Annotated in this window: 90 protein-coding genes (1 of these 90 running past the window's edge); 58 read left to right on the top strand and 32 right to left on the bottom strand. The window is 70.9% G+C overall.

What is annotated here, in order from left to right; translation table 11 throughout:
* Positions 1–1,241 precede the first annotated feature (1,241 nt).
* The 4 genes from KF837_39160 to KF837_39145 all read left to right on the top strand — a co-directional run bounded on the left by KF837_39160 (position 1,242) and on the right by KF837_39145 (position 3,000).
* Positions 1,242–1,682 carry a hypothetical protein gene (locus KF837_39160; protein ID MBX3233410.1) on the top strand — a complete coding sequence of 147 codons (441 nt, stop codon included), beginning with the start codon at positions 1,242–1,244 and terminating at the stop codon, positions 1,680–1,682.
* Entirely contained in the window at positions 1,649–1,996 is a 348-nt protein-coding gene (locus KF837_39155; GenBank protein MBX3233409.1) for a hypothetical protein, read from the top strand. The genes KF837_39160 and KF837_39155 overlap by 34 nt, the downstream gene beginning before the upstream one ends.
* On the top strand, positions 1,993–2,340 hold the full coding sequence (locus tag KF837_39150; GenBank protein MBX3233408.1) for a hypothetical protein: 348 nt from the start codon (positions 1,993–1,995) through the stop codon (positions 2,338–2,340). Before KF837_39155 ends, KF837_39150 begins: the two co-directional genes overlap by 4 nt.
* Before the next feature lie 66 nt (positions 2,341–2,406).
* Positions 2,407–3,000, top strand: a complete 594-nt coding sequence (locus KF837_39145; GenBank protein MBX3233407.1) for a Uma2 family endonuclease — start codon at positions 2,407–2,409, stop codon at positions 2,998–3,000.
* A 28-nt stretch (positions 3,001–3,028) separates the two neighbouring features.
* Here KF837_39145 and KF837_39140 read toward each other — a convergent pair whose 3' ends face one another.
* Positions 3,029–3,685: a hypothetical protein gene (locus KF837_39140; GenBank protein MBX3233406.1), complete on the bottom strand. Its 657-nt coding sequence runs from the start codon at positions 3,683–3,685 to the stop codon at positions 3,029–3,031.
* Positions 3,686–3,834: 149 nt separating this feature from the next.
* Here KF837_39140 and KF837_39135 point away from each other — a divergent pair, with 149 nt between their 5' ends.
* From KF837_39135 to KF837_39090, 10 genes are all read left to right on the top strand, one after another.
* Complete coding sequence (locus tag KF837_39135) at positions 3,835–4,212, top strand: hypothetical protein (protein MBX3233405.1); 378 nt, start codon at positions 3,835–3,837, stop codon at positions 4,210–4,212.
* 362 nt (positions 4,213–4,574) lie between these two features.
* Positions 4,575–5,897 carry a sigma 54-interacting transcriptional regulator gene (locus KF837_39130; GenBank protein ID MBX3233404.1) on the top strand — a complete coding sequence of 441 codons (1,323 nt, stop codon included), beginning with the start codon at positions 4,575–4,577 and terminating at the stop codon, positions 5,895–5,897.
* Positions 5,898–5,900: 3 nt separating this feature from the next.
* A complete protein-coding gene (locus tag KF837_39125; protein ID MBX3233403.1) occupies positions 5,901–7,472 on the top strand; it encodes a sigma-54-dependent Fis family transcriptional regulator in 1,572 nt (523 codons plus the stop codon).
* 21 nt (positions 7,473–7,493) lie between these two features.
* On the top strand, positions 7,494–9,341 hold the full coding sequence (locus KF837_39120; protein ID MBX3233402.1) for a serine/threonine protein kinase: 1,848 nt from the start codon (positions 7,494–7,496) through the stop codon (positions 9,339–9,341).
* 22 nt (positions 9,342–9,363) lie between these two features.
* Complete coding sequence (locus KF837_39115; protein MBX3233401.1) at positions 9,364–10,329, top strand: hypothetical protein; 966 nt, start codon at positions 9,364–9,366, stop codon at positions 10,327–10,329.
* A gap of 42 nt (positions 10,330–10,371) precedes the next feature.
* Positions 10,372–11,001: a hypothetical protein gene (locus tag KF837_39110; GenBank protein ID MBX3233400.1), complete on the top strand. Its 630-nt coding sequence runs from the start codon at positions 10,372–10,374 to the stop codon at positions 10,999–11,001.
* 14 nt (positions 11,002–11,015) lie between these two features.
* On the top strand, positions 11,016–11,762 hold the full coding sequence (locus tag KF837_39105; protein MBX3233399.1) for a response regulator transcription factor: 747 nt from the start codon (positions 11,016–11,018) through the stop codon (positions 11,760–11,762).
* Entirely contained in the window at positions 11,759–12,838 is a 1,080-nt protein-coding gene (locus tag KF837_39100) for a HAMP domain-containing histidine kinase (protein ID MBX3233398.1), read from the top strand. Before KF837_39105 ends, KF837_39100 begins: the two co-directional genes overlap by 4 nt.
* 96 nt (positions 12,839–12,934) lie before the next feature.
* Complete coding sequence (locus tag KF837_39095; protein MBX3233397.1) at positions 12,935–13,360, top strand: hypothetical protein; 426 nt, start codon at positions 12,935–12,937, stop codon at positions 13,358–13,360.
* An 819-nt stretch (positions 13,361–14,179) separates the two neighbouring features.
* Positions 14,180–14,716 carry a sigma-70 family RNA polymerase sigma factor gene (locus tag KF837_39090; protein MBX3233396.1) on the top strand — a complete coding sequence of 179 codons (537 nt, stop codon included), beginning with the start codon at positions 14,180–14,182 and terminating at the stop codon, positions 14,714–14,716.
* 27 nt (positions 14,717–14,743) lie between these two features.
* Here KF837_39090 and KF837_39085 read toward each other — a convergent pair whose 3' ends face one another.
* Together KF837_39085 and KF837_39080 are read right to left on the bottom strand one after the other, a co-directional pair.
* A complete protein-coding gene (locus tag KF837_39085; protein ID MBX3233395.1) occupies positions 14,744–15,661 on the bottom strand; it encodes an ABC transporter ATP-binding protein in 918 nt (305 codons plus the stop codon).
* Entirely contained in the window at positions 15,654–17,048 is a 1,395-nt protein-coding gene (locus KF837_39080; protein MBX3233394.1) for a sigma-54-dependent Fis family transcriptional regulator, read from the bottom strand. The genes KF837_39085 and KF837_39080 overlap by 8 nt, the downstream gene beginning before the upstream one ends.
* Before the next feature lie 59 nt (positions 17,049–17,107).
* On the opposite strand from KF837_39080, the gene KF837_39075 reads away from it, so the two are divergent.
* From KF837_39075 to KF837_39060, 4 genes are all read left to right on the top strand, one after another.
* The gene (locus tag KF837_39075; protein ID MBX3233393.1) at positions 17,108–19,375 is read left to right on the top strand and encodes a carboxypeptidase regulatory-like domain-containing protein; all 2,268 of its coding nucleotides are present in this window, start codon (positions 17,108–17,110) and stop codon (positions 19,373–19,375) included.
* 117 nt (positions 19,376–19,492) lie between these two features.
* Positions 19,493–21,901, top strand: coding sequence for a response regulator (locus KF837_39070; protein MBX3233392.1), 2,409 nt, complete (start codon positions 19,493–19,495; stop codon positions 21,899–21,901).
* Positions 21,902–22,291: 390 nt separating this feature from the next.
* Positions 22,292–23,947, top strand: coding sequence for a hypothetical protein (locus KF837_39065; protein ID MBX3233391.1), 1,656 nt, complete (start codon positions 22,292–22,294; stop codon positions 23,945–23,947).
* Positions 23,944–24,540, top strand: a complete 597-nt coding sequence (locus KF837_39060) for a hypothetical protein (protein ID MBX3233390.1) — start codon at positions 23,944–23,946, stop codon at positions 24,538–24,540. Before KF837_39065 ends, KF837_39060 begins: the two co-directional genes overlap by 4 nt.
* A gap of 673 nt (positions 24,541–25,213) precedes the next feature.
* On the opposite strand, the gene KF837_39055 is transcribed toward KF837_39060, so the two are convergent.
* Complete coding sequence (locus tag KF837_39055) at positions 25,214–25,597, bottom strand: hypothetical protein (GenBank protein ID MBX3233389.1); 384 nt, start codon at positions 25,595–25,597, stop codon at positions 25,214–25,216.
* 392 nt (positions 25,598–25,989) lie between these two features.
* Between KF837_39055 and KF837_39050 the strand changes: the two genes are divergently transcribed.
* The 10 genes from KF837_39050 to KF837_39005 all read left to right on the top strand — a co-directional run bounded on the left by KF837_39050 (position 25,990) and on the right by KF837_39005 (position 35,929).
* Positions 25,990–26,325 carry a hypothetical protein gene (locus KF837_39050; GenBank protein ID MBX3233388.1) on the top strand — a complete coding sequence of 112 codons (336 nt, stop codon included), beginning with the start codon at positions 25,990–25,992 and terminating at the stop codon, positions 26,323–26,325.
* On the top strand, positions 26,322–27,617 hold the full coding sequence (locus tag KF837_39045; GenBank protein MBX3233387.1) for a hypothetical protein: 1,296 nt from the start codon (positions 26,322–26,324) through the stop codon (positions 27,615–27,617). The genes KF837_39050 and KF837_39045 overlap by 4 nt, the downstream gene beginning before the upstream one ends.
* On the top strand, positions 27,614–29,185 hold the full coding sequence (locus tag KF837_39040) for a hypothetical protein (protein MBX3233386.1): 1,572 nt from the start codon (positions 27,614–27,616) through the stop codon (positions 29,183–29,185). The genes KF837_39045 and KF837_39040 overlap by 4 nt, the downstream gene beginning before the upstream one ends.
* The gene (locus KF837_39035; protein ID MBX3233385.1) at positions 29,182–30,270 is read left to right on the top strand and encodes a radical SAM protein; all 1,089 of its coding nucleotides are present in this window, start codon (positions 29,182–29,184) and stop codon (positions 30,268–30,270) included. Before KF837_39040 ends, KF837_39035 begins: the two co-directional genes overlap by 4 nt.
* Positions 30,267–31,112, top strand: coding sequence for a radical SAM protein (locus KF837_39030; GenBank protein MBX3233384.1), 846 nt, complete (start codon positions 30,267–30,269; stop codon positions 31,110–31,112). Before KF837_39035 ends, KF837_39030 begins: the two co-directional genes overlap by 4 nt.
* Positions 31,109–32,056, top strand: coding sequence for a radical SAM protein (locus KF837_39025; protein MBX3233383.1), 948 nt, complete (start codon positions 31,109–31,111; stop codon positions 32,054–32,056). Before KF837_39030 ends, KF837_39025 begins: the two co-directional genes overlap by 4 nt.
* Positions 32,053–32,589, top strand: coding sequence for a hypothetical protein (locus KF837_39020; protein MBX3233382.1), 537 nt, complete (start codon positions 32,053–32,055; stop codon positions 32,587–32,589). Before KF837_39025 ends, KF837_39020 begins: the two co-directional genes overlap by 4 nt.
* Positions 32,589–33,110, top strand: a complete 522-nt coding sequence (locus KF837_39015; GenBank protein ID MBX3233381.1) for a hypothetical protein — start codon at positions 32,589–32,591, stop codon at positions 33,108–33,110. Before KF837_39020 ends, KF837_39015 begins: the two co-directional genes overlap by 1 nt.
* Before the next feature lie 161 nt (positions 33,111–33,271).
* The gene (locus KF837_39010) at positions 33,272–34,030 is read left to right on the top strand and encodes a HAMP domain-containing histidine kinase (GenBank protein ID MBX3233380.1); all 759 of its coding nucleotides are present in this window, start codon (positions 33,272–33,274) and stop codon (positions 34,028–34,030) included.
* 126 nt (positions 34,031–34,156) lie between these two features.
* The gene (locus tag KF837_39005) at positions 34,157–35,929 is read left to right on the top strand and encodes a response regulator (protein ID MBX3233379.1); all 1,773 of its coding nucleotides are present in this window, start codon (positions 34,157–34,159) and stop codon (positions 35,927–35,929) included.
* Here KF837_39005 and KF837_39000 read toward each other — a convergent pair.
* On the bottom strand, positions 35,920–37,575 hold the full coding sequence (locus KF837_39000; protein ID MBX3233378.1) for a DUF3459 domain-containing protein: 1,656 nt from the start codon (positions 37,573–37,575) through the stop codon (positions 35,920–35,922). The two genes, KF837_39005 and KF837_39000, sit on opposite strands and share 10 nt — an antisense overlap.
* Positions 37,576–37,684: 109 nt before the next feature.
* Between KF837_39000 and KF837_38995 the strand changes: the two genes are divergently transcribed.
* The 5 genes from KF837_38995 to infB all read left to right on the top strand — a co-directional run bounded on the left by KF837_38995 (position 37,685) and on the right by infB (position 45,986).
* Positions 37,685–40,036, top strand: coding sequence for a PAS domain S-box protein (locus tag KF837_38995; GenBank protein MBX3233377.1), 2,352 nt, complete (start codon positions 37,685–37,687; stop codon positions 40,034–40,036).
* Positions 40,037–40,235: 199 nt separating this feature from the next.
* Positions 40,236–40,778 (top strand): ribosome maturation factor RimP, encoded by a 543-nt coding sequence (locus KF837_38990; GenBank protein ID MBX3233376.1) that lies wholly within the window; start codon positions 40,236–40,238, stop codon positions 40,776–40,778.
* 53 nt (positions 40,779–40,831) lie between these two features.
* Complete coding sequence (gene nusA / locus KF837_38985; protein MBX3233375.1) at positions 40,832–42,469, top strand: transcription termination/antitermination protein NusA; 1,638 nt, start codon at positions 40,832–40,834, stop codon at positions 42,467–42,469.
* A gap of 26 nt (positions 42,470–42,495) precedes the next feature.
* A complete protein-coding gene (locus KF837_38980) occupies positions 42,496–43,131 on the top strand; it encodes a YlxR family protein (protein ID MBX3233374.1) in 636 nt (211 codons plus the stop codon).
* The gene (gene infB / locus KF837_38975; GenBank protein MBX3233373.1) at positions 43,128–45,986 is read left to right on the top strand and encodes a translation initiation factor IF-2; all 2,859 of its coding nucleotides are present in this window, start codon (positions 43,128–43,130) and stop codon (positions 45,984–45,986) included. Before KF837_38980 ends, infB begins: the two co-directional genes overlap by 4 nt.
* 6 nt (positions 45,987–45,992) lie before the next feature.
* On the opposite strand, the gene KF837_38970 is transcribed toward infB, so the two are convergent.
* Positions 45,993–46,145, bottom strand: a complete 153-nt coding sequence (locus KF837_38970) for a hypothetical protein (GenBank protein ID MBX3233372.1) — start codon at positions 46,143–46,145, stop codon at positions 45,993–45,995.
* 23 nt (positions 46,146–46,168) lie between these two features.
* Entirely contained in the window at positions 46,169–46,846 is a 678-nt protein-coding gene (locus KF837_38965) for a hypothetical protein (GenBank protein ID MBX3233371.1), read from the bottom strand.
* A 40-nt stretch (positions 46,847–46,886) separates the two neighbouring features.
* On the opposite strand from KF837_38965, the gene rbfA reads away from it, so the two are divergent.
* The 3 genes from rbfA (at position 46,887) to KF837_38950 (ending at position 48,993) form a co-directional block, all read left to right on the top strand.
* A complete protein-coding gene (rbfA, locus tag KF837_38960; protein ID MBX3233370.1) occupies positions 46,887–47,297 on the top strand; it encodes a 30S ribosome-binding factor RbfA in 411 nt (136 codons plus the stop codon).
* Positions 47,298–47,485: 188 nt separating this feature from the next.
* On the top strand, positions 47,486–48,763 hold the full coding sequence (locus KF837_38955) for a DEAD/DEAH box helicase (GenBank protein MBX3233369.1): 1,278 nt from the start codon (positions 47,486–47,488) through the stop codon (positions 48,761–48,763).
* Positions 48,764–48,807: 44 nt separating this feature from the next.
* The gene (locus KF837_38950; GenBank protein MBX3233368.1) at positions 48,808–48,993 is read left to right on the top strand and encodes a hypothetical protein; all 186 of its coding nucleotides are present in this window, start codon (positions 48,808–48,810) and stop codon (positions 48,991–48,993) included.
* Positions 48,994–49,057: 64 nt separating this feature from the next.
* On the opposite strand, the gene KF837_38945 is transcribed toward KF837_38950, so the two are convergent.
* The 6 genes from KF837_38945 to KF837_38920 form a co-directional block, all read right to left on the bottom strand.
* A complete protein-coding gene (locus tag KF837_38945; GenBank protein MBX3233367.1) occupies positions 49,058–49,267 on the bottom strand; it encodes a hypothetical protein in 210 nt (69 codons plus the stop codon).
* Positions 49,268–49,522: 255 nt separating this feature from the next.
* Positions 49,523–50,113, bottom strand: a complete 591-nt coding sequence (locus KF837_38940; protein MBX3233366.1) for a hypothetical protein — start codon at positions 50,111–50,113, stop codon at positions 49,523–49,525.
* 2 nt (positions 50,114–50,115) lie between these two features.
* Entirely contained in the window at positions 50,116–51,342 is a 1,227-nt protein-coding gene (locus KF837_38935) for a D-3-phosphoglycerate dehydrogenase (GenBank protein MBX3233365.1), read from the bottom strand.
* Between the two features lie 48 nt (positions 51,343–51,390).
* A complete protein-coding gene (locus tag KF837_38930) occupies positions 51,391–51,912 on the bottom strand; it encodes a hypothetical protein (GenBank protein MBX3233364.1) in 522 nt (173 codons plus the stop codon).
* A gap of 26 nt (positions 51,913–51,938) precedes the next feature.
* Positions 51,939–52,538, bottom strand: coding sequence for a SpoIIE family protein phosphatase (locus KF837_38925; protein MBX3233363.1), 600 nt, complete (start codon positions 52,536–52,538; stop codon positions 51,939–51,941).
* A 91-nt stretch (positions 52,539–52,629) separates the two neighbouring features.
* Entirely contained in the window at positions 52,630–52,830 is a 201-nt protein-coding gene (locus KF837_38920) for a hypothetical protein (GenBank protein ID MBX3233362.1), read from the bottom strand.
* Here KF837_38920 and KF837_38915 point away from each other — a divergent pair.
* From KF837_38915 to ubiA, 8 genes are all read left to right on the top strand, one after another.
* Positions 52,829–53,029, top strand: coding sequence for a hypothetical protein (locus KF837_38915; GenBank protein ID MBX3233361.1), 201 nt, complete (start codon positions 52,829–52,831; stop codon positions 53,027–53,029). The genes KF837_38920 and KF837_38915 overlap by 2 nt on opposite strands.
* A 146-nt stretch (positions 53,030–53,175) precedes the next feature.
* Complete coding sequence (locus KF837_38910; protein ID MBX3233360.1) at positions 53,176–55,470, top strand: menaquinone biosynthesis decarboxylase; 2,295 nt, start codon at positions 53,176–53,178, stop codon at positions 55,468–55,470.
* Positions 55,467–56,042 carry a UbiX family flavin prenyltransferase gene (locus tag KF837_38905; GenBank protein ID MBX3233359.1) on the top strand — a complete coding sequence of 192 codons (576 nt, stop codon included), beginning with the start codon at positions 55,467–55,469 and terminating at the stop codon, positions 56,040–56,042. The genes KF837_38910 and KF837_38905 overlap by 4 nt, the downstream gene beginning before the upstream one ends.
* Positions 56,039–56,611: a hypothetical protein gene (locus tag KF837_38900; GenBank protein MBX3233358.1), complete on the top strand. Its 573-nt coding sequence runs from the start codon at positions 56,039–56,041 to the stop codon at positions 56,609–56,611. Before KF837_38905 ends, KF837_38900 begins: the two co-directional genes overlap by 4 nt.
* On the top strand, positions 56,604–57,758 hold the full coding sequence (gene mqnE / locus KF837_38895; GenBank protein ID MBX3233357.1) for an aminofutalosine synthase MqnE: 1,155 nt from the start codon (positions 56,604–56,606) through the stop codon (positions 57,756–57,758). The genes KF837_38900 and mqnE overlap by 8 nt, the downstream gene beginning before the upstream one ends.
* Complete coding sequence (gene mqnC / locus KF837_38890; protein MBX3233356.1) at positions 57,755–59,620, top strand: dehypoxanthine futalosine cyclase; 1,866 nt, start codon at positions 57,755–57,757, stop codon at positions 59,618–59,620. Before mqnE ends, mqnC begins: the two co-directional genes overlap by 4 nt.
* Complete coding sequence (locus KF837_38885; protein ID MBX3233355.1) at positions 59,617–60,882, top strand: amidohydrolase family protein; 1,266 nt, start codon at positions 59,617–59,619, stop codon at positions 60,880–60,882. Before mqnC ends, KF837_38885 begins: the two co-directional genes overlap by 4 nt.
* Before the next feature lie 172 nt (positions 60,883–61,054).
* Complete coding sequence (ubiA, locus tag KF837_38880; GenBank protein ID MBX3233354.1) at positions 61,055–61,936, top strand: putative 4-hydroxybenzoate polyprenyltransferase; 882 nt, start codon at positions 61,055–61,057, stop codon at positions 61,934–61,936.
* 120 nt (positions 61,937–62,056) lie between these two features.
* Here the strand turns inward: ubiA and KF837_38875 are convergent, their stop codons facing one another.
* On the bottom strand, positions 62,057–62,572 hold the full coding sequence (locus KF837_38875) for a hypothetical protein (GenBank protein ID MBX3233353.1): 516 nt from the start codon (positions 62,570–62,572) through the stop codon (positions 62,057–62,059).
* A 48-nt stretch (positions 62,573–62,620) separates the two neighbouring features.
* Between KF837_38875 and KF837_38870 the strand changes: the two genes are divergently transcribed.
* Positions 62,621–63,100, top strand: coding sequence for a GNAT family N-acetyltransferase (locus KF837_38870; GenBank protein MBX3233352.1), 480 nt, complete (start codon positions 62,621–62,623; stop codon positions 63,098–63,100).
* A 12-nt stretch (positions 63,101–63,112) separates the two neighbouring features.
* Here the strand turns inward: KF837_38870 and KF837_38865 are convergent, their stop codons facing one another.
* The 3 genes from KF837_38865 to KF837_38855 are packed head-to-tail and all read right to left on the bottom strand — an operon-like array spanning position 63,113 to position 67,084.
* The gene (locus tag KF837_38865; GenBank protein MBX3233351.1) at positions 63,113–64,708 is read right to left on the bottom strand and encodes a hypothetical protein; all 1,596 of its coding nucleotides are present in this window, start codon (positions 64,706–64,708) and stop codon (positions 63,113–63,115) included.
* An 11-nt stretch (positions 64,709–64,719) separates the two neighbouring features.
* Positions 64,720–65,748 carry a PEGA domain-containing protein gene (locus KF837_38860; protein MBX3233350.1) on the bottom strand — a complete coding sequence of 343 codons (1,029 nt, stop codon included), beginning with the start codon at positions 65,746–65,748 and terminating at the stop codon, positions 64,720–64,722.
* Positions 65,696–67,084: a serine/threonine protein kinase gene (locus KF837_38855; GenBank protein ID MBX3233349.1), complete on the bottom strand. Its 1,389-nt coding sequence runs from the start codon at positions 67,082–67,084 to the stop codon at positions 65,696–65,698. Before KF837_38855 ends, KF837_38860 begins: the two co-directional genes overlap by 53 nt.
* Before the next feature lie 159 nt (positions 67,085–67,243).
* On the opposite strand from KF837_38855, the gene KF837_38850 reads away from it, so the two are divergent.
* Complete coding sequence (locus KF837_38850) at positions 67,244–68,506, top strand: sigma 54-interacting transcriptional regulator (protein ID MBX3233348.1); 1,263 nt, start codon at positions 67,244–67,246, stop codon at positions 68,504–68,506.
* A gap of 5 nt (positions 68,507–68,511) precedes the next feature.
* Here KF837_38850 and KF837_38845 read toward each other — a convergent pair whose 3' ends face one another.
* Positions 68,512–69,369, bottom strand: a complete 858-nt coding sequence (locus KF837_38845; protein MBX3233347.1) for a hypothetical protein — start codon at positions 69,367–69,369, stop codon at positions 68,512–68,514.
* 122 nt (positions 69,370–69,491) lie between these two features.
* Here KF837_38845 and KF837_38840 point away from each other — a divergent pair, with 122 nt between their 5' ends.
* Positions 69,492–70,340, top strand: a complete 849-nt coding sequence (locus tag KF837_38840) for a hypothetical protein (protein MBX3233346.1) — start codon at positions 69,492–69,494, stop codon at positions 70,338–70,340.
* On the top strand, positions 70,337–72,223 hold the full coding sequence (locus KF837_38835) for a hypothetical protein (protein ID MBX3233345.1): 1,887 nt from the start codon (positions 70,337–70,339) through the stop codon (positions 72,221–72,223). The genes KF837_38840 and KF837_38835 overlap by 4 nt, the downstream gene beginning before the upstream one ends.
* A 328-nt stretch (positions 72,224–72,551) precedes the next feature.
* Here the strand turns inward: KF837_38835 and KF837_38830 are convergent, their stop codons facing one another.
* Positions 72,552–73,103: a biopolymer transporter ExbD gene (locus KF837_38830; protein ID MBX3233344.1), complete on the bottom strand. Its 552-nt coding sequence runs from the start codon at positions 73,101–73,103 to the stop codon at positions 72,552–72,554.
* A 218-nt stretch (positions 73,104–73,321) separates the two neighbouring features.
* Complete coding sequence (locus KF837_38825; GenBank protein ID MBX3233343.1) at positions 73,322–74,221, bottom strand: hypothetical protein; 900 nt, start codon at positions 74,219–74,221, stop codon at positions 73,322–73,324.
* Between the two features lie 146 nt (positions 74,222–74,367).
* On the opposite strand from KF837_38825, the gene KF837_38820 reads away from it, so the two are divergent.
* Positions 74,368–75,501, top strand: coding sequence for a VWA domain-containing protein (locus KF837_38820; GenBank protein ID MBX3233342.1), 1,134 nt, complete (start codon positions 74,368–74,370; stop codon positions 75,499–75,501).
* A gap of 75 nt (positions 75,502–75,576) precedes the next feature.
* Here the strand turns inward: KF837_38820 and KF837_38815 are convergent, their stop codons facing one another.
* From KF837_38815 to KF837_38805, 3 genes are read right to left on the bottom strand one after another with little or no spacing between them, the layout of a single operon-like run.
* Positions 75,577–77,046, bottom strand: coding sequence for an MFS transporter (locus KF837_38815; protein ID MBX3233341.1), 1,470 nt, complete (start codon positions 77,044–77,046; stop codon positions 75,577–75,579).
* 12 nt (positions 77,047–77,058) lie between these two features.
* A complete protein-coding gene (locus KF837_38810; protein MBX3233340.1) occupies positions 77,059–77,991 on the bottom strand; it encodes a hypothetical protein in 933 nt (310 codons plus the stop codon).
* The gene (locus KF837_38805; protein ID MBX3233339.1) at positions 77,991–78,740 is read right to left on the bottom strand and encodes a serine/threonine protein phosphatase; all 750 of its coding nucleotides are present in this window, start codon (positions 78,738–78,740) and stop codon (positions 77,991–77,993) included. The genes KF837_38810 and KF837_38805 overlap by 1 nt, the downstream gene beginning before the upstream one ends.
* Before the next feature lie 27 nt (positions 78,741–78,767).
* On the opposite strand from KF837_38805, the gene KF837_38800 reads away from it, so the two are divergent.
* The 3 genes from KF837_38800 to KF837_38790 all read left to right on the top strand — a co-directional run bounded on the left by KF837_38800 (position 78,768) and on the right by KF837_38790 (position 82,771).
* A complete protein-coding gene (locus KF837_38800; protein MBX3233338.1) occupies positions 78,768–79,520 on the top strand; it encodes a patatin-like phospholipase family protein in 753 nt (250 codons plus the stop codon).
* Between the two features lie 153 nt (positions 79,521–79,673).
* Positions 79,674–81,275 (top strand): hypothetical protein, encoded by a 1,602-nt coding sequence (locus KF837_38795; GenBank protein ID MBX3233337.1) that lies wholly within the window; start codon positions 79,674–79,676, stop codon positions 81,273–81,275.
* 458 nt (positions 81,276–81,733) lie between these two features.
* Entirely contained in the window at positions 81,734–82,771 is a 1,038-nt protein-coding gene (locus KF837_38790) for a hypothetical protein (GenBank protein MBX3233336.1), read from the top strand.
* 1 nt (position 82,772) lies between these two features.
* Here KF837_38790 and KF837_38785 read toward each other — a convergent pair whose 3' ends face one another.
* From KF837_38785 to KF837_38770, 4 genes are read right to left on the bottom strand one after another with little or no spacing between them, the layout of a single operon-like run.
* Complete coding sequence (locus tag KF837_38785; protein MBX3233335.1) at positions 82,773–83,078, bottom strand: hypothetical protein; 306 nt, start codon at positions 83,076–83,078, stop codon at positions 82,773–82,775.
* Positions 83,054–83,248, bottom strand: coding sequence for a hypothetical protein (locus KF837_38780; protein ID MBX3233334.1), 195 nt, complete (start codon positions 83,246–83,248; stop codon positions 83,054–83,056). The genes KF837_38785 and KF837_38780 overlap by 25 nt, the downstream gene beginning before the upstream one ends.
* Positions 83,249–83,296: 48 nt before the next feature.
* On the bottom strand, positions 83,297–84,946 hold the full coding sequence (locus KF837_38775) for an aldehyde dehydrogenase (GenBank protein ID MBX3233333.1): 1,650 nt from the start codon (positions 84,944–84,946) through the stop codon (positions 83,297–83,299).
* 3 nt (positions 84,947–84,949) lie between these two features.
* Complete coding sequence (locus tag KF837_38770) at positions 84,950–86,032, bottom strand: teichoic acid biosynthesis protein (protein ID MBX3233332.1); 1,083 nt, start codon at positions 86,030–86,032, stop codon at positions 84,950–84,952.
* Positions 86,033–86,061: 29 nt separating this feature from the next.
* Between KF837_38770 and KF837_38765 the strand changes: the two genes are divergently transcribed.
* Positions 86,062–87,114 (top strand): hypothetical protein, encoded by a 1,053-nt coding sequence (locus KF837_38765; protein ID MBX3233331.1) that lies wholly within the window; start codon positions 86,062–86,064, stop codon positions 87,112–87,114.
* A gap of 26 nt (positions 87,115–87,140) precedes the next feature.
* The gene (locus KF837_38760; protein MBX3233330.1) at positions 87,141–87,929 is read left to right on the top strand and encodes a heme-binding protein; all 789 of its coding nucleotides are present in this window, start codon (positions 87,141–87,143) and stop codon (positions 87,927–87,929) included.
* A gap of 9 nt (positions 87,930–87,938) precedes the next feature.
* Here KF837_38760 and KF837_38755 read toward each other — a convergent pair whose 3' ends face one another.
* On the bottom strand, positions 87,939–88,847 hold the full coding sequence (locus KF837_38755) for a hypothetical protein (protein MBX3233329.1): 909 nt from the start codon (positions 88,845–88,847) through the stop codon (positions 87,939–87,941).
* A gap of 441 nt (positions 88,848–89,288) precedes the next feature.
* Between KF837_38755 and KF837_38750 the strand changes: the two genes are divergently transcribed.
* On the top strand, positions 89,289–90,092 hold the full coding sequence (locus KF837_38750; protein ID MBX3233328.1) for an SH3 domain-containing protein: 804 nt from the start codon (positions 89,289–89,291) through the stop codon (positions 90,090–90,092).
* 1 nt (position 90,093) lies between these two features.
* On the opposite strand, the gene KF837_38745 is transcribed toward KF837_38750, so the two are convergent.
* Entirely contained in the window at positions 90,094–90,450 is a 357-nt protein-coding gene (locus KF837_38745; GenBank protein ID MBX3233327.1) for a DUF2267 domain-containing protein, read from the bottom strand.
* A 146-nt stretch (positions 90,451–90,596) separates the two neighbouring features.
* On the bottom strand, positions 90,597–92,666 hold the full coding sequence (locus KF837_38740) for a transketolase (GenBank protein MBX3233326.1): 2,070 nt from the start codon (positions 92,664–92,666) through the stop codon (positions 90,597–90,599).
* 177 nt (positions 92,667–92,843) lie between these two features.
* Here KF837_38740 and KF837_38735 point away from each other — a divergent pair, with 177 nt between their 5' ends.
* Positions 92,844–93,326, top strand: a complete 483-nt coding sequence (locus KF837_38735) for a CBS domain-containing protein (protein ID MBX3233325.1) — start codon at positions 92,844–92,846, stop codon at positions 93,324–93,326.
* 3 nt (positions 93,327–93,329) lie between these two features.
* Here KF837_38735 and KF837_38730 read toward each other — a convergent pair whose 3' ends face one another.
* Together KF837_38730 and KF837_38725 are read right to left on the bottom strand one after the other, a co-directional pair.
* On the bottom strand, positions 93,330–93,959 hold the full coding sequence (locus KF837_38730; protein ID MBX3233324.1) for a hypothetical protein: 630 nt from the start codon (positions 93,957–93,959) through the stop codon (positions 93,330–93,332).
* 112 nt (positions 93,960–94,071) lie between these two features.
* Positions 94,072–95,292 (bottom strand): hypothetical protein, encoded by a 1,221-nt coding sequence (locus KF837_38725; protein MBX3233323.1) that lies wholly within the window; start codon positions 95,290–95,292, stop codon positions 94,072–94,074.
* A gap of 191 nt (positions 95,293–95,483) precedes the next feature.
* Here KF837_38725 and KF837_38720 point away from each other — a divergent pair, with 191 nt between their 5' ends.
* Both KF837_38720 and KF837_38715 read left to right on the top strand, forming a co-directional pair.
* Positions 95,484–96,962, top strand: a complete 1,479-nt coding sequence (locus KF837_38720; protein MBX3233322.1) for an NAD(P)/FAD-dependent oxidoreductase — start codon at positions 95,484–95,486, stop codon at positions 96,960–96,962.
* 34 nt (positions 96,963–96,996) lie between these two features.
* A protein-coding gene (locus KF837_38715) for an ABC transporter ATP-binding protein (protein MBX3233321.1) crosses the window boundary here: on the top strand, positions 96,997–98,794 show its 5' portion. The gene runs 62 nt beyond the window's last position; the window shows 1,798 of its 1,860 coding nt (coding positions 1–1,798); it begins with the start codon at positions 96,997–96,999; its stop codon lies beyond the right edge, outside the window.

Below are 98,794 nucleotides of genomic sequence, written 5' to 3'. Positions count from 1 at the left end.
TAAGGTGCTTCGACCCTAGTCGCAACCGCATCAACGAGACGACATCGGAGGGCTCGTGAACGCAATGAGGTGGCTCGGCTTTGGTGCGTTGGCGTTCGTTGCGGTCTCGTGTGCGACTGCGTCCCACCTCGTCGTTGGGGCCGGGGATCAGGATAAGGATGCGGGGGTGAGCGGTAGCGTCATGCCGGAAAAGGATGCCTCCGGCAGCGTCGAGCCGGAAAAAGACGACGGCGGAGGTGCCGACGCTAGCCACGCGGATGGAGGAGCGACCGACGCTGGCCCAGGTGATGGCTCATGCGCTTCGGTCGAGTCCTCAAGCTGCTACTTCAATTGTGCGAGCAACGAGGCTTGTTACACACAAGTGAGCTGCGGCACGACCGCTCACGGCGCTTTGTGCAACGACGGAAGTGGGGGATCGTACCAAGGGGTTGCTGGTGACGGTCGTTGTCACCGTACTTGCCAAACCACAGACGACTGCGCGGCAGGCGAGGTATGCCTCGTCCGAACCTTCTTCGGTTGCAGCGACGAACCGACGCCTCAGGGCCTTTGTTGCGGCGACGGTGGTTGCAATTGAGCTCTCAGCGTAGCGGCGGGCCCTGAAGGGTGTCCAGGGCTGACCTAGAGTCTCCTGAAGTTGCTGGGTTAGATGCACGGCTTAGTGCTCCGACCTGCGGGATCCGGCTACCTCCGACGAAGCGTTTGGTCAGTTCCGGCATCCGGTCGACCCGAATCACGGATCCGGACTCGGTCATCGGATTCCCCCGGCTCACGGCGCCGGAAACGGACCCGGCTCCGGAGCGCCTATCCGAACGGCATTGTCGCTAGCCGATCTACGCCAGCGTGGCTCCCTCGATGCGTCGCCGACGCTGCCCGCACCCAGCACGGTGCGTTCACGCTGACACTCAATCCGCGATGGTGCGGACCCCGTGTCGTGCCGGACGCACAGCGACCAGCCGCTGGCGGTGGGCGGCAGGCGGGCTGGGGAGCGCGGGGTGGGCACTATGGCGCGATGCGGCCGCAAGGCATTGCGAACGGCACAACCTCGCAGCGCCCTGTACCGACGTCGCCACGAAAGGCAGGCGCCTCGTGCAGAGGCCTAAGTAGAACGTCGCCATGGGCCTAGAGTGCAGCCGCGTCAGCGCGCATCGCATCGGGCGGGTCGCGCGTTGCGGGCGGCATGGCGTGCGGCCGCTCGACGACCGTGCGAGGCGCGCTCCGGGCAGTGATACACTTTGGCTCGAATGCGTCGCGCAGCCGGGGGGGCTCGCTTGCTCCCGCTCGTTGCGCTGTTCGCGTGCGGGCTCGACGTCGTGGGCGCGGGTCCCACGCTCGACGGCGCGCCGACACCGACACCGGAGGACCCCGGCGCGACGCTGCCCGCCGCGGACGTCTCGGATGCAGCCGGCGCGGGCGATGCGACGATCGAGCCCCCGCCGGTCTCGGAGTGCGGCGACATCCTTACGTCGGAGAACAACTGCGGCGCGTGCGGGCACTCGTGCGGAGGCCGCGGGTGTACGGGCGGTCTGTGCAACCGAGAGCCGGTCGCCACGCTGACGGAGCCGCGCGCGATCGCGGTCGGAAGCGACGTCTTCATCGCGAACCCCGGCGTCGTTCAGCGCTTCAGCCTCTCCGGCTGCGCGGCTCCGACATGCCGGGCTCCTCGAGCAACGGAAGTGCGCTGACGCTCACGGCGTCGCGGCTCGTCGTGGGCACGAACGACACGCTCGCCTACTACCACCTGAGCGCCGGCTCGGGCGGCTCGGCGATGACGGAGCGCATACGCGACATCGTCGCGAGCTCGACCCAGCTCTTCTACAGCCGTGACTCGGGCGACGTCCGCCGCAACAACCACAACCTCACGTCCGCCGGCACGATCTCGACAACGAACGGCGATCCCTTCGGCCTCGCGCTGGACGACGACGACCTGTACTGGGTCGATCGCGCCGCGCGGACGATCATGAAGGCTCCCCCGGCGGCGGCGCCGCGGCGATCGTGAACGGCCAGGACGGCCTCCACTCGATCGCGACGGACGCCACGTCGCTCTACTGGACGACGGCGACCGAAATTCGGAAATCCGACAAGAACGGCGGAGGCGTCACGACGCTGGTGACGGAGCGCCGGCGACCGCGCTCGCTCGTCCGCGATCAGGGCTTTCTCTACTGGATCGACGGCGACAGCGGCCGACTCGAGCGCGCGCCGGTGACGGGGGGAACGCCGCTCGTGCTCGCGCAGGATGCGGCTCTACCTGCCAACGTGTCGGCGCGCCTCGTCGCCGTCACGGCGACTCACGTGTACTGGGCCTCGCCGAACGACGGTCACGTATCCCGTCTTCCGAAGTAGACCGACGCCCGTCTCGGACGTGTGGCCGAGGCCGAAGATGTGGAACGCCGTGGTACGGTAGGAGTGATGAGCGCTGTCAGCCGGAAGTCGCCAGGCGCAGCGACGCTGGCCGATCTCCTCGCGGTCCCCGAGGAGCGGCGGCACCATGAGCTGGTCGACGGCGAGCTTGGCGAGAAAGAGGCCGCGACCGCCCGCCACGGAGGCGTGCAGACGCGCCTTGGGCGGAGCCTCGGCCCGTTCGATCGCCGTCCGGGCGGTCCGCCCGAGCGTCCCGGTGGGTGGTGGTTCGCCTCGGAGGTCGAGGTCTATTTCGACCCGAAGAATACCTTTCGACCCGACAACGTCGGCTGGCGGCGAGAGCGTCTCCCCACGCTCCCGACCGAGGTCCCGGTCCGTGTGGTGCCGGACTGGATCTGCGAGGTCCTCTCGACCAATCGACGCAACGATCTCGTCAAGAAGAAGCGCGTCTACCATCACCACCGGCTGGCTCACTACTGGATCGTCGACCCCGTCGCGGAGACGCTGCTCGTCTATCGCTGGGGGCCGGACGGGTACATCGAAGTGCTGGCCGCGGAACGCGGCGACCGCGTGCGGGCGGAGCCGTTCGAGACGATCGAGATCGCGGTCGGCGTCCTCTTCGGGGACGACGAGGAGGAGTGAGCGGCGGCCACTTGGGAAGCCCGTCAGCTCAGTCTTTGCAGGTCGGGCTCTCGCGGCGCACATCCTTGCACTTTGCAGGTTGGGAGAGCGCGGCGCGGAGGTGGTGCAGGCGGCAGTTGAGGGTGTCGCCTTCGGCTGGGCCGCCGGGGCTTTCGCCGCCGCCGTCGTTGCCGGCGTCGCGGAACGCGAAGGCGGTGCAGGCGGTGGCGCACTCGGGTTGATCCGCGTACGGAGCGTTCGGCGCGTCGGCGGGGCAGATGGAGAGGACCGCGGTGCAGAACGCGGTGCAGCGATCGCCGCAGGTGTTGCCGCCGAACGGTCCCGCCGCGAGGCAATACGAGGTCGGGCTCGTCTTCGAAGGAGCGTCCGCCCAGTACTGGCGGCAAGCAACGGACGGCGACGAGATCTCGTCGCCTCCGCGGCTCGGCTCCCGCAGCGGGAGGTGCTCGCAGAAGGAGAGGCACTCGGCCTTCGACGCGTACTGCGCGTTCGCCTCGGTGCAGTTCTCCGTGACGAGCTCGCAATATTTCTCGCAGCTCGCCTCGACCGGCGGAGCCGAATCGAGCGGCGCGCCTCCCTCCACCGGATCGACGAGCGCGCTGTCCCAACGAAGGTTGGGCCCGCCGTCGTTGGGCCCGGGCGTCGGCTCGAGCGCGGTCGACCCGCACGCACCAACGCCGAGCACGCCCAGCGCGCTCGCACCACCAAGGACTGCCAAAGCAAAGAAGCGATACATGGGAGCCGAGGCTCGCCCAAGAAGCCTAGCCAATCCCCAGCCAACGCGAAAGGAGTGAGCTCCTCGACGACGCGCCGGCGGTTCGATAGCGTCGCAGCGTGGAGGGCGACGACGTGCAGGCGGACCTGTTGCGGCGCGCGAGCGCGTTGCATCGGCGGGCCGTCGCGTTCGTCGTCGCGATCGCGCTCCTCGTCGCCGCCGGGGCGGTCTATCTCACCGTCGCCGATCGCGGGCAAGGCGGCGTGCTCTTCGGGAAGGTGATCGGGCTCACCGGCGGCCTCACGTTCGTCGCGGCGTTCCTGACCACGCTCCTCCTCGGCCTCCACGTCGCGTACCGCTTCCTCGTCGCGCGCGTGCGCCGCTGGGCCGCCGAGGCGGTGCGCGCGCATCGGCTCGAAGAGGGATCGCTCGACTACCTCGTCGAGATGTACGCGGTGCCCTCCACCCGATCCCCCGCCCACCACGACGACACGTAACGTCGCGGACCTCGACGCGAAGCTGGGTCGTGGGCTCGAAACGGGTGCCTCGGCTCGAACGCCGCCGCGATGCGTAGCGAAAAGGCAGATCCTAGCGACGCCGCATACCAAAGGCGTCGCAGCCCACCGGCGCGTCGTGCACGCCAAAAAAAAATCACGGACCCCCACCCGCACCACGCAAGCCCCATCCCCACGCCCGCCCCCCGACCGGGGCCCCAGAAGCGGCCGCGAATGCGGTTGCGAAGCAACCCGAGCGCGAAGCGCGAGGGCCGTGTCTGGGGTGGGGGTGTCGGGGGCAAAGCCCCCGACGTTGAAAGATCCTCTTGCCGGATGCGGACGACAGCGTGATACAACGCAAATCCGTGGATGCCACTGTCGCAACGAAGGGGCGGCTCGAGGTTCGTGGCGGCTCACTGAAAGTGAACCGCGGTCAGGCCAACAAGCCCGACCTGGACATCGGGCCGGAGACCCAGGTGATCGGTCGTAACGAGGCGTGCGACCTCGTCCTCGACGACCGGAAGGTGAGCGCGGTGCATGCCGAGCTGGTCGCGACCGAGCGCGGCGTCCGCGTGCGAGACCTCGGGTCCCGCAACGGCACGTTCATCGGCGATACGCGCGTCGGCGAGGTCTACCTCACCAAGCACACGCTGCTCACCGTAGGGGACTCGACGCTCGAGTTCAGCCCGACCACGCCGGAGCAGGTCGACATCCCGGAGGTCGCGCAGTTCGGCCCGCTCGTGGGCATGAGCCAGGGCATGCGCGGCGTCTTCGAGCGCTGCCGCAAGGCCGCGCCGACCGACCTCACCGTCCTCATCCTCGGCGAGACCGGGTGCGGCAAGGAGCTCGTCGCCGCCGCCATCCACGGCGCGTCGGCGCGCTCGAACAAACCGTTCGTCGTCGTCGACTGCGGCGCCATCCCGCCGAGCCTCGCCGAGTCCGCGCTGTTCGGTCACGAGCGCGGATCGTTCACCGGCGCCGTCGACAAGCGCATCTCGCCCTTCGTCGAGGCCGACGGCGGGACGATCTTCCTCGACGAGCTCGGTGAGCTCCCGCTCGACGTCCAGCCGAAGCTCCTCCGCGCGCTCGCCGAGCAGCGCATCAAGCCGGTCGGCTCCAACACGTACAAGCCCGTCAACGTCCGCGTCATCGCGGCGACGCGCCGTGACCTCGTGCGCGAGGTCAACGCCGGCACGTTCCGAAGCGACTTGTACTTCCGCGTCGCGCAGCTCCGCATCGAGCTGCCGGCGCTCCGCGATCGCCTCGAAGACATCCCCGCGCTCGTGCGGAAGATGATCAGCGACCTCGGCGATCCGACCGCCTACAACCGCATCACGAACGACTCGCTCGAGCGCCTGATGCGCCACGACTGGCCAGGCAACGTCCGCGAGCTCCGCAACGTCATCGCGGTCGCGCTCGCGTTCGGCAAGGAAGGGCCGATCGATCTCGCGCAGCACCTCGCCCCGCTCGTCGCGGCGCAGGAGTCGACGCCCACGCGCGGCCGCACCTTCCAGGACGCGAAGCGCGAGGTCCTCGCCCGGTTCGAGCGCGAGTACTTCACCGCGCTCTACGCCGAGTGCTCCGGCAACGTGAGCGAGATCGGCCGGCGCGCCGCGATGGAGCGCGCGCACGTCCGCGGCTACCTCCGCCGCCACGGCATCGGCGACCCGAAGAAGTCGAGCGACTGACCGATGGGGTCGGGGGCGCCGGCAGCGAAGCCTCGCGTCCTCTACGTCGACGGCGCGGAGGACGTGCGCGAGGTCTTCGCCGCGGTGTTCGCGGACGACTTCGAGTGCCTCCTCTCCGCCGACACGCGCACCGCGTTCGAGGTCCTCACCGCGCGGCAGGACGTCGACGTCGTCGTGAGCGACGCGCCGCCCGACGCCTTCGACGCGTTCCCCGACGTGCAGCGCATCTTGCTCGTCGAGCACGACGCGCCGGCGGACGCGAAGGGGAGGCTCTTCGCGTACCTCACGAAGCCGTGGGACCGCGCGCAGCTCGCGCTCGCGATCGAGCGCGCGACGAAGATCCGCCGCCTCGAGCAGGAGAACCGGCGCTTGATGGGCGAGCTCCGGAGCTCGGTCGGCCGGATCCGGATCGAGGAGCCGGCGCGCGAGCCGGCGCGCCTCCTCGCGTCGTCGGCGCCGATGAAGAAGGTGGTGGAGCAGATCGGCGCGGTGGCGGGGACCGACGCGAGCGTGCTGCTCCACGGCGAGACCGGCACCGGCAAGGAGCTCATCGCGGCGGAGGTGCACGAGCGGAGCCCGCGCCGCCGCGCGAGGTTCGTGGCACAGAACCTCGCCGCGCTGCCGCCGGAGCTCATGACGAGCGAGCTCTTCGGCCACGTGAAGGGCGCGTTCACCGGCGCGCAGTCGGCGCGACGCGGCCTCTTCGAGCTCGCCGACGGCGGCACGTTGTTCCTCGACGAGATCGGCGAGGCGCCGCTCTCGCTCCAGGCGCTGCTCCTCCGCGCGCTCGAGTCGAGCGAGTTCTGGCCGGTGGGGGCGAGCGAGCCGAAGCGCGTCGACGTGCGCATCGTCGCGGCGACGAACCGCGATCTCCTCGCCGACGCGCATCAGGGGCTCTTCCGCCTCGACCTCTACTACCGCCTCGCGGTGTGCCCGATCGAGGTGCCCCCGCTCCGCGCGCGCCCGGAGGACGTGCGCGTCATCGGGCAGCACCTCCTCGAGGCGTCGTCGAAGCGCATGAACCGCGATCTGCCGCGCCTCGGCGAGGCGGCGTGGCGCACGCTGGAAGCCCATCCATGGCCCGGCAACGTGCGCGAGCTCGGGAACGTGATGGAGCGCCTCGTCATCTATCACGCGGGTCGCGACGTCGAGCCCGCCGACCTCGGCCTCCCGCAGACCCTGCGCCCGAGCCTCTTCCCCTTCGCGCCGCGTCACACGCCGATTTCAGGGTTCCCCGCGGCCGAGCCGAGCGCGCCGCGCTCGCGGCCGTATTTGCCGGTCTCCGATCCGGTGTCGAGCACGATCGAGGCCGCGCCGCCGAGCGGTCCGTTCTACGAGCGTCACGACTCCGAGCCGCCGATGTCACGCCCGCGGATGGAAGTGGACGCGATCGCGCCGGGGCCGCTCTCGCTCGAGGTGCCCGAGGGCGGGACGACGTTCGACGACCTCGAGCGCGAGATCCTGCTCCAGGTGCTGTCGCGCGCGGATCACAACAAATCCAGGGCGGCGCGGTCGCTCGGGATGAGCGAGAGCACGTTCCGGTCGCGGATGAAGCGGTTGGGCCTGAAAGGGTAAGACCGCTATGCTCTCGCGGGGATGATCGCGAGCGTCGGGAGCCGTTCGAGCAGTCGCGTGCCCGTGCTCGCGAAGTACGACGTGCTCGAGGAGCTCGGCCACGGCGGCATGGCGACGGTCTACCGCGCGCGCGACACGCGCCTCGGCCGCGACGTCGCGATCAAGGTGCTCCATCCCCACCTCCGCGAGAGCACCGAGATCGCGCATCGCTTCGGGGTCGAGGCGAAGGCGGTCGCGAAGCTGCGGCACCCGAACATCGTCGAGGTCTACGACGTCTCGTCCGCGGACGAGGGCGAGCAGTTCCTCGTCGTCGAGCTCGTGCGCGGTCCGACGCTGCGGAAGCTCCTCCAGAAGCACGCCGCGCTGCCGCCGGAGATCGGCGCCGCGATCGTGATGGAGCTCCTCTCCGGCGTCGCGCACGCGCACGCGCAGGGCGTCATCCATCGCGACGTGAAGCCGGAGAACGTGCTCGTCGAGCACCGCCTTTCCGGCGCGCCGCCGTCGGGCGAGGTCACGGAGAAGGGCGATCGCGTCGCGGTGAAGCTCACCGACTTCGGCATCGCGAAGCTCCTCGACGCGCAGGGGGTGACCTCCACCGGGCAGGTCCTCGGCTCGCCCGCGCACATGGCGCCGGAGCAGATCGAAGGCGGCGACGTCGACGGGCGCGCCGACGTCTTCGGCCTCGGCGTCCTCTTCTACGAGTGCGTCGTCGGTCACCTGCCGTTCCTCGGCAACAACCCGGCGCAGGTGCTGCGGCGCGTGCTCGACGGCGTCTACGGCGCGGCGGAGCGCGAGCGCCCCGTCGTCGGCAAGCGCTGGAGCGAGATCCTCGACCGCGCGCTCGCGCGGAGGCCGGAGGACCGCTACGCCGACGCGGCCGCGATGCGCGACGCGATCTCCGTCGAGCTCGGGCGCCTCGGGATGGGCGCGCCACGGGTGGAGATCGAGGCGTGGCTCGACGATCCCGAGGGCTGGACCGCGGCGCACGACGCGCGGCTCATCGAGCGGCTCTGCAAGCTCGGCGCGGCGGAGCGGAAGCGGAGCGACGCGGTCGGCGCGGCGGCGGACTACAACCGCGCGCTCGCGTACGCGCCGAACGATCCGCAGCTCCTCAAGGTCGTCGCGAGCATCCAGCGCTCGGAGGAGCGCGCGCGCCTCGTGCGCAAGGTCGCGCCGCTCGTCCTCGGCGCGGCGGTGCTCGTGCCGAGCGCGTACTTCGTGGTGAAGGCGGTGAAGAGCGAGCCGGTCGCGGGCGATCCGACGAAGCCGATCGCCTCCAATTCGGTCGCGGCGCCGCGGGCGCGCACGTCCGTCGCCGAGCGGCCGACGGCGGCGCGGAGCGCGACGGTCACGCCGCCGGTGACGCCGACGAACGTCGCGACGCGCACGGTGGCGGCGCCGAGCGTGTTCGTGCCGCCGAAGCCGGTGACGCGCACGGTGACGTTCACGACGCTGCGCCCGGCCTTCGGCGTCCGCCTCGCGATCGACGGCAAGATGCTGCCGGACGAGGTGGTGCCGAACGGCACCGTCACCGTCGACGAGAAGGCGCACTCGCTCGCGTTCAGCTGCCGCGACGACGCGTGCACGCCGCGGACGCTCAACGTCCCAGCGGGGGAGAACAACGTCGACCTCCCGATCGAGCTCGCGATCCCGGCGGCGAAGCTCGTCGTCGAAGGCGATCCGACGCACATGTTCGCGATCAAGGAGTACCCGCAGCTCGGCACGTTCCCGGCGGGGCAGGAGATCTCGGTGGAGCTCCTCGGCGGGCGCGCGGCGCACGACGTCCTCGTGTTCGATCGGAACTCGAACACGACGACGAACGTGACGCTGAAGAGCGGCAAGAAGCAGACCGCCTCCTTCAAGAAGTAGCGTCTGATGTATGCTGCCCGCGGTGCGAGGGCTCCTCGTTCGCGGCGCGTTGATCGGCGGTCTGCTCCTCGGGAGCGTGGGCGTCGCGCGGGCCGACGCGCGCACGGACTTCGAGAAGGCGCGCGCCGCGTTCAACGCGCGGAACTGGGCCGACGCGGAGGAGAAGCTCCGCGCGCTGCTCGATCCGAAGAGCGGGTTGAAGGAGCGCACGCTCATCTCGCAGTCGCGCATGTACCTCGGGGCGTCGCTCCTGCAGCAAGGGAAGGCGGACGCGGCGAAGGAGGTCTTCGAGGCGCTCGTGCTCGACGATCCGACCTTCGAGCCGGACCCGCTCGGCTTCCCCGGCCCCGCGATCGACGCGTTCATCGACGTGCGCTCGTCGCTCCTCGAGCAGATCAAGACCGCGCAGCAGAACGCGGCGCGGCTCGCGGCGGAGCGCAAGGCGAAGGAGGAGGCCGACCGCGAGGCGCAGCGCGCGTGGCTCGAGAAGCTGAAGGCGCAGGCGGGGGAGGAGAAGATCACGGTGCGCCACTCGCGCGTCGTCGCGTCGCTCCCGTTCGGGGTAGGGCAGTTCCAGAACGATCAGCCGGTCCTCGGCTGGCTCTTCCTCGGCGCGCAGGTCAGCGCGATCGCGGGTACGGCGGTGACGTACGGGATGTACCGCTACGCGCGCGGGCGCGTGAACGACGAGGTGGGTGGGCTCTACCAGCTCTCGGAGCAGTGGGAGACGCGCGCGAACGATCTCCGCCTCGTGAACTTCGGCTTCACCGCCGGCTTCGTGGGCTTCGCCGCCCTCGGCATCGTGCAGGCGCACATCGCGTTCGTGCCCGAGCGGGCGGAGAAGAAGCCGCGCGAGCTGCCGCCGCTCGCGCCGTCGACGCCGCCGCGCTCGAGCTCGCTCCTGCGGACGCTCGTCCCGATCGTGACCCCGCTCGCGAGCTCGACCGGAGTCGACGGGATGTTCGTCGGGACCGCCGCGCGGTTCTGATCGTTTTCGAGCGGACCGCGCACCAGAGCGTGCGAGGTCCTGTTGAAGCTTCGAAGCGTCGCCGTCGTCTCGCTCCTCCTGCTTTCGTCTGCTCGCGCGCTCGCGGACGACAAGCCGGTGAAGCCGGAGCGTGAAGAGAAGGAGTCGTTCCGCCTCGGACCGATCGTCGGCGTGGGGTTCCCGCGGCCGCTCGCGGTCGAGGGGTTCGTGAAGGTCCGGCGCACGGTCGGGCTCGGCCTCGAGTACTCGTTCCTCCCGCGCACGACGATCGCGGGCGCGTCGACGCGGTTCGACGCGGTCGCGCTCGACGCGCGGTGGTTCCCGTTCGAGGGCGGCTTCTTCGTCGGGCTCCGCGGCGGCCGGCAGTGGCTCTCCGGCAGCGCGACGCTCCGCGTGCAGGACGTCGGGTCCTTCACCGAGTCGGCGGACGTCGCGACGTGGTTCGTCAATCCGCGCGTCGGCTTCCTCTACACGTGGAGCTCGGGCGTCACGCTCGGCATCGACGCGGGGATCCAGCTCCCGATCGCCCCGACCTTCGAGCGGAGCGGGCCCGCGACGGCGGCGGGGGTCGCGAGCCGCGAGGTCGACGAGACGTTGCGCACGATCGCGAACACGTTCGGCAACGACGTGACGCCGACGCTGGACCTCTTCCGGCTCGGGTTTCTGTTCTAGGATCGCGCGGCCGGATGACGACGACGGACGAGAAGCTCGCGGTGGTCCTCGTGGAGGACGACGAACGGCTCGCGCAGCTCACCGCGCGCTACCTCGAGTCGCACGGCGTCACGGTGACGATCGTGGGCAACGGCAAGGACGCGGTGAGGAAGGTCCTCGAGGTGCGCCCCGACGTCGTGCTCCTCGACCTGATGCTGCCGGGGATGAGCGGCCTCGATGTCTGTCGCGAGCTCCGGACGCGCTCCGACGTCCCGATCCTGATGCTGACGGCGCGCGGCGAGGAGGCGGATCGCGTCGTCGGCCTCGAGGGCGGGGCGGACGACTACGTCGCGAAGCCGTTCTCGTCGCGGGAGCTCCTCGCCCGCATCCGCGCCCACGCGCGGCGCGCCCGCGGGGCGGTGGGGCCGCCGAAGAAGAGGCTCGTGATCGGGCGCCTCGCGATCGACGTCGACGCGATGAGCGTCTTCCTCGACGGCGCGCCGCTGGCGCTGACGACGTACGAGTTCATGCTGCTTCGCGCGCTCGCGGAGCGCGCGGGGCGCGTGCTCTCGCGCGAGCAGCTCGTCGACATCGTGCGCGGCAGCGCGGACGAGGCGTTCGATCGCTCGGTCGACGTGCACATCTCGCATCTGCGGAGCAAGCTCGGCGACGATCCGCGCGCGCCGCGGATGATCAAGACGGTGCGCGGGGTGGGCTACATGCTCGCGCCGGGCGCGCCGGGCGCGCCGGGCGCGCCGGGCTCGTCGGGCGCTTCGGGATGAAGCGGCCGTCGCGGATCGCCTATCGCATCTACGCGATCGGGCTCGTGCAGTTCCTCGTCGTCGCGCTGGTGCTCGAGGTCGACCATCGCATGCGGTACCTCGCGCCTGTCGCTTCGGGGCCGCCGCCGGCGCCGCCGATCCTGCTCGTCGCGTCGGTCATCCTCGTCGTGGTCGGGGTGGGCTCGTGGCTCACGGCGCGCTCCTTCGCGCGCCCGCTCGCGCGGCTCGCCGAGACGGCGCGGGCGTTCGGCGCGGGCAAGCTCGACGCGCGCGCGCGGATGGATCGCGCGGACGAGATCGGCGACGTGGCGCAGGCGCTCGACGAGATGGCGGACCGTCTGGCGCGTCTGGTCGTCGCGGAGCGGGAGCTCCTCGCGAACGTCTCGCACGAGCTCCGGACGCCGCTCGCGCGCATCCGCGTCGCGCTCGACATCGCGGCCGAGCTCTCCGAGCTCTCCGAAGCGGAGGGCAAGGCGGGGGCGATCTCGCTCGCCGACATCGCGCACGACCTCGCGGAGCTCGAGCGGATCGTCGAGGACGTGCTCGCCTCGGCGCGCCTCGCGCTCGACACCGGCGCGCGGGAGGGCAAGGGCCTGCCGCTCCGCGCGGAGCCCGGCGACGTGCGCGCGCTCCTCGACAAGTCGGCGGCCCTCTTTCGCGTCGCGCACCCGAGCCGCGAGCTCGTCGTCGATCTGCCGGAGGCGCTCGGCACCGTCGTCGCCGATCCGGTGCTGCTTCGCCGTGTCGTCGACAACCTCCTCGAGAACGCGCACAAGTACACGAACGAGCCGGACCGCCCGGTCACGCTGCGCGCGGAGCTCGCGGACGCGGACGCGGACGCGAAGGTGGTCGTCACGGTCGTCGATCGCGGCATCGGCATCGGGGAGGAGGACCAGAAGCGTCTCTTCGAGCCGTTCTTCCGCGTCGACCGCAGTCGCTCACGCGCGACGGGCGGTCTTGGTCTGGGGCTCCTCCTCGCGCGGCAGATCGTCGAGGCCCACGGCGGCACGCTCACGATCGCGAGCACGCTGAACGAGGGAACGACCGCGACCGTGACGCTGCCGGTGGCTCGGTAGCGCGCGGCTCCTTCGTCGCTCGCTCAACAAATCGACACACGCGATCGAGATCGGTTTTCGGGGCGCTCGCCACTGTAGTGGTCGGAGGTGCTCGGAATGAAAAGCTCGATGGTGATGCTCTCGGTGGTGGTGGTGTTCGCGGGGCTGGGCTGCGCGGTGGGGGCGGAGGACACGGCGTCGTCGCTGACGTCGGCGATCAGCACCGCGAGCGACGACTCGACCGAGAACGCCGCGCGTGACGGCGACCGTCGGCGCGGTCCGCGCAAGCCCCCGGAGGAGGCGTTCGCCGCGTGCGACGCGAAGGCCGCCGGCGACGCCTGCACCGTGACGCACGGCGACCACACGATCACCGGCACGTGCGCGGCCGCACCGGAGGGCGCGGAGGACACGCGGCTGCATTGCCGCCCGGACAAGCCGCCGCCCGGAGGTGGAGGTGGCGGGCGTGGCGGTGGAGGTGACTGCCCGGACAAGGGCGAGCGTCCCTCCGCGGCGGCGGAGGAGGAGGGCTCGACCCCGTCTTAACACTTCGACACGCGTCCCCGACGTTCCCCCAACAAGAGCGATGCAAGCTGATGTTGGGGGAAGAGAGACGAGACCCCACCGAAGATGATGACGCCGCCCACCCCGTTCACACCGTTTGCTCCCGCGCAGTGCCTTCGCCCTCGCCCCTCGCTCGCCGCGCACGGCGTGGAGGCCGCGAGCATCTCGCGCATGGAGCCACCCGCCCCGACGTCGCGGATCCCACCGGCCTCGACCCAGCCCGCACCAACGGCCGCATCGCCGTCGCGACCTGGCTCGATCGTCGGCGGCGAGCTTGAGCACCGACCAGCACGGAGGGCCCCGGCCGAGCACGTGGCGGCGGGCGCGCTCGAGGGAGGTGCGGCCGGGCACGTGGTGGCGTCCGCGGTGGCGGCGTGCGCGGTCGAGGCCGCGGCATCGCGCGAGGGCGGCGCCGGGCACGTGGTGGCATCGCGCGCGGGAGGTGCGGCTGGTCCCGCGGCGGCGCGTGCAGCCGAGCTCGCGGTGGCATCGCGTGCGGTTCGGGCGGTGAGCATGAACGTCGTTGCGTTCGCGCCGCGGTCTCTCGGGGGGCGTACGCCCGCCGTACCGTTTGCGCCGGCGGCTGTCGTGGCGCGCCCGGCCGGTGCGCGCACGCCCACGCCGGGGCCTGCGCCGCGGACGCCGATGGCGTTCGGCCCGTGCACCCCCGCCGTCGCATTCGCGCCATCGGTGGCCACGCCGGCGCTCGCGTTCGCGCCGGCTTCGGCGGCGGCACCGATGGTGGGCGAGAGCGTGGCGGTTGGGCTTGCTCGTCGGGCCGGGGCGGGAGACGCGGCGGCGATGCGGCTCCTGCTGCGTGATGTTGGGCCTCGTATCGAGCGCGTCGTGCGTGCGGTGTTGGGGCGGGCGAACGAAGACGCGGACGACGTCGTCCAGCAGGCGATGCTTGGGTTCGTTCAAGCGCTCCCCGCGTTTCGCGGCGAGTGCGAGCCCACGCACTTCGCCTCCCGCGTCGCCGCGCGCACCGCGATCGCGTGCGCGCGGCGGCGGCGGGCGCTCCGCGATCGGCACGAAGACGGCGTCGACGTCGACTCGCTTCCGCGCGACGCCGGCCGCTCCCCCGAGCCGCTCGCGACGACGGAGCGCGCGCGGCGCATGGAGCTCCTCCGCGACGTGCTCGCGCAAATTCCCCCCGAGCAGGCCGAGACGCTCTCGCTCCGCATCATGTTCGGCTGGTCCCTCGCCGAGGTCGCCGAGACGACCGGCGTCCCGCTCAACACCGTCCGCAGCCGCCTCCGCCTCGCGAAGACCGCCCTCCGCGCCGCGATCGAGGCCGATCCCACCGCGCACGAAGCGCTCGCCGACGACGACGAGTGAACGACTGTTGGCACCGTGTTGGCACCGTCAAAGAGCTTTGCGGACGAAGATGTCTTCGAGGGTCTCGCGCTTCGGCGTGATCGCCTCGACGCGGACGCCGGCGTCGAGCGCCTTGCGGAGGACCACCGCGACCGCGTCGTCGCCCTCGACCTCGACCGAGAGCGTTCGGCCCACGCGCGTCGCGCCCTGCTCCATGAGCGCCGCCGCGAGCTCCTCGGGCGCGTCGCGGAGCGTGATCTCGCTCCGGTGGGTCGTCTTGTCGAGGAGCGAGTCGATCTCGCCCGCGACCACGACCTCACCCTTCTTCAGGATGCAGATCGAGTCGCAGAGCATCTCGACGTCGGAGAGGATGTGGCTCGAGAAGAAGATGGTCTTGCCCTTCTTCGACTCCTCGACGATGAGGTCGCGGATCTCCTTCCGCCCCACCGGGTCGAGGCCGCTCATCGGCTCGTCGAGGAGGAGGAGCTCCGGGTCGTGCACGAGCGCGGCCGCGAAGCCGGTGCGCTGCAGCATGCCCTTCGAGAGCGCGCTCACCGGGCGGTCGATCGCGTACGCGATGCCGACCCGCTCGATCGCCCGCTCCGCTTTCGTCGCGAGCTTCTTCCCGGAGAGGCCGTTGAGGCGGCCGCAGAGCGACACGAACTCGCGCGGGGTGAGGTACGGATAGACGTACGGGTTCTCGGGGAGGAAGCCGACCGAGCCCATCGCGTCGGGGGAGGGGATCGCCTTCCCGAGGAGCGAGGCCTTGCCCGACGTCGGCGCGATGAGGCCGGTCAACATCTTGATCGTCGTCGTCTTCCCCGCGCCGTTCGGGCCGAGGAAGCCGAAGATCTCGCCGCGCTTCACCTCGAAGCTCACCCCGCGCACCGCCTCGACCTTCTTGCCGGAGAACGGCTTCTTGAAGGTCTTGGCCAGCTTGTCGACCGAGAGGACGACGTCACTCATCGTCTTTGCTCGCCGCGCCGATGGGCCCCGCCGAATACTCGTGGAGCTTGTACTGGATCTTGCGCGGCGACACCCCGAGGATGCTCGCCGCCTTCGAGGTCGAGCCGCCGCACGCCTCGAGCGTCCGCAAGATCGCGTAGCGCTCGAGGTCCTGGATCGTGGAGCCCGGGATCGGCGGCGGGCCCTCCGCGCTCTTCGGCGCGAGCGCGGGCGGGAGGTGGCGCACGTCGATCTGCGGCGCGTCGCAGAGCACGACCGCGCGCTCGATGACGTTCTCGAGCTCGCGCACGTTGCCCGGCCAGTCGTAGCTGGAGAGCACCTTCAGCGCCTGGTCGGTGAAGCCCTCGATGTTGCGGCCGTTCTCCTTCGCGTAGCGGCGGAGGAAGAAGCTCGCGAGCGGACCGATGTCGGCGCGGCGCTCGCGCAGCGGCGGGAGCTCGATCGAGATCACGTTGAGGCGGTAGAAGAGGTCCTCGCGGAAGGTGCCCTTCTTGATCTCCGCCGCGAGGTCGCGGTTCGTCGCCGCGATGAGGCGCACGTCGACCTTGACCGTCTCGTTCCCGCCGACGCGCTCGAACGTCTTCTCCTGCAGGAAGCGGAGCAGCTTCACCTGCGTGCCGTGCGGGATCTCGCCGATCTCGTCGAGGAACAGCGTGCCGCCGTCGGCCTGCTTGAAGCGGCCCTCGCGCCGCGCGACCGCGCCGGTGAACGCGCCCTTCTCGTGGCCGAAGAGCTCGCTCTCGAGGAGCGACTCCGCCAAAGCTGCACAATGCAACCGAATGAACGGCCCGCTCGCGCGCGGCGACGCGGCGCACACCGCCTCCGCGATGAGCTCCTTGCCGGTGCCGCTCTCGCCGGTGATGAGCACCGACGCCTTCGAGGGCCCGACCTGCGCGACGAGGTCGAGCACCGCGCGCATCTTCGGGTCCTCGCTCACGATGTGGCCGATCGCGTTGCGCTCGCGGAGCCGCTCGCGGAGCGCCTGCGTCTCCTGGAGGAGCTTCGCCTTCTCCATCGCGCGCTCGACGATCGCGGAGAGCGCGTCGTAGTCGAGCGGCTTCGTCAGGTAGTTGTCGGCGCCCTTCTTGATCGCGGAGACGGCGGAGTCGATCGTGCCGAACGCGGTCATCACGACGAAGACCGTCTGCGGCGACGCGCTCTTCGCCTTCTCCATGAAGGCGATGCCGTCGAGGCCGGGCATCTTGAGGTCGGTGAGGACGACGTCGGGCGCGAACTCCTCGAGCTTCCCGAGCGCCTTGAAGCCGTCGCCGGCGGTCTCCGTCGCGTACCCCTCGTCACGCAGGATCTCGCTCAACGCGGCGCGCGCGTTCGCTTCGTCGTCGACGACCAGGATCCGTCCCCGCGGTCGGGCGGGCGCCTCGGGCATGCGCGCAGTGTAGCCCGAGATGACACCGCACGAAGAGGGGTGTTACAACGGAACCGCAGATGAAAATCGCCGGCACGCTTTTGCTCCCAGTCGTCGTCGCCGGCCTCCTGGGCGCCGGCACGGCCCGCGCCCAGCAGACGACCTTCAGCGCGGAGGGCAACGCGTCCGCGCAGACGGAGCCGGAAGCGACGCCGCCGGCGGCGACCCCGAGCGACGCGCCGGCGACGACGGAGCGCGACCTCCTCGCCGAGGGCACGCGCGGCGACGACGACAAGCTCATCGAGGCGAACAAGGAGTGGAAGGAGCGCGAGTCGAAGCTCAACGAGTCGGCGACGCTCACCGGCGGCATCGGCCTCCTGCACACGCAGCACGCCGACGGCGGCGCGGCGGGACAGTTCCGCGTCGGCTTCACGACCGAGTACTTCTCGGCCGGCTTCCTCTGCTCGAACGAGCACCCGTGCCGCGATCCGCGGAACCCGAACAACGTCCTCCGCAGCGACAGCGCGGACCACATCGGCGGGCGCCTCACGCTCTCGATGCAGGTCCTCCGCTGGCTCGACGTGTACCTCGCGACGAGCGCGCTCGCGAACTCGAACCCGTCGAACCGGCCGAGCCTCCTCCAGGTCCTCGGCGACAGCACGATGGGCGCGAAGGCGCACGGCAAGCTGAGCAACGTCTTCTCGGTCGGCGGCGCGTTCGAGCTCTGGCTCGTGAACGGCACCGGCTCGGTCGGCCTCGACGGCGCGGGCACGAGCGCGAAGTTCCGCGGCCTCGCCACCGCCGACCTCCGCGGGATGGAGAAGCGCATCCCGCTCCGCTTCAGCACGAACTTCACCTACGTCCTCGACAACTCGGGCGAGGTCGTCGCCAACACGGAGGGGCCGACCGGCCGCAACGAGCCGATCACGCGCATCGAGCGCTTCGGCCTCAACATCAACCGCGTCGACCACTTCGACATCCACTTCGGCGCGGAGCTCTTCGCGGCGGAGGAGAAGGTCCGTCCGTTCATCGAGTACCACCTCCTCATCCCGGTCAACCGGCAGGACTACCGCTGCCGCCCGAACAACCCGAGCAACGACGGCTGTCTCGCGACCGATCCGTTCGCGCCCTCCACCTTCACCCTCGGCGGCCGCTTCTTCCCGTGGAAGCAGGGCTTCAACCTCCTCGCCGCGCTCGACATCGGCGTCTCCGGCGTGAACACGTTCATCGAGGAGATGCGCCCCACGCCACCGTGGATGCTCTACCTCGGCGCCGGCTGGGCGTTCGACACCCACGACAAGCCGATGCCCGCGCCGCCGCCGGCGCCGCCGCCCGATCCCGCGCGCGGGGGCCGCCGCATCCGCGGCTTCGTGCACGAGGAGGGCAACGCCGCCGGCATCGCCAACGCGATCGTCGCGTGGGACAACCACCCCGAGCTCACCTCGTACGCGACCGGCAGCGACGGCCGCTTCACGACCCACGAGCTCCCCGGCGGGCAGTACGTCTTCTCGATCCACGCCGACGGCTACAAGCCGGCGCAGTGCACGACCACGATCGGCGGCGCCTCCTCGCAGCCCTCGCAGTCCACCCCCGCCGGCGACGTGCAGCTCGACTGCATCGTCGTCGCCCTCCCGCGAGTCGGGACCATCGTCGGAAAGGTGAAAGACCTGGACTCCGGCAAATTCATGCCGAACGTCCCGGTGAAGATCGTCGACGTCGGGCGCAAGGAGTTCAGCGGCGTGACGGACGACAACGGCGCCTTCCGCTACGGCGACATCACGCCGGGCGAGGCGACGGTCACGATCGACGCCGACGGCTACCTCATCTCGACCGAGAAGCTGACCGTCAAGGCGCGCGAGGACAACCCGATCGAGATCTCGATCAAGCTGAAGCCGAAGAAGGCGAACGTCACCGTCGGCAAGCGGGAGGTCAACATCCGGCAGCAGATCCAGTTCGCGGTCGACTCCGCGACGATCCTGCCCGCGTCGACCGGCCTCCTCACCGAGATCGCCGACGTCCTCGTCCGCAACCCGCGGATCAAGCTCGTCGAGGTGCAGGGGCACACCGACGGCACCGGCACCGCCGCGCGCAACATGAAGCTCTCGGACGATCGCGCCGCCGCCGTCGTCTCGTGGCTCACCGCGCACGGCGTCGAAGCGAGCCGCCTCACGGCGAAGGGCTACGGCGACACGAAGCCGATGGTCCCGAACGTCACCGAGCTGAACCGGCAGCGGAACCGCCGCGTCCAGTTCGTGATCAAGGACCAGGACCCCGACAGCTCCGCGCCCGCGGCGCCGGAGAAGAAGCCCGCCGGCAAGCCGAAGGGCCCGACGCTGCCGACCTTCTGAGGCGGGAGGGCTCACCGCGCGCCGCGGACTCGCGGCGTTGGGGCACCTCGACACGCGACCGTAGAGCGCAAGTCGCCGGAAGGACGTGCGGCACGGTCGCTGCTCGAGCTGGCGACGATGATGCCCGACAGCTCCTCGCCGACCGGCCTCGGCGCGGTCTACCTCACCCTCCAGGCCGAGTACGGCGTCGACTTCTCGCAGTACCGAGCCGCGCCGATGCTGCGCCGCCTCGAGCGCCGCTTCCGGCTCTCGAGGCTCGGGCGGCTCGACGCGTACGCCGAGCTCTTGCGGTCCGACGCGCAGGAGCTCGATCGGCTCTACCGCGATCTGCTCGTCGGCGTGAGCTCCTTCTTCCGCAACCCCGGCGCGTTCGCGACGCTCGAGGGCGTCGCGCTGCCGGGGATCGTCGCGTCGAAGGGCGAGGGCGACGTCGTGCGCGTCTGGGTCCCCGCCTGCGCGAGCGGCGAGGAGGCCTACAGCATCGCGATGCTGCTCGAGGAGCTCCTCCCGCCGGAGCGCGGCGTCGAGGTGAAGATCTTCGCGACGGACGTGCACCGCGACTCGCTCGAGATCGCCTCCGCCGGCACCTTCGATCGCGACGCGGTCGCCCACGTCCCGCCGGCGCGCCTCGAGCGACACTTCACGCGGAGCGGCGACGTCTACCAGGTCTCGCCGTCGCTCCGACGCATGGTCGTCTTCGCGCCGCACGACGCGATCCGCGACGCGCCGTTCGCGCGGCTCGACCTCGTGAGCTGCCGCAACCTGATGCTCTACCTGCGGCCGGTCGCGCAGCAGCGGCTGCTCCGCACGTTCCACTACGCGCTCTGCCCCGGCGGCGTCCTCTTCCTCGGCCTCAGCGAGAGCGCCGGCGTCGTCGCGGCGGACTTCGAGGCGCTCGACGAGCGCGCTCACCTCTACCGGCGCTCGAGCGTCGCGGCCGACGACGAGCCCGCGCCGGCGAGCATTCTCCGGCCGCTCCACGCCGCGGTCGACTCGCTCGCCGATCGCTACGAGGAGCTGCGCTGCGCGAACGCGGAGCTCTCGACGCGGAACGTCGAGCACCAGCGCAAGATCGCGGAGCTGACCCAGCTCACGAACGACATGGACAACCTCCTCGCGAGCACCGACATCGGGACGTTGTTCCTCGATCGCGTCCTCCGGATCCGCCGCTTCACCCAGCGCGCGGCGGCCACCTTCCGCCTCGGCCCCGACGCGCTCGGCGAGACGTTCGATCGGCAGGACCTCCGCGCGAGCATCGAGTCGGTCCTCGCGAGCGGCGACCCGGAGGAGCAGGAGATCGACGACGACGGCCGGAGCGTCTTCGTCCGCGTCACGCCTTACCGCGCGAACGGCGCGATCGAGGGCGTCGTCCTCACGATGGTCGACGTGAGCGGCCGCCGCGCGGCGGAGGCGGCGCTGCGCGAGGCGGTGAGGCGGCGCGACCAGTTCCTCGCGATGCTCTCGCACGAGCTCCGGAACCCGCTCAACGCGATCGTGACCGCGACCTCGCTCCTCGCCGCGCTCTCGCTCGCGCCGCCGCGTGCCGCGTCGTACCTCGGCATCCTCGAGCGACAGTCGCACCAGATGGCGCGCCTCCTCGACGACCTGCTCGAGGCGAGCCGCGTGACGCAGGACAAGATCGAGCTCCGGCGCCAGCTCCTCGATCTCCGCACCGTCGCGCGGGAGTCCGCCGACGCGGCGCGGACGACGATGGACGCGCACGGGCTCACGTTCTCGCTCGACCTGCCGCCGGAGCCGCTCCTGGTCGACGGCGACGCGACGCGCCTCCATCAGGTGCACATGAACCTCCTCAACAACGCCGCGAAGTACACCCCGCGCGGCGGTCACGTCACGCTCAGGCTTCGCCGCGAAGGCGACCGCGCCGCGCTCCGCGTCGTCGACGACGGCGTCGGCATCGCGCCGGACATGATCGGGAGCGTCTTCGATCTCTTCGTCCAGGTGCGGGGCACGCTCGACCGCGCGGAGGGCGGGCTCGGCGTCGGGCTGACGCTCGTGCGCTCGCTCGTGTCGCTCCACGGCGGCGAGGTGCGCTGCGAGAGCAAGGGCGTCGGCCGCGGCACGACGATGACGGTGCGGCTCCCGCTCGCGACGAACAGCGGCGACGCGATCTCGTCGTCGCGGCGCCTGCGCCGGATCGAGCTGCCGCCGGGCGCGCTCGTCGTCGTCGTGGACGACATCGCCGACAACTGCGATCTCCTCTGCCGACTGCTCGAGCGCGGCGGCTTCCGCGTGCACGGCGCCCGCGACGGCGTCGCGGCGGTGGAGACGATCCTGCGCCTCCGCCCGCAGGTCGCGATCGTCGACATCGGTCTCCCCGGCCTCGACGGCTACGAGGTCGCGCGCCGCGTCCGCGCCACGCAAGGCGACGAGGTCTTCCTCGTCGCCCTGACGGGTTACGGCCGCACGATCGATCGCGCGCGCGCCTTCGAGACCGGCTTCGACGAGCACCTCGTCAAGCCCGTCGACCCGAAGCGCCTCCTCGGCATGCTCGGCCGCGCGCCCTGACCGCAGCGCACATCGGGCATTCTCGCCGAAGGTCTGACATCCACCGACATCGATAGCGCTGTAACTTCGAGAGGTTCGCGAGCTCATGGGCTGTTCGATCCATGCACCATTGTGCGAGGGCAGCAACCGCATGGCTGAAATTTACCGCGACGAACGGAATTCTGCGTGTTCCGGCGTGCAGGGGCGACTGGCACGCACACTGCTGATGTCTCTTCGCGAGCGGGGTTTTGCGTAGCGCGGACGTTCGGTCGACCCGACGCCCGCGGACGAGGGCGATGCATTTCCATGGCTGTCACCACGCTCGATCGATCGTGGATCGGGTGAGGTGCGCGCGCGCGCGAGGAGCGAGGAGAACGGATGAAGGTTCGCGTCGAGGTTTTCATGATCGGAATGGGAGCGTTCGCTCTCGCCGTCGCCGCATGCAGCGGCGACGACGAGGGAGACTCGCGGACACGGCGCGCCGCCGCCGCGCCCGACGGTGGCGGCGCGGGCGAGCGCGCCGTCACTCCGCCACCTCCGGTCCTCGCCGGCGTCCCGGCCGACATCGCGATCGAGCCCGCGAACGGACAGCTCTACGACGCGCGGACCGACGACCGCGAGGTGAAGTTCGCCGGCTTCACGAACGCGGCCGGCGCGACGGTCGACGTGCAGGTGCTCTCGCGCCCGGACGCGCCGATCACGGAGTCGAGCTGGATCACGATCGCGACCGCGACGAGCGCGACGACGCCGACGACGTACAACGACGCCGAGCCGATCTACCGCTGGTCGATCGTGGCGATCCCCTCTCCGCGTGGCAGCGAGCGCTGGGCGGTCGGCGGCCTACTTCGATATCGGACCGTCATGAACGCAGGGGGGAAGCGGTCGGCGCTCCCGTTCTACGACGCCTCGTCGGCCGCGTGCATCGACGGCCTCGCCGGCGCGTCGTGGAAGGAGGTCCTCGAGAAGTGCAAGAGCCCCTATTCGCCCGCGCTCGGCGCGGCGCTCGGCGGTAGCGCGCGCGCGGCCGCCCTCGTCTCCGCCGGCCCCGCCCCCGCGACGCCGCCGCCATATTTGAGCCGTAAAGGCGATATCACCGCCGCCGCGACCGCGGCGTATTACGCGAACATCGACGCCCCGGCCACGCTGACCGAGTTCAAGGCCCGCTTCGGGTTCCTCGAGCGAGGCGTGATCGAGGCCACGTATTTCAACGCCGGCGATCTCGGGATCGGGCGCGAGATGCACTGCACGAGCTTCGCGAACGCGACCGACGGCGGCATCGCGTGTTACGTCCGCAACTACGGCGTCGACGCGGCGCTGAATCCCGTCTTCGGCGGCGACCAGAAGGCCGCGCTCGACGACGCGATCGCGCGCCGTAACGCGTTCGCGACCGTCGCGATGATCAAGCTCGGCGCGAAGTTCGCCCCGAAGGAGGGCAACGACGTCCGCTTTTACGTCTACGGCGCGGACGAGACGCTCGCGAACCGCGCCCCGCTCGACAATTTCGGATTGAACCAGGCAATCCCCAACAACTGCCTCAATTGCCATGGTGGCCAGAACGAGGGCGGCCGCGTCGTCGGCGCGTCGTTCCTCCCGTTCGACCCCGAGGCGTTCCGTTATGCGGCGGAGGGCGAGCGCACGTACGAGGCGCAGGAGGACCGATTCCGCCAGCTCAACGCGCTGATCGCCAGTGCCGGCGCGCCTCCTCCCATTCTGCAATTCGTCGACGGCCTCTACGGCGGAAAGGCCGAGACGGCGGGCACGAAGGCGAACCTGGACTGGATCCCGAAGGGATGGAGCGACAGCGAAGAGGCCAAAACGGTCTACCGCGAAGTCTATAAACCCTATTGCCGAGCGTGCCACGTCTCGCAGGTCGGCGACTACGCCTTCATGCGTTTCTCCGAGCTCACGAAGCACAGCGCGGAGACGGCGGAGAGCATCTGCGCGACGCACGAGATGCCGATCGCGGAGGTCACGACCAACGCCTTCCTCCGGAGCCCCGCCCGCGCGTACCTCGTCAACACGCTCGGCCTCTCGACGCCGTGCTCGCCGACGGAGCCGCGCAAGTGAGGCACGGCATCCTCGCGACCGCGCTGCTCCTGGCAGCCTGCTCGAGCTACGACGCGGAGTACATGGAGCGAAGCGTGAGCACCGACACCGAGGAGACCGAGATCCTCGCTGCCGACGCCGACGCGGGCGCCAGCCCGACCGGCCCGACCGGCCCGACCCCGCCGCCGGTCGCGGGCGTCGATCCGTGGGCGAGCACGTCGCCGTACACGCTCCTGACGCCATCGGAGGAGTCGGGCGATCACCACGGCGGCGCGAAGCACCTCGGCGACGACTGCATGAGCTGCCACACCGGCGCCGGCGCCCCGCGCTTCGCCCTCGCGGGCACCATCTTCGCGTCGCGTACCTCGTCGACCGGCGCCGCGCGCGTCCAGGTCCGCGTCGTCGATCCCGACGGCAACGAGGTCGCCCTCGTCGGCACCGACTCGAGCGGCAACTTCTGGCTCCGCGACGCCCCCGACCTCCCCCCCGGCTCCTGGGTCGGCATCCGCGACGAAGCAACGACCCGCGTAATGAAGACCGCCATCGCAGGCGCCGCCTCCTGCAACCAGAGCACCTGCCACTCCCAAACCCGCCCCCTCCACATCCGCGACTAGCGCTCCCTCCTCGCGATACCCACACCCACCATCGCAGAGCCCGCAGCGACGCGGCGACGCGGGCCGCGCCACCGGCCCCCGCGTTCGCGACGCGATCGATGCAACGCATCGTCTACGAGATTTTTTAGGCGCGCACGACTCTCCAGCCCGCTGCAACGCCTTCGGTATGCGGCGTCGCGAGGATCAGCCTTTCCGCTCCGCATCACGCCTGCATCCCAGCCATCGCCACCTCCCCGAGTCCACCACCCCACCCCCAGCACTCCCCGCAACCGCACGCTCCGCCCGCAACGAGCGCGGCCAGCCCTCTTCCGCATGGCAATATCCGCCGAGCGCCGCGTACCGGCGCGAGATCCCCCACGCCGACGCCGGCGACGACCTCCCAGACGGACCCCGCCCCGACGAGATCATCGAGCAGGCAGAAGGACGCCCGCGCCGTCCTCGACCGGATCCTCGACGCGATGGAGCTCGAGCTCCGCACCGTGTTCGTCCTCTACGAGATCGAGGAGATGACGACGGCCGAGATCGAGCGGCTCACACGACCGAGGGCTTTCTCAGCATTGGGGCAATGCGTGTCCGTCGCATGGGCGACGTTGCCGCGATGCTCGTCTGCATCGTGGGGAAGCTTGGCGACACCGTATCGGTCGCCGGATCGATCTCTTGATGGCTGGCTGTTCTACGTGAGGAGGCGGAGCGCGGCACGCACGGCGACATCGAGCGGCTCACACCACACGGCCTGCGGCAGCCGTGCGAGCGCAGCGCCGACGTCCCGGTCACGGAACCCGAGACGAACGAGCGCGAAGCGAACGAGCTCGCGCAGCGTCTCGCGCGAGACGTCGCCCGGATCCGCGCGGCCCTTGCTCCTCCGCGGATGCTTCGCCTTTCCGTGCTTCGTCTTCTCGAGGTGCAAGAGCAGCAGATCGAGCGCGCGCTCGATCACGACCGCCAGGTCGCCGTTCGGATTCACGTGTCGCAAGAGAGCGCGCGCCAGCTCGAGCTTGTCACGCAGCTCCACCGCGGCCGTGAACATGATCTGGAAACGCTCGATCGTGAGCGGCAAGAGCTGCGCGGTCGGCGATGGCGTCGCCCTTCCGAAACGCGCACCACGTGTCAGCCATACGCGGCGCGAGGCCATCCAAAGGCATTTCGCTCCCACTCGTGCTCCTCAACGCTTCTCCACATCGACGAACGAGATTCGTGAAGAGCAGCGCCATCATTCGAAGAACGACCACCGCCCCTGCGGCCCAGTTGACGGTGGCCGCGCCAGCGGTCGCGAAGTGCCCACGCGCTCCGCGCGCCGCGCCACGCGAACGGGGCCCCAGAAGCGGCCGCGCAAGCGGTCGCGAAGCGACCCGCGCGCTCGGCGTGAGGGACGTGTCTGGGGTGGGGGTGTCGGGGGCGACGCCCCTGACCATGCTAGAGTCGGCGCATGGTGCTCCTGTGGAGGTGGACTTGAACGAGGCGGAGGGGGCGCGCATTCTCGCCGAGTGCTTCGAGAGGGCGGGGCTCACGATCGCGCGGGATGTTCGCTGGCAGGAGGGTGGGGTCGACGTGACGCTCGACGGGTGGGACGCCGCGCGGCGCATCGGCTTCGAGCTCATCACGACCGAGGCCGGCGACCGCGAGGAGTTTACGCCCGCCGTCGTCGCCGAGCTCGAGGCGCGGATGGAGCGCGAGGAGCTCTTCTTGTTCCTCGTCGACGAGCGCGTCGTCCCCTCCGCAGAGGCGCTCACGCGCGCGGCGGAGGGGTTCCTCGCCGTCCTCCGCGATCGAGCGAAGCTTCCGTGAGGTATACCGGCCAGCACCTCGTCAACGCCGCGCGCAGCCAGCGGACCGAGCTCTCGCACGAGCTCGGGCGCGCGCAGCACTACCTCATGATCCATCACGAGCGGCGCGAGCAGGTCGCGCGCGCGTTCGCGACCGCGACGTCGGAGCTCGGGCGCGCCGTCCTCCCCGGGATGACGCGCGAGTCCCTCGCCGACGCCGCCGCGCTCACCGGCTACCAGCGGCCCGTCGCCGAAGACGCGATCGGCGCGATGGAGCGCGAGCGCGCCGCGCTCCGCGAGCGCCTCGCCGCGATCGAGGCCGACCCGCGCTACCGCGACCGCGAGCTCCTCCGCCATCCGCGGACCGGATCGCTCTCGCGCGCGCTCGCGGAGGTGAACGAGATGCGGCGGCCGTTCCACGACGTCCTCATCCGCGCCGCGCATCCGCGCCTCGAGCGCCTCCTCGCGGGCGAATACGGGACCCCCCGCTACACGACCGGCTTCTGGCGCCTCAGCTACTACGAGGACTGGGCGGCGGGCGACGAGATCCTCGAGCGCTTCCCGGACAAGGAGTTCTTCGCTCAGGTCCGCGACGAGGTCCTCCGCGCGCAGGAGGCGGTCGGTCCGCTCGACGCGGAGGCGGCGCGCGTCGGCGCGGAGATCGCCGCCGGCGAGGCGCTCGAGGCCGAGCACAAGGCGCGCACGCAGTCGCTCGCGACGCTCGCGCAGCGGTGGCTCGAGCAGACGCGCTCGCAGATCGTCGCCTTCCTCCTCGAGTGCCCGCCCGCCGCGCTCGCGAAGCGACTCGCCGCGAACCCCGAGGTCCTCCTCCTCTTCAAGCGCGCGACCGGGATGCAGCACAAGGCGCGCTACCTCGATCGCATCGTCGATCAGTACGTCCGCCCCTTCTCCGCCGACCTCCAGCGCTCGCTCGCCAAGGCCGAGCGCGACATCGTCAAGTGGAGCCGGCCGAAGAACGCGCATCGCCAGATCCCCGCGCACGAGTTCGAGCGCCGCTTCCGCGACCGGCGCGCGGCGTACAACAAACGCTGGCAGCGCTACGAACGGACCTACGGCGCGGTCTACGCCTACGACGGGTATCGCTCGGTCGATCTCGCGACGAACGTCCTCTGGTGGGACGTGATGACCGACGGTCGCCTGGACGGCAGCTTCATCCCCGAGGTCGCCGACTACCACCGCGACAACCCGAGCTACCAGTACCAGCGCTCGCGCGACGCGGAGGCCGAGTACGACGCCGCGTCGTCCTTCGACGACCGGAGCGACCGGAGCGCGGGCCTCGTGGACGTCTCATGAAGACGCTCCGCGTCGTCTGCTACGCCGTGAACGGCGCCGGCACCGGGCACCTCTGCCGCCTCGTCGGCATCGCGCGGTGGCTGCGGCGCTACGCGGCCTGGGCCGGCGCGCGCGCGGAGATCTACTTCCTGACGACGAGCGAGGCCGACGCGCTCCTCTTCTCCGAGCGCTTCGCGTCGTTCAAGCTGCCGTCGAAGACCGCGGCCGCGGACGCGAAGATCGACAAGAGTACGTACGTCGCGCTCGCGAAGCAGTGGGTCTGGCACTCGCTCGGCCTCCTCCGCCCCGACCTCTTCGTCGTCGACACGTTCGCGCGCGGATCGTTCGGCGAGCTCCTCGGCGCGCTCGACCTCTGCCGCGCCCGCGCGCTCGTCCTCCGGCCGATGATCGAGAGCTTCGCCCGCCGCCCCGACGTCGCGTCGATGCTCCCGCTCTACGACGCGATCGTGGTGCCGGAGGCCGAGGCGGACGCGAAGGACGTCGTCCCCGACGCGCTGCGGGCGCGCACGCGCTGGCTCGGTCCGATGTGCATGCGCGAGCGGCCCGAGGTCCTCTCGCGCGACGAGGCGCGCGCGGGGCTCGGGCTCGCGGCCGACGACTTCGTCGTCTACGCGACCGCCGGCGGGGGCGGCGACGCGGCGGCGGAGGGGCACCTCGCGCGCGTCGTCGACGCAGCCCTCGCGGCGGGGGCGCGCGCCGTCGTCGGGAGCGGGCCGCTCTATCGCGGCGCGGTCGTCCGCCGTCCCGGCGTCGTCTGGCTCGGGAGCGAGCTCGCCGTCCCGCGCATGCCGGCCTTCGACGTCGCCGTGTCGGCGGCGGGGTACAACAGCTTCGTCGAGCTGATGTGGAGCGGCGTGCCGACGGTCTTCCTCCCGCAAGAGAAGATCGCGGACGATCAAGCCGCCCGCGCCGCCCGCGCCGAGCGCGGAGGCGCGGGCGTCGTGCTCCCGCAGGGCGCGACCGCCGAGGAGATCCGCCGCGCGATCGAGGCGCTCCGCGCCGATCACGCGCGCGCCGCGGCGGCCGCGCGCGCGCTCGTCCCGAAGAACCACGCGCGCGAAGCGGCGGCGGAGCTCCTCCGCCTCGCGCTGCCGCCGGCGGTCGTCGATCGCGCGGAGGCGGCGGTCGACGACGCGCTCCTCACGAACGCGCAGCGCCTCGGGATCGAGCCCGAAGCGGCGATCGAGCTGATGCACGCGCTCGACGGCGCGGCGGGGGAGGCGACGCCGGCGCGCGAGCTGGGCGCCCTCGCGCGGCACGCCGAGCGCGTGCTCGAGGCGGCGGGGGCGGCGGGCGCGTCGGCCGAGATCGCCGCGCGCGTCGCGGTGGCGGTCGTGCGGCGCGCGCCGGCGTGTCGCGCGGGCGAGCGCGCCGCGGCGGCGGCGGCGGTGATCTCCGCGTGCGCGCCGTTCGAGGACTGGGAGAGCGCGATCGCGCTCGTGGGGGCGCGCCCGGCGACGACGGCGGAGCGCATCGACGCCGAGGTCGCGGCGCTCGCGGCGGCGGCGCGCGAGCGAGGGCAGAGCCTCCTCGAGGCGATCGCGGAGGCGCGGAGAGCGGCGCGATGACGGCGATGACGAAGAAGCACGTGCCGCTCCCGCTCGTCGGGATGAACGAAGGCAAGGTCCTCGCCGGCCCGGAGACGATCCACGTCGACGTGACGAACTCGTGCAACACGAACTGCATCACGTGCTGGGATCACTCTCCGCTCCTCACGCTCGGCCGCAAGAGCGAGTGGAAGCGGAGGCGCATCGACGCGGCCGCGCTCGAGGAGCTCCTCGCCGACGCGTGCTCGCTCGGCGGCCTCCGCGCCGTGATCCTGAGCGGGATGGGCGAGCCGTTCACCCACCCCGACATCTACCGGATGATCGAGGTGGTGAAGCGCCGCGGGCTGCACCTCACCATCATCACGAACCTCGTCGCCGCGGACGCGGAGCGCGTCCTCGAGCTCGGGGTCGATCAGCTCCTCATCGGCGTCCACGGCGCGACGCAGGGCGCGTACGAGGCCTTCCATCCGAGCTTCCGGAACGGCGAGTGGGATCGCCTCCTCGCGATGCTCGCGCGCTTCCGCGAGGCGGGGCGCCGCTTCAAGCACGTGCAGGTCGTCTGCGAGGTGAACGCGGACGAGCTCGTCGACATGGTCCGCTTCGCCTCGCGCTACGACGCGTTCGCGCTCAACTTCAAGCTCGCGAGCCTCCGCGGCGGGACGGAGGCGGCGCGCATCACCGACGCGCAGCGCGCGCGGCTCGTCCGCGAGCTCGTCCCCGAGGCGCGCCGCGTCGCGGAGGCGCACGAGGTGACGACGAACCTCGACGTCTTCGCCGCGCAGCTCGAAGCCGGCGGCGAGGCGACCGCGCCGATCGACGAGGTCGGCTGCTTCATCGGCTACACCTACGCGCGCGTGCTCGTCGACGGCACCGTCCTCTATTGCTGCAACACCGAGGTCGTCGTCGGCAACCTCGCCGCCGCGCGCTTCGCCGAGCTCTGGGACGGCGCGCGCTGGAACGAGCTCCGCGCGCGGATGCGGCGCGGCGAGTACTTCCCCAGCTGCGCACAATGTGGCAAAATCAATGAAAATGTGAAATTGCGTAAGCGCTTCGCGAAGGCTTACGGCGAGGAGCGCGCGCGCGCCGTGACCGGGGGCCGCTCGTGAGGCAGCCCACCGTCGAGTGGCAGGTCTGCGGCGTCTGCAACTACGACTGCAGCTACTGCATCCAGAGCAAGAAGCACCGCGTCGGTCATCCCTCGAGCGAGGACGTCGAGCGCTTCCTCGCGTTCTTCGCCGGCCTCCCGTCGCGCTGGGAGGTGAAGATGACCGGCGGCGAGCCGTTCGCGTTCCGCGGCTTCATCGATCGGATCGTGCCCGGCCTCGTCACGCGGACGCCGCACGTCGTGTCGGTCCTCACGAACCTCTCCGCCCCGATCGCGATCCTCGAGCGGTTCGCGACGCTCACGCGCGGGCGCCTCGGCGTCGTGAGCGCGAGCCTCCACCTCGAGCACACGTCGATCGCGACCTTCGTAGAGAAGGCGGCGCGCCTCCGCGCGCTCATGGACCCGGACGCGCGCCTCGTCGTCAACACGGTCCTCGTGCCGGGCCGCCTCGAGGAGGTCGCGCGCGCGCGGAGCGAGGTCGAAGCGGCGGGCCTCACGCTCTTCCCGCAAGTGATGAAGGTGAAGGGCGGCGTCGCGAGCTACGACGAAGAGGACCGCCAGCGCGTCACCGGCCTCGTCGGCATCTCGCCGTCGCCGCGGCGCGCGAACGTGGCGCCGAGCTACCGCGGGCGTCGCTGCTGGGCGGGCGCGGAGTACTTCGTCCTCACGCAGACCGGCGACGCGTGGCGCTGCCGCACCTCGAAGCGCTTCGGCGAGGGCTACCTCGGCAACGTCCTCGCCGGCACGCTCGCCCTCGCGACCGGCCCCGCGCCGTGCACCTACGACATCTGTCCCTGCACCGTGCCCGCGAACCGCGGCATGATCGAGCGCGCGGAGCCGTGAGCTGGCCGTCGCCGCCGGAGCCCGCCGAGGGCGTGGTCTGCTGGAACGTCAACACGACGTGCAACTACCGCTGCACCTACTGCACGCAGCGCTTCAAGGACGATCGCGGGCGCTGGTCGCGCGACACGCCGCGCTTCCTCGACGCCTTCCGCCGCTTGCCGGGGCGCTGGGAGGTGAAGCTCTCCGGCGGCGAGCCGTTCGTGCATCCGACGCTCCTCGAGATCGTCGCCGGCGTCGCGGCGGCGGGGCACCGCGTCTCCGTCGTCACGAACCTCTCCGCGTCGCCGGAGCGCCTCGACGCCTTCGTCGCCGCCGCGCGCGGGAGGGTGGGGACGTTCTCGTGCAGTCTGCACCTCGAGTACGTCGACGACGTCGAGCGCTTCGCCGACAAGGCCGCGCGCCTCGGCGAGACGCTCCGCGCGCGCGCCGACGCGTCGCTCCCGCGCCCGCACGTGTGCGTGACGACGGTCGCGACGCGCGCGGCCCTCCCGCGCCTCGACGCCCTCGCCGCCCTGTTCCGCGCGCGCGGCCTCACCTTCAAGGTCCAGCCCGAGCGCGACGACGGCGTCATCGCGGCGTACTCGGCGGAGGAGCGCGCGCTGCTCGAGGCGCTCGGCGGCCACAACGCCACCGGCGCGATCGCGCACGACTTCGCGGGCCGCCCGTGCTGGGCGGGCGCGCGGTTCTTCGTCCTCGACGACAAGGGCGACGCGTACCGCTGCTACCCCGGCCGCCGCGCGACGCTCACGACGCTGCGCGCGCGGCGCGGGATCCCGGACCTCGCGCGCGAGCGGGCGCTCGGGCGGCTCGGGAGCTTCCTCGATCCGGACTTCCGTCTCGAGCCGGAGGCGACGCCGTGCCGCTATCGTCTCTGCTACTGCACGGTCCCGATCGCGCGTGCGATGATGGCAGGCGCGCCGGTCACGGCGACGGAGGCTTCGTGAAGTTCAAGACGTTCCGCGCGCTCCTCATCTCCGGCCTCGCCGTCGTCGGCCTCGGCGCCTTCGGCGCGTGCGCCTACCAGTGCAGCCGCACGCAACCGAAGCCGGAGGAGCCCACCGTGGCGGCGACGGTGACGACCACGGCGACGGTGCCGCCGGTGATGGGGCCGACGACGACGAGCACGCCCACGCCTACGCCCAACACGGCCACGCCCACCGCGGCCGATCCGCTCGCGCTGCGCGAGGTCGACCGCGAGATCCTCGCCCGCCTCCCGATGAGCATCTCCGGCGCAAAGGTGAAAGATGCGTTCAAGGGTAAATCCTACAAAGTCGATTTCTACAAGGACGACGGCTTCGCGAAGGTGAACCGCCTCAAGATCGACCTCGATCGCGACGACAAGTGGGACGAGAAATGGGACATCGAGGACGGCTCGCCGACGCCGAAGATCAAGCGCCACGTCGCCCCGCGCGACGACGAGCAGTACACCGACGAGTACCGCCTCCTCGAAGGCCGCTGGTCCCCGAAGGCCCGCTGATGGCGCGTCTCCTCGGTCCCGGGCTCCTCGTCGCGCTCTTCGTCGCGTGCAGCGGCGGCGGCGACTCGAACATCCCTCCGCCGGCGGACCCGCAGACGTGCACGAGCGGCGCGTGCGACCTCGACTGCGGAGCGACGGATCGCTGCGCGCCGTCGTGCAGCAGCTTCGACGGCGACTGCAACGCACGGTGCGCGGACAACTGCGCGTACACCTGCAAGAGCGGCCCCAACTGCAAGGTCACGTGCGGCGCCGACTGCACGATCGCTTGCGAGAGCACGAGCACCTGCGGCGCGACGTGCGGCGCGCGCTGCCGCTACACGTGCACGAGCGTCAACGACTGCGCCCCCAACGTCGGCGACGCGAGCGAGGTGACGTGCACGTCGACGGGCAACTGCAACCCCACGTGCACCGGGAGCTGCCGCGTGCATTGCACCTCCACCGGCCCGTGCAACGTCACCTGCCCCGGCGGCGCCGCCCCGACGAAGTGCGACGACGGCTGGTCGTGCGGCGGTCCGTGCTGAGTGCTGAGAGGAGCAGGTGGGAGGGGAGACGCTGCTGGGCTGAAGAGTGTGCGACAAATTGGCTCGGTTGGTCGTTGACTGCGGCCGGCTAGGCCAGCTATCCCAAAAGGATGACCCGTCGCGCGGCGAAGGTCGCGTCACCGTCCGGCGAGGATGAGTTGGTGCGCCTGCGCGCTCGGGTCGAGGAGCTCGAGCGCGCCAACCAGGCGAGGGACCGCGTCCTCGCCGTGCTCGCGCACGACCTCCGCGCGCCGCTCAACGCGATCCTCGGGTGGACGCTCCGCCTGCAAGAGGAAGAGATGGATGAGGAGAGCGAGGCGCGCGCGCTCGCCACCATCGTCCGCAACGCGAACACGCAAGGGCGGCTCATCGAGCGCCTCCTCGACGTCGCGCGCCTCGCCGCCGATCGGATGCAGCTCATGCGCGCGCCGATCGAGCTCGGGCTCGTCGTCGATCGCGTGGTGGAGGGCTTCGTCCCGTCCGCCGCCGAGCAGACGATCGAGCTCACGAGCCACGCGCTCGAAGGCGTCGTCGTGATGGCCGATCGCGAGCGCATCGAGCAGGTCGTCACGAACCTCGTCGCCAACGCGATCAAGTACACCGACGCCGACGGCCACGTGAAGGTCCGGGTCGATCGCGAGCGCGGGCAGGCGCGCATCACCGTCAGCGACGACGGGCAAGGGATCGCGCCCGATCTCCTGCCGCACGTGTTCGACGCCTTCACGCAGGACGCGAGCGTGCGCTCCGCGCAGAAGGGCCTCGGCCTCGGCCTCCACATCGTGAAGCATCTCGTCGACCTCCACGGCGGCACCGTCGTCGCAGCGTCCGGCGGCGTCGGCGCCGGCGCGACGTTCACGGTGCGACTCCCGCTCCACGAAGGATCGGTCAGCGGCACGCGCGATCGCGTGCGGGTCCCGTAGCGACGCACGATCGCTGCTTTTGTCGCCTTGACCGTTCGCCTCAACGCGACGAACGTGGCGAGCGATGGGGAGGCATCGCGGCTTCGTCGACCAAGACGCGTGCGTCGTCGTCGAAGAGGTGAAGTCATGCCCGTGAAGTTCCGCCCGCGTGCCGCGAGCGCCGACCGCATCGCGACGTTGTCTCATGCCTACCGAACGGAGTCGCCGCGCGTCGCGAAGCTCCTCGCCGGCCCGTCCCGCGCCCTCTCGCAGGACTCCGACGTGCTGCGCGAGGCGCTCGAGGCGCTGAGCGTCCATCACCAGGAGCTCGCCGTCGCCGAAGAGGAGCTCCGCGAGCAGCTCGACGAGCTCACGCGGATGGGGCTCGCGCTCGAGTCCGAGCGGGAGCGCTACCGCGACCTCTTCGCGTTCGCGCCGGACGCGTACGTCGTCACCGATCGCCAAGGGATCATCCTCGAGGTCAACGACGCCGCGAGCGCGCTCCTCCACGTCGAGCGCCGCTTCCTCCGCGCGAAGCCGCTCGCGATGTTCGCGGCGTCGGTCCACCGCGAGGCGCTCCACTCGACCGTCGAGACGATGACGGAGACGACCACGCTCGACCTCACGATGAAGCCGCGCGGAGGCGACGACGTCCGCGTCCTGGCGCGCGTCAGCGTCACCGCCCGCGGCAAGAACCTGTTGTGGGGGCTTCGCCGCGCGCCGGAGAAGGAGAACGGCGACGCGACGTCGCGCGAGCTCCGCGACGCGCTGGAGCTCCTCGAGCGAGAGCGCCGCCTGCGGACGGACCTCGAGCGCGCGAACCGGGCGAAGGACCGCTTCATCGCCGTCCTCGCGCACGACCTCCGCTCGCCGCTGAACGCGATCATGGGCTGGACGCAGCTCCTCCAGCGGGAGCTGCTCGATCAGCAGTCGCGGAGCCGCGCGCTCGCCACCATCCACCGGAACGCCCTCGCGCAGGCGAACCTGATCGAGGAGCTCCTCGACATCTCGCGCCTCGCCGCGGACAAGCTGCAGCTCACGCTCGCGCCGCTCGACCTCGGGCTCCTCGTCCAGCGGATCGTGGAGGGCTTCGCGCCGAAGGCGACGGAGCAGGGGCTCGCGCTGACGTGCGCGGCGACCCAGGACATCACCGTCGTCGCCGACGCGCGGCGGATCGAGCAGGTCGTCTCGAACATCGTGACCAACGCGATGAAGTACACGCCCGCGGGCGGCTCGATCGCCGTCGCCGTCGCGCGCGACGAGCGCCGCGCCAAGGTCACGGTCGAGGACACGGGCAAGGGGATCGCGTCCGAGCTCTTGCCGCTCGTGTTCGACATGTACGCGCAGGACCGGAGCGACGCGACGACGCGCGGCGGCCTCGGCCTCGGCCTCCACATCGTGAAGAACCTCGTCGAGCTCCACGACGGCGCCGTGTCGGCGTCGAGCGACGGGGAAGGGCGCGGCACGTCGATCGCGTTCTGGCTCCCGCTCCACGACGAGCCGCCCCCGGCGCCGAGCGAGCACGAGCTGCCGCTGCCGCGCTCGCTCGCGCGTCTCCATGTCCTCGTGGTCGAGGACGAAACGGACGAGCGCGACCTCGTCGCCGACGTGCTTCGCCGCGCCGGGGCGAACGTGATGTCGGCCGGCTCGGTCCGCACCGCGCTGGACGTCTTCGAGACGTACCGGCCCGACGTGATCGTGAGCGACATCGCGATGCCGGAGGCGGACGGGATCGAGCTCATCACCGCGCTCCGCAAGCGCGACCCTACGATCGCGGCCGTCGCGATCAGCGGCTTCACCGGCGACGGCCACACCGAGCGCGCGCTCGCGGCCGGCTACGACGTGCACATCGGAAAGCCGATCGACGCGGCCGAGCTCGTCGATAGCGTCGACGAGGCGGCGAAGCTGCGTCACCGCTGACCCGTCGTGAGGACGACCGCCGTGCGTGCGGGGATCATGCAACCATCGGCGCTCCGCACGATCGGGGCGCCGGAGCTGAAGAGCACGTGCGCGCCGTCGGCGAGCGGGACGGGCGCCGCGCGCGCGCCGAAGTTGACGACGAGGTGACGCGCGCCGCGCTCGGAGACGCGAACGACGTGGAGGACGTCGCCCTCCGCGCGCGCCTCGACCGGGCCCGGGCGCGCGAAGACGGGATCCTCGCGGCGGAGCCGCAGCATCGCGCGGTGGACCGCGAGCGCGCGGGCGTGGTCCAGCGCGCCCCGCTCTTCCCAGCGAAGGCGCGAGGACTCGAACGTCGCGCGGGCCTGCGGGTCGGGGACGTCGCCCGCGAAGCCCGGCAACGCCGCGTGCTCCTTCCGCCGGCCCTCCGAGACCGCGCGGCCGAGGTCGCCCTCGTGATCGCTGAAGTAGAGGAAGGGCGTAGAGGCGGCCCACTCCTGACCCATGAAGAGGAGCGGCGTCGAGGGCAAGAAGAGGAGGAGCGTCGCCGCCGCGCAGAACGCGTCGAGATCGACCGCTGCGGTCAGCCGCGTCCCGTCCGCGCGGTTGCCGATCTGATCGTGGTTCTGGACGCAGGTGACGAGGCTCGCGCGATCGACGGCGCGGACGCACCGCGCGAGCGCGTCGACGGTGGGCTCGAAGGCGGCGTAGTAGCCGTCGCGCTCGCCGGTGAGGAGGACATGGATCTGGTGGTGGAGGTCGTCGGCCCAGGCGCCGTCGGCGCCGTGATCCCTCACCGCCGTCGGCGCCTTCGGGTCGTCCTCGCAGAAGACGACGCGCCCGCGCTCGTGGGCGACGGCGCAGATCTCGGCGACGATGTGCGTCTCCGACGCGTCGTGGATCGCGTGCGTCGCGTCGAGGCGGAGGCCGTCGATGCCGTACTCGTCGAGCCAGTAGCGCACGTTGTCGAGGACGAGGCGCCGCATCGGCGGCCACGTGAAGTCGGGGCCGTCGCCCCACGGCGTCTTCACGTGCGCGGTGAAGTACTGCGGCGCGTAGCGCGCGAGGTAGTTCCCCGCCGGGCCGAAGTGGTTGTAGACGACGTCGAGGATCACGGCGAGGCCGCGCGCGTGCGCCGCGTCGACGAGCGCGCGCAGATCGGACGGCGTGCCGTAGTCGACGTGCGGCGCGTAGAGCGCGACGCCGTCGTAGCCCCATCCGTGGTGCCCGGCGAACGCGGCGACCGGCATCAGCTCGATCGCGGTGACGCCGAGGTCGGCGACGTGGTCGAGCTCCTCGATCGCGGCGCGGAACGTCCCCTCGCCGGTGAACGTCCCGACGTGCAGCTCGTAGATGGACCAGCTCGCCGGGGCGGCGATCGGCGCGCCCGCCCCCGGCGGCACGACCTCGGCCGGGCCGTGCACGCCGCGCGGCAGGGACCGCGCGAAGGGATCGGGCACCGCCTCGCCGTCGAGGAGCACCTCGTAGAGCGCGCCGGCCGGCAGCCCTTCGATGCGCGCTTCGTAGAAGCTCGGGCGGTCGGTGGGGCGCAGCCGCTCGAGGCGATCGCCGAGGACGCGCACCGCGACGTCCGCCGTCGTCGTCGTGCACACGACGAACGTCGTTCCTTCCGGACCCCAATGCGCGCCGCAGCTGAGCCCTTGCACGACCGCGCTATCCCGTTTGTGAGCGAACGCCGCGCTCCAGCAACTTCCGTGACATGTAACCGCGTTTCGCCGAACCTGAGCGCACGGTATATCCGGATTAAGGCTCGGAATGCCTGGAGTTTCGCTGGAAGACTACCGACTGCTCGTCGACTCGATCGCCGATCACGCCATCGTCATGCTCGATCCCACCGGGCAGGTCATGTCGTGGAATCGCGGCGCCGAGCGCATCACGGGGTATCCGCCCGACGAGATCGTCGGACAGCCCGTCGCGCGGCTCTACCCCGCCGCGGACGTCGCGAGCGGAGCGCCGCAGCGCGAGCTCGCGGAGGCGGCGTCGCTCGGACGCGGCGAGGACGAGGGCTGGCGCGTGCGGAAGGACGGCTCGCAGCTCTGGGCGAACGTGGTCGTCACCGCGCTGCGCCGGACCGACGGATCGCTGCAGGGCTATGCCCTCGTCATGCGCGATCTCACCGCGCGTCGAAACGCGGAGGAGGAGCTTCGCCGAGCGGAGCAGCGGTTCCACGGGCTCGTCGACGCCGTCACCGACTACGCGGTGTTCATGCTCGATCGCGACGGCTGCGTCACGACGTGGAACTCGGGCGCGCGGAAGGCGAAGGGCTACGAGGAGGACGAGATCGTCGGGCGCCACTTCTCGACGTTCTACACGGAGGAGGACCGCGCGGCGGGGCGGCCGGCGAGGTTGCTCGAGACGGTGACGCGGGAGGGCCGGGTCGAGGACGAAGGCTGGCGCGTGCGGAAGGACGGCACGCGCTTCTGGGCGAACGTCATCATCACGACGTTGCGCGACGGGGCGGGGGAGATCATCGGCTACGCGAAGGTCACGCGCGACCTCACCGAGCGGCGCAAGTTCGAGGAGGAGCTGCGGCGCTCCGAGGAGCGCTTCCGCCTCCTCGTCGAGAGCGTCGGCGACGCGATCTACATGCTCGATCCGGACGGGCGCGTCACGACCTGGAACCAAGGCGCGCAGCGGATGAAGGGCTACCCGAGCGCGGAGGTCCTCGGCCGCGACTTCGAGGTCTTCTTCCCCCCGGCCGATCGCGCCGCCGGCAAGCCGCGGCGCGTGCTCGAGATCGCGCTCCGCGAGGGTCGCTTCGAGGACGAGGGGCTCCGCGTCCGAAGCGACGGCACCCAGTTCTGGGCGAACGTCGTCGTGACCGCGATCGTGGACGCGAACGGCAACCACATCGGGTTCTCGAAGGTCACGCGCGACCTCACCGCGAGCCGCGAGGCGGAGGAGATGCAGCGGCGGCTCGTGCACGAGCAGGCCGCGCGCGTGGCGGCGGAGCGCGTCGCGAAGCAGGCCGAGGAGGCGAACCGGATCAAGGACGAGTTCCTCGCCACCGTCTCGCACGAGCTGCGGACGCCGCTCAACGCGATCGTCGGCTGGGCGAAGATGCTGCGCCAGCGCGAGCTCGATCCCACCGTTGCGCGCGGGGTCGAGGTCATCGATCGCAACGCCGAGGCGCAGGTGAAGATCGTCGACGACATCCTCGACGTGGCCCGCATCATCACCGGCAAGCTCCGCATCGAGCCGAAGCCGATCGACCTCGTCACGATCGCGCACGAGGCGATCGAGGTCGTCCGCCCCTCCGCCCACGCGAAGGACATCACCCTCACGCTCGAGGACGGGCCGGGCTCGTGCATCCTCGTCGGCGATCACGAGCGCCTGCGTCAGGTCGCCTGGAACCTCCTCTCCAACGCGGTGAAGTTCACGGACAAGGACGGCCGCGTCGCGGTGCGCGTCTGGCAGGACGGTCCCCAGGTCGCGTTCTCGGTGAGCGACACGGGGCGGGGTATCGCGCCCGATTTCCTCCCCCGCGTCTTCGATCGCTTCACACAAGAGGAGGGCTCCACCACGCGCCGCATCGGCGGCCTCGGGCTCGGCCTCTCGCTCGTGCGCCACATCGTCGAGCTCCACGGCGGAACGGTCTCCGCCGAGAGCATCGGGCCGGGCCATGGCTCGACGTTCACGTTCGTGCTGCCGGTCCGCGCCACGGTGAGCGTCCCGCCGGCGAACCCGGCGCGCTCCGGCTCCGTCCGCCGATCGTTGCTCGGCGAGCTGCGCGTGCTCGTCGTCGACGACGACGCGGACGCGCGCGATCTCGTCCGCGCCGTGCTCGAGAGCGCGGGCGCGCACGTCACGGTCGCGTCGTCGGCGGAGGAGGCGCTCGCGGCGGTGCGCGATGCCGCTCCGCACGTCCTCGTGAGCGACATCGGCATGCCGGAGCAAGACGGCTACAGCTTGATGCGCCGCCTGCGCGCGATCGAGCCCGCGCTCGCGCTCCCGTCGATCGCGCTCACCGCGTACACGCGCGCGGAGGATCGCACGAAGGCGCTCGCCGCCGGCTTCACGACCCACATCGGCAAGCCGGTGAACCCGGAGGACCTCATCACGGCGGTCGCGAACCTCACCCCGTTCGCGCGGCCCGCGCGCACGTAGAAAATGCTCGTAGATCCGAGCACCTCGGAAATCGCTGTCGCAGAGTCGTCGGAAGCGGGTTGATCGTCCCAGGGTCGCGCGCTATGTAGGGCGCCCCAGTTGGTGGATTGCCCCTTGCGGACCCCAATTCCGGCGGTTCGCTTTTTTTTGTCTTTTGTTCGGCCAGTAGCAACCCAAAAGGACCAGTTATTCCCGCGTGATGGCGTCTCCCTCCAGCAGCCCGAGCTTCGACCGTGAGCGGCTCCACGCCGTGATCGATCCCGTCGTGCGCGCGCACGGCGCGGAGCTCGTCGACGTCGAGCTGAAGAACGAGGGCGGCTGGATCCTGCGCGTGTACGTCGAGAAGCTGGGGGCCGAGGCAGAGCGCATGTCCACCAAGCAGGCCGCGATCGACCTCGAGCTCTGCTCGAACATCGCGCGCGATCTCTCGCCCGCGCTCGACGTCTCGGATCCGATCCCCCATCGCTACAACCTCGAGGTCAGCTCGCCCGGGGTGGAGCGCGAGCTGAAGAAGCCCGCCGACTACGCCCGCTTCGAGGGCGAGAAGGCGAAGCTGAAGCTCCGGACCGGCATCGCCGGCCAGAAGGTGATCGTCGGCGTCCTCGGTCCGATGAAGGACGGGCTCGTCGACGTCGCCGACGGCGCCAAGACGTGGAGCGTCGCTCTCGACGACGTCGTATCGGCCCGGCTCGTGTTCGAGTTCGGGCCCGCCCCCAAGCCGGGCGGAAAGAAGAAGTCGTGAGCCTCATCGAGCAAGCAGCACCGAAATCGCAAAAAGGCGACAAGAGGAACAACATGGCCGTTCAGCAGCAGGCAGCCCAGACCGATGCGAACCTTCTCCAGGCGATCGACATGGTCGCGAAGGAAAAGGGGATCGATCGCTCGCGCCTGGTGAAGACGATCGAAGAGGCGATCCTCAAGGCCGCGCAGAGCGTCTTCGGTCCGAACCGCGAGCTCCAGGCCACGTTCAACGAGGACACCGGTCAGGTCGACCTCTTCCAGTTCATGACCGTCGTCGACGACGTCTCCGACGACGAGCGCGAGATCGCGCTCGAGGACGCGCAGGCGAAGGGCCTCGAGGCGGAGCTCGGCGAAGAGCTCGGCTTCCAGATCTTTTGGCACCCCAACGACGCGAAGAAGGCCGCCGAGCAGGACAAGGAGTTCGGCGATCTCCTCATGGTGAAGCAGGCGCGCTCGCAGTTCGGCCGCATCGCGGCGCAGGCGGCGAAGCAGGTCCTCATCCAGCGCGTGCGCGACGAAGAGCGCGACCTCATCTACCAGGAGTTCAAGGACAAGAAGGGCGAGCTCATCAAGGGCGTCGTCCGCCGCTTCGAGAAGGGCAACAACATCATCGTCGACCTCGGCCGCACGGAGGGCATCTTGCCGTTCCGCGAGCAGACGCCGCGCGAGACGTACCGCCCCGGCGACCGCATCGTCGCGCTCCTGAAGGACATCGACCGCGAGGCGCGCGGCCCGCAGATCATCCTCTCGCGCGGCGACGGCAAGCTCGTCGAGAAGCTCTTCGAGAGCGAGGTCCCCGAGATCTACGAGGGCATCGTCAAGATCGTCGCCTGCGCGCGTGAGCCGGGCGCGCGCTCGAAGATCGCGGTCATGAGCCGCGACGCGGACGTCGATCCCGTCGGCGCGTGCGTCGGCATGAAGGGCTCGCGCGTCCAGGCGGTCGTGCAGGAGCTCCGCGGCGAGAAGATCGACATCGTCCCGTGGGACCGCGACCCCGCGCGCTTCGTGTGCGCCGCGATCCAGCCGGCCGAGGTCAACAAGGTCATCGTCAACGAGGCCGACGGGCGGATGGAGCTCGTCGTCCCCGACGAGAAGCTCTCCCTCGCGATCGGCCGCAAGGGCCAGAACGTGCGCCTCGCGTGGCACCTCACCGGCTGGAAGCTCGACATCATCAGCGAGTCGAAGTTCAAGCAGATGGAAGAGGAGGCGATCGCGCAGCTCGGCCGCATCGATGGCGTGAGCGAGCAGGTCGCGCGCAACATGTACCGCATGGGCTTCCGCGCCCTCGAGGAGGTCGCGGAGGCGACCGCCGAAGAGATCGGCAGCATCCAGGGCGTCGGCGCGGAGAACGCGCCCTCGATCCGCGCCGCGGCGGAGATCACGATGGAGACCCTCCGTCAGGAGCGCATCCGGGCCGCCTCCGCGAAGAGTGAGCCGCTCACCGACAAGGAGAAGCTCCTCTTCGTCCGCGGCGTCGGCGAGCGCACGGTGCAGCTCCTCGAGGACGCGGGCTACCGCTCCGTCGAGGACATCATGCGCGAGGACGAGGACAAGCTCGCGATCAAGACGGGCCTCGGCATCAAGAAGGCCCGCGCCCTCAAGCAGGGCGGCGAGTACTTCCTCCAGAACGAGTGGAAGCAGATCGACGCGGCCCGCAAGGCCGCCGCCGCGAGCGCGACCCAGCAGAGCTGAAAGGAACCGACCCGAGGATGGAAGCGATGACCCACGACGACAGCGCCAAGACCGCGAAGAAGCGGACGGAGCGCACGTGTGCCGGGTGCGGAAAGCACGCCGAGCCGCACGAGCTCGTCCGCGTCGTCCTCGATCCGTCCTCGGGCGAGCTCGCGGTCGACATGGCGGGCTCCGCCTTCGGGCGCGGCGCGCACGTGCACGGCGCGCCCGACTGCCTCAAGCGCGCGCTGAAGAGCGGTTTGTCCCGCGCGTTCAAGCAGGAAGTCAAAGGCGACGCGGCCGTCCTCGGCGCCGCGATCGTCGAGGCGGCGGATCGCCGGATCGAAGGCCTCCTCTCCGGCGCCAAGCGCGCGGGGCAGCTCGCGATCGGCGCCGACGCGGTCTCCGAGGTCGAGGCGCCGGCGCTGATCGTCGTCGCACGGGACGCCGCGGCGGCGGCGAAGCTTTCGGTCGTGGAGCGCGCGGTCGCCGCGGGCAACGCGATCGCGTTTGCAGAAAAGTCACGAATTGGAGCCCTGCTTGGGGGGCGAGACGGGAATAGGGAGGTCGCGATTCTTGCGATTCTCCACGCAGGAGTTGGCGCTGCGGTCGGTGGGACGTACCGGCTGTCGGCGCCGTTCCGCAAGGTAGAGGAAGCATGGTCGTCGTCGGAGGTTCGATGAGCAAGGTTCGGGTCTACGAAGTCGCGAAACAGCTCAATCTCGACCCGAAGCAGGTCGTGACGCTGTTCCAGTCGATTGGCGTGACGGATGTCCGAAACCACATGAGCTCCGTGGACGTCGACGCCGTCGACCGTCTGAAGCGGAACCTCGAGAAACAGAAGACGCACGACGTCGTGACCGAGCGCATCAACCGCGGTCCCGGCGCCGTCATCAAACGGCGCGCCGTCGCGAAGCCCGCCGCGGAGTCGTCGCCAACGTCCGCCGCGCCGCCGATCAGCGTCCCGTCGACGCCCGCGCTCGACGACGTCGCCTCGCGCCGCGACATCTCGCAGATCGCGATCGAAGCGCCGCCCTCGAAGGCCACCGACGTCGCCGCGAAGAGCGCGCCCTCGTTCGAGAACGGCGGGCTCGAGGCGCGCGAAGAAGCCCCGCGCCGCAAGGTCGAGGACAAGAAGAGCGACGTCGCGCTCCCGGTCCCGCCCGCGAGCGTGCCCAGCGTGAAGGAGGTCGCGCCGCCCGCGTCCGCGCCGGCCGTCGAGCCGCCGCCGCCGTCCGCGGTCAAGGTCCCGACCCCGCCGCCGTCGATCAAGGAGCCGCCGCCGCCGAGCGTGAAGGCCGTCGCCGCGCCGGAGCCGGCGCCGTCCGCGCCCGCGGTCGAGCCGCCGCCGCCTCCGCCGGTCGTCGCGCCGGTCGAGCCGCCGCCGGTCGTCGCCGCGCCGCCGCCTCCTCCTCCCGCGCCCGAGCCCCCGCCGCCGCCTCCGCGCGTCGTGCCCTCGGACGCCCCCGCCCCGCGCGGTCCGTCCGCGGCGCCGAAGACCGGCGTCGAGTACTGGGCCGGTCGTCCCGGCGTTCCGATGCCGACCCCGGTCGGCGCGCAGCGCACGGGCATCGGCGGCGGCGCCGCCGGCGTCGGCGCGCGTCGCGTGCAGTTCGATCCCCGCGCCGGCGCGGCGGGTCGTCCCGGCGGCATGCGTCCGGGCCAGCAGCGTCCGGGCATGATGGGCCGTGGCGGCCCCGGTGGCCGTGGCCGCCCGGGCATGATGAACGTCCGCAAGGGCCCGGTGAACGTCTCCACGAAGGAGATGTCCGCGCACAAGAAGGTCATTCGCATCGAGGAGAACATCACCCTCGCCGCGATGGCCGCGCAGATGAGCCTCAAGGCGACGGAGCTCCTGATGAAGCTCCTCGGCATGGGCATGACCGGCATCCACATCAACACGACGCTGGACGCCGACACGGCGAAGATCCTCGCGAGCGAGTTCGGCTGGGAGGTCGAGGACGTCGCGACGACGGAAGAGGAAGACATCGAGGCCGCGCGTGGCGAGGCCGCCGACGTCGATCCCGAGCTCGTGCTCCGGCCGCCGGTCGTCACGGTGATGGGTCACGTCGACCACGGCAAGACGAGCCTCCTCGACAAGATCCGCAAGGCCGACGTCGCGAAGGGCGAGGCCGGCGGCATCACGCAGCACATCGGCGCGTACAAGGTGACGACCGCCGCCGGCACGATCGTGTTCCTCGACACGCCGGGCCACGAGGCGTTCACCGCGATGCGCGCGCGCGGCGCGAGCGCGACGGACATCGTCGTCCTCGTCGTCGCGGCGGACGACGGTGTCATGCCGCAGACGAAGGAGGCGATCGCGCACGCGAAGGCGGCGAAGGTCCCGATCATCGTCGCGGTGAACAAGATCGACAAGGCGGGCGCCGATCCCGATCGCGTGAAGCGCGAGCTCGTCGAGCAGGGCCTCCAGCCCGAAGAGTGGGGCGGCGACACGATCTTCACCCAGGTCTCCGCCCTCACCGGCGAAGGCATCCCGCAGCTCCTCGAGATGCTCGCGCTCCAGGCGGAGGTCCTCGACCTCAAGGCGAACCCGAAGAAGCCGGCGAGCGGCGTCGTCATCGAGGCGCTCCTCGATCGCGGCCGCGGCCCGGTCGCGCGCATCCTCGTGCAAGAGGGCACGCTCAAGGTCGGCGACTTCGTCCTCGCGGGTCCGGGCTTCGGCAAGGTCCGCGCGATGACGAACGAGCACGGCAAGCAGGTCCACGAGGCTCCGCCGGCGACGCCGGTCGAGATCCTCGGCCTCTCCGACGTCCCCGCCGCGGGCGATCCGCTCCACGCGGTGAAGGACCCGAAGAAGGCGCTCGAGATCGCGGAGAGCCGCAAGGCGAAGCAGGACAAGAGCAAGCAGGGCTCCGACAAGGGCCTCTCGCTCCAGTCGCTCATGGAGCGCCTCCAGGCGGGCGATCAGCAGGAGCTGCGCGTCATCGTGAAGACGGACGTGCACGGCTCGAGCGAGGCGCTCACGAACGCGTTCAACAAGCTCACGACCGATCGGGTGAAGCTCCACATCGTCCACTCGGGCGTCGGCGCGATCACCGAGGGCGACGTGAACCTCGCCATCGCGGCGAAGGCGATCCTCATCGGCTTCAACGTGCGCCCCGCCGGCAAGGCGGCGGCGCTCGCGGAGGAGAACAAGGTCGAGATCCGCCTCTACTCGATCATCTACGACGCGGTCGACGACGTGAAGGCGGCGATGGAAGGCCTCCTCCCCACGACGAAGGTGGAGAAGCTCTCCGGCAAGGCCGAGGTCCGCGCCATCTTCAAGATCCGCGGCATCGTCGTCGCGGGCTGTTACGTGACGCAGGGCAAGGTCCGCCGCTCCAACCACGTCCGCGTGACCCGCGACGGCGCGGTGATCTGGGAAGGCAAGATCGACGCGCTCAAGCACCTCAAGGAAGACGTCAAGGAGATCCCGGAGGGGATGGAGTGCGGCATCAGCCTCGACGGCTTCAACGACGTCAAGAACGGCGACTTCATCGAGTCGTTCGAGATCGAAGAGATCAAGCAGAAGCTCTGAGCGGCTTCACTTCCGGAGCCGGACGAGGACGTCGTCGTACCAGACGTCGACCGTGCCCGCCGTCCTGCTCGTCTCCCAGATCCCCATCACGACCTCGAAGGTGGTGTCCGCCACGGCTCCGATCTGATGCTCGCCGGTCCCGAGCGTCTGGTCGTCCACCACGATCGAGACGGAGAACCTCGCTACAGCGTTCGTTCGAGCACGACGTGCGCCGTGTGCCACGTGCCGCGTCCGCCGCGGATCCATGGCTGGACGTGCCCGTTGTCCGAGGCCGTGTCGATGTCGGCGTCGCCGCGCCGCGCCATGGTATGGCCCGCCCAGAAGCCGACGCCGAACGGGCTGCGGAAGGTGTTGATGCTCGTGAAGCGGAAGAGCGATCCGCTGCGCGCGAACTCCAGCTCGACCGTCGCAGGGTAGAACTTGTACTCGAGCGAGATGCGCTGGGCGTCCCCGAAGTCCGTGGATGGGAGCCGCGCTCGCAGGGCGACGTCGTGCGAGCTGGCGCCGTTGTCGTAGGAGATGCGGAGCGCGTGCGACGTTCCGCTCGGCGGGATCCCGACCGTCAGCGCGCCGTTCGCTCCGCTTTCGTTGACGACGGCCCACGGGGCGCGTTCGGGTTGGTCGCGATCGTCGAAGTCGTCGCAGAGGACGACGTCGTCGCCGTGAAGGGTCTCGGCGTTCGTGCAGAAGTCGGAGCCGGTCGCGCCCATGCCGTCGGGGCCTGCGGCGCCGTCCAGCCGCGGCTGGAGCGCACTTCCACCGTCGGGTGTCTCCTCGAGCTCCGCGCCTTGCGGCTCCTCCGCCTCGAAGGGGGTGCACGCGAGGAACGCGCCGAGCAAGGTCGCGAGCACACGACGCATTCGTCTCGAGTAGACCACACTTTCCGCTATGGTGCGGCGCATGGCGTCGACGAGGCGGCCGGCGAAGCACGCCGCGAAGAACGAAGCGAGCAGGCCCGTGCGCGTGGCGGCGCAGCTTCGGCAGGAGATCGCGCGGCTCGTGGGGCGCGACCTCGCGGACCCGCGGCTCGAGGGGCTCATCGTGTCGAACGCGTGGATCAGCTCGGACCTGCAGCTCGCGCGCGTGTTCTTCCGCCTCGCGACGACCGACGAAGGCGCGGCGCTCGAGGCGCGCAAGAAGGACGCCGAGCGCGCGCTCGCGCGGGCGTCGGGGCGCTTGCGCAAGGCGGTGACGGCGCGGCTCGGGCTACGCGTCGCCCCCGAGCTTCGGTTCGTCTACGACGAGGGGCAGGACGCACAAACGCGCATCGAAGAGCTGCTCGAAGAAGTGAAGCGCGAGCGTGCGACATGACGGCCGTGCTTGCGCCCCACGGCATGGTGCGTTAGATCACCGCTGCTCACGAACTTCTCTCGCGAAATGCCAGCGCGGTCGAGAAAGGCGTGGCGAGGCCCGCTTTTCGGTGCCTCGCGTTACGCGGTCGACGCCATTGTGGCCGCGAGAAAAACGTTCGAGTGAATTTGACCAGTATCGATCGGCCCGTGCCGAATGCACGTGCCGCAGCTCCGACGCCCAAGGTCGCGGAGCAGAATCCATCCGTCCATCCGTTTGCGGCCCTCGGCCTCCACAAGGACCTCGTCCGTGCGGTCGCGGCCGAAGGCTACTCCACGCCCACGCCGATCCAGGGCAAGTCCATCGGCCCCGTCCTCGCGGGCCGTGACCTCCTCGGCTGCGCCCAGACCGGCACCGGCAAGACCGCGGCCTTCGTCCTCCCCATCCTCCATCGCCTCGGCAAGACGCCCCGCACCGGCAAGATCCGCTGCCTCGTGGTCGCCCCGACGCGCGAGCTCGCCGCGCAGATCGACGAGCGCATCGGCGCCTACGGCCGCCACACCGGCGTGCGTCACATCTGCATCTACGGCGGTGTCGGGCAGAAGCCGCAAGAGAAGGCGCTCGAGCGCGTGCCCGACATCCTCGTCGCCACGCCCGGCCGCCTCCTCGATCTCATGAGCCAGGGCTTCGTGAAGCTCGACGGCATCCAGGTCCTCGTCCTCGACGAAGCGGACCGCATGCTCGACATGGGCTTCATCCACGACGTCCGCAAGATCGTCGCGGCGGTGCCGCCCGTCCGCCAGACGCTGCTCTTCTCCGCCACCATCCCCGGCGAGATCGCGAACCTCATCGCGAGCGTGCTGAAGGATCCGGTGCGCGTCGACATCGCGCCCGAGGTCACCACCGCCGAGCGCGTCGAGCAGTGCGTCCACTTCGTCGCCTCGAAGAGCGACAAACGCCACCTCCTCGAGAAGCTCCTCCGCGACGAGAACGCGCTTCGCACGATCGTGTTCACGCGCACGAAGCACGGCGCGAACCGCCTCGCCGAGCAGCTCACGAAGAGCGGCATCGTCGCGGCCGCGATCCACGGGAACAAGTCGCAGGGCGCCCGCGAGCGCGCGCTCGAGGGCTTCAAGGGCGGGACCGTGGCGGTGCTCGTCGCGACCGATCTCGCGGCGCGCGGCATCGACGTCGACGGCATCACGCATGTGTTCAACTTCGACCTCCCCAACGTCCCGGAGAGCTACGTCCACCGTATCGGCCGCACCGGCCGCGCCGGGGCGAGCGGCCGCGCGATCGCGTTTTGCGATCCCGAGGAACGCCCGCTGCTCCGCGACATCGAAAAATTCGTGAAGCGCTCCATCCCCGTCGCGGGTGGCGTCGCTCTCGCTCCCGCTCCCACGCCGGCGATGGTGACGTCACCGGCGGATCCGCGGCCGTCCCCGCCCCGCCGCTCGCGCGGTCGTCGCGGTCCTCGACGGCACTGACTTGAAGCCTTAAGAAAGGAGAGCACCTCATGGGTAACCCGAGCATGAACAAGCGCCTCAAGGAGCGTCAGCGCCAGGAGAAGCAGCGCGAGAAGGCGGCCAAGAGGCAAGAGCGCAACGCGATCAAGGGCGACCGTCCCGACGTGCCGCCGGGCGTCGACCCCGACATCGCTCACATCGTCCCTGGCCCGCAGCCGGTCGAAGAGGACCCGCTCGCCGTCGTCCCGTAACGACGAGCCCAGGCGAGGGGGGAGGACGCGACGCCCGTGCACCGAGCACGGCCGTCGCGTTTCGTCATTTCGGCTTCGACGCGACGTAGATCCTGCATTCATCGGGCGTCAGCCACGCGACCGCGTCGTTCGCGGTGGAGCTGAGCTCCGGCACGATGCGGACGTCGCCGAGCTTCACCGCGAGGCTCGAGCGCGTCGCGACATAGACGTCGCTGGTCGCGCTCCCTCCGTCCGGGGCTTGGTTCGCGTACTTGCGTCGCGACGTGAAGTACATCGTGCGCTCGTCGTCGGTGACGACGGCCGACTCCTCGGACGAGTCGCTGCGCGCGAGCTCGTGCGTCGCCGAACGGGCTCGCGTGATCGATGCGCCGCGCGACGTGGAGCTTCAGCGTGGCGTTCACGAAGTAGAGCGTGAGCTCGTCCCCCGACAGCGCCACGCCGCCGTACACGACGCCGATCCCTGCCAGCGCTTCGGGCGTGCCGAACGGCCGCTCGATGCGTCCCGAAATTCGAGCGCGCGGGTGCGGGCTCAGCGGAGCTTCGTGACGTACCAGGCGCCGCGCCAGGCTGTCATCTCGGCGATGTCGAGCGTGCGCTCCTTGCCCTCGAGCGTGAACTTGATCTTCGAGTGACGTACGCGCCAGAGCGGCTTCTTGAAGTTCTTCTTCGAGGGCTGGAGCTGCACGATCGAGTGGCCGATCTCGAAGCCGACGTACTTCGCGTGCTCGATCCCCTTGATGCGGTTGTGGATGCGCTCGACCGAGCGCCGGTAGTTGCCCGAGATGCCGCGGTCCCACGCCTTCTGCGGGTCGGACGACTCCTTCATCAGGACGTAGCCGTCGCGCGGGAAGAGGGCGTCGTTCGCGAGATCGGGGTTGTTCTGCGAGATCGCCTCGAGGAGGTGCTTCATGCGCTGCTGGAGGTCGTCGTCGTCGACGGCGGGCATCGCCGAGTCGTCGGGGCCGGCGTCGTTGCGCCCGGCGTCACCGGCGTCGACGAGGCTCGCGAGGAACGCGGACGCGTCGGGCGCGCCCTCCTCCTTCCGCGAGCAGCCGCTGCAGCCGGCGAGCAACGTCGCGGCGACGAGGGCGGCGACGCCTGGGCCCCATCGCGGGCGCATGCTCAGGCGAGGTTCGGGAGCTGCACGATGTCGACGTGCAGCACCTCTTCGAAGGCGCGGATCTCGGCGAAGCACGCCTCGCTCGGCCGCGAGATGACGCGCAGCTTCGCGCACGAGGCGCCGCCGCCTTCGAAGACGGTGTTCGTCACCTCCTCGACGTTGATCCCGTGCCGCTTGATGACGGCGAGCACGTTCGCGAACGTGCCGACCTTGTCGAGCATGCGGATGACCATCTGGAAGCGCGCGTTCGAGAGGTTGAGGACGTTCTGCACGTTCGGCACCGTGCCCTCGGTGAGGAACGAGCGGATGACGCGCACCGTCTCGGTCGCGATCGCGAGCTGCGCCTGATCGGTCGACGCGGCGATGTGGGGCGTCGCGTAGAGGAAGCCGCCCGTCGCCGACGGCGTGGTCAGGTTGAAGAGGTCGGGCGCGACCTCCTTCTTGCCGCGCGGCTCGTTCGGGATGACGTCGATCGCGACGCGGAGGCCACGGCTCTTGATCGCGTCCTGCATCGCCTCGTAGTCGACGAGGTCGGGGCGCGCGCAGTTGATGAACATCGCGCGCTTCGGCATCGCGTCGAAGACCTTCTTGTTCACGCACTGCCGCGTGCGCTCGTTCAGCGCGAGGTGGAGGGTGAGGATGTCCGACTTCGCGGCGAGCTCCTCGAGCGACGCCGCGTACCCGATGCCGAGCTCGGCCGCGCGGGCGGGGGTGAGGCTCTTGCTCCAGCCGATCGGGTGGAGCCCGAACGTCTTCGCGCGCGCGGCGACGTCGCGCCCGATCGCGCCGAGGCCGGCGATGCCGATCGTCTTGCCGAGGAGCCCCTCCGCCTTGCCGTACTCGAGGCGCTCCCACTTGCCCGCGCGGAGCGAGAGGACGGCGTCGGGGATGCGCCGGTCGAGCGCGACCGCGAACCCGAACACGAGCTCGGCGACGGCGGAGGAGTTCTTGCCGGGGCAGTTGGCGACGTAGATGCCGCGCTCGCTCGCCGCCTTCACGTCGATCGTCGACGTCTCGGCGCCGGCGCGGACGATGAGGTTGAGCTGCCGCGCGCTCTCGATCGCCTTCCGCGTCACCTCTTTCGACCGAACGACGAGGATCCCCACGCCGGGGATCTTGGACTCGAGCGTCTCCTTCGTGACCTCGGGCTCGTAGAGGACGTCGACCGGGAGGGTTCGCAGCTCTTCGACCGCGCGAGGATGGAGCTTGTCGGCAACGAGGACACGCATGGGACGTGGCGCGCAGCCTAGCCGAAATTCCCAAGCGCGACGAGCACCTCAACCCGCAAGCCTCACCTTGCCTCGACGGGTCGCGAGCACGACCGCGTCGCCGTCTCCGCCCTCCGCCGGCGAGAGGAAGTCCTCGAGCTGCGTCTGCGCGAAGCGCGTCATCTTCGCGTCGAACGGCCCCGCCTTCGCCTTGTCGGCGTGAGGATGCTGCACCGTGAGGTAGAGGTCGCCGCGCGGACCGGTCCGCACGGTGACCGGGTCGAGGGGCTCTTCGGTTCCATCCGAGAGCACGAGCACGGCGTCGCCGTCGACCTTCTTGATCGAGCGCACGAAGAAGGGGACGTCGTCGACGGTGAAGTAGGTCCAGTCGTAGCCGTTGGTGAGGATCCAGCGCCCGTCGTCGGGGTGCCGCCCGATCCACGTGTGCAGCGCCTGCTGGAGCTTGGCGTGCTCGACGTACGCGCCGTGGTCGTAGAACTTCCCCTCGCCGTCGAGCCGGATCCGACTCTCGCGCGATCGCCCCTCGGGGGCGGGGAACCGGAAGAACTCGGGATGCTCGCCGGGCTTCATCCTCCAAGCATAGGCCGCCGCCGCGCTCAGCGCTCTGCGACGAGGACGGCCACGTCGTCCTCACCGCGCGTGAGCGCGACGAGCGCGTCCGCGACGGCGCCGAATTTCTCCGCCCGCACCACGCGCTCGATCGCCTCGCTCCGCGTGTGGCGAAAGAGCCCGTCGCTCGCGACGACGAGGCGTCCGTCGAGCTCGCGCCGGACGGAGGCGCTGGGTCGCGCGCGGCCGGTGCCGAGCCGGGCTCGCGATGCGCCCGCCGTCAGGCGCTCGCTCGCGTCCGCGCGCACGAGCCACGCTTCGCTGTCGCCGGCCGCGGCATGCACGAGCAGGCCCGTCATCAAGACGACGACGACCGCCGTCGTCTCGCCGACGCCGACGAGCGCGCGGTCGACGTCGGCGAAGAGCCGGCTCCACGCCGCCGGGGCGGCGAGGTCGAAGTCGGCGTCGAGGACCGCCTCGCGCACGCGATCGACGAGGTGGTCGGCCGCTCTGGCCCCGTCGCCGACCCCGCCCGCGCCGTCGGCGACGACGAGCACCGCCGTCTCCCCGCGCGCGAAGACGTCCGCGCGATCCTGCGACGCCCGCGCACCGGCGGCGGAGACGGCCCGCACCACGAAGAACGACATCCCTCCGCGAACACCCGGAGCCGCCCCTCCGTTCCCGTGATGAGGGCGTCAGGGTCGTGGCGGTCTCGCGCTCGACCGGCTTCCCGGCTTCTTAGGCGCGGGCGCGACCCGGCGGCGGCCATTGACGCTCGGTCGGCGGGGTACGCCAGTCCATCCCGAACTCGTGGCGCTTCTCGCATACGTAGCGATCGCTCTCGTGGCCCTCGAAGACGCGCGTCGCCTTGGTCCACACGCCCTCGTCGCAGAGGCAGATCATGCAAGGGACCTCCGCCGCCAGCTCGCCTCCAGCCATGGATCGATCGTACCTCGCCGCGCGGCCCACCTCCGACTTCACGATGTGCCGCGCGTCTCACTGCGACCAGACGATCAACAAGTGCGTCGCCTTCAAGAAGGACGGCGAGACCTGCGACGAGGACGACCCTGGATGCCTCCCGTTCCACAAATGCCTCGACGGCACGTGCGCGCCGAACGATCCGTCGCTCTGCAAGTAGCGCTGCAAGTAGTGCTGACCACGACGCGCCCGGAAGCTCGCTCGACGCTAACTCCGCGAAATCCCGTGAGCCTTGACGCCCCGAGGGGTCGCCTCTAAGGAGGTTTCAAATCTTTTTGAAACTTTGGAAAGGTCGGGCGACGGGGCATGTATGACGGGCTGAACGCGTTCCTTGCGCGCCTCGAGAAGGAGGGGGAGCTCGTGCGTGTTCGGCGCGAGGTCGATCCGTACCTCGAGCTCGCCGAGATCGCCGACCGGACGATGAAGGCCGGCGGGCCCGCGCTGCTGTTCGAGCGGCCGCGGCTCGCGGACGGGTCCCTCTCCAAGTTCCCCCTCCTCATCAACGCGTTCGGGTCGCGGCGGCGGATGTCGCTCGCGCTCGGCGTCTCCGACCTCGAAGAGCACGCGCGCGCGATCGCCGAGCTCGTCCACACGAAGGCGCCCGGCAGCGCGAAGGAGCTCGCCGAGATGGCGCGGAAGCTCCCCGCGCTCGCGACCGCAGTGCCGCGCAAGGTCTCGAGCGCGAAGTGCCAGGAGGTCGTCCTCGAGGGCGACGCCGTGAACCTCGACGCGTTCCCGGTGATGACCACGTGGCCCCGCGACGGCGGCCCGTTCTTCACGCTGCCCAACGTCATCACGCGCGACCCCGACACCGGGATCCGCAACATCGGCATGTACCGGATGCAGCGCATCGATCGGAAGACGACCGCGATGCACTGGCAGATCCACAAGACCGGCGCGCGGCACTTCCGCCGCGCGAAGGAGCTCGGCAAGCGGCTCGAGGTCGCGGTCGCGTTCGGCGGCGATCCCGCCCTCACGTACGCCGCGACCGCGCCGCTGCCCGACGGCATCGACGAGTGGATGTTCGCCGGCTTCCTCCGTGGCAAGTCGGTCGAGCACGTGCGCTGCAAGACGGTGGACCTCGAGGTCCCCGCCGACGCCGACTTCGTCCTCGAAGGTTACGTCGACCCGAGCGAGCCGCTCTTCGACGAAGGTCCCTTCGGCGATCACACCGGCTACTACACGCCGGTCGAGGGCTTCCCGCGCTTCCACGTCACGTGCGTCACGCATCGCGAGGACGCGGTGTACCCCGCCACGCTCGTGGGGCCGCCGCCGATGGAAGACGCGTGGCTCGGCAAGGCGACCGAGCGCCTCTTCCTCCCGCTCCTCAAGATGATGTTCCCCGAGGTCGTGGACATGAACCTCCCCGTCGAAGGGGCGTTCCACAACCTCTGCATCGTCTCGATCAAGAAGCAGTTCCCCTTCCACGCCGCCCGCGTCGCGCACGGGCTGTGGGGCGCGGGGCAGATGTCCTTCACCAAGGTCATCTGCGTCGTCGACGAGGACGTCGACGTCCAGAACACGGCCGAGGTCGCGTGGCGCCTCCTCGCGAACCTCGATCCGAAGCGCGACATCTCGATGGTCGACGGCCCCGTCGATCACCTCGATCACGGCGCGTCGCAGCAGTTCTGGGGCGGCAAGATGGCGATCGACGGCACCAAGAAATGGCCGGAGGAGGGCTACCAACGCGAGTGGCCCGACGTCTGCGTTTCGGACGAGGCCACGCGTCGCCGCGTCGACGAGATCTGGAGCGAGCTCGGCATCGACCTGAACCCGAGGTCCGTGAACGGACGCGTGGAGCCCGAGCTCGCGAAGCGCGGCGCCGCGCCGGCCGCGCACGCCACCGGCAACCGCGAGATGTTCGACCGCATCGCGCCGTCGTACGACCGCATGAACCGCCTCATGACGCTCGGCATCGACAAGGGCTGGCGCAAGAAGGCCATCGACGCCATCCGCCCCGTCGTCGAGCGGGCCGCCTCGCGAAGCGCTCCGTCTTCGGAGCGCGTCATGGGGAGCGCCGGCCCACGCATCCTCGACCTCTGCGCGGGCACGCTCGACCTCGCGGCGCTGCTCGAAGAGGCGTTCCCCGAGGCAGAGGTCGTCGCGTGCGACGCCTCGGAGAAGATGCTCCAGCTCGGCGCGAGCAAGGTCCGCCGCGCGAGGCCCGTCGTCGGCGACGCGCTCGCGCTCCCGTTCGACGACGCCTCCTTCGACGCCGTCATCTGCGGGTTCGGGATGCGGAACCTCGCCGACCTGCGCCGCGGCGTCGGCGAGGCGCGCCGCGTCCTGCCGCCAGGCGGCGTGTTCGTGACGCTGGAGCTGTTCCAGCCGCGCGGCGCCACCTCGCGCCTCCTCCACGGCGCCGGTCTCCGCTACGCGCTGCCGATGCTCGGCGCCGCGATCGCGAACGATCGCGAGGCGTACGCGTACCTCGCCGAGAGCATGGAGGGCTTCGTCACGCGCGAAGCCTACGAGCAGCTCCTCGCCGCGGAGGGCTTCACCGCGGTCACGAGCATCGACCTCACCCTCGGCATGGCCGCGATCGTCTGCGCCGAGGCGAAGCCCGCGCCGCGACCCGTCGCGAACGGAGCGCGCGCATGAACAAACGCAAGATCGTCGTCGGCATCACCGGCGCGAGCGGGGCGCCGTACGCGAAGCGCCTCCTCGCGCAGCTCTCCGGGCGCGCTGACGTCGAGCTCGGGATCTGCCTCTCCCAGACCGCGCCCGAGGTCTGGGCGCTCGAGTGCGGCGGCGACATCCGCGAAGCCCTCGCCGGCCAGCCCATCTGGGGCACGCGCGACTACAAGGCCCCGTTCGCGAGCGGGAGCGCGGGCTGGGACGCGATGGCGATCGTCCCCTGCTCGATGGGCACCTGCGCCCGCATCGCGCACGGCATCAGCGACACGCTGCTCACGCGCGCGGCGGACGTGATGATCAAGGAGCGCCGCACCCTCGTCGTCGTCCCGCGCGAGACGCCGCTCTCGGTCATCCACCTCGAGAACCTCACCACGCTCGCGCGCGCGGGCGCGGTCATCTTGCCCGCGATGCCTTCCTTTTACGCCCGACCCGAAGGTCGCGCAGGTGTCGAGCCGCTGCTCGACACCGTCGTCGGCCGCGTGCTCGACCAGCTCGGCGTCGAGCACGACCTGCTCCAACGATGGGGAACGAAATGACGAGCTTCGTCGAGCGCGCGATCGAGCGCGCAGGTCTTGGTGGGGTCCTTCCGGCGCGCCGCCGCGGCGACCTCGACGCGGTGCGCGCCGAGGTCGCGAGCGCCGGCGTCGACCTCCTCGTCCTCGGCGCGCTCGCCGACGCGATCCGCGCCGACGAATGCGGCGACGTCGTGCGCGTCCACCCCGTCGCGGCGGCGGACGTGCTCTGGATCGCGCGCGAAGGGAAGAGCGAGCTCGATCTCCTCCGCGCCGTCGCGGTGGCGCGCATCACGAGCCCGCGCGGCCAGCGCATCGGCCTCGACTGGGGCACCTCCGGCCTCGAGGTCCCGCAGGTCGCGCTCGGCTTCGGCGCGACGGACCTCACCGGACCCATCACGAAGAAGAGCGGCGACCTCATCGACGAGAGCGAGCTCAAGAAGGTGAAGGGGCAGGGGATGGTCGCGAAGACCGCGCTCCGGCGCCTCGAGATCGCCGCCCTCCTCCACAACGCGGGCCGCGTCTGCCAGTTCACCGACGAGACCGCCCCCACCGCCGCGCCGAAGCGGATCGAAGAGGCCGCGCATGTCTGAGCTCATTCTCGAATCCATCCGCCAGAAGCTCGCCGCGGGGGAGCGCCTCACCGAGGACGACGGCCTCGCGCTCTTCCACCACCCCGACCTCCTCGCGGTAGGTCAGCTCGCGAACGAGGTGCGCGAGAAGCGCCACGGCGACCGCACGTACTTCAACCGCAACATGCGGATCGAGGTCACGAACGTGTGCGTCGCGTCGTGCCTCTTCTGCTCCTTCGCGAAGCTCGAGGAGCACATGCCGGGCGCGCACACGATGACGCTCGAGGAGGCGTGGAAGGAGCTCGAGGATCGAAAGGACAATCCGCCGACCGAGGTCCACGTCGTCAACGGCCTCCACCCCGGCCTCCCGTTCTCGTACTACGAGGACCTCCTCCGCGGCTTCAAGCGCATCGATCCGAAGATCCACCTCAAGTGCTTCACCGGCGTCGAGATCCATTTCTTCGCGCAGCACTACGGGATGAGCGTGCGCGAGGTGCTCGAGCGCCTCATCGCGGCGGGGCTCGACTCGCTCCCCGGTGGTGGGGCGGAGATCTTCGACGAGGACGTGCGAAAGCGCATCTCCCACGACAAGGCGACGGCGGCCGAGTACCTCGAGGTGCATCGCGTCGCGCACGCGCTCGGGCTCCGCACGAACATGACGATGCTCTACGGGCACATCGAGACGTTCGCGCATCGCGTCGACCACATCCTCCGCGTGCGCGCGCTGCAGGACGAGACGAAGGGCCTCCAGGCCTTCATCCCGCTCGCGTTCCATCCCGACGGCAACGGCATGAAGAACCTCCCCGCCCCGACCGCGGTCGACGATCTCCGCACCCTCGCGGTGAGCCGCCTCCTCCTCGACAACGTCGACCACATCAAGGCCTACTGGGTCAGCCTCACGCCCGACGTCGCGCAGATCGCGCTCCGCTTCGGCGCCGACGACATCGACGGCACGATCGTCCACGAGACGATCTACAAGGCGGCCGGCACGCGCTCGCCGGGCGCGCTCGGCTACGACGAGCTCGTGCGCCTCATCCGCGAGGCGGGCCGCATCCCGATCGAGCGCGACACGCTCTACAACGTCGTGAAGGAGCACCCGAAGGCGAAGGCGCCGGAGGCCTCGATGAAGGTCCGCGATCGCAAGCGCGCGCTGGAGGTGCTGTCGTGATCCGCGCCTACGGCGTCGACTTCCTGAACGCGCGCCCGCTCTGGGAGTCGCTCCGCGATCCGGAGCTCCACGACCGCCTCGCGCTGAGCCTCGCGGTGCCGAGCGAGCTCGCGCGCGCGGTCGCGGAGAACGAGGCCGACGTGGGCCTCCTCCCCGTCGCCGCCGCCGCGACGATCGGCGACCTCCGTCTCCTCCGCAACATGGCGATCGGCGCGCGCGGCAAGGTCCGCAGCGTCGCGATCGTCGCGGATCGCCCGATCCACGAGCTCGATCGCATCGCGCTCGATCTCTCGTCGCGCACGAGCGTCGTCCTCGCGCGCCTCCTCCTCGCGCGCCGCAAGCTGTCGCCGAAGCTGTTCGGCGCGACGCCCGACGACGCGATCGCGCAGATCGGCGGCACCACCGGCGCGCTCGTCATCGGCGATCCCGCGCTCTCGCTCGAGACGAAGTACGCGCATCGCCTCGATCTCGCGGAGGACTGGCTCGAGTGGACGGGCCTCCCGTTCGTGTTCGCGGCGTGGTTCGCGCGCGAGGGCGCCGTCTCGCGCGAGCAGGAGGACCTCTTCCGCGTCGCGAAGCAGAAGGGCCTCGCGCGCACCGACGCGATCGCGGCCGAGCACGCCGCGCGCTCCGGAATCGACGTCGACTCGCTCCGCGCGTACCTCACCGAGACGATCCGCTACGACCTCGGCGACGAGGAGATGCTCGGCCTCGAGCGCTTCTGGTCCGAGGCGGCGAAGGCGGGACTCCTCCCGAAGATCACGCCGGCGTTCGACGCGCCGCGCACGCGGCCCTCGCTCGACACGCTGCTCTCGCGCGCCGCCGACGGCGAGCGCCTCTCCGCGGCCGAGGGCGTGCGGCTCCTCAAGGAAGGCTCGATGTTCGAGCTCGGCCTCGCCGCCGACGAGGTCCGGAAGCGCAAGCACCCGCACGACGTCGTCACGTACATCGTCGATCGCAACGTCAACTACACGAACGTCTGCACCACGTCGTGCCGCTTCTGCGCGTTCTATCGCCCGGTGGGGCACCCCGAGGGCTACGTGCTCTCGCGCGAGGTGCTCGGCCAAAAGCTACAGGAGGTCGTGGATGCCGGCGGCGTCCAGATCCTCCTCCAGGGTGGCTTGAACCCCGAGCTCCGCATCGAGTGGTACGAGGACCTCTTCCGCTGGATGAAGAAGGAGTACGGCCTCGGCCTGCACGCGCTGTCGCCGGAGGAGATCATCCACCTCTCGCAGCTCGAGGGGATCTCCACCCGCACGGTGCTGGAGCGGCTTCATGCGGCGGGCCTCGACTCCGTCCCCGGCGGCGGCGCGGAGATCCTGGTCGATCGCGTGCGCCGCAAGATCGCGAAGGCGAAGTGCACGAGCTCGGAGTGGCTCGGCGTCATGCGCGTCGCGCACCACATGGGCCTCCGCTCGAGCGCGACGATGATGTACGGCACGGTCGACACGACCGAGGACCGCGTCCAGCACCTCGTCAAGATCCGCGACCTGCAAGACGAGACCGGCGGCTTCACCGCGTTCTTCTGCTGGGACTTCCAGCACGAGAGCGGCACGCACATCGCCCCGGGCGACAACGGCACGCACCTTTATCTCCGCACGCAGGCCGTCGCGCGATTGATGCTCGACAACGTCGCGCACGTCGGCGCGTCGTGGGTCACGCAGGGCCCCGCGGTGGGCCAGGTCGCGCTCCGCTTCGGCGCGGACGATTTCGGAAGCGTGATGTTCGAGGAAAACGTGGTCTCCAGCGCGGGGACGACGTTCCGCATCGGCGCGGAGGCGATCGAGGGGCGGATCCACGAGGCCGGCTTCAAGGCGACGCGGCGGAACGTCCGCTACGACTGGCTGACGGAGCCGGCGTGAGCTTCGTCGTCCACGCGGACCACGTGCTGCGTGGGGACGCTCCTCCGCTCGCGGACGGGGCCGTCGTGGTCGACGCGCGCGGCGTCGTGGTCGACGTCGGCCCGGCCGCGGAGCTCCTCCCGCGCCATCGCGGCCTCGCGACGACGCGCATCCGCGGCGTCGTGTTTCCGGGCCTCGTGAACGCGCACACGCACGTCGAGCTCTCGAACCTGCGCGGCAAGATCGCGGGGGGACGCGGCTTCGTGCAGTGGGTCGACACCCTCGTCGCGACGCGCACGGAGTCGACGCCGGAGGACGAGGCGGAGGCGGTCGAGCTCGCGGCGGCGGACCTCGCGCGCTTCGCGACGGTGGCCGTCGGCGAGGTGACGAACTCGCTCGCCGCCGTCGCCGCGCTCGCGCGCACGGGGCTCGCGGGCTGCGTGTTCCACGAGGTGCTCGGCCTCGATCGCGCGGTCGTGATGCGCCGGATCGAGGGTCTCCGCGCGGAGCTCGAGGAGCGCCTGCCGTCGTGGCCGACGAGCGATCTCACCTACGCGCCGTCGCCGCACACGCTCTACACGTTGCACGAGGACGCGGCGAAGACGCTCCTCGACGCCGCGCGCGCGCGTGGCCTCCGCGTCAGCGTGCACCTCGCGGAGCACCCGAGCGAGCGCCGCGCGGTGGAGCAGGGCGACGGCCCGATCCCCGACTGGTTCGTCGCGCGGTTCAAGGCGTCGCCGGCCTTCGCGCGGGTCCCGCTCTTCGATCTCGCGGCGCGGGTCGGCGCGCTGCGCGAGGGCGTCGTCCTCGTGCACCTCACGGAGGCGCGCCCGGAGGAGCTCGCGCGCGTCGCGGCCTCGGGCGCGTCGGTCGTCTTCTGTCCGCGCTCGAACCTCTACATCGAGGGCAAGCTCCCGCCCCTCCTCGCCGCGCGCGCCGCCGGCCTCGAGGTCGCGCTCGGCACGGACTCGCTCGCGTCGAACGCATCCCTCGACGTCCTCGCCGAGGCGAAGGCCCTCGCCGACCGCTTCCCGAGCGTCCCCGCGACCGACCTCGTCGCGATGGCGACCTGGAACGGCGCCCGCGCCCTCGGCCGCCCCGACCTCGGCCGCATCGCGCGCCACGCGAACCCAGGCCTCTACGCCGTCGACGGCGACGTCCCGTCCGACCCCGCAACGTGGCTCCTCTCGAACCTCACAAAGCCACGCCGCTGCCTCGCCCCCCGCACCGGCGCCCGCGCAACGCATCCCGTCACACCGCTCGCCGCGGAGGCGAGCACATGAAGGGGCGGAGCGTGGGGGAGCGGGTGGCTGGTTACTCCCTTCCCTGCCGAGCGGAGCGAGGCTTTGGGAAGGGCCGCCCGCCCGCAGGCGCGAAGCGCCGAGGACGGACGGGGGATGGGCACCTGATCAATGAACCTTCGCTCGTTGGTGGCGGTCTCGCATGGGAGGAGTGATGCTCGCGCGTCTTCGTCGTTGGAGTGAGCTCGTCGCGTTTTCGCATACGATCTTCGCGCTGCCGTTCGCGGCGTCGGCGGTGGTGCTCGCGCTGGCGCAGCCGCACGAGGCGCTGACCGCGGCGCGCGTGCTCGCGATGCTCGGGTGCATGGTCACCGCGCGCACGAGCGCGATGGCGTTCAATCGGTTCGCCGATCGTGACGTCGACGCGAAGAACCCGCGCACCAAGACGCGGCCGGTGCCGTCGGGCAAGGTGTCGCCGCGCGAGGCGCTGCTGCTCACGGTGGTGAGCGGGGCCCTGTTCTGCCTCCTCGCCGCGACGCTCGGCTTCTGGCCGATGGTCCTCGCGCCGCCGGTGCTCCTCGTGCTGCTCGGGTACTCGCTCGCGAAGCGGTTCACGTGGGCCGCGCACGCGTGGCTCGGCCTCGCGCTCGCGCTCGCGCCCGGCGGCGCGTGGCTCGCCACCGGCGCCGCGCCGAACCTCGGCATCGTCCTGCTCATGGTCGCGGTCATCACGTGGCTCTTCGGGTTCGACGTGCTGTACGCGCTGCAGGACGAGGCCTTCGACCGCGCGGAGGGGCTCCGCTCCGTGCCCGCGCGCTTCGGCGCGAAGAACGCGATGCGCATGGCCGCGGTCGCGCACGTGGTCACGGTGGCGTGCCTCGCGGGGGTCGCGTACCGCCTCGAGCGCGGGCCCATCTTCCTCGGCGGGGTCGCGCTCGTCGCGGCGATCCTGGTGGTGGAGCATCGCCTCGTGCGCGGCAAGGACGGCAACGCGGACCTCACGAAGATCCCGAAGGCGTTCTTCGACTGCAACGCGTACGTCAGCATGGGCTTCTTCGCCGCGACGCTCGCCGACGCGCTCGTGTTCCGGCGTTAGCGCTTCGTTCGGCGGCGGATCGCGCCGCTGAGGTCGACATCTCCGGCTTCGAGCCCAACGTGTTCGGCTTCGCAGTCGACTTCAACAACCAGCAAGGCATGCTCTTCGTCCGCTGAGGCGCTATGTGTTCCGCAGCGTGAGGTAGGCGGTCGCGGCGAGGATGGCGAGGAACGCGACGACGAAGAAGCCCCAGCTGCGTTTCGGGGGCGGGGCGAGCGACTCGACGGGAGCGAGCCGTCGCGTCGAAGGGCTCTCGGGGAGATCGTCGATGACGCTCACGTCGAGGCCGAACGCGGCGAGGATCGGCTTCGCTCGCTCGACGACCTCGAGCTGGTACGTGGCCTCCGTGAACGGCGGCGGCTTCTTGAACCGATCCTCGAAGAGGCGCGAGACGACGTCGAAGGAGCGCAGCTCCGCGCGCTTGTCGCCGGCGTGGATGATCCCGAGGACGATCGAGAGACCCTCCGGCGTGCGGAGCGTGACGTGCTGCATCCCGAGGCGGCCGCCGTCGGTGCTCCCCTCCGGCGCCGTCATGTCGATCGTGCAGTCTCCGAGCTTCCTCTTCACGAAGGCCGCGCGAAACGTGACCGCGATCGTGTTCGCGTGCTCGGCGAACTGCGTGAGGACCTTGGTCATCGTGGCACCCAACGTATCACCGGCGCGCGAGCGGGTATCATCGGCGCGGTGACGGACTTCACGGTGCGGTCGATGGAGCAGCGCGATCTCGGGGCGGTCGGGACGCTCGCGGGGAGGCTCGTGCGGATGCACTACGAGTGGGACCGCCTCCGGTTCCTCACGCCGGTCGATCCGGAGGAGGGATACCGGCGGTGGTTCGCGACGCAGCTCGACGTCGAGGAGACGATGCTCCTCGTCGCGGAGGACGCCGAGGGCGTCTGCGGCTACGTCTATGCGCGCCTCGAGCCGCGGAGCTACAACGACCTCCTCGACGCGTGCGCGTGGCTGCACGACATCCTCGTCGACGAGCGCGCGCGCCGTCGCGGCATCGGCGAGGCGCTCGTGAAGGAGACGTTCGCGCGCGCGAAGGCGAAGGGCGCGCCGCGCGTCGTGCTCCTCACCGCGGTCCAGAACGCAGGCGCGCAGCGGCTCTTCGCGCGCTGCGGCTTCCGCAACACGATGCTCGAGATGACGGCCGAGCTCGCGTAGCGCGGAGACGGCTCACGGCGTCGAGCGGAGCGGTCCGCGCGTGGCGCAGGGCGTGTCGAGGCTCGGCGAGACGACGCCGGAGACCTCCGCCGGCGTGCGGCTGTTGATGCGGACGCGCCCCGCGCCGCCGCCGCCGCCGCCCCGCGCGGTGCCCTCGGTGCGATGAAGGCCCGCGGCGCCGTCGACGCCGGCGCCCCCCGAGCCCTCGCCGCCGGCGCTGTCGGTGCCGGCCGAGCCGCCGGGCGCCGGTCGATCGCTCGGCCCGCCCGCGGCGCCGTCGTGGTTGGTGGTCCCGCCGCCGCCGCCGCCGCCGCCGTTCGCCGCGACGATGCCTGCGATCGAGACCGCGGGCGCCTCGAGCAAGACCGCCCCGCCGCTCCCGCCGCCCGAGTAGTAATACCCGCCGTCGCCGCCGACGTTGAGCCTCCCGCCCGCGCCGACGGTGACGCTTCGACCCGCGGTGAGCTGGATCGCGCCGCCGCCGGCGCAGTAGCCGTTCGACTCCGCCGCGCCCGCGGAGCCGATGAGCAGCGGCACGAGCTCCGGCGTGCCGTACGGGCTCCCGCCCGGCGCGCCGGTGCCGCCGAACAGACCGCCGGCGCCGCCCCGCCCGCAGAAGCCACCGCCCCCGCCGCCCCCGCCGGACAGGTACTCGCCGCCGCCTTGTCCTCCGCCCTTGCTCTTTGCGATCGAGGCCGCGCCGCTGCCGACGGCGGAGAAGGTCCCCTGGACGTCGATGACGTCGAGCGCGACGATCACGATCGGCAAGGAGCCCCGCACCTCGAGCGTGGCGGCGGGTTGCACGCGGAAGCGGCACATGGAGAAGACGGCGACGTCACCGGCCGGCGTGGTGACACGCTGAAACGCGTAGGACTCACCCCGCACGAAGCAAAGGTCGCCCGACTCCCCGTTGATCGGGCAGGACTGATCGACGAGGACGTCGCCGTCGTCCGCTCCCTCCGGGAACGTGAGCGTCCCGACGTCGACGTTCGACGCGGCGAAGTCGAAGCCGAGGCCACCGCACCCGCGCGCCGTCGGGACGACGCCGCCTCCGTCGCGCCCGCCCGCGCCGCCGCCGCCGCCGAGCGTGTCCTCGTCGCAGCCGGCGCCTTCGCAGCGCGCGCTGTCGACGCGCGCGTCGACGCACGCGCCCTTCACGCACGTCTGCTCCGGCCCGCACGCGACGCCGGCGCACGCGGCGCGCATCGCGATCGGCAAGGTGAGCGGCGTGCGCTCGACGAAGCGCAGCGCGCGCCGCGCGACGATGCAGCCTTGGCCGTAGTCGGGCGCCTTGCACTCGTCGACGTTGCGCTTCACGCCCGACACGACGCGGACCGCGAACTCCTCGCTCGCGTCGCCGCTCGGCGTCACGACGAGCGATCCGACCGTCCCATCGGCGGCGCACGTCGTCACCGTCGTGAGCGGCGCGCGCTCCTCGATCTCGTTCAGGCGCCCGACCGTGATCGACGTGCCCTGGAGGTCGCTGCACGCGACGTCGGTCGAGATCACGAGCGACACGTACGTCGGCTCGCGGCACGCGGTGTGGGTCGCGAGCGCGGCCGCGAGCGAGGCGACCATGAGCGCGAGCGTCTTCGAAGTCATCGCCATCGAATCACCTCTCAGAAGCTGATGAGCGGCGCCGACGTCTGGCCCGGAGGGATGCTCCCGCTCGGCGTCCCCTTCTCGGTGACGAGCGCGACGACGACGATCCCGGCGACGACGACCACCGCGCCCGCCGCGGTCCAGAACCACCATTTTTCGAAGATGGGCGCGCTCTTGTCGAGCGGCACGTAGAGCTCCTTCGTCTGCCCCGCGTCGACGACGCTCGACGCGGTCACCGAGCGGAAGCCCTCGCGCGAGAGCGTCACGCTGTGGGGGCCGGCGAGCAGCACGAGCTCGGCGGGCGTCTGCCCGGAGGGCTTGCCGTCGATCGCCACCGCCGCGCCGCTCGTGTTGCTCTTCACGACGAGGATGCCGCCCTCCTTGCGCGAGACGAGCTTCGCCTCGACGACGGTGGTCGCGCCGGCGGCGAGGTCGACGTCCTTCGTGAAGGGCAGGTACCCGTCGCTCGTGATCTCGACGCGCGCGCGGCCCGCGTTGACGCGGAACGTCCCCGTCCCCGCGACGTCGCCCACGACGCGCGTGTCGACGACGACGCGCGCCGACGGGACCGACGCGCGGACGTCGAGCACCGCCACCTTCGCCCGGAGCTGCGCGAGCAGCTCGTCGAGCCGCGGGACACGCGCGCGCAGCGCCGGCGACGCCTCGGCCTGGAACCGCTCGATCCGCTCGAGCGCCTCCGGGAAGCGCGTCATGGACTGGTACGCGCGCCCCTGGTTGTAGAGGAGCGCGGGGTCCTTCGACGCCTCGTACGCCTCTTCGTAGGCCTTCGCCGCCTCGTCGAACTCGCGCGCGTCGAACGCGGCGTCGCCCTTCAGCTTCAGCTCCTGCGCGATGTCGTTCGGCGACGGCTCCTCGACCTTCGGGGGCGCGGCCGGCTTCTTCGGCGGCGCCTTCTGCGCGCGAGCTTCGGGCGCGCCGAAGACGATCGCGAGCGTCGCGAGGACCGCCAGCGCACGGCGCGTCGAGGTCCGCTCAGAGGCGATCGGGGTTGGTCGTTGGAGCAAGAGGGGCGGGGGAAGGGGCATGGGCGGATCGAGAAGGAGAGGAGGGCGCCGGCGGCTTGGGCCGAGGCGAACGGTCGCTCGACGAAGCAGAAGCAAGAGGAGCGGCGGAGTCGATCGGGGCGAGGCGCGGCGGCGCCGGCTCCGGCTCCGGCGCGGCGGCGGAAGGTGGCGGCGACGCGCGCTCGTCCTCGACCGCCGAGCTCGACGGCGACGCCGCGCTCGCGTGCGTCCGGCGAACGAGCACGACGCCGACCGCGAGCGATCCGGCGACCACGAGCGTCGCCCCGATCGCCGCCGCGACGAGCGGCCATCGCGTCTTCGGCGGCGCGACGTACGGCGAGACCGACACGATCTCGGTCTCGGCGAAGCCCGGGCTCGAGATCGGCGGAGCGGGCGGCGGGAGCTTCAGCGTCGACCCGAGCACCTGCCGCGTCGTCGGAGCGAGCTGCGCGAGCTGCGCCGGCGGCGGGAGCGACTCGAGCGCCTCGACGACGGGCGCGGACCTCCGCGCGAACGGCGCGATGGCGCTCGCGAGCGCCTCCACCGAGGGGAAGCGGCGCGCCGGATCCTTCTCCAGCGCGCGCATCACCGCGTCGCGCACGGCGGGCGGTACGTCGGGCCGACGGATCGGCGTGCACGCGTCGGGCCCGAGGATCTTCGCGATCACCTCCGCCGACGAGCCTTCGAACGGCATCCGCCCCTCGAGCGCGCGGTACGCGACCACGCCGAGCGCCCACACGTCTGCGCGCGCGTCCACCGTCCTCGAGTTGCGAAGCTGCTCGGGCGACATGTAGTGCGACGTTCCGAGGACGTCGCCGCTCTGCGTGAGCTCGCTCTCGGAGGCCATCTTGCTCACGCCGAAGTCGACCACCTTCACGAGGTTCGCCGGCTCCGACACGAGGAAGAGGTTCGCCGGCTTGAGGTCGCGGTGCACGATCCCCGCCGCGTGCGCGCGCGCGAGGCCCGCCGCCGCCTGGACCAGCCACGCCGTCAGCTCGTCGACCGCGATCGAGGGACGAGACCGGATCTCGGCCGCGAGATCGCGCCCCTCGAGGAACTCCATCACGATGTAGGGCGCGCCGCTCTCGTCCGTGTCGACGTCGTAGATCGTGACGACGAACCGGCTCTTCAGGCGCGCGGTGGCCCGCGCCTCGCGGAAGAAGCGGCTCACGCTCTCGGCGTCGGTCGAGAGCGTGTCGCGCAGCAGCTTGATCGCGACGCGCGCCCCCGTCGCGACGTTCTCCGCCTCGAGCACGACCCCCATCCCTCCGCCGCCGAGCGGCCGGAGCACGCGGTACTTTCGTCCGAGGGTCTCGCCCGCCGAGGGCGTCTGTCGTGCCCCCGCGTGCAGCACCACCTCGAGAGAGTACCTGGAAAGGGCCACCACGCGCGACTTCCGCGTGCGCGCGGCGGCGTGCGAACATGGCGCATGGCCGAGCGCGAGGACGATCCGCTCTTCGCGCCGACGGAGCCGCGTGCGCCGCGCGGGCGACGCACCGCTCGCGTCGTCGTCGTGATGTGGCCGGGCGGCTCGCTCCGCCGGCAAGCCCCCGCCGCCGGCGCGCTCGTCGTGGGCCGCGGCCCCGACGTCGAGCTCTGCGTCGAGCACCGCTCGATCTCGCGACGCCACGCGAAGATCACGATCGACGCGCGCGGCGTCACGATCGAGGACCTCGGCAGCATGAACGGCACGGTGGTGAACGGCGCGCGCGCCGAGCCGGGCGTCGCCCTCGCGTTGCCGGAGGGAGGCGTCGCGCAGGTCGGCGACGCGCTGATCGCCCTCCACGACGAAGCGCCCGAAGCGCCCGAAGCGCTCGAGCGCGGCGCCGCGGGCGATCGCGTCGTCGCCGACGAGGTGATGCGCCAGCTCTATCGCATGGTGGAGCTCGTCGCGAAGAGCCAGGTCAACGTGCTCGTTCACGGCGAGACCGGCGCCGGCAAGGAGGTCATCGCCGAGGCGCTGCACCGCGCGTCGTCGCGCGCCGCCCGACCGTTCTTGGGGATCAACTGCGCGGCGCTCCCCGAGGCGCTGCTCGAGACGGAGCTCTTCGGGCACGAGCGCGGCGCCTTCACCGGCGCGGTGAGCGCGAAGGCGGGGCTGCTCGAGGCGGCCAGCGGCGGCACCGTGTTCCTCGACGAGATCGCCGAGATGCCCGCGCCGGCGCAGGCGAAGCTCCTTCGTGTCCTGGAGAAGCGCGAGGTGATGCGCGTCGGGAGCGTCAAGGTCACGCCCGTCGACGTCCGCTTCGTCGCGGCGACGCACCACGACCTGCGCGCGCTCGTCGCGGAGGGTCGCTTCCGCGAGGACCTCTTCTTCCGGCTCGACGGCATCACGCTCGAGGTGCCGCCGCTCCGCGAGCGGCCGCGCGAGATCGAGGCGCTGGCGCGCGCGTTCCTCGAGGCCGCGTGCAAGGCGACCGGGCGCGCCGGCGTGACGATGGGCGACGAAGCGCTCGCGCTCCTCCGCGCGCACGCGTGGCCCGGCAACGTGCGCGAGCTGCGCAACGTCGTCGAGCGCGCGCTCTTGCTCTGCCAGGGCGACGCGATCGGCGCCGAGCACATCGTCACGGGCGCGCTCTCGGCGCAGCCGAAGAAGGCGGCGCCGTCGTCGCGGTCGCTCGCCGACGAGGTGGCCGACCTCGAGCGCCGTCGCATCCTCGAGGCGCTCGAGCAGGCCGGCGGCAACCAGACCGAAGCGGCGCAGCTCCTCGGCGTCCCGCGGCGGACGTTGATCGCCCGCCTCGAGCAGTACGGCGTGCCGCGCCCACGAAAGCGTTGACGTCGTCACTGGAGCTCGATGAAGCCCTTGACCTCGCGTCCCTGAGCGTCGAGGGCGGGCGCGACCGAGATGACGCCGACCAGCCAGTCGCCTTTGGTCTCGACCGACGCCGCCCGACCCTCGAGCGTCATGAACGCGCGCGGCGTGGGGATCCGGGCGAGCACGGCGGCGGGGACGACGAGCTCACCCGCCGTCGCCGGCGCCTCGCACATGATGCTGAGGGCGGCGTCCTCTCCGATGGTCGACAGCAGGAGCTGGACGGTGCCCTCGGTCCCGTCGGTCCAGGTCGCCTTCAGGTCTTGCGACTTCGCGTGCGCGAGCGGCTTGGGGACGATGCCGCCCGGGAACACCGGCGCCGAGACCGCGACGATCGACGGCGCCTTCACCTCGAGGTCGAAGGCCGGCGCGCCTCCCGCGGCGCCGGAGGCCCTCCCCTTCAGCGTGTCTCCCGGGCGCCAGCTCACCGGCTGCGCCGCCACCCAGAACCCGTTCGTCTCCTTGAGGGCGACGTCGGTCGCGCCGACGCTCGCGGAGACCTCGCCCGCCGGGAGCGGGGCGAACGTGATGCCGCCGCTTCGGCTGGGGACGTTGCACGTGCGGATCGCGCAGCTCCCCGAGATCTCGGGCGCGGAGCAGCCGGCGGACGGGTCCGAGGACGTGTTGCTGAAGGTCGCGGCGACGACCTGCGCGCTGTCGCTGCCCTGGCGCTGGGTCTGGAAGTTGAACGTCCCGAAGTTCTTCGCCGTCGGGGCCGGGTCGGTCGCGGCTGTGTCGTCGTTGCCGTTGCCGTTGTCGGCGGCGGTGCAGGCGGTGAGGGCCGCGGAGAAGAGGAGAGCAAGGGACCGCGCGTGCGTTCGGATCATGCAGCTCGACGACTGCAATCGAAAGGCCACCCCGAAAACCAGCAAAAATAGGGCGTACGCGCCGTGGGTTGTGCAAGGTTCGCACTTCACGTCAGGCCGGGCTCGCGTAGAGTGGTCGTGGGGTGAGGTTTCGCTCGACGATTCAAGGCATCGCGGTCGGCGTCTTCGCGCTCGCCGGCGCGTCCGGCTGCTCGAGCCCGAACACGTACGCGACCGCGCGCACGGTGGCGCCCGGGAAGTTCCAGCACACGTTCGCGCTCGAGGCGGTCGGCTTCCACCACCAGCACTCGGGGACCGGCGCGCTCCCCATCCTCCCGACCTACGCGATGCGCGTCGGCGTGGTCGACCGCATCGACGTCGGCGCGCGCATCGGCAGCCTGACGGAGCTCGGCGCGGACCTGAAGGTGAACTTCATCCGCGGTCGCTTCGACCTCGCCGCCGCCGCGGGCGCGGAGGCCTTCCTCGAGTGGAACTACGATCGCGCGGAGACGCGTCGAAGCGGCGCCGCGGCGTATTTCCATTTCCCGCTCATCGCGTCGATCAACGTGAGCAAGAAGCTCTCGCTCGTCGCGACGCCCGGCGTCACGTACGTCGTCGGCAAGCAGGTCTCGTCCGACTTCGCCCGCACGCAGGTCTTCGGCGGCGACACGTTCGCGGCGCGCATCGGCTTCGGCATCGACTACCGGCCCGAGGCGCGGCGCGCGATCCATCCGGAGGTCACGGTCCTCCAGGCGGTCGGCACGCCGGGGACGATGGTGGTCTTCGGGATCGGGTTCAACTTCGGCTCGGTGCCGGACTACTCCGACATCAAGAACGACGACGACGAGCCGGTGAGGCCGCCGGAGCCCGCGCCCGATCGTGCTCCGACGCCGGATCCCACGCCGGCTCCGGCGCCGGATCCTACTCCCGCGCCCACACCCACGCCTCCGCCGCCCGACGATCCGTCGAAGCAGGGCGAGGAGATCCTGTGAGGCTCGGGCTCGCGCTCGGCGTGATGGCGGCGTGCGCGCTCGCGGCACCTTCCGCGGGCGCGACCGCGGCGGTGCTGTTTTCGGGCGAGAGCGGCGCGCGCGTGAACCGTCACAACATCACGGTGTCGCTCGGCGCGAGCGGGACGGTGACGTGGGACGCGATCGATTTTTCGGGCGGCGCGTCCGACGTCGGGCTCATCGTCGCGGTGAAGGCGGGCGGCCGCGTCGAGATCACGGCGCCCGCGTTCGTCGCCGCGACCGAGCGCGCGACGCGCGTCATCGTGCGCGCGCTCCCGACCGGCGTGACGTGCAACGCGATCGGCGGGGGTTCCAGCGGCGGCTCGTTCGAGGGCGGCATCAACGTGTCCGGCCACGTCCCGGAGGGAAGCAGCAGCGGCTGCGGCGGCGGGAGCGGCGGCGGAAGTGGGAGCGGGAGCGGCAGCGGAGGGGGCGGCTGCGGTTGCGGCGGCAGCGGGAGCCGAGGGAGCACGTCCGAGGGCGAGGCGCAGGGTGGCTGCCTCACGTCGTCGCAAGGGGGATGCGGGAGCTGCGACAGCGACGGATGCGAGCCGTCGGATCACGGCCATCCGGGCTGCAGCGCGATCCACGGATGTGGCCCGGGGGAGGGCTTCGGCCCCGGCGGAAGGAACGACGACCGGCCACGCGACGGGGGCAGCGAAGATACGGTCGGACCGTACGAGCGCGAGCGGCTCCAGGCGGGTGACGGGAGCGCGTCGCGCTGGCTCGCGCGCTACGAGTACGACGCGCCGGCCGGTTTCCTCGACGGCCTCCTCGCGCTCGAGGCCGACGGCTACGAGGTGTACGGGTTCCGGGCGCGCGCGCCGGCGCCGGTCTCGATCGTTCAATCGCTCCGCGTCGTCACGACCTCGCCGAGCCCCGCCGTCCCGCTCCGCCTCGTGCGGATGAGCACCGGCGCCGATCAGGCCGCGACGCCGGTGACGCTCATCACGCTCGCGGCGGGGGCGCAGGACCTCGTCGCGCAGCCCGTCGTCACGATCGACGAGAGCAAGCTCGCGATGCAAGGCTCGTCCTCGAACTACGAGTCGCTCGTCACCGTCGCGCTCGGCGCCCCACCCGCCGCCGACGGAGGTGCGTCCGACGCGGGCCCGGGCGCGTTCGACGCAGGCGCAGGCGCAGGCGCGTCCGACGCGGGCGTGGCGGTCGAGACGCGCTGGGTCCTCGAGTCTTCGCGCTCGCTCGTCGCGCGCACGAGCGACGCGGGCGCGGACGGCGGCGCACCGAGCACGCTCGGCGACATCTTCCGCGACGAGTGCGGTCCGCGCAGCGCCGAGCCGCACCTCGTCTGTTCCGTGGACTCCGAGGAAGAAGACGATGCCGGCGTATCCGACGCAGGCGATGAAGATGCGGAAGCCGACGACGCCGGCGCCGACGACGCCGGAGCCGACGACGACGTGCCGGAGGGCGGCGTCGCGGACGCGGGGACCGACGACGCGGACGCCGGCTGCACCAACGTCTCACGCGAGCGCTGCGACGACCTCGACCTGGCGCTCCCCGCCGGCGTGAGCGTGGCGACGCGGTACCGCGGCCTCATCGGCGGCACGGCGTCGTTCGTGGGCGACCTCACGTTCGCGGCCAACACGGGCCCCCTCCGCGACGCGCGCTACACGGTGCGCCCAAACGGCGAGCCAGGCCTCTGCGAGCCGTTCGACGACGACGACGACGACGGCGTCGCAATCGACGTGGTGGGCCAGGGCTCGACCGCATGCAAGGCGGTCCGCGGCAGCTACCGCATTGACCTCGGCCCGCTCGTCACCTTCCTCATCGTCGTCCGCACCCTCTCCACCCTCATGCGCCGCTCCCACCCGCGAGCCGACGAGAAGAAGAAGCGCCGCAGCAGATAGCGCACCCCGCCGCGCGCGCGTGCCCGCAGCCCAGTCGGCGGCGAACGAAAGCAGGAACGCGCCGCGTGCTCGTCGGTCGCGAACGAGACCAGGAACGCATGCCCGCGACCGAATCGGCGGCGCACGTGATCTGGAGGCGTTGTCGCGACGCGCTTCTCGCCGGTGACGAGCCCGCGGCGTGGCGACGGCGGCCATCACGGCGATGAGCTCGGCGTAGGGCAATGCCGTTCGCGGCGCAAAAGACGGCCCGATCGAGCTGGCGGTCACAGCCCGACCGATGAGCGCCGCTTCGGTTGCGTGACGTGGACGGCGCGCCGCGTGCCCGCTGCTAGTCGGCGGCGAACGTGACCTGGAAGGCGTTCGTTGCGATGCGCTTCTCGCCGGTGAGGAGCTCGCGCTGAGGCGTGGCGACGGCGTCCATCACGGCGATGAGCTCGGCGTAGGGCATGTCGTTCGCGGCGTGGACGACGGCGCGATCGTGCTGGCGATCGGTCGGGCTGTGATGAACGCCGCTCGCCTTGTACTCCTCGGAGACCTTCGCTGCGAGGGTGGGGAACCCGTTCTTCTGCCGCGTCTCGCGCGGGATCTCCGTCGAGCGCACGACCGTGCGTCCCTCCTTCCACGCGAGGACGAACTTCGAGGGATCGCTCGTCTCGACGTGGAGCTTCGCCTCCTCCTTGCGGTCGGTGCAGGGCGGCTCCGCCGTCGGCGGCCCCGGCACCTGCGCGTCCGCTTCCATCCGCTGCGAATGCACCCACACCGCGGTGATGAGGAGGAACGAGATCGTGACCATCAGGAGGTCGATCATCGGGATCATGTTGATCTCCGAGTCCAGCGACCGCCGCTTCCCACCACCACCCTCGACATTCACACCACCCATCGCGCGCACTCCTCCTTCTCGGCAACAGCATCACGCCGGCCCACACGACCGAAACCCCACGCCCCCCAAAGTTCCAGCTCCCCCCAAAGCTCCAAGCAAAAGGGCCCCAGAAGCGGCCGCGAAAGCGGGCGCGAAGCGCCCCGAGCGCTCCGCGCGAGGGCCGTGTCTGGGGTGGGGGTGTCGGGGGCAAAGCCCCCGACGTTGAGTAAAGCCCTACCTCACCCCTCGCTGCGATCGAGGCGGTCGAGCCAGTGCAGCGACTCGATCGTGCCGGCTTCGCGGAGCCACGGCTGATCGTGCGGGCCCGGCACCACGCGGAGCTCGTGCTTCATCGCGCGCGCGGTGAACGCGGCGGCGAGCGCCTCGCTCGACGTCTTCCAGTGATCGAGCGTGCTCGTGAGGAGGAGCATCGGCTTCGGTCCCGCCTTCTCGATCCGCTGCGCGTAACCCTCCGCCGCCCACGTCCCGATCGCGGTCTGCACCCCGGCCCACGCGCCGAAATGAGAAGGAAGGCGCGTCAGCATCTCGAGCGACACGTAGCCGCCGAGCGAGACGCCGCAGAGGTAGGTCCGCGCCGCGTCGCCGTGCACGTTCGTCTCCTTTCGGACGCGTGGAAGGAGCGACGTCTCGAGCCACTTCGCGTACGCGTCGTGATCGGGCGCGCCCTTCGGGTTCGGCATGAAGGGGCACGCCATCGCGAACCCGCGGAAGGGCCGCGCGGCGAGGTCGGCGTTCACCTCCGCGAGCCGCGCGTCGGTCCACTCTCCGCGCTTGCTCGTCCGCTCGATCGGGGCGCGCTTCAGGCGCTGCCACGCGAGCCCGAGCCCGTATTTCTCGAGCCACGCGTACGCGCCCAGGCGCTCGTTCGTCGTCTCGCCGAGCCCGTGGAGGAAGACGACGAGCGGGATCGGCTTGTCAGCGTTCTGGTAACGTGGCGAAATCAGCGTGAAACGGCGGCCTCCCTCGGTGAGGTCGGCGAGCCGCAAGTTGCGGAGGTCCGCCTCCGCGTCGTAGTCGTTTCCCCCTCCGTCCGCGCGCGCCCGCCCCGCCGCTGCCGCGAGCGCCCCTCCGGCGGCCGCGGCGAAGAGCTGTCTGCGCGTGAATGTCCTTGGTTTCATGGCCTTACGGCCCCGCCGGAGGGAACATTTCGGATTCGGAGACGTAAAATAATATTGCCGCAACACCGCTCCAGCGCCAGTACAGGCGCCGCGTCACGAGCTTGCCACGCCTCCGTGCGAGCTCCCGCCCGACGCGCTGGAGAATCATGCGCAAGTCCTTCTTCCTGGCTCCCCTGTTCGCTGCCGCCCTCGCCATCGCGTGCAGCAGCCAACCGCGCGAGAGTTTCTATCAGGACAAGGCCCCCACCGAGCCGGACGCCGGTCGCGGGATGGGCTTCCAGCCCGACGACGAGCCGGGCACCGACGGCGAGGACGGCGGCTGCTCGCAGTCGCAGACCGAGATCGCGCGCACGCCGGTCGTCATCGAGTTCGTCGTCGACGACTCCGGGAGCATGGACTTCGACGGCGGCGGAAAGTGGGAGGCCGCGCGTGACGCGCTCCTCGCCGCCTTCGACGACATGAGCACGAACGCCGACCCGGCGACCTTCGTCGGCTCGATGCGCTTCGGCACGTCGATCCGCAACAAGATCGCGCCGAAGCCGATGAGCGACTCGAGCCACGTCGACGAGCTCAAGGACGCGATCGACACGCCGACCGCGGGCGGCGGCGGCACGGAGAGCGTCCGCGCGCTGACCGAGGCGTACAAGATCGTCAACAAGTTCAAGCCGCCGGCAAGCGCGGGCCTCGACTCGTCGAAGATCAAGCGCGTCGTCGTCTTCATGAGCGACGGCGAGCCGAACGGCGGCGCGACCGCGAAGAAGCAGTGCGAGGAGCTCGCCGCCGAGCAGCTCGCCGAGCAGCCGCCGGCGGGTCCGGTCACGACGTTCTCCGTCGGCATCGGTCCGTTCCCCACCGGTTCGAGCTACGACCCCATCTTCATGAGCAAGGTCGCGCAGGCGGGCGGCACCGCGCCGGCCGGCTGCGATCCGGAGGCGACGGATCCCTCGGCGGTCTGCCACTTCCAGATCACGCCGGGCGACGACGTCACCGCGATGAAGCAGGCGCTCATCGACGCGATCAACAAGATCCGCGCGCTCAGCGCCTCCTGCGAGTTCTCGTTCAAGGTCAGCAGCAACGTCGACCTGAACCGCGTCACCGTCACGATGACGTCGGCGGACGGCAGCGTCACCGCGATCCCGAAGGACGCGGAGAACGGCTGGACGTTCGACGATCCGAAGAAGCCGACGAAGGTCATCCTCCACGGCAACGCGTGCTCGGTGTCGAACGGCACCGTCTCGGGCCGCGTCGACGTGACCCTCGCCTGCAAGGGCGTGCTTTAGTTCGCATCCTTCCGCGCGTCACGCCATCGGCCTCGAAGCTCCGGCTTTCGGGGCCGATTGTCTTTTTGGTGCGGGTCAGCGGCGGCCGGAGAGGCCGCGTAGGATGCGGAAGAGGCCGACCAAGATGAAGCCTGTAGACAAGATGTCGCGGCCGCCGATGCCGGGAGCGGCGGCCTCGACACCGAAGGCGATGGCGAGCCCGACGAGCATCGACACCGCGCCCAGGACGATGTTCGCTCTGTTGGGTGGTGGGCGCGGCGCGATCGAGACCGGCGCGCCGCCGGCGCTCGCGGCCTCCGCCGGCTTCGGGAGGCTCGGCACGAGCTTCGCGAAGAGCGCCATCATCGCCGCGCACGCGACGCCGAAGGCGGCATAGATCGACCAGATGAGGAACGGGTTCCGCTCGCCCAGCTCGGGGAGGTACGCCTTGACGAGCGGGCCCGAGACCTGGCCGCCGATCCACGCGCCGATCGCCGACGGGACGAACGCGAGGCCCATGTACAGGCCCGCCTTGCCCTTCGGCGCCATGCTCCCGAGCTGGTCGTAGAACTTCGGCGTGAAGGTCATCTCCGCGACCGCGAAGATCGCGGCGGAGAGGCACGCGCCGGCGTACCCCGGCACCGCGCCCATCGCGAACATCGACAGCGACGCGATGAGCACGCCGGCGACGTTCGTCCAGATCGGCGCGAACCTCTTGAGGAGGCGGGCCGACGTGCGCGTGATCAAGCCGCCCGCGACCGCGATCGTGAGCGGGTTGATGAGCGTGATGATCTCGAGCGGCGCCTTCGGATCGATGTGGCGCGTCAGGTACTGCGGGAACGTCATGTAGAACTGCTCGATCATGAAGTAGTAGCCGCTGATCATGAGCAGGAAGGCGGTGAACCGGAGGTCCTTCAGCGCGTCGGCGTAGCCCCTGAGCAGATCGGTGAAGGCGGGTTTGTCGTCCTTCTTCGGCGCGCCCGGCGGCTCCTCGTAGAGGAAGCTCGCGATGCCGAGCGAGATGATGCTCGCGCCGACCGACGACGCCGCGACCCAGCGGATCGCGATGAACGCGCGGACGCCGTAGGCGATGATCTTCCCGACCACGCTGCCGGCGTTGACCATGCGGTAGAAGATCGAAAAACCCTCCTGCTGCCGTCCGGGCGGGCTCGTGCGCACGACCGTGCCGGTGATGACGGGCTTGAGGAAGCCGCCCGACACGGCGATGAGCATCAGCGCGGCGACGACGGCGGCCTTCTGCGGGAAGAAGACGACGGTGCCGTAACCCGCGGCGTAGCCGACGAACGCGATCTGGAGCGATCGCTTGAACGAGATCTTGTCCGCGATCGCGCCGCACGGGATCGGCGCGAGGGACCCGACGAAGCGGAAGTTGCCGAGCGTGGCGCCGACCTCGATGTCGTTCATGCCGACGACGCTGCGGAGGTAGAGCGCGAGGCTGATGTAGAAGCCGTAGTGCGCGAGCCGCTCGAAGAGCTCGATCACGTTCGCGTAGTAGAACGTCCGCGGGAACTTCGCCGGCGGCTCGGGCTTCGCCTCTTCCGTCATGTGTCTGCGAGCTTACGACAGACGAAGCTCGAGGAGGTCCGAAGGCGTCGCCGCGTCGTCGCGGTCGGTCACGACGAAGAGCCGCTTCTTGTCGGCCGGATCCCACGCGAGGCCCTCGGCTTTGTCGAGGAGCGGCTCGCCGTCCTCGTCGATGATCGGCTCCACCGTGAAGGTGCGTTTGCCTTCGTCGAGGCGCCCGAACGCGACCTCGCTGACGGGGCCGTCCTGCGTCGCGTCGGGACAGTCCTCCGCGCAGGCGAGGAACGCGAGCCCGCCGTCGGGGGCGACCGCGCCGTCGGTGAACGTGAGCCCGCGCGGGAGCTTCCACTCGATCACGTCGTGGAGCGGCGGCAGCGGGCTGCCCTCGCGCACGTAGGCGAGGAGCGACGCGAGCGCGATGCGCGCGGTCGCGTTGACCGGCTTCGTCCCGTCGGCCCCGGGCGCGCCGTTGCCGCGCTGGAAGAGCACGAGGTCGTCGCCGTGCACGACCGCGCCTTCGATGTTCAGCTCCGAGCCCGAGAGCTCGCGGTGCGAGCGCAGGAGCCCGTAGAACGCGGGCGCGTCGAACAGCATCACGCGCGGCGCCTCCGACGCGGGCTCCTCGATCAGCACGAAGCGCTCGCGGAGCGGCGACGAGCCGGAGCCGAGCGCGACGAGCAGCTTGTCGTGATCGGTGATGAACGCGGCCTCGAGGTCGAGCTTGCTCTTCTTGTTCCCGCGCGCGTCGTCGAACTGGCGCACCTCGCCCGGGAACGGGACGTCGCGCACGCGGCGCGATCGGCGATCGATGACGGCGAGGAAACACGCGTCGTCCTGCACGACGGCGAGGTGGTCCTTCCACGCGACGAGCGCGGAGCCGGCGCGCACGTGGCCGGGACGATCGAGCGTCGGGTCGGCGCCGTCGCTGTAGAGGAGCGGCGTGCGGGCGACGACGCGGGCCGGCATCAGCGCGACTCGTACGTCCGCGTCGCGGGCAGCTCGAGGATCGTGAGGAAGCCGCCTTTGCCGCAGCCGGTGTCGATGACGGTCACGTTCTCGCCGACCCACATGTCGAGCGGATCCTCGGGCGTGAAGCTCGAGAGCTCGGGCGGCAGGTTCTCGGTCGCGGTGTGACCGCAGACGACACGCTTTCCTCGATAACCCTGGAAAAAGCGCATCGTGCGGACCCAGAGGAGCTGGGTCGGGTGCTCCGTCTCCGAGGGATGGAGCCACTTGCCGTCCTTCTCGATGAGGCCGGCGTGGACGTAGATCGCGTGGTCGTCCTCGTACCAGAACGGCAGCTCGTTCATCCAGTCGACGATCTCGTCGGGGATGAACTCCGCCGACTGCATCGCGTGGATCTCCTCGCGCGTGGGGAGGTCGAGCTCGCGGTAGGGCTGCTGGCGGAAGGAGCGCAGCGTCGCGAGGCAGCCGTTGGCGAGCGGGATCACGAACTCGGGCCAGCCGCCGGAGGCGACGCGGAGCCAGCCGTCCTCGTGGTTGCCGCGGAGGCAGACGATCTTGCCGGGGAAGCGGCGCGGCAGCTCCTTACGGATGAAGTCGACGACCTTCGCGCTGTCGGCGCCGCGATCGATGTAGTCCCCCATGAGGACCATCGTGTCCTTGGTGTCGAGCGGCGGCAGCTTCGCGAGCGCCCGTTCGAGCGCGGCGAGGTCGCCGTGGATGTCGCCGACCGCGAAGGTGCGGTTCGCCATGAGTACGCGCAGCGTATCATGCGCACGATGGCTGGATCGCTCGGTGAGTGGCTCGCGGCGGCGCCCTTCGCGCTGACGATGTCGTCGGGCTTCTTCTCGTTCTATGCGCATACGGGCTTCCTCTCGGTCCTCGAGGAGGAGGGGCTCCTCCCCGCGCGGATTTCGGGCTCGAGCGCCGGCGCGCTCGTCGGCGGAGCCTGGGCGGCGGGCCTGCCGGCGGCGGAGCTCGCGTTGGAGCTCGAGCGGCTCGAGCGGAGGGACTTCTGGGATCCCGGCGTCGGGCCCGGGCTCCTCCGCGGGCGCCTCTTCCGCGAGCGGCTCGATCGGCTCCTCCCCGTCGCGACGTTCGCGGAGACGCGCGTCCCCGTCGCGGTGAGCGTGTTCGAGATCCGCGGGCGGACGACGCGCGTGATCGAGCGCGGCGATCTCGCGCCGGCGATCCACGCGTCGTGCGCGGTGCCCTTCCTCTTCCATCCGGTCACGATCGAGGGGCGCCGCTACTACGACGGCGGGATCCTCGATCGGCCGGGCCTCATGGGCATGCCCGACGCCGAGGAGCGCGTCCTCTTCCATCACATCGCGTCGCGCTCGCCGTGGCGCCTCGCGTCCGAGCCGCTGCCTTCGCGCGTGGGGATGGTGACGCTCGCGATCGACGATCTCCCGCGCTCGGGTCCGTTCAAGCTCGACGCCGGCCGCGCCGCGTACCGCGCCGCCCGCGAAGCGACGCGCCGCGCGCTCGATCGAACGATCGAGGACGCGCGGGTCGTCGTGCGCGCCTGAGGCCCGGCGCGACCACGGTGTTCGCGTCGTCCAGGGGTGATCGGACGAATTCCTGAAGGGTCTCGAGGCTGGGACGAGATCACCCCACTGGCCTTCAAGTGCCCGTTTTCGCTTTTGTTTGCGCGCGCTCGAGCGGGCTTTCAGAACGGATTCATGCGCACGTTTGCCTTCCTCCTCGCACTTACGGCCCTCGGCACCGCCTGCGCGGCGACGACGGACGGCGACGGCGACGGCGACGGCGACGAGGCGGCGACGGACGAGGCGGCGGCGACGACGGGCGCGGTGACGGCGACGGTCCGCGATCGTCTCCGCGTATCGAACCCGCGCGACGAGAACCGCCTCTGGGCGATCACGGAGGGCAACCTCCTCCACGGCGACTGGCTGCTCCAGATCCCGGGCAAGGAGACGTGGGGTCAGAGCGCGCTCGGCGGTCCGATCCCGTGCGACGGCTGGAGCGGCTGCGAGGCGGACTTCAAGCTCGCGACGTGCGCGCGAGACTCGGACTGCGGTCCCGTCGGCAAGTGCGTCGCGCTCGAGGCGACGAAGAAGGACGCGAGCGCGGCGGCGGCGAAGGTCTGCGCGGGTCACTCGGACAAGGCGATCCTCGACGCGATCTACGGCGTGATGACGCGCACGAACGCGTACCTCGACGTGACGTCGCTCACGGCGCCCGACGGCCGCTTCCTCGCGACGATGCGCAACGCGCTCACCGTGCTCGACAAGAAGAACACGAAGATCACGGTGCGCTTCCTCTTCGGCGACTACCCCGGCTACACGCCGAACCTCGGCGCGATCCTCGCCGACCTCACGCGCGACGTGCGCGGCGGCAAGCTCGAGGTCTCGGTCGCCTCGCATCAGCGCAGCCCCACGAGCTGGAACCACTCGAAGATCATCGTCGCGGACGGCCGCGAGGCGATCGTCGGCGGCATGAACCTCTGGAGCGATCACTACCTCGACGCGGAGCCGGTGCGCGACGTCTCCACCCACGTCCGCGGCCCCGCCGCGACGGCGACGCAGCGCTACGTGAACGAGCTCTGGTCCACGCCGTGCCGCAACGGCAAGATCCGGAACCGCCGCGGCGGCAACCAGTGCCCGGCGGCGTACCAGCCCACGGTCGCGACCGCGCCGATGGGATCGACGCGCATGATCACGATCGGCCGCACCGGCGCCGCGTTCGACAACCCCTCCGACACCGCGCTCGTCGCGATGATGGACGCCGCGCGCTCGAAGATCCTCATGTCGCAGCAGGACGTCGGCTCGTACCGCGTCCTCGGCGGCGGCACGATGCCGAACGACTACTTCGACGCGATCACGCGCGCGGCGCGCCGCGGCGTCGACGTGACGATCGTCACCTCGAACGAGGGCTCGTGCGGTGGCGACTGCGCGGACAAGTCGGACGCGTACTACAACGGCTGGACGCCGGAGGCGCTGTGGCGCGGCCTCATCGCGCGCGCCGACGAGCAGTGGCCGGGCTCGCACACGCAGCTCTGCAAGCGCGTGCACTTCGCGCGCCTGCGCCAGAGCCCGCAGGCGACGTGGGCGAGCGGCCGCCCGCTCGCGAACCACGCGAAGGTCGTCATCGTCGACGATCAGGCGCACTACGTCGGCTCGCAGAACGTCTATGACGCGAACCTCGCCGAATTCGGCGTCATCGTCGACGACCAGACCGCGACGCGCCAGCTCCTCGCCGACTACTGGACCAAGCTCGCGCAGCACTCGACGCCTACGGCCTACCTCGATCGCGCGTGCCGCTGAGGACCCCGACCCGCCGAACCCGAAGCCCGCGCTCGCGCCCCCGGCAGATGTGCACCGGTTGCTCGGCAGATGTGCACCGGTTGCTCGGCAGATGTGCACCGGGGGCCCGTTGCGGGGGGGGCGGGCGTGGTGGTTCGGGAGCGGCGAGCTGTTGCGCGCCGCGAGTGATGTGAGGCACGCCGGGAACCGCGCGGGTGGTCGTCGACGTGCTCGTGTGGCTGGGGCGATCTCGGGCAGCACCGGTGATCGGTTCCTTCGTGGATCGGCGGTGCGTGGTGAGGACCCTGCTCCTCGCGGCAGGGGAGGGCAGGGAAGTTGATAGGTGCTCGGAATCGCTAGGTCACCCCCCTCCTCGCGGGGGCGGTACGCACCTTGTAGGTGGATGTGCACCTACCATGAAGACCACGAAGATTGCTCCCCTTTTTCTGACGGTTGCTCTCGCTTGCTCGGTCGGCGCCGTGGGGTGCGCCGACATGGAGGAGGACGACGCCGCGTCCGCGGAAGGTGAGCTCGGGGCTAGCGCCGGGGTCGAGTTCACGAGCGCCGTCGGCGCCGTCGTCGTCAACGGCAAGAAGGTCTGCACCGCCGCCCTCGTCGACGTCGACGCGGACGCGCGCATCGGCAGCGTGTCCGCGCGCGGCCGCCAGATCCTGATGGGCGGCGCCTGCGTCGGGAAGCTCGCGAACGGGTTCACCGGCGCGGCGGTGTTCGTCACGCAGCAGAACGGCGTGTCGGTCTCGACGCCGATCGTCGCCTTCGACTTCGAGAGCCAGGCCGAGGCCGGGCTCGCGGTCGGCATCCTCGGCAAGAAGGTGCCCGGCGCGCAGCCGATCGACGTCATCGGGACCTCCGCCCTCGTCAACGCCGGCGCGCGCGTCGCGTCCGTCATCGAGGCGAACGAGGACGGCATCCTCATCGGCGCCGCGGTCGAGATCCACGCCGGCGTCGAGTTCTCGCTCAAGACCCAGTGCACCTCGTTCCAGTTCGGCGTCCAGGCCGGCGTCGCGGTCGGCGCCGGAGTCGCGCTGCGCGACGACGGGCTCGGCGCCGCCGCCTTCGTGAAGGTCCAGGGCAAGCTCTATCTCGCGGCCCACATCGACGGCGGCTGCGTCGTGCGCAAGGTCGGTCGCGGCTTCAAGAAGCTCGGCAACGGCGTCCTCACCGCCGCCAACGAGATCGGCAACGCGTTCTCGAGCATCGGCACCGGCGAGATCATCGCCGTCGTCCACACGAAAGAACGCTTCACCACCTTCGCCGTGAAGATGACCGAGCACGTCGAGGAGATCCGCATCAACGGCCAGGGCCGCATCAGCGCGAAGGACTCGCGCGGCGCCGCCTGCGACAAGATCCCGCTCGTCATCTTCGGCGGGCCGTGCAAGCTCGAGTCGCGCGGCGGCTACCGCAAGGGCGAGCTCGTCACCATCACCGTCGACACCCACGCCAACGTGTTCCCCGACGGCGACCGCGGCCAGCAGCTCACGATCTCGACGAAGTAAGCTACCCAGCCTCGCCGCCCTCGTTGCCGTCGTGCGGCACGGGCGGCGAGTCGCGGAGCGCGAGGACGTCCAGCGTCGTCGCGTCGAAGCGGTAGAGGAGCCACAGGTTCCGCCCCGGCACCCGGCGCGCGTACGCGAAGCCGGGCTCGAACGAGATGCGCGAGTCGACCCGCCCCGGCAGCTCTTCTGCGGACATGAGCGCCGACACCCCTGCACCCGCGGCGAGGCGCTGGGGCGAGCCGGCGGGCCCGAGCTTCACGAGCGCGCGCCGGAACGCGACGCTCAGCTGTCCGATTCGGCGAGCCATTCGTCGAGCCCCGGGCACGTGCCCGTCGCGGCCCACTGCTCCGCCATCTCCGGCGTGAGCGTGAAGCAGCGGCCCGCCTCGATGTCCACCACCGCCCGCCGGAGCTCCGCCTCGAGCTCGGAGTCAGCGTGCTGCGCGACCGAGACCTGCGCGGGAGCGGGCGTACTCATGCCTGAAGGATGCCTCAAGACGGCCGATGGCGCGAGAAAGACGTTACCTCAGCCCTTGATCGCCGCGCGCGCGACGCGGAGCAGGGTCTTCCACGACGGTGCGGCCTCGTGCTCGACGAGGCGCATCCCCAGCTCGCGCAGGTTCCGGTGATCGCCGAACCACGCCGGCGTCGGCCGGATCCGGAACGGCGCGCGCAGCACCGATTTTTCCGGATGGTCGAACATCCAGGCGTTGTGCACTACGCCCGTGCCCGACTGGATGTCCTCCGCCGTGTGGCCCGGGAACGCGCCCCACGTCGGCGACACGAGGCCGTAGATCGCGCCCGGCCACGCGTTGATGCCGATGCCGCCGTAGCGAAGGTCGCGGATCGCGCGCGCGAACGCCTGCTCGTTCTCCTCCTCCGACCGAGGGTGGATGAGCACGCCGCACGAGAGGGTGCCCCAACACTCGTCGTTCGCGAACGTCACCGCGGCCTCGAGGAAACGCGGGACCGACGCGCCCGCGTAGTCCGGCGCGTCGAGCTCCACGAACGCGACGACGCCGCAGAAGGCCTCGTTCGTGAGCGCGTACTCGTTGCCGTCGAGGCGCGGGATGATCGTCCACGGCACCGCGCCCTCCGCCTCCGCCCCGACGACGCGCGCCGTCGGATACTCCGCGCGGAAGCGGGCCCAGCGATCGGCCGCGCCCGGGTAGTACGCCTTCCGCGGCGGCGCCTTCGCGAGCTCCGCCTCCACCTGCGCCAGGAACGCGTCCTTCTGCAGCCACTCGCGCGCGACGACGACGACCTTCGCCGCGTTGCAGTTGAAGCTCGCGTTCTGCGTCACCATCGACGCCACGTGCCGCGCCTGGAAGCGGATGTCCCCGTCGGACCACGGCCCCGGCACGACGAGGACCGGCGTCACGCACCCGAGCTCCGCGGTGAACGGTTTGTCGTTCTTTCGCGTCTTGCCGGGTCCCTTCTCGTTTTTCCCCCACACGATCGCGTCGTAGGTGCGATCGGAGCCCGTGACGTGGAGCGAGCCGATCTTCGGATGCGCCGCCGCGTGCGCGCCGACGTCGGCGCCGCCGTAGACGATCGCGAGCCAGCCGCCGTCGACGAGCGGCGCGAAGGCGCGCGCGAGGACGGGCCCGACGTCCTCGTTGACGGGGTTCATCTTGAGGAGCACGACCTCGTCGTCGACGAACAGCTTGTAAAGTACATCCATCGCCGGGATCGACGAGACGTTCCCTCCGCCGAGCACGAGCGCGACGCGGCCCTTGCCCTCACGCTTCGTCCCTTGCGTCGCCGGCTTGCCGGGCTGCATCCACACGTCGGCGGAGAACCCCGCGAACATGAGGCGCTCCATCAGCGTCGACGGGAACACGCGCGCGACGGTGCGCCCGTCGGGGGCGATGCGCGTCGCGGCGGGCGGGGGCCTCTTGTCGTGACGCAGCGCCTCAGCGAAGAGGCGCGCGTTGCGGATCGTCGGCATCACGCCAGCGAGCCACTCCTCGCCGGCGAGGTCGTCCGTCGGCGCGAGGCCCTTGATCTTCGCGCCCGCCGCGACCCAGTCGGGCGCCGCCTTCAGCGTCTGCTCGATGCAGCGCTCGAGGAGCTCCACGCGCTCGGCGTTCGAGACCCTCCGCCAGTCGTCGCGCTTCTTCTCGAGCGCGGAGATCGCCGCGTCGACGTCGGCGAGCGAGGTCGCTTCCATCACGGCTCAGAGGACGCCGGCGGCGGCCTTGTCGAGCCAGCCGTCGATCGCCGCCATGATCTTCGTGTTGCCGTCCTGCTGGTACGTCGCGAGCTTCGCCTCGCAGGCCGGGACCGCGGCGAGGAAATCGTGGATCGTCTTCGGATCGTCGAGCGAGTCCGCAGAGCGGCCGTAGCCCTCGAGCTCGAGGTAGCGCGCGTTGAGGACCTGCTCGAACTGGCCCTCGAGCGGGACCGCGAGCATCGGCTTGTGGAGGTAGACCGCCTCGCCCATGAGCGTGAAGCCGCCGCCGGCGATGACCGCGCGCGCGGTCGCGAGGTCGTCGATGAACTTGTCCTCGCTGAACGGCTGGAAGCGGAGGTTGCCCTCGACGACCTCGTGCTCGAGGCCGCGGCGCATGCCGTAGATGCGGCACTCGAGGCCGGTCGCGGCGAGCGTCTCGCGGATCGTATTGTTGCCCTCGCCGGTGGTGTAGACGAGGAGGTGATCGCCGCGCCGCTGCTTCGCCTTCGCGGCGAGGATCTCGGGGCGGAGGATCGGCGGGAAGAGCCGCGTCTTGGCCTTCCGGATCTCGGGGTGGAAGAACGTGGTGACGAAGTACTCGTCGCACCACGGGAGCTTCGTCTTGATGAAGGCCTTCGTGAGCTGGAACTTCGCCTTGTTCCCCTCGACGATCGGCGCGGGCAAGGTCGTGCGGTTGATGATCTGCATGTTGTCGATCGAGAGGACCGGCAGCCGATGCGTCATCCCGTAGAGGTAGGTCCACGACTCGAAGTCGCTGATGACCGCGTTGGGACGGAAGTCCTGGATGAGGTCGAAGTACGCGGCGATGTTCTTCGGGAGCCCGATCGCGCCGGTCGTCACGTTCGACCAGAGCGTCTTCATCGGGCGGACGCGGTTCTCCTCGTAGATCATGTGGAAGCCGTGGATGCGGTTGACCCCGTCGAACCGCTTCGCGAGGAAGTCGACCGCGCGCCCCGACGCCATGATCTCCACGTCGTGCTGCTGCGACACGAGGTGCTCGAGGATCACACGCGAGCGCATCGCGTGCCCCATCCCTTCGCCGACGACGCCGTAGAGGATCTTCATGTCCACGCAGCATACACTCGAGGCCCGACATGGAGCGCCCGTGGCAAGATCGCGTCTACAGCGAAACATTGCCGTGGGACGAGCTCCTCTCCGTGCCGACGCTCGCCCTCCTCGCGCGCTACCGCGTCGAGCTCGTCCTCGCGGTCCGGCCCTGGGACGTGGAGCGCCTCCCCGACGCCGCGCGCGCGCTCCGCGACGCCGGCGTCCCGCTCTCGATCTGGCCGATGCTCGCCGACGACGCGGGGCGCTGGGCCAACATGCACAATGCACGCGAGTTCCGCGCGCTCGCGCTCGGGATCTGTGACGCGCTCGACGCGGCGGGGGTTCCGCCACGCGACTTGCTCTTTGATCTGGAGCCGTTTTTCTTTTCAACGTCGGGGCTTCGCCCCGACACCCCACCCCAGACACGGCCCTCGCGCTTCGCGCTCGGGGCGCTTCGCGCCCGCTTTCGCGGCCGCTTCTGGGGCCCCGGGCCGGAAGAGGAGGCGGCGAGTGGGGGGGCGGGATTGTATGAGCTTGGGGCGGGGGAGTTGGGGCGGGCGGCGGGGGAGGTGAGGGCGCGGGGGATTGGGGTGTCGGCGGCGGTGTGGCCGCTCGTGGCGCTCGATCCCGAGGGCGGTGACGGCTGGCAGCGCACGCTCGGCACGCCCGTCGACGTGCTCGGCGCCGCGCACGTCAGCGTGATGATGTACACGTCGATCCTCGAAGGCTGGTCGCGCGGCGCGGTCCGCCGGCGTGACGCGCGCCTCCTCCTCGCTCGCGCGACCGCGCGCACGGCGCGACGCTGGAGCGCCGGCGCGGGCATGTCGCTCGGCTGCATCGGGACCGGCGCGTTCGAGGACGAGCCCACCTACCGCGATCCTTCGGAGCTCGCGGAGGACGTCGCGATCGCGCGCGCGGCGGGGTGCGCGCGCCTCTCGCTCTTCGACCTCGGCGGCGTCCTCTCGCGCGCCCCCGCCGAGCCGTGGCTCGAGGCGTTCACCGCAGGAGCCGACGCGGAGGTGGGGCCATCCAGCAAGCGCGTGCATTCTGCACGTATATTCGCGCGCGCCGCGACGTGGGCGCTCGGCCGCCGCCGCTGAGCACGGCAGTTGCTTGTCGTTGGGGCATGAACGTCCCCGTCAGCCCCCCGGTCGATCTCCGGAACCTCCGAGAGCTCGCGCCGGAGACCGCGGAAAAGAAGCTGTCCCGAGCGATCGTCGTGCGGAGGCGCCGCCTCGCCGACGTGGCGGCGCCCGCGCTGGCGCTCGGCCTCGGCGTCATCGCTGCCACGGGTGTGCTCGCGTGGCGCGGTGCGACCGCGGAGCTCGATCGCCGCAGGCGCCGGAGCGGGCTCCTCCTCGCGGGCGGGCTCGGCCTCGCCGCGATCGGCCTCGGCGCGTGGCAGCTCCAGCGTTGGTCCTTGCCGTCACCTCCGTACGAGGTGGAGCTCCGCGCGGGCCGCTTCGAGGTGCGCCGCTATCCGTCGCTGCAGGTCGCGGAGACGAAGGTCGACGCGCCGTGGGACCACGCGTTGATGGAAGGCTTCCGCCGCCTCGCCGGGTTCATCCTCCGCGACAACGACGCGCAGCAGGAGATCGCGATGACGGTCCCGGTCCTCGGTACTGGCGGCGAGGACGGCTACCGCCTCTCCCTCATCATGCCCGACGACGTCCTCGTCCCGGCGCCGACCGACGCGCGCGTCGCGCTCGCGAACGTGCCCGCGCGTCGCGTCGCCGTGCTCCGCTTCACCGGCCGCTACACCGCGGAGAACCTCGCCGCGCACAAGCAGGCGCTCGCGCGCGCGCTCGCGCGGCGCGGCCTCGAGCCGAAGGGCGAGGCGATGTTCGCGGGCTACGATCCTCCGTCGACGATCCCGCTCCTCCGCCGCACCGAGCTCTGGGTCGAGCTCGCCTGAGCCACCGACCTAAGGGCAGCGCGCGACGCGGTACTCGACGCCGTCCTCGGTGCGGAACGACGACTGGATCGTGCCGTCGTCGGTGACGATGAAGTCCTTGAAGGCCTCCTCCGGCATCATGCTGCTCTCGATCGCGACGCGGCCGATGACCTTGCCCTCCGCCGGCTCGAGGCACGCCACCGTCACCGCCTCTTCGCCGCCGACGCCGGCGTAGATGATCCCGCGCGCGTCGGTGTCGAGGAGCGCGACCTCGCGCGTGGGCTCTGGGTACGGGATGACGCGCGCGAAGCGGAGCGTGCCGCTCGCGCGATCGAACGCGTTCACGGTGAGCTTCGAGCCGACGAGCGTCGCCGAGACGAGGAGCTTGCCGTCCTTGCTCGGGCGCCCGCTCAGCTTCACCGCGTCGGCGAGGCGGCCGTCGGTCGTGCCGATGCGCACGAGCGCGCCGTGGCTCTCTTCGAGGTACACGTCCTTGTCGTCGGTGAAGAGACCGGTGACGAGGCCGGGATCTTTCACGCGATCGGTCGGGATCGAGAGCTGCGCGCGCTCGCGGCCGTCCTTGTCGTAGAAGCGCAAGGACTTCTCCTTGAGGCGATCGAGCGTGACGATCGTGCCGTCCTTCGCGACGACGACGTCCTGCGTCGTCGCGGTGGCGGCGAAGCTGCCGACCTGCTTGCCGCCCGAGTAGCGGACGATGCGGTTGTTGACCTGATCGAGCACGAGGAGATCGTCGCCCGCGCGCGCGAGGCTCATCGGACCTTCCGGGTTGCCCTCGGCCTGCACGAGGTGCCCGAGCTCGTTGTCGCCCGCGCCCCACTTCGTGCGGAGGGTCGGGTCGACCGCGCCGTCCGCCAGCGACACGACCGGCGCCGCGCTCGGGGTCGGCGGTTGTGGGTTCGACGGTGCCGCGGATGCCACTCCAGATCCGTTCGGCGGCGGTTCGCTGCTGTTGGACCTCTCTCTCCGCCCCGCGATCACCAGCACCGTGATGATGGCAGCCGCAATCACCGTGATCGCGACGATCCTCGTGCGAGCGTTCATGAGGTGGGTCCTCGCGACCCACGCGCGGCCGGACGCGGAGACGTTCGCGAGACCGCGCGCGCGCATGCTCGTCCGATGTGCGCCGGCACACGACGTGTCGATGCACGATCGCCCTGTTTTTCCGAGGTAAAATCTTGATCACGGTAGGAGATCGCCGATTGGCTCGGGGCTTGCGGTACGGGGGGCATGCGCTCGCTCTCTCTTGTCGTAGCCACTTTCGTGTCGATGTCGGTTGCCATCGGATGTGCGGCCCAATCCTCCGACGAATCGCTCTCGTCGTCGACCAGCTTGGTCGAGCCGGAGGAAGCAAGCGGTGATGTGGGAGACCTCGAGGACGTCCCGCTCACGGCGGTGGACGACAGCGCGGCGCCGTCGGACGCGGACGTCGACGCGCTCGCGGGGATCCCGGAGGTGAAGACGACGGCGGCGGTGAGCCTCCGCAAGGACGCCGACGCGACGGCGGGCGTCCTCGCGATCGTGCCCGAGGGCATGGTCCTCCAGGTCGAGTCGCAGGCCACGAACGGCTTCTACAACGTCTCGTGGAACGGCGTGAGCGGATACGTCTCCGCCTCGTACCTCGCGCCGGAGGGGAACATGTCTGCGCTCGACGAAGGCGAGGAGGACGCGGCGGTCGACGTCGACGGCGATCCCTCGCCCGCGAACGCGATCGCGCGCGCAAAGCTCGCGATGGGCTTCTCGTATTACTGGGGCGGCGGCGCGTGGACGAAGGCGGGCGTCACCGCGTCGACGAAGGGCTCGTGCACGGGCTCGTGCCCGAACTGCACGCACCGCGGCTCCTACGGCGCGGACTGCTCCGGCCTCGTCGCGAAGGCGTGGCAGTACGGCGCGAAGAACCTCTCCACCAACTCGCATCCGTACGGCACGATCCACTTCGTCAGGGACGTCGCCGGCAAGTGGAAGACGATCACGCGCGCGAGCATGAAGCCGGGCGACGCGCTCGTGTACAACAAGAACGGCAGCGGCCACATCGTCATCTACGAGAAGGGCGACGCGTGGGGCGCGCCCACGGTGATGGAGTGCCGGAGCTGCGGCTACGGTTGCGTGCGCAATGCACGTAGCTTCGGCTCGCAGTACCACGCGATCCGCCGCACGGGCTTCTGAGTCACGACTGCCATAGCTCCCGCAGCTCGGGCGGGAGGTTCGCCTCGACGTGGCGCGCCTCTCCGCTCGAGATGCGGGAGCGGAGCAGCGCGAAGATGGTCCGCGCGAGCGTCTCCGCCTCCGCCGGCGTCAGCCCGAGGCGCGTCGCGACGCGGCGGCAGAAATGCTCGCGGTCCATCTTCGGGAGGTCCGCGATCGGCTCGTGGCTCAGCAGCTCGTCGAAGCGCGACGGCAGCTGGGCTTCGAGGTCGCAGACCTCGCGGAGCGGCAGGACCTCCTCGAGCGTCGCGACGACCGCGATCGCAGAGCGCTCCGCGTCGTCCTCGGGGAGACCGGTCGCGTCGGCGATGCTCCGCACGAACGTCGTGTACGTCGTCGCCGCGCGCGACGCATGACGTTCGCGCGGGCCTCCGGCGTCCCGCGCGGGCGATGCACGCCCGACCTCAGCTCGTCCTCTCGCGCCTTCATGGACGTGAATCGGTGCATTCGACGTGCCGGCTCAGATCAGAGCGCGGGCTGCGGAGCGCCGCCGGCGAGCGGGAGGGCGGCGATCCGGCGGTGGCCGCTCGCGTGCTCCTCGCACGCGTCCTCCTCGCGGATGGGCTCGTCCTCGCCCGCGAGCGCGATCCGCCAGGCCGCGGTCGCGCCGCAGAGGTAGCAGCCCCGCGTCGCGCGACGACGCGACGACGGCGGCGCCGCGCCTCGACCGGCGCCGCGCGACAAGAGCGCGCGCACGGCGTCCGCGATCGCCGCCGCGTCGATGCCGGCGGCGGCGAGCTGCTCGGCGGGCTTCGCCGAGCCGGGCATCGCGCGGACGGCGAGGCGAACGACGCGCGCCGCGATCGGATCGCGCGGGGTCGTGAGGCACTCGAGGACCGCGTCGCCGAGGCCGCCCTCGGGCCAGTGGTCCTCGACGACGACGACGTTGCCGTGGGTCGCCTGCGCCGCGTCGCGGATCGTGTCCGCGTCGAGCGGCTTGACCGAATACGCGTCGATCACGGAGGCGCCGATCCCTTCGGCCGCGAGCCGCGCGTGCGCTTCGAGCGCCTCGTGGACGGTGATGCCGGCGGTGACGACGGTGACGCGATCGCCCTTCGCGCGCCTCAGCACCTTGCTGCCGCCGACGCGGAAGACGTCGTCGGCGTCGTAGAGGACCGGCGTCTTCTCGCGCGTCGTGCGCAGGTAGACGACGCCGCGCTGCTCCGCCATCGCCGCGACGAGCTTCGCGGTCTGGTTCGCGCAGCACGGATAGAGCACGGTGCTGCCGTGAACGGCGCGCATCATCGCGAGGTCCTCGAGCGCCATCTGCGACGGGCCGTCCTCGCCGATCGAGACGCCGGCGTGGGAGCCGCAGAGCCGGAGGTCGGCGCGCGAGATCGCCGCCATCCGCACGAAGTCGTAGGCGCGGGTCAGGAACGCGCCGAAGGTCGACGCGAACGGCGCCTTCCCGCGCACGCTCATGCCGACCGCGGCCGCGACCATCTGCTGCTCGGAGATGAACATCTCGAAGTAGCGCTCCGGATGGGCCTTCGCGAAGTCCTCGGCGTACGTCGAGTTGTTCACCTCCGCGTCGAGGACGACGACGTCGGGGCGCGCCGCGCCGAGGGCGGCGAGCGCGTCGCCGTACGCGCGGCGGGTCGCGACGCGCTTCGAACGTTCGTAGCGCGGGAGCGCGAGCGGCTTCACCGCCGGCGCGGGCGCGGGCGCCTCGGACGCCGGCGCACGGAGCGCGATCGTGAACGATCGCACGCTGCCGAGCTCGGCGATCGCCTTCGCGCACTGCTCCTCGTCGAGCGCCTTGCCGTGCCATCCGTCCTCGTCCTCGAGGAAGGAGACGCCCTTGCCCTTGACCGTGCGCGCGACGATCAGGGTAGGGACGTCCACCCCGCGCGAAGCCTCCGCGTACGCCTCGTCGATCGCGGCGAGGTCGTGCCCGTCGATCTCGATCGCACGCCAGCCGAAGGCGCGCGCCCGCGCCGCGTACGCGCCGGAGTCCCAGCCGAGCGGAGTCTCGCCGCGCTGACCGAGCCGGTTCATGTCGAGGACCGCGATCAAGTTGCCGAGCGCGTAGTGCCGCGCGTGATCGAACGCCTCCCAGATCGAGCCCTCGGACATCTCGCTGTCGCCGACGAGGACCCAGACGCGGCAGTCGCTCTCCTCGAGCCGGCGCGCGGAGAGCGCGACGCCGACCGCGATCGGCAGCCCTTGTCCGAGCGAGCCGCTCGCCACGAGCACACCCGGCAGCGGCGGCACGGGGTGGCCCTCGAGCCTGCTCCGCGCGCGCCGGTAGGTGAGGAGCTCCTCCTCCGAGATCACCGCGGCCGCCTTGAGCATCGAATAGAGCAGCGGCGACGCGTGCCCCTTCGAGAAGATCAGCTGATCGTCGCTCGCGCGCGGCGGCGTGCGCCGGAGGTCCGCGCGGAGATGCGACGAGAGCAGGACCGCCATCAAGTCGGCGGCCGACAAGCTCGACGTCGGGTGGCCGGAGCCTGCCTCCGTCGAGCAGCGAAGGCTGTCGACGCGGAGCTGCGCCGCGAGCTCTCGCGCGTGCTCGAGGTGTTCGTGATCGCTCATGCCGGCGCGTGACAGCAAGGCAGGTGCCGCGCACGCCGAATGCATTCGGCCGCGCATGCGATTCGAACCCGTCCCCGCGATCGTGCAGCGAAGGTCTTCGATCGCCTCGCTGTGACGCCGGCGCACGAGAGCTCGTGTGCTTGCCCCGTTCACAGTCCATCGAAAAGGAGAGAAGAGATGAAAGTCGAACGTTTGATGACCAAAGACGTGAAGACGTGCGGACTCGAGCAATCGCTCGCCGAGGCCGCGAGCCTCATGTGGGAAGGAGACTGCGGCTGCATCCCCGTCGTCGACGCCGAGGGCCGCGCGATCGGGATCATCACCGATCGCGACATCTGCATGGCCGCCTGCTTCGAGGGAAAGACGCTCCGCGAGCTCTCGATCGGCGAGGCGATGGCGAAGCAGCTCCTCTCCTGCCACCCCGAAGACACGATCCAGCACGCGGAGAGCATCATGCGGCGAGCGCAGGTGCGTCGCATCCCCGTCGTCGACGCCGAGGGCCGCATCGCCGGCATCCTCTCGCTGAACGACGTCGCGCGTGAGGCGGAGCGCGAGAAGGCGGCGCGCGCCCCCGCGGTCCCGCTCGACGACGTGGCGCTGACGCTGAGCGCGGTCTGCCGGCAGCGCGGGCCGCAGGCGGTCGCCGCGTCGGCCGAGTGATCGTCAGCGCAGCAGGTCGGCCGGAGCGGCGGCGCAGCCGACGATGCCCTTGTCGGCGCACCGCTTCTTCGTGCAGTCGGCGAGGGCCTCGCGGCCCACCTCGCGGAGCCCCGACACCGCGAGGCGGCACTCGCTCGCCGACGAGCTCGGGCAGCTCTTCGCGATCGCGTCGCACGTCGTCACCGCCGTGCCCGCGGGATCGTCGCACGCGTTCATGAGCGCCTGGTGCGCGCAGAGATCGATGCGCTTCGGGTCGCACTGCTCCGCGTAATTGAGCTTCTTCAAGCACGCGACGGCCGCCTGCGCGACCTTCGGCTTCATGAGCTTCTTGAAGTCGTTGCAGCGATTGAAGGCGAGGGGACCGCAGCCGCCCTCGACCGTGGGCAGACCGATCGGCGGGCAGGAGTCGGGCTCGCCGATCGAGTCGTCGCAGCTGGGACCGGCGTCGACGACGGGAGGAGGCGGCGGCGGCGCGCTGACGCTCACGGCGGGCGGCGGCGGTGGTGGCGGCGGCGGCGCCTCCGGTTTCTTGAGGTGCGGGACGAGGTCCTTCTCCGACGCGATGTAGCCAAGGGCCCCGCCAAGCGCGATGGAGGAAACGAACACGAGGTAGCCGCCACGATCGACCTGCACCCCCCCATTGTACGCCGCTCAGTCCCTCTCGGGGGCCGGGGGCGCGGAGCGCGTCTTCGCGCGACGGCCCCCGGCGGGAGAGCTCGAGAGGGCAGAGCCCTCTCGAACAAGACTAATGCGCGCAGCCGGGGACGGACTTGCCGTCGGGCCAGCGCCACTCGCAGTGCATCGCGGGGCCGACCGGCGAGCGACGCTGCGGGCCGAGGCCGAAGACGTCCTTCGCGTTCGTGCAGCCCCAGTGGCCGTTGAAGTCGATGATTACGCGCGCCGCAGTCGTGAGCGGGTGCGCCACCTCGCCGAGGTTGAAGGCGCGATCCTTCACGTCTGCGACGAGCCACCCCACGCCGCCGCCGGAGTGGGCGTTGAGCTTGATCGTGATCGGTCCCGCCTTGTGCTCGGCCTTGCCCCACGTGCCGGGCCAGCCCTCGTGCCCGCCGCGCTCGATGTACAGCTTCACGTGCTCGAAGCCCTGCGCGTCGATCCAGAACTCGGCCTGGTTGTCGTCGAACTTGGGCCGCTCGCGGTCGTCGAAGATCGACCCGACGCTGGGGTTGTACTTTGCACCTTTCACGGAGGTGAAGCACGACGTGCACGCGGCCTTCGTCCCCGCCGGCACGGTGAAGAACACCTCGATGCCGTGGATCATGTAGCCGAGCTTCGCGACCGCCTTCGTCTCGCGATCGACCCAGACCTCTACCCCGGTCCAATCGCCCTCGTGATCGCCGAACGAGCCGAGGCCGAGCACGGTGATGTCTTGGTCGTTGAACGCCCAGTACTGCCAGTACTCGATCTTGTACGTCGCGCGCCCGTTCACGAGGTCGTTCGAGACGTGGCCGTAGAGGCCGGTCGCCTTCGCCTTCGCCTCCGCGACGCTGACGCCGGCGCGCCGCGCGTCGGCGTGGTTGAGGCAGTACTTCGTGATCTTCTTGTTCCGCGTGTAGCTCGTCTCCGGCTTGCACGTGAGGAGCGACTGCGCGGGGACGAGGTGCTTGTCCCGCGCGTTGCCGCATCCCGCGAGCGGGGCGGAGACGTCGTCGTCGCCCTTCATCTCCTTGAGCTGCGACGTCTCGATCTCGGCGATCGCGTCGGACGGGAGATGCGCCTCGGTCTTGTTCCCTTCCTTCGTGAGCTCGTAGTAGGGGCGGTAGCGGCGGATGAGCTGCTCCTCGAGCGCGTCGGGGATGCCGTCCTGATCGAGGTCGGCGGGATCGGTCGCCTCCGCCGCGGTGGTGGGGTCGACGTCCTTCGCGAGGATCGCGGAGAGCTCCGCTTGCTGCTCCGCGTCGATGTCCTCGTCGTCGGCGGCGCACGCGCCGAGGAGGAGGGCGCTCACTATTAAGGAGGAGGGGACGAGGGCGAGGCGCACATTATCCCACCTAGCAACGCGGGTGCCGCGAGCAAGAGCTTGGAATCTTTGTGTTTCGATCGGGCGATCCCGGGGCTCGGACGCGATCCGCCGAGGTGTCGGCCCATCATCCCCACCCGCGGCCAAGCGCAGCCGCCTGCGCAAGGTATCCTGCGGCGATGACGACGAACCCCACCTGGGACCTCTGCGTTATCGGTGCCGGCCCCGCCGGCTACGCCGCGGCGATGCGCGCGCACGACCTGGGCAAACGGGTCGTCCTCGTCGAGCGCGATCGCCTCGGCGGCACCGGCATCCACAACGGCGCGCTGTCGTCGAAGACGATGTGGCACCTCTCGAACGACTACGCGACCGCGCGGCTCACCGATCGCGGGTACCGCGCGCCGGGCGGCATCGACGTCACGTACGCGTCGGTGATGGAGTCGGTGCGCGTCGCGGTCTCCGAGCGGCGCGCGCTCCTCGATCGTCAGCTCGAAGGCCTCGCGCGCCCGAGCCCCGCCGGCGGGGTCGTCACCCTCGTCCGCGGCAAGGCGACGTTCACCTCGCCGACGAAGGTCGAGGTGAAGAAGGTCGACGGCACGACGGAGACGATCGAGGCGAAGAACTTCCTCATCGCGACCGGCTCGCACCCGCGCGTGCCGCCGGACTACCCGGTCGACGGCGACGTCATCGTGACGAGCGACCACATCGAGCAGTGGAAGGAGTTCCCGACGAGCATGGTCATCGTCGGCGCCGGCGTCGTCGGCTGCGAGTACGCGACGATGTTCGCGAGCTTCGGCAAGACGAAGATCCACATCATCGATCGCCAGCCGCGCATCCTCCCGTTCGAGGACGAGGACGTGTCGGAGGAGGTGTCGAGGAGCTTCGAGTCGCTCGGCATCACGATCCATCGCGCGGCGAAGCTCGAGAGCCTCAAGGTCGTGGACGGCCGCGTCGAGTACGTCGTCACCAACGCCGACGGCGCGCAGGAGACGATCCACGTCGACAAGGCGCTCGTCTCGATCGGCCGCGTGCCGAGCACGAAGGACCTCGGCCTCGAGGCCGCGGGGGTCGCGCTCGACAAGGGCGGCGGCGTCGTCGTGAAGGACTGCCAGTCGACGAGCGCGCCGCACGTCTGGGCGGCGGGCGACGTGACGATGGACATCGCGCTCGTGAACGTGGCCGAGCTCGAGGGGCGCTTCGCGGTCGAGAAGATGTTCGGCCTCGAGCCGCGCCCGATCCAGTACGGGGCGCTCTCCTCGATCATGTTCCTGAAGCCCGAGGTCGCGGCGGTGGGCCTGAACGAGACGCAGGCGAAGAAGGATGGCATTCCCTACCGCGTCGGCGTCGTCGACAACCGGCTCGTCAGCCGCAACATCGCGATGCGCTCCACGCGCGGGTTCGTGAAGCTCCTCGCGGCGAAGGACTCGTCGAAGATCCTCGGGCTCCGCGTCGTCGGCCCGCAGGCGTCGAGCACGATCCAGGGCATCGCCTTCCTCATCCAGCTCGGCGCGACGCTCGACGAGCTCGATCACACCGTGCACCCGCACCCCGCCGTCCCGGAGGGCGTGCAGGAGTGCGCGCGCATGATCCTCGGCCGGAGCGTGCTGAAGCCCGACGTCTTCGGTCCCGAGGGCCTCCTCCGCTGCAGCGACGGATGATCCACGCCCGGCATCGGATCTCCTAGTCCTGCCGATGCCCCCGCGCCGTCGACCGAAGCCCAAAGATCCGCCGAAGGTGCCGCTCCGCCGCGCGCTGCGCGAGGCGGGGGGATACATCCGGCGCGCGCTCGGGCTCGTCTGGAGGTCGTCGCCGTCGCTCACGGTCGCGTTCTCGGTCCTCGCCTTCCTCGGCGCGTTCATCGGGCCCGCGATCGCGGTCGCGGGCAAGCGCCTCGTCGACGCGGTCGTCGACGGCTCGCGCCGCGAGACCTTGTTCTGGGTCGGCGCCGAGCTCGGGCTCGTCGTGCTCCAGGCCTCCGTCTCGCGCCTCTCCGCGATGACGCGGATGATCCTCGGCTCGCGGCTCGGGACCGACATCAACATCGCGATCCTCGAGCGCGCGCAGACGCTGGAGCTGCGTCACTTCGAGGACCCGGAGTTCTACGACCGGCTCCAGCGCGCGCGGCGGGAGGCCTCGTCGCGGCCCCTGTCGCTCGTGAGCGAGACGTTCTCGCTCGTGCAGTCGATCCTCACGCTCACGGGCTACGTCGCGATCCTCGTGCGCTACAGCCCGTGGGTCGTGCTCGTGCTCGTCGTCGCGGCGCTGCCCTCCACCGTCGCCGAGATGCGCTACGCGAAGCAGGGCTTCCGCATCCGGAACTGGCGCTCGCCGGACGCGCGGAAGCTCAACTACCTCGAGTACGTCCTCGCCAACAACGAGCACGTGAAGGAGGTCCGCCTCTTCGGCCTCTCGGACCTGTTCCTCGGCCGCTACAAGGAGCTCGCGGAGCGCTTCCACCACGAGGACTCGAAGCTCATGGTCCGCCGCACGATCGTGACGTACCTGCTCTCGCTCCTCGCGACGCTCGCGTTCTACGGCACGTACGCGCTGATGGCGCTGTCGGCGGCGGCGAAGGCGATCACGCTCGGCAGCATGACGATGTTCGTCCTCGCGCTCCGGAGCGGGCAGTCGTCGTTCCACTCGATCCTCACCGGCATCGGCGCGATCTACGAGCACAACCTCTACATGTCGAACCTCTTCGCGTACCTCGACGCGGACGTGGCACCGGCGCAGAAGAGCCCCTCTCTCGGGGGCCCCCGGCGGGAGAGCTCGAGAGGGCAGAGCCCTCTCGAACCTGAGCGCGGCCTGCGGCTCTCGGGGGTGAGCTTCCGGTATCCGGGCAGCGAGAAGTGGGTGTTGCGGGACGTCGACCTCTTCATCCCGGAGGGGCAGAGCGTCGCGATCGTGGGGCACAACGGGGCCGGGAAGACGACGCTCATCAAGCTCCTCACGCGGCTCTACGATCCGACGGAGGGGCACATCTTCCTCGACGGGAAGGACCTCGTGGACTGGGACAAGGACGAGCTCCTCCGTCGTTTCGGCGTCGTGTTCCAGGACTTCAACCAGTACGAGCTCACGTTCCGCGAGAACGTAGGGGTGGGGCAGGTCGAGCACCTCGCGGACGACGAGCGCGTCGTGAAGGCGACGAAGCAAGGCGGGGCGGAGCCGCTCCTCGCCGGCTACGAGGCGGGCCTCGACACGCAGCTCGGGCGGTGGTTCGACGAGGGCGTCGAGCTGTCGGGCGGGCAATGGCAGAAGATCGCGCTGTCGCGTGGCTTCATGCGCGAGGACGCCGACATCCTCGTCCTCGACGAGCCGACGGCGGCGCTCGACGCGGAGGCGGAGCACGCGGTGTTCGAGCGCTTCCAGGAGCTGACGCAGGACCGCACGACGATCATCATCTCGCACCGCTTCCCGACGGTGCGGATGGCGGACCGCATCCTCCTCATCGAGGACGCGAAGATCGCGGAGGACGGCACCCACGCGGAGC

The organism is Labilithrix sp., assembly GCA_019637155.1.
Lineage (GTDB): Bacteria > Myxococcota_A > Polyangia > Polyangiales > Polyangiaceae > Labilithrix.
This window is presented reverse-complemented; position numbering and strand designations above follow the sequence as displayed.

Bases quoted from the DNA above. Each gene is read 5' to 3' on its own strand.
- KF837_38920 (MBX3233362.1), bottom strand. From the start codon at position 52,830: ATGGCTGGAGGCGAGCTGGCGGCGGAGGTCCCTTGCATGATCTGCCTC.
- KF837_38765 (MBX3233331.1), top strand. From the start codon at position 86,062: ATGGAGCGCCCGTGGCAAGATCGCGTCTACAGCGAAACATTGCCGTGG.
- KF837_38815 (MBX3233341.1), bottom strand. From the start codon at position 77,046: ATGACGGAAGAGGCGAAGCCCGAGCCGCCGGCGAAGTTCCCGCGGACG.
- KF837_38865 (MBX3233351.1), bottom strand. From the start codon at position 64,708: ATGGCGATGACTTCGAAGACGCTCGCGCTCATGGTCGCCTCGCTCGCG.
- KF837_38820 (MBX3233342.1), top strand. From the start codon at position 74,368: ATGCGCAAGTCCTTCTTCCTGGCTCCCCTGTTCGCTGCCGCCCTCGCC.
- KF837_38905 (MBX3233359.1), top strand. From the start codon at position 55,467: ATGAACAAACGCAAGATCGTCGTCGGCATCACCGGCGCGAGCGGGGCG.
- KF837_38910 (MBX3233360.1), top strand. From the start codon at position 53,176: ATGTATGACGGGCTGAACGCGTTCCTTGCGCGCCTCGAGAAGGAGGGG.
- KF837_39125 (MBX3233403.1), top strand. From the start codon at position 5,901: ATGGGGTCGGGGGCGCCGGCAGCGAAGCCTCGCGTCCTCTACGTCGAC.
- KF837_39095 (MBX3233397.1), top strand. From the start codon at position 12,935: ATGAAAAGCTCGATGGTGATGCTCTCGGTGGTGGTGGTGTTCGCGGGG.
- KF837_38995 (MBX3233377.1), top strand. From the start codon at position 37,685: ATGCCTGGAGTTTCGCTGGAAGACTACCGACTGCTCGTCGACTCGATC.
- KF837_38925 (MBX3233363.1), bottom strand. From the start codon at position 52,538: ATGTCGTTCTTCGTGGTGCGGGCCGTCTCCGCCGCCGGTGCGCGGGCG.
- KF837_39105 (MBX3233399.1), top strand. From the start codon at position 11,016: ATGACGACGACGGACGAGAAGCTCGCGGTGGTCCTCGTGGAGGACGAC.
- KF837_38935 (MBX3233365.1), bottom strand. From the start codon at position 51,342: ATGCGTGTCCTCGTTGCCGACAAGCTCCATCCTCGCGCGGTCGAAGAG.
- KF837_38850 (MBX3233348.1), top strand. From the start codon at position 67,244: ATGTGGCCGGGCGGCTCGCTCCGCCGGCAAGCCCCCGCCGCCGGCGCG.
- infB (MBX3233373.1), top strand. From the start codon at position 43,128: ATGAGCAAGGTTCGGGTCTACGAAGTCGCGAAACAGCTCAATCTCGAC.
- KF837_39065 (MBX3233391.1), top strand. From the start codon at position 22,292: ATGGGAGCGTTCGCTCTCGCCGTCGCCGCATGCAGCGGCGACGACGAG.
- KF837_39080 (MBX3233394.1), bottom strand. From the start codon at position 17,048: ATGCCCGAGGCGCCCGCCCGACCGCGGGGACGGATCCTGGTCGTCGAC.
- KF837_38965 (MBX3233371.1), bottom strand. From the start codon at position 46,846: ATGCGTCGTGTGCTCGCGACCTTGCTCGGCGCGTTCCTCGCGTGCACC.
- KF837_38740 (MBX3233326.1), bottom strand. From the start codon at position 92,666: ATGAGCGATCACGAACACCTCGAGCACGCGCGAGAGCTCGCGGCGCAG.
- KF837_38795 (MBX3233337.1), top strand. From the start codon at position 79,674: ATGCGCACGTTTGCCTTCCTCCTCGCACTTACGGCCCTCGGCACCGCC.
- KF837_38735 (MBX3233325.1), top strand. From the start codon at position 92,844: ATGAAAGTCGAACGTTTGATGACCAAAGACGTGAAGACGTGCGGACTC.
- rbfA (MBX3233370.1), top strand. From the start codon at position 46,887: ATGGCGTCGACGAGGCGGCCGGCGAAGCACGCCGCGAAGAACGAAGCG.
- KF837_38760 (MBX3233330.1), top strand. From the start codon at position 87,141: ATGAACGTCCCCGTCAGCCCCCCGGTCGATCTCCGGAACCTCCGAGAG.
- KF837_38825 (MBX3233343.1), bottom strand. From the start codon at position 74,221: ATGAAACCAAGGACATTCACGCGCAGACAGCTCTTCGCCGCGGCCGCC.
- KF837_39085 (MBX3233395.1), bottom strand. From the start codon at position 15,661: ATGAGTGACGTCGTCCTCTCGGTCGACAAGCTGGCCAAGACCTTCAAG.
- KF837_39040 (MBX3233386.1), top strand. From the start codon at position 27,614: ATGAAGACGCTCCGCGTCGTCTGCTACGCCGTGAACGGCGCCGGCACC.
- KF837_38720 (MBX3233322.1), top strand. From the start codon at position 95,484: ATGACGACGAACCCCACCTGGGACCTCTGCGTTATCGGTGCCGGCCCC.
- ubiA (MBX3233354.1), top strand. From the start codon at position 61,055: ATGCTCGCGCGTCTTCGTCGTTGGAGTGAGCTCGTCGCGTTTTCGCAT.
- KF837_39160 (MBX3233410.1), top strand. From the start codon at position 1,242: ATGCGTCGCGCAGCCGGGGGGGCTCGCTTGCTCCCGCTCGTTGCGCTG.
- KF837_38800 (MBX3233338.1), top strand. From the start codon at position 78,768: ATGGCTGGATCGCTCGGTGAGTGGCTCGCGGCGGCGCCCTTCGCGCTG.
- KF837_39075 (MBX3233393.1), top strand. From the start codon at position 17,108: ATGAAAATCGCCGGCACGCTTTTGCTCCCAGTCGTCGTCGCCGGCCTC.
- KF837_38810 (MBX3233340.1), bottom strand. From the start codon at position 77,991: ATGCCGGCCCGCGTCGTCGCCCGCACGCCGCTCCTCTACAGCGACGGC.
- KF837_38900 (MBX3233358.1), top strand. From the start codon at position 56,039: ATGACGAGCTTCGTCGAGCGCGCGATCGAGCGCGCAGGTCTTGGTGGG.
- KF837_39035 (MBX3233385.1), top strand. From the start codon at position 29,182: ATGACGGCGATGACGAAGAAGCACGTGCCGCTCCCGCTCGTCGGGATG.
- nusA (MBX3233375.1), top strand. From the start codon at position 40,832: ATGGCCGTTCAGCAGCAGGCAGCCCAGACCGATGCGAACCTTCTCCAG.
- KF837_38950 (MBX3233368.1), top strand. From the start codon at position 48,808: ATGAACAAGCGCCTCAAGGAGCGTCAGCGCCAGGAGAAGCAGCGCGAG.
- KF837_38805 (MBX3233339.1), bottom strand. From the start codon at position 78,740: ATGGCGAACCGCACCTTCGCGGTCGGCGACATCCACGGCGACCTCGCC.
- KF837_38930 (MBX3233364.1), bottom strand. From the start codon at position 51,912: ATGAAGCCCGGCGAGCATCCCGAGTTCTTCCGGTTCCCCGCCCCCGAG.
- mqnE (MBX3233357.1), top strand. From the start codon at position 56,604: ATGTCTGAGCTCATTCTCGAATCCATCCGCCAGAAGCTCGCCGCGGGG.
- KF837_39120 (MBX3233402.1), top strand. From the start codon at position 7,494: ATGATCGCGAGCGTCGGGAGCCGTTCGAGCAGTCGCGTGCCCGTGCTC.
- KF837_38845 (MBX3233347.1), bottom strand. From the start codon at position 69,369: ATGATCCGAACGCACGCGCGGTCCCTTGCTCTCCTCTTCTCCGCGGCC.
- KF837_38990 (MBX3233376.1), top strand. From the start codon at position 40,236: ATGGCGTCTCCCTCCAGCAGCCCGAGCTTCGACCGTGAGCGGCTCCAC.
- KF837_38945 (MBX3233367.1), bottom strand. From the start codon at position 49,267: ATGTACTTCACGTCGCGACGCAAGTACGCGAACCAAGCCCCGGACGGA.
- KF837_39145 (MBX3233407.1), top strand. From the start codon at position 2,407: ATGAGCGCTGTCAGCCGGAAGTCGCCAGGCGCAGCGACGCTGGCCGAT.
- KF837_39090 (MBX3233396.1), top strand. From the start codon at position 14,180: ATGCGGCTCCTGCTGCGTGATGTTGGGCCTCGTATCGAGCGCGTCGTG.
- KF837_38785 (MBX3233335.1), bottom strand. From the start codon at position 83,078: ATGGCTCGCCGAATCGGACAGCTGAGCGTCGCGTTCCGGCGCGCGCTC.
- KF837_38875 (MBX3233353.1), bottom strand. From the start codon at position 62,572: ATGACCAAGGTCCTCACGCAGTTCGCCGAGCACGCGAACACGATCGCG.
- KF837_38860 (MBX3233350.1), bottom strand. From the start codon at position 65,748: ATGCCCCTTCCCCCGCCCCTCTTGCTCCAACGACCAACCCCGATCGCC.
- KF837_39015 (MBX3233381.1), top strand. From the start codon at position 32,589: ATGGCGCGTCTCCTCGGTCCCGGGCTCCTCGTCGCGCTCTTCGTCGCG.
- KF837_38980 (MBX3233374.1), top strand. From the start codon at position 42,496: ATGACCCACGACGACAGCGCCAAGACCGCGAAGAAGCGGACGGAGCGC.
- KF837_39100 (MBX3233398.1), top strand. From the start codon at position 11,759: ATGAAGCGGCCGTCGCGGATCGCCTATCGCATCTACGCGATCGGGCTC.
- KF837_38780 (MBX3233334.1), bottom strand. From the start codon at position 83,248: ATGAGTACGCCCGCTCCCGCGCAGGTCTCGGTCGCGCAGCACGCTGAC.
- KF837_38830 (MBX3233344.1), bottom strand. From the start codon at position 73,103: ATGGGTGGTGTGAATGTCGAGGGTGGTGGTGGGAAGCGGCGGTCGCTG.
- KF837_39155 (MBX3233409.1), top strand. From the start codon at position 1,649: ATGCCGGGCTCCTCGAGCAACGGAAGTGCGCTGACGCTCACGGCGTCG.
- KF837_38770 (MBX3233332.1), bottom strand. From the start codon at position 86,032: ATGAAGATCCTCTACGGCGTCGTCGGCGAAGGGATGGGGCACGCGATG.
- KF837_38940 (MBX3233366.1), bottom strand. From the start codon at position 50,113: ATGCGCCCGCGATGGGGCCCAGGCGTCGCCGCCCTCGTCGCCGCGACG.
- KF837_38915 (MBX3233361.1), top strand. From the start codon at position 52,829: ATGGATCGATCGTACCTCGCCGCGCGGCCCACCTCCGACTTCACGATG.
- KF837_39070 (MBX3233392.1), top strand. From the start codon at position 19,493: ATGATGCCCGACAGCTCCTCGCCGACCGGCCTCGGCGCGGTCTACCTC.
- KF837_39005 (MBX3233379.1), top strand. From the start codon at position 34,157: ATGCCCGTGAAGTTCCGCCCGCGTGCCGCGAGCGCCGACCGCATCGCG.